Source organism: Pseudomonas sp. KCJK9111 (assembly GCF_046231935.1).
Lineage (GTDB): Bacteria > Pseudomonadota > Gammaproteobacteria > Pseudomonadales > Pseudomonadaceae > Aquipseudomonas > Aquipseudomonas parafulva_B.
The window spans coordinates 1-114,783 of sequence record NZ_JBJJMO010000004.1; the positions used below are offsets into that span (position 1 = coordinate 1).

Genomic DNA, 114,783 nt, shown 5'->3' on the forward strand with positions numbered 1-114,783 from the left:
AGAAAGACGCTGATGAGGAACAGTCCGATGGCTGGCAAAACGCTCTACGACAAACTCTGGGAAGCCCACGAGGTCAAGCGCCGTGATGACGGCTCGTCCTTGATCTACATCGACCGTCACATCATCCATGAAGTGACCTCGCCGCAGGCTTTCGAAGGGCTGCGCCTGGCCAAGCGCAAGCCATGGCGTATCGATGCCAACATCGCCACGCCCGACCACAACGTGCCGACCACCCCGGAGCGCAAGGGCGGGATCGAGGCCATCGTCGACCAGGTGTCGCGCCTGCAGGTGCAGACCCTCGACGAGAACTGTGACGAATACGGCATCGTCGAATTCAAGATGAACGACGAGCGCCAGGGCATCGTTCACGTCATCAGTCCCGAACAGGGCGCTACCTTGCCAGGCATGACCGTGGTCTGCGGCGACTCGCATACCTCAACCCACGGCGCCTTCGGTGCGCTGGCCCACGGCATCGGCACCTCCGAGGTCGAGCACGTACTGGCTACCCAGTGCCTGGTGGCCAAGAAGATGAAGAACATGCTGGTGCGGGTCGAGGGGCAACTGTCGCCGGGTGTCACGGCCAAGGACATCGTCCTGGCGGTAATCGGCAAGATCGGCACTGCCGGTGGCAACGGTCACGCGATGGAGTTCGCCGGCAGTGCCATTCGCGAGTTGTCGATGGAAGGCCGCATGACCATCTGCAACATGTCCATCGAAGCCGGTGCCCGTGTCGGGTTGGTGGCCACCGACGCCACCACCATCGCTTACGTTGAAGGCCGCCCGTACTCGCCCAAGGGTGAGCAGTGGACCCGTGCTGTCCAGGCCTGGAAAGACCTGGTGTCCGATGAGGATGCCGTTTTCGATACCGTGGTCGAACTCGATGCCACGCAGATCAAGCCGCAGGTCAGCTGGGGTACCTCGCCAGAAATGGTGCTTGCCGTCGACCAGCGTGTGCCGGACCCGGCTGCCGAAGCCGACCTGGTCAAGCGTGGCTCCATTGAGCGCGCCTTGAAGTACATGGGCTTGAAGGCCAACCAGGCGATCACCGATATCCACCTGGATCGCGTGTTCATAGGCTCGTGCACCAACTCGCGCATCGAAGACCTGCGCGCGGCAGCGGAGATCGCCAAGGGCCGCAAGGTGGCGAGCAGCGTCAAGCAAGCCATCGTCGTCCCCGGCTCGGGCCTGGTGAAGGCTCAGGCCGAGCGTGAAGGCCTGGACAAGATATTCGTCGAAGCCGGCTTCGAATGGCGCGAGCCAGGTTGCTCGATGTGCCTGGCCATGAACCCCGATCGGCTGGAAAGCGGCGAGCACTGCGCATCCACCTCCAACCGTAACTTCGAAGGGCGTCAGGGCGCAGGTGGCCGCACGCACCTGGTGAGCCCGGCGATGGCCGCCGCCGCCGCCGTCACCGGCCATTTCATCGATGTCCGCGAGTTGATCCAAGGGAGCGCAGCATGAAAGCTTTCACTCAGCACATTGGCCTGGTTGCGCCGTTGGACCGTGCCAACGTCGATACCGACCAGATCATCCCCAAGCAGTTCTTGAAGTCGATCAAGCGCACAGGCTTTGGCCCCAACCTGTTCGACGAATGGCGCTACCTGGACGTAGGTCAACCCTATCAGGACAACAGCAAGCGCCCGGTAAACGAGGAATTCGTGCTCAATCACCAGCGCTACCAAGGTGCCAGCGTGTTGTTGGCGCGGGAGAACTTCGGTTGCGGGTCCAGCCGTGAGCATGCCCCTTGGGCACTGGACGAGTACGGCTTTCGGAGCATCATCGCGCCCAGCTTTGCCGACATCTTCTTCAACAACAGCTTCAAGAATGGCTTGTTGCCGATCATCCTCAGCGATGAAGACGTCGATGAGCTGTTCAAGCAGGTGGAAGCTGCGCCAGGCTACCAGCTGACCATCGACCTGCAGGCCCAGGCGGTCACACGCCCAGATGGCAAGGTACTGCACTTCGAGATCGACGCATTCCGCAAGCATTGCCTGCTCAATGGCCTGGACGACATTGGTTTGACCTTGCAGGACAGCGATGCGATCAAGGCGTTCGAGGACAAGCACCGTGCTGCGCAACCCTGGCTGTTTCGCGACGCCTGACTAAAGCCTGCGCGCTCGCCGGCCTGCTTGCCAGCAGGTCGGTGCAAGCGGCGTCCCTCACGCACCTTGGCTCAAGCCAGTGCCACTGGCGCAATGGCCGAGCCCATATCGGCGACTACTCCAACACCAGGACATTCCAATGACGCGCACGCAGCATACCGATGTGGTTCAGCGCCAGTTCGGCGATCAGGCTGGGGCCTACCTCAGCAGCGCCGTGCATGCTCAAGGCAGCGAGTTCGCGCTGTTGCAGGCCCAGTTGCAGGGACAGGTCGACGCACGCGTGCTGGACCTGGGCTGCGGGGCAGGTCACGTCAGCTTCCAGATTGCGCCGTTGGTGGCGCAGGTAGTCGCGTACGACCTTTCCCAGTCCATGCTGGACGTCGTCGCCAACGCTGCCGCCGATCGTGCGCTGACCAATATCATGACCGAGCGTGGCGCGGCAGAATCCCTGCCGTTTGCCGATGCTTCGTTCGATTATGTGTTCAGCCGCTACTCAGCCCATCACTGGAGCGACCTGGGCCTGGCGCTGCGCGAAGTGCGCCGCGTGCTCAAGCCGGGCGGTGTGGCTGCATTCATTGACGTCATGTCGCCGGGTAGCCCGCTGCTGGACACGTATCTGCAAGCAGTAGAGGTGTTGCGCGACACCAGTCACGTTCGCAATTACTCTGCTGCCCAGTGGCAGCGCCAGGTCAGCGAGGCCGGCCTGCGTGTTCGCAGTCATGCCCGGCAGTCACTGCGCCTGGAGTTCGGCAGTTGGGTCGAGCGCATGCGCACCCCTGAGCTGATGCGCCTGGCCATCCGCGAACTGCAGCAAGCCATGGGCGAAGAAGTACGGCAGTATTACCAGATCGAGGCCGATGGCTCGTTCAGCACGGATGTGCTGGTGCTGTGGGCAGAACGTTAAGCCTTTTTCGGCGCGGCCCCATTCGCCGCGCTGCGTGAATGCATAGAGGAAAGCATGAGCAAGCAGATTTTGATTCTTCCGGGTGATGGCATTGGTCCTGAAATCATGGCCGAAGCCGTCAAGGTGCTGGAGCTGGCCAATGACAAGTTCCAGCTCGACCTGAGCCTGACCCATGACGTGATCGGTGGCGCAGCCATCGACAAGCACGGGGTGCCGCTGGCCGATGAAACCCTGGAGCGTGCACGCCAGGCCGATGCCGTGCTGCTCGGCGCCGTGGGCGGTCCCAAGTGGGACAAGATCGAGCGTGACATTCGCCCTGAACGCGGCCTGCTGAAGATCCGCTCGCAGCTGGGGCTGTTTGCCAACTTGCGCCCGGCCATTCTCTACCCACAGCTGGCCGATGCGTCCTCGCTCAAGCCGGAAATCGTTTCTGGCCTGGACATCCTCATCGTGCGCGAGCTGACCGGCGGCATCTATTTCGGTGCCCCACGTGGTCAGCGTGAGCTTGAAGGTGGCGAGCGCCAGGCCTACGACACCTTGCCCTACAGCGAAAGCGAAGTGCGGCGCATCGCCCGCGTTGGTTTCGACATGGCGCGGGTGCGTGGCAAGAAGCTGTGCTCGGTGGACAAGGCCAACGTTCTGGCTTCCAGCCAGCTGTGGCGTGAAGTGGTCGAGAGCGTGGCACAGGATTACCCGGATGTGGAACTGAGCCACATGTATGTCGACAACGCGGCGATGCAGCTGGTGCGCGCGCCGAAGCAGTTCGACGTCATGGTGACCGACAACATGTTCGGCGACATTCTGTCGGATGAAGCTTCCATGCTGACCGGTTCCATCGGCATGCTGCCTTCGGCGTCGCTCGATGCCAACAACAAGGGCATGTACGAGCCCTGCCACGGCTCGGCGCCAGACATTGCCGGTGCTGGGATCGCCAACCCGTTGGCCACCATCCTGTCCGTGTCGATGATGCTGCGCTACAGCTTCGACCAGTCGGCTGCCGCCGAGGCCATCGAGCAGGCGGTCAGCCTGGTGCTTGACCAGGGCTTGCGCACTGGCGACATCTTCTCCGAAGGCTGCCGCAAAGTAGGTACGCAGGAAATGGGCGACGCAGTAGTCGCAGCGCTGCGGAATCTGTAATCTCTCTGGCCCGCCATCCCCAATCCCGATGGCGGCCCACTTTTAGCAAAGGTGTAGTTGCGATGAAACGTGTAGGTCTGATCGGTTGGCGCGGCATGGTTGGTTCCGTGCTCATGCAGCGAATGCTGGAGGAGCAGGATTTCGACCTTATCGAGCCCGTGTTCTTCACCACCTCCAATATTGGTGGCCAAGGCCCGAACGTGGGCAAGGATACCGCGCCGCTCAAGGACGCGTATTCCATCGAAGAGCTCAAGACCCTCGACGTGATCCTGACTTGCCAGGGCGGCGACTACACCAATGAAGTGTTCCCCAAGCTGCGCGAAGCAGGCTGGCAGGGCTACTGGATCGATGCGGCCTCGTCTTTGCGCATGCAGGATGATGCAGTCATCGTGCTCGACCCGGTCAACCGCAAGGTCATCGATCACCAGCTCGACGCCGGTACCCGCAACTTCATCGGCGGCAATTGCACGGTCAGCCTGATGCTGATGGGCCTTGGCGGATTGTTCGAAGCCGGTCTGGTGGACTGGATGAGTGCCATGACCTACCAGGCAGCGTCCGGTGCAGGGGCGCAGAACATGCGCGAGTTGATCAAGCAGATGGGCGCCACCCATGCGGCGGTCGCCGATGACCTGGCCAACCCGGCCAGTGCCATCCTCGACATCGACCGCAAAGTGGCCGAGGCCATGCGCAGCGAGGCCTATCCGGCTGAAAACTTCGGCGTCCCCCTGGCCGGCAGCCTGATCCCCTGGATCGACAAGGAATTGCCCAACGGCCAGAGCCGCGAAGAATGGAAGGCGCAGGCCGAAACCAACAAGATTCTGGGTCGCTTCAAGAACCCGATTCCGGTGGATGGCATCTGCGTGCGCATCGGTGCCATGCGTTGCCACAGCCAGGCGCTGACCATCAAGCTGAACAAGGATGTGCCGATCGCCGACATCGAAGGCATGATCAGCCAGCACAATCCTTGGGTGAAGCTGGTACCCAACCAGCGTGAGATCAGCATGCAGGAACTGACCCCTACCAAGGTGACCGGCACGCTGAATATCCCGGTTGGACGTTTGCGCAAGCTGAACATGGGTTCCCAGTACCTGGGGGCGTTCACGGTGGGTGACCAACTGCTGTGGGGCGCTGCCGAGCCGCTGCGTCGCATGTTGCGGATCCTGCTGGAACGTTGATACAGCCATCTGTACCCGAACCCGCGCTACTTACAGCGCGGGTTTTTTATTTTGCGGCACGCAGGGCAGGTGGCAGGGGAAGCCTGCGCACAGCGGGCGACTCCCTGCCACGGGTCGGCGTTGGCCTCGGTTGTGTAATGCAGGTAAAGTGCCGCTCCCGTTTCGCCAGAGGCAGCCTGCAATATGAAACCTTCATTCGATATCGCCGTCGTCGGTGCCACCGGCAGCGTCGGTGAGGCGTTGGTCCAGATTCTCGAAGAGCTGGATTTCCCGGTCGCCACCCTGCACCTGCTCGCCAGCATCGAGTCGGCGGGCAGTAGCGTGATGTTCGCCGGCAAGAAGCTCAAGGTCCGTGAGGTCGAGGGGTTCGATTTTGCGCAGGTCAAGCTGGCGTTCTTTGCAGCCAGTGCCGCGGTCAGTCGCAGCTTCGCCACCGACGCTGTGCAAGCGGGCTGCACCGTCATCGACCTGTCCGGTGCCCTGGACAACGCACTGGCTGTCGTTCCAGAAGCCAACGCCGATCAAGTGGCTGGGCTGAAGCTGCCCGCACTGATCACCAGCCCCTGTTCAGGCGCCGTGGCCGCCGCCGCTGCCCTGGCCCCGATCAAGCATTTGCTGGACATCGAGCATGTTCAGGTGGTGGCGTCTTTGGCAGTGTCGGCTCAAGGCCGTGAGGCGGTCAACGAGCTTGCGCGGCAAACGGCCGAGTTGCTCAATGCCCGCCCGTTGGAACCGCGCTTCTTCGACCGCCAGGTCGCCTTCAACGTGTTGGCCCAGGTCGGCAAGGTCGACGAACAGGGCCATACCTCCGTGGAGCGGCGCATGGTGCAGGAGCTGCGCGAGCTGTTGGGCCAGCCTGAACTGAGTATTTCAACAAGCTGCACTCAAGTCCCGGTCTTTTTCGGCGATAGCTTCAATGTGGCCGTGCAGTGCCGCCACGCCGTGGATCTGGCGGCCGTCAACCAGGCGTTGGAGGTGGCGCCTGGCATCGAACGGGTAGACCTGGACGATTATCCAACGCCGGTGGGCGACGCAGTCGGGCAGGACGTGGTCTATGTTGGACGTGTACGCCATGGTGTTGATCAAGCGCAGCAGCTCAACCTTTGGCTGACCACCGACAATGTGCGCAAGGGCGCGGCGCTGAACGCTGTGCAGGTGGCGCAATTGTTGATTAAACACGGTCTGTAAAAGATACTGGCAGGCACTTTTGTCCTGCTCTGCCTGCACGTTTCGGGACGATCCATACAAGGGAAGAGTTCATGCTTCGAATCCGCAAACTGGTTCTAGCCATGGCAGCAGCCTCGGCGCTGTCCTCGGGCATGGCCAATGCTCTGGGCCTGGGAGAGCTGACCCTCAAGTCGGCGCAGAACCAGCCCCTGGAGGCCGAGATCGAACTGCTCGATGTGCGAGACCTGACCGCGGCGCAGTTGGCACCGAGCCTGGCCCCGCCTGAGGAATTCGCCAAGGCAGGCGTGAACTTCTCGAGCGCCTTGCAGGACTTGCGCTTCACGCCCGTGATCAACCCCAATGGCCGAAGCGTGCTTCGCGTGACCTCCAGCCAGCCCATGCCGGGGCCAGTGGTCAAGTTCCTGGTGCAGGTGATGTGGCCTCAAGGCCGCCTGTTGCGTGACTACAACGTCCTGCTGGATCAGGCCAAGGCCCAGGGCCCAGAAGCCGCAACAGGCAATGTCGCCGCTGCGACCACCGGCCCTGGCAGCTACACGACCCAGCGCCGCGATACCCTGTGGCAGATCGCAGCGCGTAACGCTCAGGGTGGATCGATCCAGCAAACGATGATCGCGATCCAGGCGCTGAACCCGGATGCGTTCATCGGCAACAACATCAACCAGCTCAAGGTTGGCCAGGTATTGCGCCTGCCCGATCAGCAACAGATCCAGAGCATTGCCCAAGGCGAAGCCAATCGCGAGGTCGCTGAGCAGTACGCGGCTTGGCGCGAGGGTCGTCGCCTGGGGCCGCGTGCCCGCCAGCTCGACGCCACCCGGCGTGGTGCCGCAGACGCCGCGCCCGCTGCCATCGCCCAAGGCGACAACCTGCGTCTGGTCAGCCCCGGCAACCAGCCTGGTGCTGGGCAGGCCAAGGCGCTGAACGACAAGTTGGCGGTGGCGCAGGAAAGCCTGGACACCAGTCGCCGCGACAACGAAGAACTCAAAAGCCGCATGTCCGACCTGCAGAGCCAGTTGGACAAGCTGCAGCGCCTGATCGAGCTCAAGAACGATCAGTTGGCCCGGCTGGAAGCGCAAGGCGCGGCTACCCCTGCGCCAGCAGCGACGGTCCCTGGCGAACCCGGTCAGCAGGCCCCGGCGCCGTCCCAGGCGGCTGTGCCTGTGACCGATCCGGTGCCGACGGCGAGCCAGCCGACCGTTCCCGATCAACCCGTGATCGCGCCAGCACCCTCGGCTGCGCCAGACGCTCAACCCGCCGCACAAACCTCGTCGGACAGCACCCTGGACGACGTGCTGGGAAGCCGCTGGTTGCTATGGCTGATCGCCGGTTCTACCGTCTTGGTCCTGGCGCTGCTGCTCTGGCTGCTGGCGCGTAAGCGCAGGGCCCAACAGGAAGCCGAAAAGCATTTGCGCATGGCGCGCGCGTTGGAAGAGGAGCAGATCGAGGGTTTCGATCCAGAGGACGACAGCCTTGATGGCGTCGAAGTGGTGTCCCCGACCGTTACGCTGTCGCCAGCGGCAGTCGCCGCCTCAGCGGCAGCCGCAGCGGCCTCTGAAAAACCGGCTGCACAGCCTGTGCGTGAGCCTGCGGCAGACCCTTATGGGCCATTGTTGGCACAGGCGGACACGTGCATTGCCGAAGGCCGCCTGAACCGCGCCACCGAGCTGCTGGAGCCTGCAGTTGCCAGCGCGCCCAGACGCGATGACCTGCGCTTGAAGTTGATGGAGGTCTATGCCCGCCAAGGTGATCAAAGCGCATTCGCCGAGCAGGAGCGCCAGTTGCCGGCGACTGCCGGTAACACGGCAGAAGTGGCCAGCCTTCGCGAGCGTTACCCGGCGATGTTGGCCCTCGCCGCGGCCGGCGTGGGTGCTGCTGCCTTGGCAGCCAAGCTAGACGAGCAGTATGTGCAAGGGCTGCTCGATGATCAGCCGGGTTCACCGCATGCAGAGCCAGCAGAGTCGGACACACAGGCCGCCGCCGGGCCGGACGTCTTCGACGATATTCCGACGCTCGACACTGCGGCGCTGGATGATCAGGCGCTGGAGGGCAACTTCGACTTGAGCCTGGACGACCCTGCTCCCGAGCCGGCGACACCGGCTGCCGCCCCGGCCGATGAGGCGCTCTCTGCAGGAGGGCAGATACAAGACCCGGCCGATGCAGACTTCGAAACCTTGCTGGCGCAGGCCAGTGCTGAAGCTCAACCAGCCCAGGACCTGTCCGATTTCGACCTGGACATCGGGGAGCCCGAGGGGGCGGGTGGTCGGGATGACGCTGCGCCAAGTACGGTCGATCCGGTACCGGCTTTCGATCCGACCACTGATTTCGACCTGCCGGCGGACTTCGACCTGTCCCTGCAGGACGACTCGCCAGGCGCGCAGCAGTTCGCCTCCGAGCTCGATGACGTCAACGCCGAGCTGGACAAGCTCTCGCAAAGCCTGGAGTCGCCCTCCCTGGAGCCGCACTTCACTGCCGAGGACGCCGCTGCGCAACCTGAGCTCGAACCGATCGACGACCTGGATTTCGACTTCTTTTCCGGAGCCGACGAAGTGGCCACCAAGCTCGATCTGGCCCGCGCCTACATCGATATGGGTGATCACCAGGGCGCCCGCGACATTCTCGATGAAGTGGTCAAGGATGGCGATGAGCATCAGCGCGAAGAAGCAGAGGACATGCTTTCGCGTCTGGTCTAGGCCCTCGCGTGAAGCCCTTGGTTTGTAACGCGTGAACCTGATGGCAGCCCTGAACGGCTGCCATTGTCGTTATAATCCCCGGCATTTGGTTCACCAACAGGTTGCAGATTCTTGGACATCATCGACACCGCCTCGGCCGAATCCGCTGCCGAAGGCTGCACGCGCATCGCCCTGGGTGTGGAATACAAGGGCGCCCGCTACCGCGGCTGGCAACGTCAGGCCAGCGGCGTGCCCAGCGTTCAGCAAGCGTTGGAACAGGCACTTTCCAAAGTGGCCAACGAACCCATTTCAGTCGTTTGTGCAGGGCGTACCGATGCTGGCGTGCATGGCTGTGGGCAGGTCGTGCATTTCGACACCCGAGCGGTGCGTGATGAACGTGCCTGGACCATGGGCACCAATTTCAACTTGCCCCATGACATCAGCGTCGTGTGGTCCAGGCCCATGCCTGCCGATTTTCATGCGCGGTTCAAGGCTTGTGCCAGGCGCTATCGCTACGTGATCTACAACGACCCGATTCGGCCTGCTCACCTGGCCGAGGAGGTGACCTGGAATCATCGCCCGCTCGACGTCGAGCGCATGGCCAAGGCTGCCTCAAGTTTGCTTGGCACCCATGATTTCAGCGCATTCCGCGCTAGCCAGTGTCAGGCCAAGTCGCCGATCAAGCACATTTACCACCTGCGGGTGACGCGTCACGGGCAGATGATCGTGCTGGATGTCCGGGCTACCGCCTTCCTGCATCACATGGTGCGCAACATTGCTGGCGTGCTGATGGCTATCGGCGCGGGGGAACGGCCGGTTGAGTGGGCGCGCCAGGTGCTGGAGGGACGGGACCGCCGCGAAGGGGGCGTCACGGCCCACCCCTACGGTCTTTACCTGGTCCAGGTGGAGTACCCGGAGGCGTTTGCGCTGCCTGAGCGTTACATTGGCCCACACTTTCTGACGGGCTACGATGCATTGGCGGACTGACGCACGAAGCGCCATTTGCTAAGATTCCGCCTTTGACCGCGCAAACAGGTGGCTGTCCATGAGCATCGTTCGCAGTAAAATCTGCGGGATCACCCGCATCGAAGACGCTCTGGCAGCTGCCGAGGCCGGCGCCGATGCCATCGGGCTGGTCTTCTATGCCAAGAGCCCGCGTGCCGTGAGCGTAAATCAGGCGCGTGCCATCATTGCCGAGCTGCCGCCCTTCGTGACCACGGTCGGGTTGTTCGTCAATGCCACGCGTTGCGAGCTGGGCGAAATACTCGAAGCGGTGCCCCTGGATCTTTTGCAGTTCCATGGTGATGAAACTCCGCACGATTGCGCAGGCCATCACCGGCCGTGGATCAAGGCACTGCGAGTACGTCCGGATGACGACCTGAAGCTGGCGTGCCGGCAATATGCTGGCGCATCCGGTATCTTGCTGGACACCTTCGTGCCGGGTGTGCCTGGGGGCACGGGCGAAGCGTTCGACTGGTCACTGGTGCCTGCCGACCTGGGCAAGCCGATCATCCTGGCCGGTGGCCTGTCGGCGGACAACGTCGGGCAGGCGATCGCCCAGGTGCGCCCATACGCTGTCGATGTCAGCGGCGGTGTCGAGCAAGCCAAGGGCATCAAGGATGCGGCCAGAATAGAAGCATTCGTACGCGCGGTGAAACAGGCTTGAGCAGATGTGACGGCAGGCAGCGTGCCATCGTCCATAGCTATCTCAGCCCCGTGGGCCGGCCGGCCCCGCGTGGGGCGGTCAACCGAATTGTTCAGGGTGGCGCGGCAGGGGTACTGAACCCGGGTCGCCGTTTCACCCACGTTTTAAGCATTTGAGCTCAAAAGGGCAGGGCAGGCCGGCTACGCTGGTCCCCTCCCGCCGATACTGGAGAAAGAAAGCATGAGCAACTGGTTAGTCGACAAACTGATCCCTTCCATCATGCGTTCCGAGGTGAAGAAGAGCTCGGTACCTGAAGGCCTGTGGCACAAATGCCCGTCCTGTGAGGCCGTGCTGTACCGTCCGGAGCTGGAAAAGACCCTGGACGTATGCCCCAAGTGCAATCACCACATGCGCATCGGCGCACGTGCTCGCATCGATATCTTCCTGGATGCCGAGGGCCGTGCCGAGCTGGGTGCCGACCTGGAGCCGGTCGACCGGTTGAAGTTCCGCGACAGCAAGAAGTACAAGGACCGCCTGACCGGCGCGCAGAAGCAGACCGGTGAAAAGGACGCCCTGATCTCCATGAGCGGCACCCTGATGGGCATGCCGATCGTGGTCAGCGCGTTCGAATTCTCCTTCATGGGCGGTTCCATGGGTGCCATCGTCGGCGAGCGCTTCGTGCGCGCAGCCAACTATGCCCTGGAGCATCGCTGCCCAATGGTGTGTTTCTCGGCTTCCGGCGGTGCCCGCATGCAGGAAGCGCTGATCTCGCTGATGCAGATGGCCAAGACTTCTGCCGTGCTGGCGCGTCTGCGTGAAGAAGGCATCCCGTTCATCTCGGTACTGACCGACCCGGTTTACGGTGGCGTGTCCGCCAGCCTTGCGATGCTGGGCGATGTCATCGTTGGCGAGCCCAAGGCCCTGATCGGCTTTGCCGGCCCGCGCGTCATCGAGCAGACCGTTCGCGAGAAGCTGCCTGAAGGCTTCCAGCGCAGCGAATTCCTGCTGGAGCACGGTGCCATCGACCTGATCATCTCTCGTGGCGACCTGCGTCCACGGCTGGCGCGCCTGCTGGCCCAGATGACCGGCCAGCAGACACCGGTCGAAGCCCTCGAGGCGGCTGCGGTCGCGTGATGACCCAACGGACCCTTGGCGAGTGGCTCGCCTATCTTGAGCAGTTGCACCCCTCGGCCATCGACATGGGGCTGGAGCGGTCGCAGGCGGTACTGGCGCGCCTGGCGTTGGGCAAGCTTGCCCCACGTGTGGTGACGGTAACGGGCACCAACGGCAAGGGCTCGACCTGCGCGTTCCTCGCTTCGCTGCTGCGTGCCCAGGGGTTGAGGGTCGGCGTATACAGCTCGCCGCACCTGCTGCGCTACAACGAGCGGGTGATCATCGACGGCGTTGAAGCCAGCGATGCGCAGTTGTGCGAAGCGTTCGCAGCGGTCGAAGCGGCGCGCGGCGAAATCTCCCTGACCTATTTCGAGATGGGTACCCTGGCGGCGTTCTGGCTGTTCGAGCGTTCGCAGCTCGACGCGGTGGTGCTGGAAGTCGGGCTGGGCGGGCGGCTGGACACGGTGAATGTCGTGGACGCCGACATCGCGCTGGTGACCAGCATCGGGGTCGACCACATCGATTACCTGGGCGATACCCGCGAGCAAGTGGCCTTCGAGAAGGCCGGTATCTTCCGTGCCGGCAAGCCCGCGCTCTGTGGCGACCTCGATCCGCCCCAGCCGCTGCTGGACAAGGCCAGCGAACTGGCGGCCCCGCTGCGGTTGCGGGGCCGCGACTTCGACCTTCAAGTGGCCGAGCATGGCTGGAGCTGGTACGGGACGTCCGGCGAAGGTGAAAAAGTTGCCTTGATGGACCTGCCCCTGCTGGACCTGCCCATGGAAAACGCAGCCTTGGCCCTGCAAGCCTACCTGCTGAGCGGCCTGCCCTGGAGCCCTGCGCAGCTGAGCCAGGCATTGGTCCAGACGCGCATCACAGGTCGTCTCGACCGGCGCGTGATCCACTGGCGTGGCGTCGCGGTGGAACTGCTGCTGGATGTAGGGCATAACCCACATGCAGCGCAGTACCTGGCCCGGCGTCTGGCATCCCGACCACTGGTCGGTCGGCGTCTGGCCGTGTTCGGCTTGCTTTGCGACAAGGACCTCGAGGGTGTGATTGCGCCCTTGCAGGCCCTGGTTGATGAGTGGGCCGTTGCGCCGCTTGCCACCCCGCGTGCCCGGCCTGCCGCGCAATTGGCTGAGGCCCTGACGAACCTCGGCGCCACGGTGAAGTCTTATGCCAGCGTCGACGCTGCCCTGGAGGGGCAGTGCGCGAACGCCACGGCAGATGATCAGATCCTGCTGTTCGGTTCGTTTTTCTGTGTCGCTCAGGCGCTGGAATGGTTGCAGCGGCATCCCCAGGAGGGTGGGATAGATGGCAGTGCTGGATAAAGGAATGAAGCAGCGCATGATCGGTGCGCTGGTGCTGGTAGCGCTGGCGGTGATTTTCCTGCCGATGCTGTTTTCGCGGCAGGATGAAATGCGTGAGGTGCACGTCGATGCCCCAAAAGCGCCTGCTGCACCGTCGCTGCCTGAAGTAAAGGTCGACCCCGTCGCCGTGCCAGAACCCCAGGCCTTGCCGGAGCAAGCGGACCCGTCGCCGGTGGTGGTAGACGAGTCGTCCGCCCCTGCGCGTGCGCCCAGCCAGCCCATCACGCCGTCGCCGCAGACACAGCAGGCCCAGCCTGCTCCGGCGGCCGTGGCCAAGGCCGAGCCCAAGGCGCCGGCCGCTTCTGCGCCAGCTGCGACGTCGACCAAAGCTGCCGCGCCGTCCAAACTCGACGCCAACGGCCTGCCGGTCAGTTGGTCGATCCAGTTGGCAAGCCTGTCCAACCGGGCAGGCGCCGAGAAGCTCCAGCAGACCTTGCGTAGCCAAGGCTACAACGCCTATATCCGTGCGGCCGGTGGCATGAACCGGGTGTATGTCGGCCCGCTTATCGAGCGTGCCGACGCCGAGCGCACCCGCGATGCAATCAACCGCCAGAACAGCCTCAAGGGCTTTGTCGTGCGCTTCCAGCCGGAACGCAGCTGAAGGCGAGGGGCGGCATCGCCGTCCCGTGCCAGGCAGCGAGCCTGCGGGCGGTGCCCAGCAGGCTCGCTGTGCTGGCTGGATCATCCACTGACATTCCGCTTACCCAAGCCCTCGTCGCTCTGGTAAAATCCGCCGCCTCAACGATCTGCAGGCAGCACCGTGGCATTTACCCTGGTTGATTGGGCGATCATTGCGATCATCGCCGTCTCCACACTGATCAGTCTCAAACGCGGCTTCGTCAAGGAAGCCCTGTCCTTGCTCATCTGGATCATTGCCGGTGCGGTGGCGTGGATGTTCGGTGGCTCGCTTTCGGTGTACCTGGAAAGCTATATCCAGACGCCCTCCATGCGCGTGATCGCAGGCTGCGGTATTTTGTTCGTCGCCACCTTGCTGGTGGGGGCGATGCTCAACTTTCTCATCGGCGAACTGATTCGTGTCACCGGCCTGTCGGGCACCGATCGTTTTCTGGGCATGGTCTTCGGCGCCGCCAGGGGCGGCCTGCTGGTGGTCGTGGCACTCGGGCTGCTGAGCCTGGGGCCGGTTCAACAAGACACGTGGTGGCAGGAGTCTCGCCTGATACCTCGGTTTCTACTGGTAGCCGACTGGTCTAAAAACCTGGTTGTGGGCTTCACCAGCCAATGGATGTCCGGCGGAGCGATCAGTACACCGTCTGATCTTCCGTTCAAGGAGCAGCTGCTCGGGCCGACCCGGCCTTGAGCGCTATTCACTCAAGTTTCATCAAAGTAGGGGTTGCGTCGCATGTGTGGCATCGTCGGTATCGTCGGTAAGTCGAACGTCAATCAGGCGCTGTATGACGCGCTTACGGTCCTCCAGCACCGCGGCCAGGACGCTGCCGGTATCGTGACCAGCCATGACGGCCGGTTGTTCCTGCGCAAGGATAATGGCCTGGTGCGCGATGTGTTCCAGCAGCGCCACATGCAACGCCTGGTGGGCAGCATCGGCATCGGCCATGTGCGCTACCCGACGGCGGGCAGCTCGACCTCCGCCGAGGCCCAGCCGTTCTACGTCAACTCGCCATACGGCATCACCCTGGCCCACAACGGCAACCTCACCAACGTCGAGCAGTTGGCCAAGGAGATCTACGAGTCGGACCTGCGTCACGTCAACACCAACTCCGACTCCGAAGTGCTGCTCAACGTATTCGCCCATGAGCTGGCCGTGCGCGGCAAGTTGCAGCCTACCGAAGAGGACGTGTTCGCCGCGGTCTCCCATGTACACAGCCGCTGCGTCGGCGGTTACGCTGTCGTTGCCATGATCACCGGCTACGGCATCGTCGGCTTCCGCGATCCCAACGGTATCCGCCCGGTCGTCTTCGGTCAGCGCCATACCGACGAAGGCGTGGAGTACATGATTGCTTCGGAAAGCGTTGCGCTCGACGTGCTCGGCTTCACCCTGATTCGCGACCTGGCGCCAGGCGAGGCGGTCTACATCACCGAAGAAGGCCAGCTGTATACCAAGCAGTGTGCCGAGGCCCCGAAACTGCAACCCTGCATTTTCGAACACGTCTACCTGGCCCGCCCGGACTCGATCATGGACGGTGTCTCGGTGTACAAGGCGCGTCTGCGCATGGGCGAGAAGCTCGCCGACAAGATCCAGCGCGAACGCCCGGACCACGGCATCGACGTGGTCATCCCCATTCCGGACACCAGCCGCACTGCCGCGCTTGAGTTGGCCAACCACCTGGGCGTGAAATTCCGCGAAGGCTTCGTCAAGAACCGCTACATCGGCCGCACCTTCATCATGCCGGGCCAGGCTGCCCGCAAGAAGTCGGTCCGCCAGAAGCTCAATGCCATCGAGCTTGAGTTCCGCGGCAAGAACGTCATGCTGGTTGACGACTCCATCGTGCGCGGCACCACCTGCAAGCAGATCATCCAGATGGCGCGCGAGGCCGGCGCCAAGAATGTCTATTTCTGCTCCGCAGCTCCTGCAGTGCGCTACCCCAACGTCTACGGCATCGACATGCCGAGCGCTCACGAACTGATCGCCCACAACCGTACCACCGAGCAGGTGGCCGAGTTGATTGGCGCCGACTGGCTGGTCTACCAGGACCTGCCTGACCTGATCGACTCGGTCGGTGGCGGCAAGATCAAGATCGAGCACTTCGATTGCGCGGTATTCAACGGTGAATACGTCACTGGCGATATCGACGAAGCCTACCTTGACCGCATCGAGCAGGCCCGCAATGACCTGGCCAAGGTCAAGACGCAGGCGGTCAGCGCAATCATCGACCTCTACAACAACTGATTTCAGGGAGCGATGGCATGACCGATCAATGGGATGCCGGGCGACTGGACAGCGACCTGGAGGGTGTCGGCTTCGACACCCTGGCAGTGCGCGCCGGTCAATGCCGTTCACCGGAGGCCGAGCACAGCGAAGCGCTGTTCCTGACCTCTAGCTACGTGTTCCGTACGGCTGCCGATGCGGCTGCGCGTTTTGCCGGTGAAACCCCGGGCAATGTCTATTCGCGCTATACCAACCCGACCGTACGGGCATTCGAAGAGCGCCTGGCGGCGATGGAAGGTGCCGAGCAGGCCGTGGCCACCTCCACCGGCATGGCGTCGATTCTGGCCGTGGTCATGTCGCTGTGCAGTGCAGGCGATCACGTACTGGTCTCTCAGAGCGTGTTCGGGTCGACCATCAGCCTGTTCGAGAAGTATTTCAAGCGCTTCGGCTTGCAGGTGGACTACGTACCGTTGGTCGATCTTGCCGGCTGGGAGCAGGCCATAAAGGCCAATACCAAGCTGCTGATCGTCGAGTCGCCGTCCAACCCACTGGCCGAATTGGTCGATATCGCTGCGCTCAGCGAAATCGCCCATGCCCGTGGGGCCATGCTGGTGGTGGACAACTGCTTCAGCACACCGGCCTTGCAGCAACCGCTCAAACTCGGTGCCGACATCGTCTTCCACTCCGCCACCAAGTTCATCGATGGCCAAGGCCGCTGCATGGGTGGTGCAGTGGCAGGCCGTGCCGAACAGATGAAGGACGTGGTCGGTTTCCTGCGCACGGCAGGCCCGACGCTCAGCCCATTCAACGCGTGGGTATTCACCAAGGGCCTGGAGACGCTGCGCCTGCGTATGCGGGCTCACTGCGAGAGTGCTCAGGCACTGGCGCAATGGCTGGAACAGCAGGACGGCATTGAAAAAGTACATTACGCCGGCCTACCAAGCCATCCGCAGCACGCATTGGCCAAGCGCCAGATGAGTGGCTTCGGCGCTGTGGTGAGCTTCGAAGTCAAGGGCGGCAAGGAAGGGGCCTGGCGCTTCATCGATGCTACCCGAGTCGTTTCGATCACCACCAACCTGGGTGACAGCAAGACCACCATCGCTCATCCGGCCACCACCTCCCACGGCCGCCTGACGCCCCAGGAACGTGCGGCTGCCGGCATCCGCGACAGCCTGATTCGTGTGGCCGTGGGCTTGGAGGACGTGGCGGATCTGCAGGCCGACCTGGCGCGTGGACTGGCGGCATTGTGATCGAAATTGGTCTCAACACGCCCGGCCACAACGGCCGGGTCGCTTTGGTCACCGGTGCTGCGCGCGGTATCGGCCTTGGCATCGCCGCCTGGCTGATCTGCGAAGGTTGGCAGGTGGTGCTCAGTGACCTCGACCGCCAGCGGGGAGCGAAAGCGGCCAAGGCCCTGGGGGATAACGCCTGGTTCATCACCATGGATGTGGCAGATGAGTCCCAGGTCAGTGCCGGGGTATCCGAGGTGCTCGGGCAATTCGGCAGGCTTGACGCGCTGGTGTGCAATGCTGCGATTGCCAACCCCCACAGCCAGACGCTTGAAAGCCTGAGCCTGGCTCAATGGAACCGCGTGCTGGCCGTCAATCTCAATGGCCCGATGCTGCTGGCCAAGCACTGTGCGCCTTACCTGCGCGCGCACAATGGCGCCATCGTCAACCTGACGTCCACGCGAGCGCGGCAGTCCGAGCCTGACACTGAAGCTTATGCCGCCAGCAAAGGGGGCCTTGTGGCACTCACCCATGCGCTGGCTATCAGCCTGGGCCCGGAGATTCGTGTCAACGCCGTGAGCCCGGGGTGGATCGATGCCCGGGATCCCTCTCAGCGCCGTGCCGAGCCGTTGAGCAATGCTGACCACGCCCAGCACCCCACCGGTCGCGTGGGCACCGTCGAGGACGTTGCAGCGATGGTCGCCTGGCTGCTGTCCCGGCAAGCAGCGTTCGTGACCGGTCAGGAGTTCGTGGTCGACGGCGGCATGACCCGCAAGATGATCTACACCTGAAGGCCCTTGTGGGCAGACCAGAAGAGGAGGGGACCGCAAGGTCCCTTTTTCGTGCCCGGGCTTGGTTGGGCACAAATCAAGGTATGCTCGGCTTTGCACTGGGTAGCGTTAGCCGCACCTGCGAGTTGGAAAAAAACTCAACAGGGCTATTGACTTAGCGTCGTCACCTGCGTAAATTTCGCGGCCTCAGCGAAGCAAACGCAACACGTTACATCGCGAGGGTGATTAGCTCAGCCGGGAGAGCATCTGCCTTACAAGCAGAGGGTCGGCGGTTCGATCCCGTCATCACCCACCACTTCCTGAGATGTTCCTGACGCTCAAGGCTTCGCAAGAAGCTAACAGCCAGAGAGGAATGCACTGCGCAGCGGTAGTTCAGTCGGTTAGAATACCGGCCTGTCACGCCGGGGGTCGCGGGTTCGAGTCCCGTCCGCTGCGCCATTTTGATTAACAGATGGGTGCTTGTCGCCGGTCTGAAGCCACAAGGTACAGCACCTTGGGCTGACCCAGTTTCAATCGGGCGCAAGCCTGAACGATACGCAGCGGTAGTTCAGTCGGTTAGAATACCGGCCTGTCACGCCGGGGGTCGCGGGTTCGAGTCCCGTCCGCTGCGCCATCTTCGCTCCAAGGTCCCTAGAACACCTTGAGGCAACCATGAACGAATGGTCATTGAACCGTTTTTCATGCCTTCCCCCAGCTTATCTGGTGGGTAGACCCAAGTTTCAATCGGGCGCAAGCCTGAATGATACGCAGCGGTAGTTCAGTCGGTTAGAATACCGGCCTGTCACGCCGGGGGTCGCGGGTTCGAGTCCCGTCCGCTGCGCCATCTTCGCTCCAAGGGCCTTTGAACACCTTGGCGCTACGTGAAAGCGACCTTCGGGTCGCTTTTTGCGTTTTTGGCGTTTGCCGAATTTACCTTGCCGCCTGCATGAAACCTTGCGAGTACTTCATCGACCAGTGGTTCCTGTACCTGGCTGCTGTGTTGCACAATAGGCACCTTCTTGAAATACCCGGAACCCTCGATGACAAGATCTTCCGTTTCTGGTGCGCTCGTGCTGGCCGCCCTGTTGGCCGTACTGAGCGGTTGTGCGTCCAAGAAACCTGCGGTGTACGAGCATGAGAACTTCGATGACTCAGGCACGTTCTCGCGCAGCTTTCCCGTAGGTGATGCCAACTCCTGCGAAGCGGCCCGCCGTGCGCTGCTCAGCCAAGGCTATATCATCACCAGCAGCGGCCCCAACCAGGTGGTCGGCAACAAGAGCTTCCAGCAGAACAGCGATAACCACCTGCAGATCAGCTTCAACGTCACGTGTGCCCCGGATGCGAGCGACGAACAGCACTCGACCATGTTCGCCAATGCCCTGCAGGACCGCTATGCCCTGAAAAAGTCCAATACATCGGCAAGCTTGGGCGTAGGGGTGCTGGGTTCGGTGTCGATGCCGATTGGCTCGAGCGATGACTCGATGGTGAAAGTCGCCAGTGAGACAGTCACCGCCGCGCAGTTCTACGACCGCTACTTCGCGTTGGTGGAAAGTTACTTGCCTAAGCCCAAGCCCAAGGCGCAATCGTTGAGCCAGCCCAAGGCCGAACAACCCGCGCCGAAGACCGAGAAGCCTGCGGTGGAACTGGGCTTGCCGGAGCAGGCTGCGGCCAGCCCGGCGCCGGTACCGGTCGAGGTTGCACCGGCTGCGCCAGACACGGCCCCCAAGGACGGTGCCTCACCCGCCGCGTTCGCACCCGACCAGCAGACTGTCCAGGCACCTGCCAGTGGAGATCAACTGAGCTCGCAGCCCGTCGCGCCTCCGGCCGATGCAGCACCCATCGAGGTGCAGCAGGCTGAGCCGGTCACGCCAGCCCCGCAGGATCAAACGGCCCCTCAAGGCCAGCCCTCGACGCCATGAGTCTGCAGGGCCGGTGCCGCCACGATTCGGGCGTCGAGGCGGCCAGGCCCTAGCCAGGTTTGACAGACCGGTCGATCAGCGGCACGCCGCTGAGTTCTTGCAGCGCTTGGAACGTGATTTGCGCGCAAATCTCGACCACTTCAAGCCCCGCCGGTGTCACGTCCATTACCGCGAGGTCCGTGTAGATGCGGCTCACGCAACCAATGCCCGTCAGCGGGTAGGTGCATTTGCTCACCAGTTTGCTTTCGCCGGTTTTGGTCAGGTGGTCCATCATCACGAACACCTGTCGGGCGCCGGTGGCCAGGTCCATCGCGCCGCCCACTGCGGGGATCGACCCCTCGGCGCCGGTGTGCCAGTTAGCCAGGTCGCCGTTTACGGAAACCTGGAAAGCGCCGAGCACGGCAATGTCCAGGTGCCCACCGCGCATCATCGAAAATGAATCGGCATGGTGGAAATAGGCGCCACCGGTCAGCAGCGTCACATGCTGCTTGCCAGCGTTGATCAAGTCATCGTCCTCCTCGCCTGGCGCAGGGCTTGGGCCCATGCCCAGCACACCATTTTCACTGTGCAGGAACACTTCCTTGTCGCCCAGGTAGTTGGCGACCAGGGTGGGTGCGCCGATACCCAAGTTGACGTAGGCACCTTCCTCGATGTCGGCTGCAACGCGCTGGGCCATAGCCTCACGCGAGCGTCGTTGGGTGATGGTCATGGACGGGCCTCAGAATGGGTGGTTGGATGGGCGGCGTCGGGGACCGCCACCACGCGTTGCACGAAGATGCCCGGCGTGACGATATGCTCCGGGTCCAGCTCTCCCAGCGCGACGACCTGGTCGACCTGGACGATTGCAGTCTTGGCAGCCATGGCCATGATCGGTCCGAAATTGCGGGCGGCCTTGCGGTAGATCAGGTTGCCCCAGCGATCACCCTTGTACGCCTTGATCAAGGCGAAATCGGCATGCAACGGCATCTCCAGTACGTACTGGCGGCCGTCGATCTCCCGCGTTTCCTTGCCTTCGGCGAGCAAGGTGCCATAGCCGGTGGGTGAAAAGAAGGCGCCGATACCAGAGCCTGCCGCGCGAATGCGCTCGGCCAGATTACCTTGCGGTACGACCTCCAGTTCGACCTTGCCAGCCCGGTACAAGGCATCGAAAACGTACGAGTCGGATTGGCGCGGGAACGAACAGATGATCTTGCGCACCCGTTCGGCCTTGAGCAATGCAGCCAGGCCGGTGTCGCCGTTGCCAGCATTGTTGCTGATGATGGTCAGGTCGCGTGCACCAGTGGCGATCAACCCGTCTATGAGCTCAGAGGGCATGCCAGCGGTACCGAAGCCGCCGACTAGCAGGGTCGAGCCATCGGTGATGCCCGCCACGGCGCTGGCAATGGTTGCATGGGTCTTGTCGATCAAGGCGTAGCTCCCGTCGATGCTTTAAAAAATGCCATCGTGCAGTGCACGATGCGCCCAGCACTGGCTGGCGCTTGATGGGGATGAACGTGAGCTAGCTTGCCGCAAGCCGGGCCATGGGCGCAGTGGTCAAGGCAATTTCTGGGCGATTACCGAACCGTTGTTGCAAGCGCGCGCCGCGTTGGCCCGTGTTAGGGACGTATTGGATTAAACGAACGCGCCCGTCCACAGGTCCATGTTCCTGATACGCGAGGGCGCACTGCGCGAAAAGCATCGTCACGTCACCCCCATGTCACGTCATCGCACTAAGCTACCGACGAACTCAGCAACCCGTATTCGGATAAGGACGCAGGAAGATGGACGATTACCAGGAAGAGCTGCTGGAATTTCAGGCCCATGAGATGGACACGCCCGAACCGGCAGAAGACGCGACCGAACTCTAGTCCCCGCGTCGCTGCGTGCGCCGGTACGCGCCAGGCGTAAGGCCAGTCCAGCGCTTGAACGCGCGCTGGAAGGCCTCTGCCGAAGCGAACCCCAGCAGGTAGGCGATTTCGCCGAAGCTCAACTGGGTATCGCGGATGTAGGTCTCGGCCAGGTCACGCCGCGTGCCGTTCAACAGGTCACGAAAACGCGTACCTTCTTCTGCCAGCCTGCGCCGCAGCGTCCAGGGCGGCAGTTGAAGCTGCAGGGCAATTTCGTCGAGCTCCGGTTCACGTCCCCCATTGAGCAGCGGCCCGAGCAGGTGGGTGATGCGTTCGCCCAGGCTACGCACGCGCGTCAGCTGATGCATGTGTGCCTCGCTCAGGGTCAGCAGTTGATGCCAGGTGCTGGGGCAATGCCTGGGGTTTGGCAGTTGCAGCGTGGCGCGGCTCAGGCGCAACTGGTTGCACTCGGCGGCAAAGCGGACCGGCGCGCTGCACAGGGGCTGATAGAGGGGGGCGTAGCTTGGGGCTGCAAACTCGATGTCCACGCGCTCGGCCACCACTGGCGTACCGACCAGGTCGCCCAGCTGGGCCAGCCAGCCGGCGAGCAGCGAGTCGACCACAAAGCGGTTATAGGCGTTGTACGGGCTGATGGAGTAAAAACGCAGCCAGGCGCCTTCGCCATCTTCGCAGTAAGTGGAGTGGCCTCGATAGTTGGAGGCGTACAGCGGCTCGAAGCGCAGCAAGGTGCGCGCCGCCTCGCCCAAGGTTGGCGCCTGCGCTGCCGTGACCCCGGCCAGCCCGGTATGTGCCAGCCGGCTCAACTGGCCAATCTGTAAACCCAGTGCAGGTTCGGCGCACAATGCGATGGCGGCGTGGCCCAGGTGCATGTAGCGCGGTATCGACAGGCGCGCATTGGCCTGGGCCAGCCGCGCGGTGTCCAGGCCATAGCGTTCGAGCAAGGGTGCAGGGTCGTGGCCCAGCCGTCGAATCGCGTCCGCCAAGGGTTGCACGAAGCCTACCGACAGGTCGCCTAGCCTTACCTGCGGGCGGCTCATGGCGCTACAGCCATATATTCAGCAAGCGGGCACCGGGGCTGGGTGGCCCGGTCAACAGGTCGCCGGCTTGCCAGGCAAATCCTTGCCCATCGGCGCCTTGCTCCCAGAACTGGCCGCGCATGAAGACGCTCACACTGCTCACCTGATGACCGACAGGCGCGGTCAGCCGGTGCCAGGCCTCTTGCTCGCTGACCTCGCCACGCTTGACGGGCAAGCGCGTGCTGACAGGCTGGTGGCGATTGCCACGCCAGGGTGTCAACCAGCTGTGCCTGCCGCTCAGAAAGGCAGGAATGGCCACCAGTTCGACCGATTGGGCCAGCAGCTGCTGGTGATTTTCCGGATACCAGCTGTCGCTCCCCACCAATACCCCAAGCCGCCCCGCAGGCGTGTGCAGCACCTGCAGAGGCTGGTCCACACCAGGGTGGATGAACCGCCTGTTCTCGCTGTCCGGATAGTGCTGGCGCTGGGGTTGGCCCAGGATGCTACCGTCACCGGCGAATACCACGCTGCTGTTGAACAGCGGCCCGCGTCCGGGGTGCAATGCACCCTCGCTGACATAGGGCTGCGGAAGCACGATCGAGCCAGCTACCAGGGTGACGCCGAATTCCTTGGCCAAGCCGCCGAATACCTGCTGGTAATCGGCGGCCATCTGATCGGCCTTCATGCGCAGATGGGCATCGGCCCGTCGGTCATCGCCCTCGGCCGCAAGCATGGCCCAGCCATAGCGAAGCGGGTTACTCAGCTCGAACCATTGCAGTGCTTCACGCTGCTGGGTCACCTGGTAGAACGCGTTCTTCTCGCCACGTGCCCACAGCCAGGTACCGATGTGCTCAGGTAATACCACCACGGTGCGAGGCGTGATCAGGCCTAGCGTGCGCGCCTGCTCGAGGTAGGCGGCAAGTTTGCGGTGCAGGCGTTGCAGGTCCTGGTAGTCCCCTGGGTACAGCAGCGGCTCGACGCCCAGCAGGTTGCCATGCTCGCCGGGTTGCCCGTGGTTGACTGCCAGTTCGATGCGCAAGTCAGACAGGTAGTGCCCCTGTGGGCGCTGTTGGGTCCAGAAGGCGTAACCACACAGGGCGGCGATCACCCCCAGCAGCAGGGCACTTGTCAGAAATTTTTTCATGAAACGCTACAAGGCAATGGGCATGAAGGAGCCCTAGGGTAGACGCGCTGTTCGGGATGATCAATAACTTGTCAGTTCTGGTCATTGAGGCGGTTCAAACGGCTGTTTACTGTCTGCTTCATATAACGACAGGGCCGCCTCAGGGCGAAATGCCCGTTTACCGTGATCACCAGAGAAGCCGAACCATGACCGACACTCGCTACCCGCACCTGCTGGCCCCGCTGGACCTGGGCTTCACCACGTTGCGCAACCGTACCCTGATGGGCTCCATGCACACGGGGCTTGAGGAACGTCCAGGCGGGTTCGAGCGCATGGCTGCCTATTTTGCCGAACGGGCGCACGGCGGCGTAGGCCTGATGGTCACCGGTGGCATTGCACCCAACGATGAAGGCGGTGTTTACGCAGGCGCCGCCAAACTCAGCACCGAAGCCGAAGCCGAGCAGCACCGTATCGTCACCGAGGCGGTGCACGCCGCAGGGGGCAAGATTTGCCTGCAGATTCTTCACGCCGGGCGCTATGCCTACAGCCCGCGCCAGGTGGCGCCAAGCGCCATTCAAGCGCCGATCAACCCGTTCAAGCCGCGGGAATTGGACGAGGCGGGGATCGAAAAGCAGATTGCCGACTTCGCCCACTGCGCGCTGCTTGCGCAGAAAGCTGGTTACGACGGTGTCGAGGTCATGGGCTCGGAAGGCTATTTCATCAACCAATTCCTCGCCGCCCACACCAACCACCGCACCGACCGTTGGGGCGGCAGCTACGACAATCGCATGCGCCTGGCCGTGGAAATCGTCAGCCGGGTGCGCCGCGCGGTGGGCCCTAACTTCATTATCATCTTCCGCCTTTCGATGCTCGACCTGGTCGAGGGCGGCAGCACCTGGGACGAGATCCAGACCCTGGCCAAGGCCATCGAGCAGGCGGGTGCAACGCTGATCAATACCGGTATTGGCTGGCACGAGGCGCGCATTCCCACCATCGCCACCAAGGTGCCACGTGCAGCCTTCAGCAAGGTCACCGCCAAGTTGCGCGGGGTAGTGGGTATTCCTTTGATCACCACCAACCGTATCAATACGCCAGAAGTGGCCGAGGCGGTGCTGGCCGAAGGGGATGCGGATATGGTGTCCATGGCCCGTCCGTTCCTGGCCGATCCTGCCTTCGTCAACAAGGCTGCAGCCGGGCGTGCTGATGAAATCAATACCTGCATCGGCTGCAACCAGGCGTGTCTGGACCATACGTTTGGCGGCAAGCTGACCAGTTGCCTGGTAAACCCGAGGGCCTGCCATGAAACCGAACTCAACTACCTGCCCGTGCGCATGGCCAAGCGCATCGCTGTCGTGGGCGCCGGCCCGGCAGGCCTTGCCGCTGCAACGGTGGCTGCTGAGCGTGGCCATGTAGTGACCTTGTTCGAATCGGCCAGCGAAATTGGCGGTCAGTTCAATGTTGCCAAGCGCGTGCCAGGCAAGGAGGAATTCAACGAAACCCTGCGGTATTTTCGCAACAAGCTGCGCAGCACTGGCGTCGACGTGCGCTTGAACACGCGCGTCGACGTGCCAGCGCTTGTGGCCGGCGGCTATGACGACATCATCCTCGCGACCGGCATCCTGCCCCGTGCACCGGCGATCCCGGGGATCGCGCACCCCAAGGTGCTCAGCTACCTGGATGTGCTGCTCGAGCGTAAGCCTGTGGGCAAGAGAGTGGCCGTGATCGGCGCAGGGGGCATCGGTTTCGATGTATCCGAATACCTGGTGCATCAGGGCGTGCCCACCAGCCTGGACCGCGAAGCGTTCTGGAAGGAGTGGGGTATCGACACCCACCTCGAAGCCCGCGGCGGTGTAGCCGGTATCACACCCCAGCCCCACGCACCTGCCCGGCAGGTGTACCTGATGCAGCGCAAGACCTCCAAGGTAGGGGATGGCCTGGGCAAGACCACTGGCTGGATCCACCGTACCGGCTTGAAGAACAAGCAGGTGAAGATGCTCAATGGGGTCGAGTACCTGGCCATTGATGACGCAGGCCTGCACGTGCGCATTGGCGGTGGCGAGCCGCAGGTGCTGGCGGTGGACAACGTGGTGATCTGCGCAGGCCAGGATCCGCTGCGCGAATTGCAGGACGGGCTGGTGGCTGCTCGGCAGTCGGTACACCTGATCGGCGGTGCTGACGTGGCGGCAGAGCTCGACGCCAAGCGGGCGATCGACCAGGGGTCGAGGTTGGCGGCGCAGCTTTGATTCACCGCCCGCGCCAGATGCTCTGCTGATAGACTGGCGTCCATGCCTGTCGAACTCCCCTTGGCCCCTTTGCAACGCCTGACATTGCCCTGGCTGGCGAGGGCCCAGGTCGAGGCTGCCATCCTGCGCCTTGACCTGATCGACCCCCTGATCAGCGGCAACAAGTGGTTCAAGCTGCGCCACCATCTGGAACAGGCGCTCGATGCCAAGGCCCCCGGCCTGGTGAGCCTGGGCGGCAACCATTCCAACCACCTGCATGCTCTGGCCGCTGCCGGCAAGCGGTTGGGCCTGGCCACGGCCGGCCTGCTGCGGGGGCATCCGCGCCAAACACCCACCGTGCAGGATTTGCAGGCCATGGGCATGCAACTGCACTGGCTGGGCTACGAGGGCTACCGTGGTCGTAACGAGGCGGGTTTCTGGACGCCTTGGCACACGCACTATCCCGGCTGGCATTGCATCCCCGAAGGCGGAGGCGGGCAGGCCGGTGCGCAGGGGTGCGCGTCGATCGTGACTCAACTGCACGCGCAGCTTGCGACGCTGGGCTGGTCGGACTATGACGCCTGGTGGTTGGCCGCTGGCACGGGCACCACGCTGGCGGGCCTGGTGCTGGCCGAGTCAGGGGCCCATGCCGTGCATGGGGCGCTGGCCGTACCCGAGCACTATGGCGTGGCCGAGACCGTGGCGGCACTTGTCGGCACGCAGGGCTACCGCCTGCACAGCGCCAGCCGGGGCGGCTTCGGCAAGTTCGACGATCAACTGCTGGCCTTCATCGCCGATTGCGAGCAGCAGGCCGGCGTTCCTTTCGAGGCGCTCTACACCGGCAAGGCATTGCTTGCGCTCAAGGCTCAGGTCGAAGCCGGGCTGTTCGCGCCCGGCACTCGCCTGGTGTTCGTCCATACCGGCGGTTTGCAGGGCCGCCGGGGTTACTTGTAAGGCAGCATGCGCAACAACGTATTGTCGCGTTTGACATAGTGATGATAAAGACCGGCCAGTGCATGCAGGCCGATCAGCCAATAGCCCCAGGTGCCGATACGCTCATGCCAGCCTTTGATGAACTTGGCCAGGTCCAGATCAGGACCGATCAGGTGCGGCAACTCCAGGCCATAGAACGGTACCGGTTTGTCGGCGGCGCTGAGGATCAACCAGCCGGCCAGCGGCATGCCGATCATCAGCAGGTAGAGCAGCAGGTGAACCAGATGGGCCAGACCGGTTTGCCAGGCAGGGGGTTTAGGGGATATGGGCGGCGCGCGATGAAGCACGCGCATGGCCAGGCGCAGCCACACCAGCACGAATACGCTCAGGCCCAACATGAAATGCAGGTCTTTCATCAGGTTGCGCTCTGCACTGTCGCGCGGGAAGATTCCGCGAAACTCGATACAGGCATAGACAGCGGCCAGCAGCACCAGCATCAGCCAGTGCAGGACAATGGACACGCGCGCGTAATGGGGCGCCGGGGTGCTCGAAACCATGCTTGTTCCTCATCGGTCGGTGGGGTGGCGCTCTTGGTGGCGCTCAGCTCCAGTTTACTGGGTATCTGCGCAGCATCATTGCTCCAGGTCGGTGAAAAATGGGCTGCCATCCCTGAGCAAGCGCTGCGGTCAGAGAGCCAAGGCGCCCGGCCACTGATCGGCAACCAGAAATACCCGCTCTAGCTCTTGCCAGCTGCCGTCGTGCTGGCGTTGCATGTTCACCAGCAATTGCGCAGGCGCATCGGGTGGCAGCAGGTGCAGCCACGCGGCGAACTGAGCAGCGCTCCAGACCTCGCATGCCGCACACCGTGCGGGGGCAAGCCAGGCGCTGCGCGCCAGCGGCTGCCAATGCGCGCCGGGTAGGCTGATCCAGTCCTTGCGATGCAACCAGCGGCCACGCAGGTGCAGGGGGTGTACACCCAGTGGCGCCTCGCTCGGGGCCAGCGTCGGGTAGAACAGGTAGCCCCCCATCCACATGCTGGCCTGCACCGGGGGCAGGTCGAGCCGCTCAAGGGCGGTACGGCCCTGGGGGCTGGCCGACATGGGCAACTGGTGGCGGCGGATGTGTTCCAGCTTGGCTTGCAGGCGATCGTGGCAGCCAGGCCCTAACCAGCCGCCCGGGTTGGCACCGAAGCGCTCGGGGCCCAGGTACAGCTTGATGGCCAGTTCCAGGTGATGCACCCCGTCGCGATCACGCAGCACCACATCCAGCTCGCCCAGGGTCCGCCCATCTTCACGGATAGCCAGGTTGGCCGCCAACAGTTCCACGCCGGGCGCCTGTTGCAACGCAAATTGCCACAGGCGCTCGTAATACAGCCCGAGGCGGCGACTGCCAAGGCCCTTGAGCCAGTGCTGCAAGGGCGTGTCATCAATGTCCAGGCCGTACAACCAGGCCTGCAATGCCTGCGGCCGCTCCACCCAGAGGCTGCCTGCCAGCGGGTGGCGCTGGGGGCAGTCTGCGCGCTCGAGCAGCGGCGGCGAGAGCAGGGTCCAGGCAAGGTCACGCACCGCAGGGCGCTGTAATAGCCGGGGCAGGTGCACGAGCGAAGGAAATGGCATCATCCTGCGAGCATAGCCGGTTTGCCGCTGCTTCGTGGTTCGCCCATAATCGCTGCATCGTCACCCGTCGCAGAGCCTCGCAGGAGCCCCATGGAGCAATTTCGCAATATCGGTATCATCGGTCGTCTCGGCAGCTCGCAGGTGCTGGACACCATCCGCCGACTGAAAAAATTCCTCCTCGAGCGCCACTTGCACGTGATCCTCGAAGACACCATCGGTGAAGTCCTGCCGGGCCACGGGCTGCAGACCTCCACCCGCAAGCTGCTGGGGGAGGTCTGTGACCTGGTCATCGTGGTCGGCGGCGACGGTAGCCTGCTGGGCGCTGCGCGTGCCCTGGCGCGGCATAATATCCCGGTACTGGGCATCAACCGGGGCAACCTGGGCTTTCTTACCGACATCCGTCCGGATGAGTTGGAAGAGAAAGTCTCCGAAGTGCTCGATGGTCACTACCTGGTCGAGAACCGTTTCCTGCTGCAAGCCGAAGTGCGCCGTCACCAGGAGGCGATCGGCCAGGGCGATGCGCTAAACGACGTGGTCCTGCACCCAGGCAAGTCCACCCGCATGATCGAATTCGAGATCTACATCGACGGCCAGTTCGTCTGCAGCCAGAAGGCCGACGGCCTGATCGTCGCCACCCCGACCGGCTCCACGGCCTACGCCTTGTCCGCCGGCGGCCCGATCATGCACCCCAAGCTCGATGCAATCGTCATCGTGCCCATGTACCCGCACACCTTGTCTGGGCGGCCGATCGTCGTCGATGGCAACAGCGAACTGAAGATCGTGGTGGCCAAGGACCTGCAGATCTACCCGCAGGTGTCGTGCGACGGTCAGAACCACTTCACCTGCGCACCCGGTGACACCATCACGGTGAGCAAGAAGCCCCAGAAGCTGCGCCTGATCCACCCGCTGGACCACAACTACTACGAAGTCTGCCGCACCAAGCTTGGCTGGGGCAGCCGCCTGGGGGGCAGGGACGACTGATGCTGGATCCGGCGCGCAGTTTCGACATCATCGGTGACGTTCACGGCTGTGCCTTGACCCTTGAGCGCTTGCTCGATGCCCTCGGTTACCAGCGCATTGCCGGCGTCTGGCGCCACCCTCGGCGGCAGGCGCTGTTCTTGGGCGATATCGTGGACCGCGGCCCGCGTATCCGCCAAGCCCTGCACATCGTTCACGATATGGTCGCCGCCGGGCAGGCGCACTGCATCATGGGCAATCACGAATACAGTGCACTGGGCTGGGTGACGCCGGCACTGCCGGGCAGCGGCAAGGCCTTCGTGCGCGAACATACCCCTCGCCACGCCAGGCTCATCGACGAAACCCTCACCCAGTTCGCCAATCACCCTGCGGACTGGCAGGCGTTTCTCGACTGGTTCCAGACGCTGCCACTGTTCATCGATGCCGGTCGTTTCCGCCTGGTGCACGCCTGCTGGGATGCAAGCCTGATCGAGCCGCTGCGGCGCCAGTACCCCGACGGGCGCGTCGATCGCCACTTCGTGCAGGCCTCGGCGGTGAGCGGCAGCTTTGCCGCCAATGTTTGCAACCGCCTGCTGCGCGGCACCGACATGCGCCTGCCCGATGGCCTCACCCTGACCGGTGGCGATGGCCTGACCCGCGCGTTCTTCCGTACCAAGTTCTGGGAAGATGATCCGCAGACCTATGGCGATATCGTCTTCCAGCCCGATGCGCTGCCGGCGGAGGTGGCCAACACACCGCTCAGCCACAGCCAGAAAAGCGCGTTGCTGCGCTATGCCGAGGACGAGCCCATGCTGTTTGTTGGCCATTACTGGCGCAGCGGCCGGCCCGCCCCGATTCGCAGCAACCTGGCCTGCCTGGACTACAGCGCCGTGCTGTACGGCAAGCTGGTCGCCTACAGGCTGGACGATGAAACCCGTATCGACCCCCGCAAGTTCGTCTGGGTGGATGTCGACCGACCACAGGCTAGCCAATGAACATTATCCAAGTGATGCGCCTGCCGCTGACGGTAGACCTCAGCGGTTTCGTGCAGATGCTGCAACGCTTGCAGGTGCCGCACCGGGTCAGCGAGGAGGGCGAGGACCAGGTACTCTGGGCGCCTGAGGCCCTGGCTGACGAAGTGTTGCACCTCTACCAGCGCTACCCCGATGGCAACGCCGACCTGCAGGCCGAGCCTGACGCCGCGCTGCCCGACCAGCAGGGGCAGGACATGCCACAGCCGTCGCTGCTGGCCCAGGCCAAGGCCTGCAAGGTCACCGCCCTGACGCTGTTGCTGACGTTCGTGGTCGCCGGGCTCACCGGGCTGGGCGACAACTTCACCACCATCGGCTGGTTCACGTTTCTCGATGTTCACGTGCAGGGCGATTACCTGTACTTCACGCCGCTGGCCGAGGGTCTGGCGCACGGGCAATGGTGGCGGCTGGTCTCGCCGATGCTGCTGCATTTCGGTGTACTGCACCTGGCCATGAACAGCCTGTGGTTCTGGGAGCTGGGCAAGCGCATCGAATTGCGCCAGGGCCCATGGACGCTGCTGGGGCTCACCGCGCTGTTCAGCCTGGTATCGAACCTGGCCCAACATTACACCACAGGGCCTGGCCTGTTCGGTGGGCTTTCAGGCGTGCTCTATGGCCTGCTCGGGCACATCTGGCTGTATCAATGGCGGGCACCGAACCCGCACTTCAACCTGCCCAAGGGCGTGCTGGTGATGATGCTCCTCTGGCTGGTGGTGTGCCTGACCGGCGTCGTCGGCACGCTGGGCCTGGGCCAGATCGCCAACGCCGCGCACGTCGGTGGGTTGCTCATCGGATGCCTGACCGGGCTCTTGGGTGGGGCGCTCGCCCGGCGTAAACTGTCGGCTTGAATCAGGAGACAACATGTCCACTTTCGCGCAAATGATCGAAAACATCACCCCGGAAATCTACGAGAGCCTGAAGCTGGCCGTGGAAATCGGCAAATGGTCGGACGGCCGCAAGCTGACTGCCGAGCAGAAAGAGCTGTCCCTGCAAGCGGTCATCGCCTGGGAGATGAAAAACCTGCCCGAGGACCAGCGCACCGGTTACATGGGCCCACAGGAATGCGCGTCCAAATCCGCCCCCGTCCCCAACATCCTGTTCAAGTCGGACTCGGTACATTGATCGAACTCGCTCGTGGCTCGTTGAGCAAGATGGCCGTCAGCCTGGCCGACCCCGTGGTGCAATACAGCTTTCGCCTGGGCGATACCCTGGTGCCGGTCAACCCCCTGATCGGCAAGCCGCTGCGCCTGCAATACCTGGGTGCCATCCACTGCAGCCACTGCGGCAAGCGCACCAAGAGCAGCTACAGCCAGGGTTACTGCTACCCCTGCATGACCAAGCTGGCCCAGTGCGACATGTGCATCATGGCTCCGGAGCGCTGCCACTACGACGCAGGCACCTGCCGCGATCCGTCCTGGGGCGAGCAGTTCTGCATGACCGACCACGTGGTCTACCTGGCCAACTCCTCCGGTATCAAGGTCGGTATCACCCGCGCCACCCAGCTGCCCACCCGCTGGCTCGACCAGGGGGCCAGCCAGGCCTTGCCTATCCTCAAGGTGGCCACCCGGCAGCAGTCCGGGCTGGTCGAAGACCTGCTGCGCAGTCAGGTGCCGGACCGCACCAATTGGCGCGCCCTGCTCAAGGGTGACGCCGAGCTGCTCGACCTGCCGGCATTGCGCGATCAGGTGCTGGAGGCATGTGCCGAAGGGCTTGGCCAGCTGCAGGCGCGCTTCGGCCTGCAGGCGATTCAGCCTCTGACCGACGCCGAGGTCGTGCACATGACATACCCGGTCCAGGCTTACCCGACCAAAGTGGTCAGCTTCAACCTGGACAAGAACCCGATCGTGGAGGGCACGCTGCTGGGCATCAAGGGCCAGTACCTGATCTTCGACACCGGTGTGATCAATATTCGCAAGTACACGGCCTACCAGTTGGCCGTGCTCCAGTAAAAGGGACCTGCAGATGCGTACCGAACAACCGCAAGTGATCCATCTCAAGGACTACAAGGCGCCTGAGTACCTGATCGACGAGACGCACCTGACCTTCGAGCTGTTCGAAGACCACACCCTGGTCCACGCGCAACTGATCATGCGCCGCAACCCGGTGCACGGGGGCGGCTTGCCTGCGCTGGTGCTCGACGGCCAGCAACTCGAACTGGTGCGCGCCGCCCTGGACGATGAACCCTTGCAGGAAGGCGACTACCAGATCGACGCAAGCAGCCTGACCGTTCAGCCACGGGCAGAGCACTTCACCCTCGACACCACCGTCAGGATCCATCCCGAAACCAACACGGCGCTCGAGGGCTTGTACAAGTCCGGCAAGATGTTCTGCACCCAGTGCGAGGCCGAGGGCTTCCGCAAGATCACCTACTACCTCGACCGCCCCGATGTGATGAGCATCTTCACCACCACGGTGATCGCCGAACAGCACCGCTACCCGGTGCTGCTCTCCAACGGCAACCCGGTAGGCAGCGGCCCTGCCGAGGATGGCCGTCACTGGGCGACCTGGGAAGACCCGTTCATGAAGCCGGCCTACCTGTTCGCCCTGGTCGCAGGCGACCTGTGGTGTGTGGAAGACACCTTCACCCGCCAATCGGGCCGTGATGTGACCCTGCGCATCTATGTGGAGCCGGAGAACATCGACAAGTGCGACCACGCCATGGTCAGCCTGAAGAAGTCCATGCGTTGGGACGAAGAGGTCTACGGCCGCGAATATGACCTGGACATCTTCATGATCGTCGCGGTCAACGACTTCAACATGGGGGCCATGGAAAACAAAGGCCTGAACATCTTCAACTCCAGCTGCGTGCTGGCGCGCGCCGAGACGGCCACCGATGCCGCGCACCAACGGGTCGAAGCCGTGGTGGCGCATGAGTACTTCCATAACTGGTCGGGCAACCGCGTCACCTGCCGCGACTGGTTCCAGCTGTCGCTCAAGGAAGGCTTCACGGTGTTCCGCGATGCCGAATTCAGTGCCGACATGAATTCACGCACCGTCAAGCGCATCGAGGACGTTGCCTACCTGCGCACCCATCAGTTCGCCGAGGATGCGGGCCCCATGGCCCACCCGGTGCGCCCGGACAGCTTCATCGAGATTTCCAACTTCTACACCCTGACCGTGTACGAGAAAGGCTCGGAAGTGGTACGCATGGTGCGCACGTTGCTGGGGGCCGAAGGCTTCCGCCAGGGCAGCGACCTGTATTTCGAGCGTCACGATGGGCAGGCGGTGACCACCGACGACTTCATCAAGGCCATGGAAGACGCCAACGGTGTCGACCTGACGCAGTTCAAGCGCTGGTACAGCCAGGCCGGTACGCCGCGCCTGGAAGTGACCGACGCCTACGACGAAGCGGCGCGTACCTATAGCCTGACGGTCCGCCAAAGCTGCCCACCCACCCCGGACAAGGCCGAGAAGCTGCCTTTCGTGATCCCGGTCGAACTGGGCCTGCTCGATGCCCAGGGCAACGACCTGCCGCTGCAATTGGCGGGCGAGTCCTCGGCAGTGGGCAGCACCCGGGTGCTGTCGGTGACCGAGGCCGAGCAGACTTTCGTCTTCCAGGGCATCCAGGCGCGGCCGTTGCCGTCGCTGCTGCGCGGTTTCAGTGCCCCGGTCAAGCTGAGCTTCCCGTACGACCGTGACCAGTTGATGTTCCTGATGCAGCACGACAGCGACGGCTTCAACCGCTGGGAAGCCGGTCAGCAGCTGGCCGTGCAGGTGCTGCAGGAGCTGATCGGCCAGCACCAGCGTGGTCAGGCGCTGCAACTGGACCCGCGTCTGGTCAGGGCGTTGGCTGCGGTACTGGGCGACACTTCGCTCGATGCTGCCATGGTGGCCGAAATGCTCTCGCTGCCAGGGGAGGGCTACTTGACCGAGATCAGCCAGGTGGCCGATGTGGACGCCATCCACGCAGCCCGCGAGTTCGCCCGCCGGCAAATCGCCGAGCAATTGTTCGAGCCGCTCTGGACGCGTTACCAGGCCAACCGCGCGGTCTCGCGTGACACCGCGTACGTTGCCTCTGCCGAGCACTTTGCCCGCCGCAGCCTGCAGAACATCGCCCTGTCGTACCTGATGCTCAGCGCTAAACCGCAGGTGCTGCAAGCGACCCTGGAGCAGTTTGAGCAGTGCGACAACATGACCGAGCGCCTCACGGCCCTGGCGGTGCTGGTGAACTCACCCTTCGAGGCCGAGCGCGCCAAGGCCCTGGAAAGCTTTGCAGAGCACTTCAAGGACAACCCCCTGGTCATGGACCAATGGTTCAGCGTGCAGGCGGCCAGTACCTTGCCAGGGGGCCTGGCTCGGGTGAAGGCGTTGATGCAGCACCCCGCGTTCACCCTGAAGAACCCGAACAAGGTGCGCGCGGTGGTCGGTGCCTTTGCCGGCCAGAACCTGGTCAACTTCCATGCCGCCGATGGCTCCGGTTATCGCTTCCTGGCGGATCTGGTGATCGAGCTCAATGCCCTCAACCCGCAGATCGCCTCCCGGCAGTTGGCGCCGCTGACCCGCTGGCGCAAATACGACGCCGCCCGCCAGTCCCTGATGAAAGGTGAGCTGGAGCGGATTCTGGCTTCTGGTGAGCTCTCCAGTGATGTGTATGAAGTGGTGAGTAAAAGCCTGGCATGACGCCGGGGCCCGCTTGAGGGCCCCGGTTGCAACTGCCGACGTTGTCACGCTGCACAGGCAGCGCCTGCGGGAGAGTCGTGTTCGCCCGCAGGCGCTGCATCCTCTGCGCGCGAACGGCGCTTCCTGCGCCGATAACAAAACATAACACCCCGCCCGTTGTGTTCCGCCAAATCCTCCCGTTACGATCACCGCACGCCCTTGCAGGCCTCTATTGCGGGCATTTGTGCGTCCTGCAAGGTATTGACCCACCCAACAAAAATACAATCGGGGGCAGTCATGAGGAAGTCGAGCAGGCGCGCTGGATGGCCGGTAGCGGCCGCTGCAGCGCTCACCCTTGCACTGAGTGGATGGCAAGGCGCGCAGGCTGCGTCAGCCGATGAATACTCCACCGAATCGGCCAAGGCCAGTCAAAGGCTGTTGATCGACGCTGCCCATGCGGGCACGCGTGTGGTCGTGGTCGGCGACCGGGGCCATATCCTGTTCTCCGACGACCAGGGCAGCACCTGGACCCAGGCCCGTGTGCCAACCCGCCAGCTGCTGACGGCCGTTTTTTTCCTTGATGACAAGCGCGGTTGGGCCGTCGGCCACGATGCGCAGATCCTCGCCACCGGCGACGGCGGGGCGACCTGGAGCAAACAGTTCGAAGACCTGTCACGCGAAGCACCTTTGCTCGACATCGTGTTTCTCGACGCCCAGCACGGCCTGGCCGTGGGCGCCTACGGCGCCTTGCTCGAAACCACGGACGGGGGCCAGCATTGGCAGGACGTGGCCGAGCGCCTCGACAACCCCGATCAGTTGCACCTCAATGCTATCGCCCAGGTGCGTGACGCTGGCTTGTTCATCGTTGGGGAGCAGGGGGGCATGTTCCGCTCCGAGGACAATGGGCAGCACTGGCAGAAAGTCGAAGGGCCTTACCAGGGGTCGCTGTTCGGCGTGATCGGCACTGCCCAGCCGCGTACCTTGCTGGCGTTCGGCTTGCGCGGCAACCTGCTGCGCTCCACCGACTTCGGCGACACCTGGCAATCCATCCCCTTGCAGGCTGCGCGAGGCGAGCTCGAGTTCGGCCTGGCCGGTGCCACGCTGCTCGACGACGGCACCGTCGTGGTGGTCGGCAACGGCGGCAGCGTGCTGCGCAGCACCGATGCCGGCCAGACCTTCAGCGTCCACAACCGCCCGGACCGCATCGCCCTGTCAGGTGTCAGCGCCCTGCCCAACGGCGAGCTCCTGCTGGTAGGGCAGGGCGGCGCCCACATCGCCAATGCCAAGGGGCTCGACGCCGCCGACAGTGAGGCACAGCCATGAGCAGTCAGGAGCACCTTCCCATGCAGCCGCATCATCAGGACAAAGCCACACTGCTCGAACGCCTGATCTTCAACAATCGGCCGGCGGTCATCATCCTCTGTGTGCTGGTCAGCCTCTTCCTGTTCTGGCAAGCCACACAAATTCGCCCCTCCACCAGCTTCGAGAAAATGATCCCGTTGCAGCACCCCTTCATCGAACAGATGATGGAGCACCGCAACGATCTGGCCAACCTGGGCAACACCGTGCGTATCTCGGTCGAGGCGGTCAATGGCGACATCTTCGACAAAAACTACATGGAAACCCTGCGCCAGATCCACGACGAGGTGTTCTACATCCCAGGCGTCGACCGGGCTGGGCTCAAGTCACTGTGGAGCCCGAGCGTGCGCTGGAGCGAAGTCACCGAGGAGGGGTTTTCCGGTGGCGAGGTGATTCCCAACACCTATGATGGCTCGCAGGCCAGCCTCGATACCCTGCGCGACAACGTGCTGAGGTCCGGGCAAATAGGCCGGCTGGTGGGCAACAACTTCAAATCCAGCATCATCGACGTGCCACTGCTGGAAAGTTACCCCGACCCGCAGGACCCGGGGCGGGTGGTCAAGCTCGACTACCAGCAGTTCTCCCACTTGCTCGAAGAAAAGATCCGCGACAAGTTCCAGGCCCAGAACCCCAATGTGAAGGTGCATATCGTCGGGTTCGCGAAGAAGGTCGGTGACCTCATCGACGGGCTGGTCATGGTGGTGATGTTCTTCGGCATCGCCCTGTTGATCACCTGGGTGTTGTTGTACTGGTTCACCTGGTGCATCCGCAGCACCATCGCGGTGCTGATTACCACATTGGTGGCGGTGGTGTTGCAACTGGGGCTGATGCACGCGGTCGGCTTCGGCCTGGATCCGTATTCGATGCTGGTGCCGTTTCTGATCTTTGCCATCGGTATTTCCCACGGTGTGCAGAAGATCAACGGCATCGCCCTGCAATCGAGCGATGCAGACAACGCCCTGACGGCGGCCAGGCGCACGTTCCGGCAGCTGTTCCTGCCGGGCATGATTGCCATCCTCGCCGATGCCGTGGGCTTCATCACCCTGTTGATCATCGACATCGGCGTGATCCGCGAACTGGCCATCGGTGCCTCCATCGGCGTCGCGGTGATCGTCTTTACCAACCTCATCCTGTTGCCGGTGGCCATCTCCTATGTGGGTATCAGCAAGAAAGCCATCGAGCGCAGCAAGCGCGACGCCACGCGCGAGCATCCGTTCTGGCGTCTGTTGTCGCGCTTTGCCAGCCCCAGGGTGGCGCCTGTTTCCATTGCCCTGGCCCTGGTCGCCTTCGCCGGGGGGCTGTGGTACAGCCAGAACCTGAAGATCGGCGACCTCGACCAAGGGGCACCGGAGCTGCGGCCCGACTCGCGCTACAACCAGGACAACAACTTCATCATCAGCAACTATTCCACCAGCTCCGATGTGCTGGTGATCATGGTCAAGACGGCCGCCGAGCAGTGTTCGGTGCATTCGACCCTGGCGCCGATCGACGAGCTGATGTGGACCATGGAAAACACGCCTGGGGTGCAGTCGGCCATTTCCCTGGTCAGCGTGTCCAAACAGGTGATCAAGGGCATGAACGAGGGTAGCCTCAAGTGGGAAACCCTCTCGCGCAACCCCGATGTCCTCAACAACTCCATCGCACGGGCCGATGGCCTGTACAACGGCGATTGCTCGCTGGCGCCGGTGCTGGTGTTTCTCAATGACCACAAGGCCGAGACCCTCGAACGGGTGACGGCGGTTGCCAAGGCGTTTGCCGACAGCCATGACAGGGAAGGCTTGCAGTTCCTGCTGGCTGCCGGCAATGCCGGTATCGAAGCGGCCACCAACGAGGTGATCAAGTCGGCCGAGCTGACCATCCTGATCCTGGTCTACCTGTGTGTGGCGATCATGTGCCTGATCACCTTCCGCTCCTTCGCCGCAACCCTGTGCATCGTGCTGCCCTTGGTGTTGACCTCGGTGCTGGGCAACGCGCTGATGGCGTACATGGGCATCGGCGTCAAAGTGGCGACGCTGCCGGTGGTTGCGCTGGGCGTGGGTATTGGCGTGGACTATGGCATCTACATCTACAGCCGCCTGGAGAGCTTCCTGCGCGCTGGGCTGCCGTTGCAGGAGGCCTATTACCAGACGCTGCGCTCCACCGGCAAGGCTGTGCTGTTCACCGGCCTGTGCCTGGCCATCGGGGTGTGTACCTGGATCTTCTCGGCGATCAAGTTCCAGGCGGACATGGGCCTGATGCTGACCTTCATGCTGTTGTGGAACATGTTCGGTGCGCTGTGGCTGCTGCCGGCGCTGGCGCGGTTTCTCATCAAGCCCGAGAAGATGGCAGGCAAGGCGGGGGGGTCGATTTTCGCCCATTGAAACGACCGGGTGTTGCGCGGCCATGGGGGTATAATGCGGGGCTTTTCCACACGCAATGTCCCGTACAGGTACCCCCATGTCACCTCTCGCCAGCGCCTTGCAACACTGCGACATGCTTTTGATAGACGGCCTTCACGCGTTCGATTTCACCTGCGACGAGCAGGGCCTTGCCATCGAATGCATGGACGGCCGCCAACTGCGCCGTTGGGTATTCACCGTCGCGCAGGTCGAAGCAGCCAGTAAAGAAGTGAACGACTGGCGCATCTGCACTGCCGAAAGTGAGCACCGACTCATCTGTCTGGATGCATTTCGCGCCCCGGAAGAAGAAGACCATGAACCGGACCTGGAAGACCCTGCTAACCGCTAGTTGCATGACCCTGACCTACACTGCCCAGGCTGCCACCTTGCTGGTTGGCACCTACACAGACGGTGCCAGCCAAGGCATCTACCGCTACGCCTTCGACAGCCAAGCCGGCACAATCCGCCCCGAGCCGCTGCAGGTGGTACAGAGCGTCAGCCCCTCGTGGCTGGTGCTTTCCGAAGACAAGCGCCTGCTGTTTGCCGTCAATGAAACCGCAGACGGTCACGTCAGCGCATTCAACATTGCCAGTGATGGGAATGTACGCCTGCTCGATCAACTGCCTAGCCAGGGCGACGAGCCTACCCACGCCAGCCTTAGCCAGGACCAGCGTTACCTGTTCGTGGCCAACTACGCGGTCGACCCCGATCCAGGCGGCGGCCTTTCGGTGTTGCCGGTTGACAGGAAGGGTGCCTTGCAGCCGGTGGTTCAGCAGGCGCGCCACCAGGCCAGCGGCGTCAACCCCGAGCGGCAGGCCAGCGCCCATGTCCATTCGGTGGTGCCGTCCCCGGACGGCCAGCATGTCTATGCCAGCGACCTGGGTGCAGACAAGGTGTTCGTCTACCGCTATGACGGGGCGAGCACGAACAAGCCACTGACCCCGTCACAGCCTGCCTCGGTTTCGTTGCCTGCGGGCAGTGGACCACGCCACTTGTTGTTCGACGCCAGCGGCAAGCATGCCTACCTGACCTTGGAGATGCATGCCGAGGTGGTGATGTTCGATGTCCAGGAGGGCAACCTGATCGAACGCCAGCGTCTGCCACTGACCGAGCGCCAGGAGACGGCTGCCAAGGCGGGCGCGGGCTTGCACCTGTCGGCGGACGGTCGCTTTCTGTACGTCAGCAACCGTGGCACGGCCAACGAGATCGTCGTGTTCAGCGTCGGCAAGCAGGATGGACGGTTGACGTTAGTGCAACGTCGGTCGGTCGAAGGTGACCACCCTCGGGAATTCGCGCTGGACCCCAGTGACAGGTTCCTGCTGGTCGCCAATCAGAAGAGCAACCAGATCAAAGTCATGCGCCGCGACCCGCTCACGGGCAAGCTGGGGGAAACGGTACAGACCTTCGATCAGCCGGCGCCGTCGGACCTGAAGTTCATCCGCTGACCTTCGTCCGATCACAGCTGCGGTCACTTGGCCATAATGGCCCTGAACAAGTCCGAACCCAGCCAGCCCTGCAGCCAGCCACGCACCTTCGGGTAGGGGGCCGTGGCGAACCAGTCGGGCTGGACCGCGGCGAACTGCCGGATCAGCGGCAACAGTGCAGCATCGGCGATACTTGGGTGCTCGGCCAGTAGGTAGGGTCGGTCCTGGAGCAGGTGCTCCAGAAGTTCCAGCCAGTGTTGCGCAGCTTCGCGGTAGTCGTGCCGTGAGTGCTGTGGATAGCGCTCGGCATACTTATACAGGTTCACCTGGGCCTTGAAGGTGGTGTCGTTAACGGCGATCAGCGCTTCGGCTTGCTGCGCCGCTTCGGGCGAGCTCGACAGGCGCCAGTCTTGCGGGTCGTTCTGCGCCAGTGCCCAGCGCATGATATCCAGGCTTTCATCGAGCACCTGGTTCCCGGTGTCCAGCACCGGAACGGTGCCCTTGGGTGACAGCGCCAGCAGGGCGGCGGGCTTGTGTTTCATTGCCACCTCCTGCACGGTCACCTCACAGCCGGCATAGCGCAACGCGAGCCGGGCACGCATGGCCCAGGGGCAGCGGCGAAACGAATAGAGGATCAACCGCACACCTCGACGTCACTCAGGCCGTTGCCCAGGCGCCGGACCTGAATTTGCACCGGTATGCGCTCGTGCATTTCCTGCACGTGGGAAATCACCGCGACCTTGCGACCCTGGGCCTGCAAGCCGTCCAACGCGTCCATGGCCAGTTGCAAGGACTCGGGGTCGAGGCTGCCGAAACCTTCGTCGATGAACAGTGACTCGATGCGCAACGTGCTCGATGCCATCGAGGCGAGCCCCAAGGCCAAAGCCAGGGAAACCAGGAAGGTCTCACCCCCTGACAGCGAGTGCACCGAGCGCAGTTCATCGCCCATTTCGGTGTCCAGTACCAGCAACCCCAGCGCACTGCCGCCGCGCTTGAGCCGATAGCGCCGCGCCAGTTGACGCAGCTGGGCATTGGCATGGTGCAACAGCAGATCGAGGTTGTAGCCTTGGGCGATCTTGCGGAACACATCGCCCGAGGCCGAGCCGATCAGGCCGCTGAGCCGAGCCCAGCGCTGCCACTGCTGACGGGCCTGCTCGATCTGCTCGGCCAGGGCCTGCGAGGCGTGCTGACGTCGCTGGTCATCGGCCTGTTGGGCCCGCAGTTCGGCGCAAGCCTGCTCGTGAACGACCAGACGCTCACGCAGTTCGAGCAGCGCCTGGTCCACATCCTGGACCGAGGTGTCGAGCGTCATCAGCGCCGCGTGCTGGCGCAGGCGCTGCTCGCGCTCCTGAAGCAGCACACGGCTCTGCTCGAGGGCTTTTTCCGCGCCCTGCAGGCGCTGGCGCAGTTCACTGGCCTGGTTGTCGTCCATGGCCAGCAGGCGATCAAGCCCTGCATCGTCCAGCTCCGGGTGTGTGGCGCGCCACTGGGCGATCTGCTCCTGGAGCTGCTCGGCTTCTTGCTCCAGCGCCTGCAACTGCTCGGTGCTGGCCTTCAGTTCACCGGCCACCTGCACAGCCTGGGTGTGCAAGCCTTGCAGGCGCTGGGCGAGATCCGCTTCAACCGCGCGCGCTTGCTCCAGCGCGGCGTCCATGTGCTGTTGCCAGGCCTCGGCACTGACGTGCTCGCCCAGTAACTGCGCGAGCATGGCCTGGGCATGCTCGCGCTGCTCCTCCAGGGCTTTGAGCTGCTGGTCACGCTGGGCAAGGCTTTGCACACGCACCTGCTGTTGATCGTGCAGTTTGTCCAGCTGGACCTGGCGAGCTTGCTGTTCTTCCAGCTCATCCTTGCGCTGGTCGAGCTGTTGCAGGCGCTGGGCGATCTGTTGGTCAAGGGCAAGAAACGCGTTGGCCGGATCGTCTCGCAGCGCCTTGAGCGCTTCGTCGGGCAGGACCCCAGCCAAGTCCGCGAGCCCTTGCTGCAGAAGGCGCTCGTCGTTTTCCAGGGCCAGGTGCTGTTGCTCCAGGTGCCGCTGCGCTTGTTGGTGCGCGTCCTGGGCGGCTTGCAGTTGCTGGTTGAGACGCGCGGCCTCTTTCTGCAGGCTGAGCAAGGCCCGCTGGCGCTTCTCGTCGTTGCCGATCTCTGTATCCAGACGCCGTAATTGGCCGTCGAGCCAACCGCTACGGGCATGGTCGTCCTGGGGCGCCAGAGCAGGCCAGAGGGCATGTTCATGAAGCTGCGCAACCAAAGGCTGCAACTGCTCGTCCAGCGCCGGCAGTTGTTGCTGAAAGTCCTTGAGCTGAGCATTGACCACACCTAGCTGGGTGCGCAGCTCGACTAGGCGCGTGTTGAGCGCTGCCACCTGACGCTGGGCAGCCTCTTCTTCGGCCTGGTCATGTTCACCCAGGCTTTGCAGCAACACCTCGGGCTGATGGAATGGGTGTTCGGCGCTGCCGCACACAGGGCAGGGCTCGCCGTCGCGCAGTTGCTCGCGCAGGGCTTGAACCGTGGTGTTGCGGGCCAGCCGCTGGCGCTCCAGCAGTTGACGCGTCAGGTTCACCGCCTGCTCGGCGCTTTCCAGTTCAGCCTTGGCGGCGGTGCCTTCGCCAATCAGGCGCTGGCGCTCGACCATGGCGTGCTGCTGGCGATCACGCAGGGTGGCCTGTTGCTGGCTCAACTCGAGCACGCGGGCGTGTACACGCGTCAATTGCTCCACGGCGCGATGCTGCTTGCGGTTGTCCTGCAGCATGCTGCCGAGCAGGTCGATTTGTTCTGCCAGGGCGTTGGGCTGCGCCTTGGCTTCGCGGAACAGGGCGTCATGGGCGTCGCGCTCGGCCTGCAGGTGGGCAGTGGCCTGGCTGGCTTGAGCCTGCAGGCCGGGCAGTTCCTCGCGGCCTTTGCCCAGCCGGCCGCCGATCAGCATCACCTGCTTGAGCTGCGGCAGATAGGCATGCCACGCACCGGCCAGCCCGGCCAGGTGCTGGCTCTCGGCCAACGCCGTGTCGATCTGGGCCAGTTGCTGTTGACTGCGTTCTTGGCTGGCTTGCAGTTGCTGCAACTGCTGTTGGCCCTCAGCCACTTGATGTTCGGCCTGCTGGCTGTCGCTGCGCTGGACGGCCAGTTGCTGATCGAGGCGGGCCAGGTTGTCCTGGGCCGTATAGGCTTGGCGCAGCAGCGGGCCGGCGTCGCTATGGGCGGCCTGGGCGGCGGTCAATGCAAGATGTGCTGTTTCCAACGCCTGCTGCTGCTCGGCTGTCCGCTGTTGCAGCTCGGCGTGATGCCGGGTGTGTTCGGCAAGCCTGGCGATGATCGGCGCGCGCTGCGCCGCCAGTGCCTGCTGGCGGTGAAACTGATGGCGCTGCGGGGCAAGACGCTCCAGGCGCGCCAGGTCCAGGCGCGGCTCGGCCAAGGCTTGCCAGTCCTGCTCGGCGGCCTCCAGGGCAGTGCGGGCCTGCGCCTGCTGGGCTTGCAACTGGTCATGTTCGATCAACCCACTGCGCTGCTGCTCCAGCTGTCGCTCGCCAGCCTGGGCGGTTTTGAGCTCGCGTTGCGCCTGTTCCAGACGTTGGTCCAGGTCGGCGCGGGCATCCGTGGCCATGGGCAGCAGGTGGCTGGCTCGCTCTTTCAAGGCGGCATGCGCCTCGCCCGCCTCGCGTGCTCGGGCAAAGGCGCGTTGGCCCAGGCGCGAATAGATCGCGGTATTGGTCAGTTTTTCCAGCAGTTCGCTGCGTTCGCGGTCGTCGGCCTTGAGGAACGCCCCGAACTCGCTTTGCGCCAGCATCACGGCGCGGGTGAACTGTTCGAAGTTAAGGCCCAGGCGCGTCTCGATCAGCTGCTTGTATTCGTTCTTGCCGCTGCCCAGCACCTGCTCGCTGTCCAGGTCGTAGAAGCTCTGGCGGCTGAGCTGGAGCTTGCCGTTGGCCTTGTCGCGAGCACGGTTCGCCTCCCAGCGCGCCCGGTAGCGGCGCCCGTCGACGCCGACGAAATCCACCTCGGCAAAGCCACTGCCGGTACCGCGGCGCAACAGGTTGCGCGGGTCCGAAGTGGGGATCTCGCCATCGCCGTCCGGCACCTTGGCCTCACGGCCGATGTCATTCAGACGTGGCACCGTACCGAACAGCGCCAGGCACAGCGCGTCGAGCAGGGTGCTTTTACCTGCCCCGGTGGGGCCGGTGATGGCGAACAGACCCGCGCCTGCCAGGGGCTCCTGGGTGAAGTCGATATCGATCGGGCCCGCCAGCGATGCCAGGTTCTTCAGGCGAATGGCAAGAATCTTCATGGTTGCTCTTCTTCGTGCTGTACGTCCTGCAGCAGCAGGGCGAAATCGGCCAGCGTCTGCTCATCGGCAGGGTCGCCATAGGCTTGCGCCCAGGCACGGCTGAACAGGTCTTGCGGGGTCATCTGGGCCAGTTCGACGAACGCCGGGCCTTCGTCGTCGGCCGTTCGGCCGGCGTACTCGGCACCGATGCGAATCAACCGCACGGCTTTGTCGTGCAGCGCGGTTTCGATCTGCTGGCGCAGGTCGGGCTGCGGCTCGTTCAACACGACGCGCACCTCCAGCCAAGGCTGGCGGTTGGGGTCATCGAGCAGGTCCACCACGGGCAGGTCGGCCAGTTGCGTCAAGACCTCGTTCAGTGGGGCCGGCCCTATGCGTTGCAGCGGCACCGCACGCGGAACTGGACGAGCCTCGACACTGGCCAGCGCCGCGCCGTCGAAAGTGACTTCCAGCACCTGGTGGGGGTAGTTGACCTCCGCGAACGACAACGGAATGGGCGACCCGCTATAGCGGATACGGTCTTCGCGGTTGACCTTCTGGGGCTTGTGCAGGTGGCCCAGGGCGACGTAGCTGATGGCCTTGTCGAAGAGCTTGGCCGGCAATGCCTCGGCGTTGCCGATGATCAGGCTGCGCTCGGAGTCTTCGGAGACCGCACCGCCAGCCATGTGCGCATGGCTGATGGCGATCAGCGCCTGGTCCTTGCGCTGCCTGGCCTGGGCGGCGGCGATCAGTTGCTGGTGGACCCGCGTGATGCCTTGCAGGTAGTCGTCGCCCAGTTGCAGGCCGGTTACCTCAGCCGGCCGCAGGAACGGCAAGGCCAGGCACCAGGCGGTCACCTTGCCGCGCGCGTTGGTCAGCGGAATCAGCAGCCGCTCGACATCCAGTTGCCCATCGTCCAGCCAGTGCACGCGGCCCAGTGCGTGGGTGCGCAGGCGGCGCATCAACGGCGCAGGCAGCTCGATGCGCGAGCCGGAGTCGTGGTTACCGGCGATCATCACGATATCCAGTTTCGGCTGCTGTTCGTGGGCCCTGACGATGAAATCGTACAATCGCTCCTGGGCTTTGACCGGCGGGTTGACGGTGTCGAAGACGTCGCCTGCGATCAACAGCGCATCAGGCTGGCGCAGGTGCAGTTGGCCGAGCAGCCAGTCGAGGAAGCAGGCGTGTTCGAAGTCGCGTTCCTGGCCATGGAGGCTTTGGCCCAGGTGCCAATCGGAAGTGTGAAACAGACGCATGGATGACCTGTGGATATGAAGGTGCACGGGCGGGCAAGGGCGTTATGGTACCCCATGGACGCGGCGCTGTGCGGGCTGGTAAAGCCGGTCAGTACGCGGCGCGACGCCGGTCGACGACGCGCGGCGCTACCGGCTCACTTGGGGTACAGCGGTGGCAGGCTGCCGCTCTCGCCGGTGGGCAGCAGCACCTGTTCGGCCGGTGGAATGGTGCCGATCGCCCGCCACAGGTCTTCGCCTTGCCAGTGCTGGCCGCTTTCGCTGTACAGCGCGCCGTTCAACCCATCCAGGGCGTCGGACAAAGGCACGAAGCGCGCTGCCATTTCGGCCAGGGTCTGCGGTTGTTGCCGCGCCCAGGCATCCAAGGCCTGGCGTGTGGCCTGGGGGTCGTTGGCCAGGCAGGCACGCTTGAGGTCGTCCAGCAGGGTCCGAGGGCTGGGCCCTGTCTGTGCCGCACGCAGCACCGCTGGCTGCGAACGGGCACGCCACCACAGGGTGAAGCCCAGTAGCGTGGTCAACGCAAGCACAAGGGTCGCCACCTGCCAAGGCCACAGCAGCATGCTGCTGCCATTGCCCACCACCGGAGTCTCGGCCACCAGGGCAGGGTTGTCCTGCACGGTGATCGAGCGTGCAGGCAGGCCACTGTGCTCGAGGTGATCTTCGCGTGTGTTCCACCAGGTCACTTCCAGCGCAGGTAAGGCCAGCGGGCCGCTGTGGGTGGGGATGAGCGCCTCGCGTTCCTCGCGGGTGGCGGTCATGCCCCGTTCGCTGATCTCGTTGCGCAACAACGGCTGGTCGGGGTAGCGGCGCAGGCCGCTGGCCTCGGTGGGCGGTACTGGCGGCAACTGAGCACTGGACAGGCCTCCGGCGCGCAGGGTGACGGTGCGGGTCAACGAGTCGCCGATCTGGGTCTGCTGGGCGGCAGGATCGGGGCTCCAGCGTTCCTCCAGGGTCAGGCTACGCGCGGGCAGCCAGGGCAGTCCGGCTGGCCACTGGGCCGGAACGGGCCGTACCGTCAGGCGCAGCGGCAGTGAGCTGACCTGTATCTGGCGGCCGGCACGTGCAGCGCCGTTGCCGTTCTGCTCGGCCTGGCTGCTGGCCGCAGCCGTGGCGGTGAAGGTCAGTGAAGGAATGTCCAGGGTGCCGCTTTGCTGGGCATAGACCGCATAGCGCGTCTCGATCACGCCATGGCGCACACCCTGGATTTCCTTTTCGTAGGTGCGCGATTCGCCCAAGGGCTCGACCTTGGCGTTGTCCAGTTGCAGCGGGCTGAGGCTGCTGTCGTCATACAGCGCCACCGAATGGTAGATGCGCAGGGTCAGTACAGCCTGGGCCTGCACGTAGACATCGGTGCTGTCCAGGGTTGCCTCGATGAATACCTGGGCGTTGTCCTCGCGGTTGGCATCGGCCTGCAGCACTTGCAGGTCCACCGGCTGGCTGAACGACTGCCCCAGTTGCAGGGCAGGAATCTGCAGGCTGCCGCTGCGCCGGGGCAGGAGCGTGATGATCCAGCGGGTGCTGGCGCGGGTTTCGCCATCGAGGGTGTGCAGGCTGTTCAGCTGCCGGGTGCTACGCACCTCGAAGTCGCCTTCCAGGGCTCGCAGGTCAGGCTTGCCGAACTCGGTCACATCCTGGCTTTCGAGGGTCAGCTCCAGGCTCTCGCCGGCTTCCAGGCGGGTACGGTCGACACTGGCCTTGAGCGACGGCTCGGCATGAGCCAGCAGGTTCCAGAGCAGCATGAGGAGAAAGACGCCGCAGCGACTCATCGTGGGGTTTCCTGTTGCAATTGCTGTTCGTACCAGAATTTGCGCCGGAGCAACTGCGCGGGATTGTCGGGGATTTCTCGTAGCCATTGTTCAAGCGCCTGGCGTTGCTCGGCATCCAGCGCGGTGGTGACAGGCGTGTGGGGTGGTTCGACCACATCGTCATCCTCGCCTGGCGGGTTGCCAGGTGCACCCTGGTCACTGCCGTCGCCTTGCGCCGAGGCGCCGTCCCCGGCCTGCTCGTCGGAACCGGGCGCAGGCTCTGCCGGGCTGCCTTGTGCGCTGCTGTTCCCCTCGGTTTCACGGCCTGGCGAACCCTGGGCTTCGGTGCTGCCGGGCTGTTCGGCAGCTTTGCCCTGGCGCTGGGCCAGCATTTGCTCGACCAGGGCCTGATTGTCCAGCGCCGCCTGCAAGTCCGGCTGACGCTCCAGGGCTTGATCATACGCGTCCAGCGCGGCTTCCAGTTCACCGCTGTACGCCAGGGCATTGCCGCGATTGTAGTGGGCGGCGGCGGTGTCCACCTGCAGAAAGGCCTCGGCGGCGCCGGCATAGTCACCCGCCTGGTACAGGGCCATGCCCCGCCATTGGGGGTCACGGAAGCGACCGGCGGCTTCGGCGGCTCGACCCTGTTCGAGCAGGCGCTGGCCTTGCTGGTCGGGGCGCAGCCACAGATCCTCGAGTTCGAACGCCTGGCCGGGCTGGGGCAGGGCGAGCAACAGGGGCAGGCAGAATAGCCAACCCCGCCGACCGGCACAGGCTGCCAGCAACAGCAATGGAATCAGCAGCCAGTACCCCTGGTCGGCCCAGCTGTCCAGTTGCAAGGTCTGGCCCTCGCTGCGTGTGCTGCGCGGGTTGTCGAACAGCCCGAGGCCGCGCAGGTCCAGGTCATCGATGCGGGCATGCCGGTAACGCCCGCCGGTGCCGTTGATGAAGCCTCTAAGGGCTGCACTGTCCAGCCTTGGCAGCAGGATCGCGCCCTGGTCGTCCTTGAGAAATTCGCCGTTGGCCTGGCGCACTGGCGCCCCGTCGCGGCTGCCGATGCCCAGCATCAGCAGGCTCGGACCGTGGCGACCCAGTGCCTGGCTGATGCCTTGGCGCTCGGCGGCGCTGAGCGAGGACCCGACCAGCAGCAATCGCCCCTGGCCAAGGCCACTCTGGGCGAGCAGCGCCAAGCCCTTGTGCACGGCAAGGTCTGCCCGTTGGCCGGGCTTGGGCATGATCGAGGGGTCGAGTGCTTCGAGCAGGTTGCGGGTGGTGGCCAGGTCATCGGACAGCGGCACCAGGGTATGCGCCGACCCTGCGTAGACCACCAGTGCGGTCTGGCTGTCACGGCGGTGCTCAAGTACGTCGAGGACCTTGCGGCGCGCCTGCTCAAGGCGATTGGGCGGGCTGTCCTCGGCCAGCATCTGCGGGGTCAGTTCCAGCAGAATGACCAGAGGGTCGGCAGGCCGCTGGTGGTTTTCCTCCACGCGTTGCCAACTCGGGCCCAGCAGGGCCAGCACCACCAGCAGCCAGGCCAGGCCCAAGGCTATCCAGGGTAGCTTGCTGGTGGTGCCGCTGCCGCCACCGAGCAGCACGTTGTGGAAGGCCGGGGGCAGGATCATTTGCCAACGCCCGGCGCGCCTGCGCCGGTGCCATAGCTTGAACAGCAACCAGCCGAGCACGGGCACGCTCAACAACCACAGCGGGCGCAGCCATTGGGGCCACAGATCAATCATCGCGGCCTCCTCAGGCGCAGGCGTTTGAGGCGCTGCCGCCATTGTGGGTGCGGTTGCAGAAAGCGCGGCTTGCGCAGCTGGCGCTGCAGCGGGTTGTCCGGCCACTGCACGCTGATCACCAGCAGCACGCTCAGCAGCAGCGCCAGGGCCAGCGGCCAGGCATACAGGGCCTTGGCGGTACGCGCCTGGGTCGGCTGTTGCGCCACAGGTTCCAGCCGGTCCAGCGTGTCGCCGATGGCGTCGAGTTCGGCGCCATCATGGGCGCGGAAATACGCGCCCTGGGTGGTCTCGGCGATTTCGCGCAAGGACGCTTCATCCAGGTCCAGGCTGGGGTTCAGGCCCAGCAGGCCAGGGGTGCCGGTGGCTTGCGGGTCGGCGCCAATGCCGATGGTGTAGATGCGCACGCCCTCCTGAGCGGCCAGACGCGCGGCGGTGAGGGGGTGGATCAGCCCGCCATTGTTGGCCCCGTCGGTGATCAGCACCAGTACCCGGCTCTGCGAGGGCCGCTGGCGCAGCCGCTTGACGGCCAGGCCGATGGCGTCGCCGATAGCGGTGTTCTTGCCGGCGATGCCGATCTGGGCTTCATCGAGAAAGGTGCGCACCGTGCGCCGGTCGAAGGTCAGCGGAGCCTGCAGGTAGGCCTGGCTGCCGAACAGGATCAGCCCCACGCGGTCACCTTCACGGTCCTGCAAAAAGTCGCCCAGCAGGGCCTTCACCAGGTCGAGCCGGCTGATGTCCTCGCCCTGCCACTGCATGTCCGGGAAGTCCATCGAGCCAGACACGTCTACCGCCACCAGTAGATCGCGTCCACTGGCTGCCACCGGCATCGGCTCGCCCAGCCATTGGGGTCGAGCGGCGGCGCACAGCAACAGCAGCCAGATCACGACGAACGGGGCCTGCTGGCGCCAGGTTGGCAGGTTCAGACGGGCGCGGCGCCCCGCCAGGCTTTCGAGCTCTTGGAGGAAGCCGACTTTCAGCACGGGCTCCCCACTGTCGGCGGCAGGCAGGACGAGCCGTGCCAGCCAAGGCAGGGGCAGCAAGGCGAATATCCACGGCCAGGCCAGTTCAAACATGCTTGCGAATCCAGGTTTCCACCGCCTGGCTGAGCCCGGCGATGGCCTTGTCGTCCAGGCGGCATTCGGGCTTGTAGGCCCCTTCGACCAACACCATCCAGCGGGTCAGGCCTGCCGCCGGGCAGCGGTTGTCGAGAAACGCCAGCCACTGCCGGCCATTGAGCGTGTGGCTGTTGGCCAAGGGGTAGTGACTGCGACACAGCCGTTTGAGCAGGGCGTTGATCTGCTGCAGCCAGGCGCCGGCAGGCGCTTTGTCATAAGGGCGGGGCAGGCGCGCCAGTTCCTCGAGGGCGGCCACGCGCACCGGGTCCAGCGGCTGCTCGGTGCGGGGTACGGGCCGTTTGCGGGGGCGCCAGTGACGCACGCGCCACAGGCCCCAGGCCAGCACGGGCACCAACGCCAGCAATAGCCACCAGCCAGGCGCCGGCGGCCATGGGCTGATCGGCGGGGGCGCGATCAATGGCTGCAACTGGTCAAGCGGGTTCACGAGGCGCTGCCCAGGCGTTGTGCGCTCAGGTAATCGCGCAATTGCTCGATCATCTCGCTTTGCGTGGTCAGGGGCATCAGCAGCACCCTGAGCTTTTGCGCCATCAATTCCCAGCGCTCGATGCGCGCCTCGGCCTGTTGCCGGTAGGCCTGGCGCAGCCCTTCGTCCAGCGTGTCCAGTTCCAGCTGCGCACCTCGTTGCGCGAACCTCAGCAAGCCGGCTGCCGGCAGGGCGTGGTCCAGTGGGTCCGATACCGGCATCAGCAACAGGTCGCAGTGACGGGAGAGCATGGCCAGGTGCTGTTCGCACTGGGGCGTCAACGAGCGCTCATCGCAAATCACGATGGCCAGGCTGCCAGGCCTCAATACTTCCCGCGCCCTGCGCAGCGCAAGGCCGAGGCTATCGGCCTGGGCCACGCCTTCGGTGTGCAGCGACTGGTTAACCTTGGCCAGGCGATTGAGCAGTTGCAGCAGGCTTTGCTTGCTGCGCCTGGGTTTGATCTCGTGGGGATCGTTGTCACCGAACACCAGCCCCCCGATCCGGTCGTTGTGCCCCAGCGCGGCCCAGCCGAACAGGGCAGCTGCCTGAGCCGCCAGTACCGACTTGAACACCAGCCCGGAGCCGAAGAACAGCCGCTGGCTCTGCTCCACGAGAATGAAGATCGGCCGCTCGCGTTCTTCGTGGAACAGCTTGGTGTGGGGCTCTTGGGTACGGGCAGTGACCCGCCAGTCGATATTGCGCACATCGTCACCGGCCTGGTACACCCGCACCTGATCGAAGTCCACACCCCGGCCCCGCAGCTTGGAATGGTGCAGGCCCACCAGCGGGCTGCGTTGGCCGGGGTTGGAGAACAGTTGGATTTCGCGCACGCGGTGGCGCATGTCGATGAGTTCGGCAAGGGTGATGCGAATGCCGGGTTCGATCAGCGGGGCGCTGGACATGGGGTCAGGCAACGGCCACGACGTCGAGGATACGCTGCACGACCCGGTCCTGGTCGACCCCCGCCGCCTCGGCTTCGAACGACAGGATGATGCGGTGGCGCAACACGTCGAACAGTACCGCCTGAATGTCCTCGGGGCTGACGAAATCGCGCCCGGCAAGCCACGCGTGGGCCCGTGCGCAGCGGTCCAGGGAAATCGAACCGCGCGGGCTGGCGCCGTAGGCAATCCAGTCGGCCAGTTCGTTGTCGAATTTGGCCGGCGTACGCGTGGCCATGACCAGTTGCACCAGGTACTCCTCCACTGCGTCCGCCATGTACAGACCGAGGATTTCCTTGCGTGCTGCGAAGATCGCCTGCTGGCTGACCCGCCGTTCGGGCTTGGTCTCACCCCCCAGCGCCTCGCCACGGGCCTGGGCCAGGATGCGGCGCTCCACGGCGGCGTCGGGGAAGCCGATCTTGACATGCATCAGGAAACGGTCGAGCTGCGCTTCGGGCAGGGGATAGGTGCCTTCCTGCTCGATCGGGTTCTGCGTGGCCATGACCAGGAACAGCGGCGACAGGTCGTAGGTACTGCGCCCCACACTGACCTGACGCTCGGCCATGGCTTCGAGCAGCGCCGATTGCACCTTCGCCGGCGCCCGGTTGATTTCGTCCGCCAGCACCAGGTTGTGAAAGATCGGCCCCTGCTGGAACACGAAGCTCCCCGTCTCGGGCCGATAGATCTCGGTGCCGGTGATGTCGGCGGGCAGCAGGTCAGGGGTGAACTGGATACGGTGAAATTGCGCCTCGATGCCCTCGGCCAGTTCCTTGATGGCCTTGGTCTTGGCTAGGCCCGGCGCACCTTCCACCAGCATGTGGCCATCGGCCAACAGCACGATCAGCAGCCGCTCGACCAGCTTTTCCTGGCCAAGGATCTGGGAAGAGAGAAAGGTGCGCAGCGCGATCAGCGCCTCACGGTGTTCCATCGGCGACGGTTCCTGATAGAGGACCAGGCGGCTGATGGCAGCGGCCCGGCAAGGGTTGATACTTTAATCCATCCGAGGGGGTGGCGACCAATGGCGGCTTGGAAATTTATCCATCCTCGGCTGCCTGGCACCCGGAAATGTCCTGCCCGATGATCGCCATTGCCTGATGGTTCGGCATCGTGCCGTGGCGCTTGCTTGTGCTTTTCAGCCAGGCAGGTAGCACTACAATGGAAACGCACATCACCGGCAGCCAAAGGGCAGACGCCATCGAAATACGTCTGGGCCTATTCTTCGACGGCACGGGCAACAATCAGCACAACACCACGGTATCGCACGGCAAGGGGGTAAGTTATGACAATGCCTTGAGCAACGTCGCACTGCTGCATGACCTCTATGCGCAGCAACCGGAAGACGATGGGCAGCGCGTCGTGCTCAAGCACTATGTCCAGGGGATTGGCACCCAGGCTGGGGAAGCCGATGACATCTATGCCTCGGCCACCGGTCGCGGGCGTACGGGCATCGAGGCGCGTGTGGAGCAAGCGCTGGCCGATATCGCCGCGCTGTTGCGCGACTGGCAGCTAGGCCATCGGCAAACGCGCATCGAGCGGATAAGTGTGGACCTGTTCGGTTTCAGCCGCGGTGCAGCGGCGGCCAGGCATATGGCCAATGTGTTGCGCAACGAGCCCGCGCGTCTGTTTACACACTGCCCGATCGTCATCCATTTCATCGGTTTGTTCGACACGGTGGCAGCCATCGTTGCACCCCTGCAAGGGGATTTCGACCCCGCCGATACCCGTCAGGGTGGGCTGCAGCTCGGGTTGCCCGAAGGCATTGCCAACCATGTCGTGCAGTTGGTGGCCGGGGATGAGCAGCGCCACAACTTTCCCCTGATAGGCAGTGGGCACGACATCGTGCTGCCGGGTGTGCATTCGAATATCGGTGGTGGCTATCAAGATGTGGTCGACGAAGACGTGCTGCTGTGCAAGCCCCAGTCCCAGCGGGTAGCGGCTGAGGTACCTGCACAGCAGACCGGCGTCTACACAGCCGTCGCCGCATTGATGGCTACCGCGTTCAAGGACCTTGGCCAACCGCCTGCGCATGTGGTCAGTTGGGAACAGCCTGTGCCTGGTGGGGAGCCCCGTGAACCGCAGAAACAGGTCTATGCCGCCATTGGTCGGAGGCGACAGGTAGCCGGGCAGCTGTCACGGGTACACTTGAGCATCATGCGCGAGTACGCAGCGCGCGCGGGCGTGCCCTTTGCACCGCTTGGCTGCGACAGGCAGCACGCTGTACCGGAGGAGCTGCGTGGCATCAGCGACAAGTTGCATGCCTATGCGTTGGGAGCCTGCCCATCGCTGGAACTGAGCGGGCCGGAGCAAACCCTATTGCGCGAGCGCTATATCCATACTTCGGCGCACTGGAATGCCGTCAAGGGCATGCGCAGCAGTTCACTGGACGTGCTGTTCATCGACCGGCCGGGCGTAGCGGGGCGGGTGGTGCATCCTAATCCTGTCTAGGGTGTTCGGGTGCAGAGTGGGGCTGCCTTGCACCAAATCCGTAGGCTATCGGATTTCCCGGGCGGGCAGCCTAGCCGCGATGGGCCGCAAAGTGGCCCCCCGACACTCTCGGCTGCAAAGCTGAAATATTGGGGCCGCTTCGCGCCCATTGCGGTCAGTCCGGCGCCCCGCAACCCCGCTCCCACAAAGAATCCCGCACACCTCTGTATCCTGGGCCCTGCACGCTATCGATCACAGCGATAACCACTATCGAGCGGCCGGTCTCTCGCCTGGCAGCCCGTGCTCTTATACTCGCGGCCTGATTTAGCCTCTCGTGCGCCTGTCTCAGGCGCCCTGTCATGGAATTGTGCACAATGCCAAGCGTCAGCCCGGCCCCTCGTGGTCTGCCCGAACACCAACAGCAAAGCCTGCTCCAGCAATGGCTGGCCATTCTCTCCGTGGCCGTGGGCGCGTTCGCCCTGGTGACCAGCGAGTTTCTCCCAGTAGGCGTGCTGAACGACGTCGCCAATGACCTGGGCATCAGCGCAGGCCTTGCCGGGCTGATGGTCACCTTGCCCGGCATCATGGCGGCCCTGGCGGCGCCGACCATTTCTGTCGGTGTCGGCAACCTGGACCGGCGCTACCTGCTGATTGGCCTGACCCTGATCATGATCCTGGCCAACGCCATCGTCGCCTTTGCCGGTAACTTCCACCTGTTGCTGCTCGGGCGCGTGCTGCTGGGGGTGAGTATCGGTGGCTTCTGGGCGACCGCCATCGCCTTGAGCAGCCGCCTGGCGCCCGAGGGCGTCGGGGTGGCCAAGGCCAATTCGATCATCATGGCCGGCGTCACCCTGGCCACGGTCATCGGCGTGCCGGTGGGTACCTGGCTCAGCGGGTTGATGGGCTGGCGGATGACGTTCCTGGTCACCGCCGTGGTAGGGGTGCCGGTACTGCTGGCGCAGGTCATGCTGCTGCCCCGGTTGATGCCTGAAAAGGCGATCCGCATCAGCGACCTGCCGGCCTTGTTCATCAACCCGCAAGCGCGCGTGGGCCTGATTGCCGTGTTGCTGATCGGCCTGGCGCATTTTGCGGCCTACACCTACGTGGCCCCTTTCTTCAAGCAAAGCGCCGGCTTCGATGGCCCAACCATTGGCTCATTGCTGCTGCTCTACGGCGTGGCAGGCTTCATGGGCAACATCTTCGCCGGCTTCGCGGCCAACCGGAGTGTGCGGCATACCCTGCTGCTGGTGGCATTGCTGATAGCCACCAGCACGGCGCTGTTCCCGCACTTTGCCACCGGCATGACGGGCGCTGCCATGCTCATCGCGTTGTGGGGCTTTGCCTTCGGGGCGTTTCCTGCCTGCGCGAACATCTGGATGTTCGTGGTCGCGCCCAAGGATGTGGAACGGGGCATGCCGCTGTTCGTGGCCATGTTCCAGGTCATCATCGCCGTGGGCTCGTTCTTCGGTGGTCAGGTGGTCGATCACTTGGGCACCGGCGTGCTGCTGAGCGCGGCCACGGCACTGGTAGGTTGCGGTTTCGTGACGGTGCTGGTGCTCGGGCGCAGTGTCAGCAATGCGATGGTCAGCCAGCCGGGTTGAGCCTGGCACTGATCGACTCGCGTCCGGGCGGCATTGGGAATTGGAATGAACGCGGCGCACCGACTAAGGGTCGCATCTTCACACCCTCCAAGAAGGAAACCTGCAATGAAAGCGATGACTCGACTGTTCACTGGCCTGGCCCTGGTTGGCGCGATGGGCGCTTCTGTTGCCTGGGCCGATCAGCCCGGCGCCGACTGGAAAGTGACCAAGGATCAGGCCGAAGCTGCCCTCAAAGGCGCCGGCTACACCCAGATCACCAAGATCGAAGCCGATGACGGTCACTGGGAAGGCGAGGGGATGAAAGCTGACGGCAAGCAGTACGAGTTCAAGGTCGACCCGCACGATGGCCGTATCGTCAAGGATGAACTGGATAACTGAGTTCAGCCTGCACTCAAAGCCCATCAGGCCCACGCAACAGCGTGGGCCTGATGCATTGGGTCAGCGGCGCAGCAGGCGCGACACCACCATGGCCAGCGCAGCACCGATGGCGACAGCTGCAAACGGCTTTTCCTTGACGAACGACGAGACGCAGTTCACGGCATCACCGTAAGTCTTGGTCACCTGGCCTGCTGCCTGGCGGCCTTCGCCTTCGGCTTCCAGGGCCGGATCGTCGATCAGACGACCTACAGCGCTCTGGGCTTTACCCGCAATGTTCTCTGCTACACCTTCGATCTGTTCGCGTTTCATGGTTCGGTCATCCTTTCGCTAACGGGATTGGTTAAATAGCAAAAGGTTAGGGCGTTAGCGCCGCCTATTGGTTCCAACGAAAGCGGTCCCAAATACTGCCGCGCCGTGCACCTTCCGCTGCTACGTGCCCTCCCGCACGTGTCGTTCCAGGATCCTCGGCCCGCTGCCTTCCTCGCCCAGTACATCCTGTGGGTTACGTAGCGGGCATTGCTCCAGCGACAGGCAGCCGCAGCCGATGCAGTTGTCCAGGTTGTCGCGCAACGCCTGGAGCAGACGGATGCGCTGGTTCAGGTCTTCTCGCCACGCACTGGACATTTCGCCCCACTGAGCCGCCGTGAGCTTGCTGTTGGGCGGGTAGCGCCCCAGCGCCTGCTTGATGTCATCCAGGGCAATACCGGTACGCTGGGCCACCTTGATGATCGCCAGGGTGCGCAGCACCAGCGACGGATAGCGGCGTTGGTTGCCAGCTGTGCGCGTGCTGGCGATCAAACCTTTGCTTTCATAGAAATGCAGTGCCGATACTGCGATACCGCTGCGGCGAGCCACCTCACCTACGGTAAGCATCCGTGTCGAATCTGCTGCCATGCGGGTCGATCTCCAATGAGTGGCTTTGGTGCGTCAGAACGCTGTAGGGAAAGCAGCGGCGCTGGCGGGCATGCGGTCGCGGCGTAGCTGGTTGACCAGGCTGTAGCGGTCAGCGGGATAAAGGTTTTTGCAGACCGCCATCAGGTCGCCGTTTTCCTCGCGGTAGTGGCGCACCACGCACAGCGCCGGTGAGCCCGGCTCGGCACTCAATACCTGTGCCTGTTGCAGGGTGAGCGACTGTGCCTGAATGCGCTGGTCGATCACCGCGATGACTCGCCCGTAATGCTGCTCGATCAGGCGGGTGATCAACTGCTCGGGATGTGCCTGGGCCAGCTCGATCACCTGCACGTAGTCGGATTGGGCATACACGGCGCTTGCACACAGCGCCAAGGCGTGCCCGGCAGAGGTACGGTGCAGCGCCTCGATGCACAAGTACTGTTCCCCTGGCACCAGTCCCAGGCGCTCGGCCTCTTCAGGGGCGGCCACGAATTGGCGGACATCGCGAACCTGACGCACCGGTGCCTGAAGGTGATGCGAGAGCTCTGCCAGGTTCGCGATCGACTGCCGGTAGCCGATCTGGGGCTGGCGCGCCTGGACTCGTGTCCCAACGCGCTTGCGCCGGGACACCAGGCCCAGGCTCTGTAACTGCTCGACCGCCGCGCGAACCGTGTGCCGGCTTACACCATACAGCGCGCACAGCTCCATTTCAGTGGGCAACAGGCCCCCGACCGGGTAGCGGCTGCTGGCGATTGCCTCGATCAAGTCCTTGGCCACGGTGGCATAGCGGGCTTGGTGCATGGGTCGAACCTGTCTGGACGTTGTACAAAGGCGCCAGTGTACCAGCCGTCGGTCGCTCCCGAGCCAAGCTCCCCGCCATGGCCTCATTGCCCCTTGTGCGACCTCAGTAGCAACGCTGCCACCGCACAGCCGAGCAACGCCAGGCAGGCCAGGTAGAACGCATCGCTGTAGGCCATCAGGTAGGCTTCGCGGCCGATGGTGCCCGACAAACCTTCGAGCCACTGCTGTGAGTGCCAGAGCCATGTCTGCACGGTCGGGTCCAGGCGCGCGTGCAGCTGCGGCTCGAACACGGTCACGTGCTCATGGATGCGCGCACTGTGCAGGCGTTCGCGCGTGGCCACCAGCTGGGTCAGGCCGGCCGTGCCGATGGCGCCACCCAAGTTACGCAGCATCGAGAACACCGCCGAGGCGGACCCGGCCTCGCGCTTGTCCAGCCCGGCCACTGCCAGCACGGATAACGCGACCATGATGAAAGGCTGGCCGATGCCCCGCACCACGGTGGAAGGGATGATCACATTGTCGGCACTGTCAGCAGTCAGGCTGGCGCCCATCCAGCAGCCCAGCGCCATGATCAGGAACCCGCTGGCCACCATGAACTTTGCGCTGGTCCACCTCATCAGGCGCGGCATCAACGGCGCCAGCAGCAGCTGCACGAGCCCGTAGGCGATCAACGCCACACCCACGTCTCGTGCACTGAAGCCCTGCAGTTGCGACAGGTAGTTGGGCACCAGAAACACCAGCCCGAAGGTGGCGGCGCCGAATATGAACATCGCCAGGCTGGCCACGCCGAAGTTGTAACGGCCCAGCAACCGCAGGTTGATGAACGCGCGCGGGCCGAACAGCTGAGTCGTCACGAACAGCACCAGGGCCAATGCCGACACCACGGTCATGCCGGTGATGAACGAAGACCCGAACCAATCCAACCGGCCGCCTTCTTCCAGCACGATCTGCAGCCCGCCCAGGCCGATCACCATGGCGGCGATGCCCAGCCAGTCACCGTGGCGCAGCAGCTGCAACTTCATCGGCCTGGCCTCGATGGACCAGGCAATGGCGCACAGCAACGCGATGCCAGGAAACAGCTGCAGGTAGAAGATCCAGCGCCAGGAATAGGCATCGGTCAACCAGCCGCCGATCGAAGGGCCTGCGGCCTGCGCCACGCTGTTGGCCAGGCTGAACAAGGCCATGCCCATGGCCATTCGGCTGGCCGGCAATTCGGTGATGATCAGCTGGAACGACAGCGGAATCAGGACGGCGCCGGCGGCGCCCTGAATTACCCGGATCACGATCATGGTTTCAAGGTTCGGCGCCCACGAACAGGCCACCGACGCGATCAGAAAGACCAGCGAGCCCGTCCACATCACCCGGCGCAGGGAGAACACCTCCACCAGCCAGGCCGTCAGGGGGATCATCACGATCTCCGCTACTAAGTAGGCGGTGGATATCCATGAGCCTTCCTCGAAGCTGGCGCCTAGCGAGCCGCGTATCTCGGGCAGTGCGGCGCTGGTGACGTGCACGTTCATGCCGGCCATGAAACAGCCGAACAGCCCGCCCAGCACGGCCACCCAGGCGCGCAGGGATACCGGTTGTTCAGCGCGCATCGGCAGGCTCCGGCGTGCGCGTGTCGACGGTGGTCACCACCGACATGCCGGGCAGTATCTGCGGCCCGTTTGCGGGCAGGTCGAGCAGGATGCGCACCGGAAAACGCTGGACGATCTTGGTGAAGTTGCCCGTGGCATTGTCCGACGGCAGCAGCGCGAAGACATTGCCCGAGGCCGGCGAGAAGCTCGCCACGTGACCTTTGAATGCATGGCCAGGGAAGCTGTCCACCTGAACCTGCACAGGCTGCCCTGGGCGCATCCGGGCTAACTGGGTTTCCTTGTAGTTGGCCACGACATACGCCTGCGCCACCGGCACCACCGCCAACAACGGTTGGCCCGGTACCACGTATTGCCCTGCACGCACGCGGCGCTGGCCCACCACGCCTGCCACCGGGGCGCGCAGCACGGTGTCCTGGGCGTCCTGTTCGGCCAGCCGGCGTTCGGCGCTTGCGCTTTCTAAGGCGGCCTGACGCCGCCGCAGATCGGCCTGGGCCTGGGCAGCGCCGGCCTTGGCCATCCGTTGCTGTACCTGTTGTTCACGCCATGCTGCCTTGGCCCCTTGCTCGACAGCCTTGGCCTGGTTGGCAGCGGCCAGTGCCTGCTCCAGCCGTTGGGTCGTGGCGGCCTGGTCGCGTACCAAGCCCTGGTAGCGCTGCAGGTCGAGCTGGCTGCGACGACGTTCGGCGCTGGCACTGTGCACGGCGGCCTCGGCCTTGAGGGTTGCCTGCGCCTGCTGCTCGATGCGCTGCACGGCCAGCTCGCAGTGAGCCCGCGCCGCGTCTATGGCCGCCTGCGCCTGGCGTTCGGCAGCGCGCGCTCGATCCCTGCGAGCCTGGTAATCGCGATCCTGCAACCGCACCAGCACAGCGCCGGCTTGAACCGGCTGGTCATCTTCGACCTCTACCGTCGCCACATAGCCTGCCACGCGCGAACTCAATGCCACCCAATCGGCGCGGATGTAGGCGTCATCGGTACTTTCCAGGTAGCGCCCGGTGGTGAACCAGTAGCCAGCAAGGGCCAGTAGTGCCAGCACGCCCAGGCCTGCGCCGCCGATATAAACCAACCGCCGTCGCGGGCGAATGGTCGCATGCTCGGCAGTCGGGGTTGGGGTGGGCGTTTCTACAGCAGCGTTCATGGTGGGGTTCCATTGTCGAGTGGAGGCAGTTGCGCTTTGCGAGCGATGGGCGTCGGGTGGTGAGTGGTGCCTGGGGCGTGGCGGATTCACCATCCCCCGCCCAGCGCGCGAAACAGGTCGATCTGCGCCCTGGCCACCTTGCCGCGCGCCTCGAGGAGCTGGTCATGCAGGGCAATCAGCTCGCGCTCGCTGTCAAGCAGGGCCAGCCCGTCCTGGGTGCCCGCACGGTAGCTGGCCTCTGCCAGGGCGAAGCCACGCTGGCTGTGCTCAAGCGCGGCCTGCAGCGAAGACAGGTGCTGCTGCTCACCGGCATGACGGGCCAAGGCCTGGCGCACATCCTTCAGGGCCTTGAGCGCGACGCTGCGATAGTGAGCGCGCTGGGCCTGCTGCAAAGCCTGGGCCTTGCCCAACCGGGCACGATTGGCTTGCAGGTTGGGAAATTCCCAGCTGATCAGCGGGCCGACGCCGAACGTGATGGCGCGGCTGGCACCCAGGCCATTGATGTGGCGATCAGCACTAGCCAGCTGGGCGCCAAAGCGAACCTTGGGGTACAGGTCGGCGCGCACGATGTCCGCTTCCAGGCCGGCGGCTTGCAACTCTCGTTCAGCCTGGCGTACGTCGGGGCGCCGTTCGAGCAGGTGCCAGCCATCGCCTGTGGGCAGCGCGGCCGTGAGCGACGGGATGGCAGCGCAGGGTTGGGTGTGATCGACCGTGGCCTCACCCGCCAGCGTGCTCAGCTCGAACAGTGCCACCTGGCGCCGCGCCTCGAAAACGGGTATCCGGGCGCGAACCTGCTCGCGCAGGCCAAGCAGCCGCTCGCCGTCCAGCGCCGTAGCGATGCCGGCCTGACGCTGGCGGTCGCTCAACAGCAGGCTGCGATCCAGGGTGTGCAGGGCTTGCCTGGCTTGACTCAGGCGAGCGGTGTAGACGCATTGTTCGATGTAGGCACGGCTGGTCTGGGCTGCCACCTGCAGCCCCACGGCGTCGTGTGCGGCGGCCGCGGCCTGCGCTTGCGCCTTGGCGCGATCGATTTGGGCTTGCACCTGCCCCCACAGGTCCACCTGATAGGCCAGCTCCATGCCCGGATTGAAGTGCCAGGAGGAAGTAGCTCGGCTGTCACGGGCCTGGGCCAGGGTCTGATCGTCACTGTCCCTGCCGTAGGTCGCAGCAATGCCCAGCGAGGTAGCAGGCAGGCGCTGCGCCTGGAACTCGCCAATGCCGGCCAGCAGTGCGCGCACGTTGGCTTGAGCCTGCGCCAGGTCCTGGTTATTGGCCAATGCGCGCTCCACCCAGCGCTCGAGTTGCGGGTCCTGGTACAGCTGCCACCAGCGCCCGGGTAAAGGCTGTGCGCTAACCCCGGCCTGGGTCTCGGTCAAAGGGTTGACCCGCATGGCCGCCGGGGGCTGCTCGGGGGCGACAGGGTGCGTGCAACCTGCCAGAAGGCCGAACGTCAGCACAGTGCAAAGGCGTACGGGGGAGGGGATCATCGACAAAGTGGGCATCATGAACATCGCTTGGCAGTCATGATGCAACGTTAACGAGACCAGTCAGACCAAGGCTGCCGCAAGCGGGACAACCGTGCGCGCCAGCCGGACAACCCGAGCCGTTTCAGCGGGGGCGTGCGCTACCGTCCTGCCAGTCGCTGGGCGCGCACCCCAGGATGCGCCTGAACACGGCTGCAAAGGCGCTGGGGCTCTGGTAGCCGTGTTCGAGCGCCACATTGATGATCGGCCGACCTGCCGCCAGGCACTGCTGGCTCAACATCACCCGCGCCCGAGCGCGCCATTGGCCGTGGGACATGCCCAGCTCGCGCTGGAACAGCCGGGCCACATTGCGTGTGCTCATGTTCAGCGCCGTGGCGCACTGTTCAAGGGCATGTTCCTCGGCCGGTGCCTGCAGCATGCGCTCGCACCAGGCCCTCAGGCGTGGGTGCTTTGGCAGTGCTATGAATGTGTCGATGCGCCTTGCATGGGCGAGCTCGCCCAGAATGAGCGCCCGTACGTGCTCCCCCTCCCGGATACCGAGCATGCGCGAGGCAGCTAGGATCAACTCACGCAGCAACCCCGTCACCACGATCACCTGGCAGTGGTCGACGTGGGGCGCCAGCAGCAGGGAGCGCATGCTGACGACGCCTTCCATGACAATCGCATGGCTGACGCCGGCCGGCACCCACAGCGCATTGCCCCCATGAATCACCCAGCTTCCCGAATCGGTACTCACATGCACAGTGCCACTGGCTGCGTAGATCAGCTGGTCGTGGGCGTGGCAGTGGCTGGCCACGTGATCGCCGGGGGCGTAATCCATTTCGAGTGTTTGCATGGCGGGATCCATAGTGGGAATGGATCCAATTGTAAGGGTGGATTGTGTGTAGATGTTGCAAAGCGTGGGGTAGCGTGCGTGCTAAGTGCGATTGGATTGCTTGATCTGCTTAAAAGTTGAGGCTTGATTGCGGATTATTTGGTTTTTGCAGTTGTAACTGTGTAGCTGAGCGGAGTGTCTAGGGCGCTCAACGGTCTATCCCGGGCATGCCGGCTGTCGAGGAAGGTCGGCATGCAGGAATTGGACGTTACAAGCCTTCCTCAAGGGCGAGCAGCGCTTCGATGGTCTGCCGACGTCGGATCAAGCGCACGGCCTGGCCTTCGATCATCACCTCCGGCAGCAAGGGCCGGCTGTTGTAGTTGGACGACATGGAGGCACCGTAGGCACCGGCATCGTGAATCACCAGCAAGTCGCCGACCTGGGCCTGGGGCAAGTCCTGAGGGCAGAGCGCCTGGTCATCCTGAGTGAACACGTCGCCCGATTCGCACAGTGGGCCGGCCACCACGGTCGGTTGCCGCGGGCGGTCCACGGGGCGGCCATCGGCATCGAGCAGGGTCATGGCATGGTAGGCCCCGTACATCGCAGGGCGCATGAGGTCGTTGAAGCCAGCATCGACCAGCACGAACGTGTTGCGGCCCACCTGCTTGACGGCACGGACTTCGGTCACCAGATAGCCCGACTCGGCCACCAGAAAACGCCCTGGCTCGATCTCCATGCGCACCGGGTGGCCCAGCAGCGCTTCGATTTCCTGGCGTGCCACTGCCCAGGTTTGCGCGTAGCGCTGCAGGTCCACCGGCGTGTCGGTAGTGCGGTACGGCGTCGAGAGCCCACCGCCGATCGAGAACGCTTCGATATCGGTGTCCAGGCGCGCGATCAGCTCGATCATGGCGCGAGCCACCTGCTCCAGATGGGTGTAGTCCACGCCGGAGCCAATGTGCATGTGCACGCCAACCAAGTGCAGGCGATGGGCCCTGATGCAGGCGAGCGCCTGCGGCAAGTCTTCATGCCAGATGCCATGCTTGCTGTTCTCGCCCCCGGTATTGGTCTTGCGGCTGTGGCCATGGCCGAACCCCGGGTTGATGCGCAGCCAGACACGGTGCCCTGGCGAGTGCTCGCCCAACTGGCGCAGCATGTCGATGGAGCCTGCGTTGACTTCGATCTTTTGCGCGACCACGCGTGCCAGGGTAGCGCGGTCCAGCACGTCGCAGGTCAGCACCACCCCCGCAGGATCGCCTGCCACACTGGCGCCGGCTGCAAAGGCGCGTTCCATTTCCCCAAGCGATACCGCATCGAGCACCAGGCCGTGCTCGCGCATCAAGCGCAACACCTGCAGATTGGGATTGGCTTTCTGGGCGAAGCGTACGGTATCGAATGGCTTGAGCTGTTCTATCCGGCTGAGGATGGTGGCGGCGTCGTAGGCCCACAGGGGTGAACCGTACTGGCGAACGGCGTTGGCTAGGACAGAGAAGGGAATGGTCATGATCGAATGGCTCGGCACAGGTGGAAGCCGACAGCATGGCCCGTAGACTCGATTCAGAAAAATAGCTATTTTTGCGCCGTCCATTCATCTCTGATATGCCCTGAGAATGCCGTCGGTGCTCCCATGAAGCTCTCCGCCCGCCACATCGAAGTGTTCCGCGCCATCATGGCCTCAGGTAGCGTCACAGGCGCGGCGCGTCTGTTGTTCACCTCGCAGCCGACCATCAGCCGTGAGCTGGCGCGGTTGGAGCACGTGACGGGCCTGCATCTGTTCGAGCGCACGGCCGGTCGGTTGGAAGCCACCGCCCAGGCGTTGCTGCTGATCGAGGAGGTAGAGCGGGCGTATGTGGGGCTTGAGCGCATCGAGCGTTTTGCCCAGGCCATTCGCAACTTCCAGCAGGGCCAGTTGGCCGTCACCTGCCTGCCGTTGTTTTCGCAGACCCTGCTGCCCAAGGTCTGCCAGCGTTTCCATAAGCAGCACCCTGGGGTGAGCGTGAGCATCAAAGCCCAGGAGTCGCCGCTGCTGGAGGAGTCCCTGGCCACCCAGCAGCATGACCTGGGCCTGACGGAGGTCGCGCAGATACCCCGTGGGGCGAGCGGGGAATTGCTGTTTAGCGCCGACATGGTCTGCGTGCTGCCTGAGCAACACCCGTTGCAGGCCAGGTCACGGCTGAGCCTGGCGGATTTCCATGAGGTCGATTTCATCAACCTGGCCAGCCTGGACACCTATCGCCAGCGTCTGGACCACCATTTTCGCGCGGCTGGGGTGAACCGTCGCACGGTCATCGAGACCACCAGCGCCGCCTCGGTGTGCGCCATGGTCAGGCAGGGCCTGGGCGTAGCCATCATCAACCCCCTGAGCGGGTTGGAGGCCGCCCAGAATGGCTTGCTCATCAGGCCGCTGGACATCTCGATCGCCTACCAGGTGATGCTGGTCAGGCCAGACCATCGACCGGCCTCGGCGGCAGTCGAGCCGTTCTGCCAGACACTGCGCGAGCAGGCGCGGGCGATGCAGCGCGCCCTGGCCTAGACCCCCGTGGCCCGCGGCAAGCCTGCGCAGTGATCGACGGATCAAAGCTCGCAGACGAAAGTGCCGGTGCCGCTCAGGATGTTCTCCAAGGTTTGCCTGATCTCGTCCAAGTCGCTCAGCGTGCTGGTCAGGTTGATCTGAAGCACCTCATCACCGCGCAAGGCGTCCCGGTCACCTGCTGCCACTTCGATCAACAGGCTCGTTGCGCTCAGGGTCACTTTCAAGCCGTCCAGGGTCGAGGGCTCGTCGTCGAGGGTCAGGTCGACCGTGTCTTCGTCAGGGTAGCGGGTCAGCAAGAACATCTGGCCTTTGTCGCTGTGGCAGCACAGGGTTGCCATGTTGTCCTCCTCTTCATCGCAGGGGGTAGCGAACAGCACGGCGGTGTCGATTTGCATGGCAAGCTCGGATCTAAGGAAACGGAAGGGAATTCTGACAGTCTTGCTTACATGCATAAACGTAAAGTTACCGCCCCTTGAACGAAATTGTCGCAGCGCTGCAAGCCTTGATGACCGGTCAGTCGTTAAGCTTCGCCCAGTCCTGGGCGTGCATGCACACGCTCAACGCCTGGTTTTCATCGTTCGCCCTGCCTGCAATCGTCTATCGTTGACCCCGGCACGGCGCACGCAGCGACGCTTCAACTATTACAAAGCCCAAGCGGAGTACCACAGATGGCGTTCTTCACCGCGGCCAGCAAAGCCGACTTCCAGCATCAACTGCAAGCGGCCCTGGCGCAGCACATCAGCGAACAGTCCCTGCCACAAGTGGCGCTGTTCGCCGAGCAGTTCTTCGGCATCATCTCTCTGGACGAACTCACCCAGCGCAGGCTTTCCGACCTGGCCGGCTGCACCCTGTCGGCCTGGCGCATCGTCGAGCGTTTCGACCCCGAGCACCCGCAGGTGCGCGTGTACAACCCCGATTACGAGCGCAACGGCTGGCAGTCGACCCACACGGTCGTCGAGGTGCTGCACCATGACCTGCCGTTTCTGGTGGACTCGGTCCGCACTGAGCTCAATCGCCGCGGCTACAGCATTCATACCCTGCAGACCACGGTATTGAGCGTGCGCCGCAACGCCAAGGGCGAGTTGCTGGAACTGCTGCCCAAGGGCACCCACGGTGAAGGGGTGGGGCACGAGTCGCTGATGTACCTGGAAATCGACCGCTGCGCCAACGCTGCGGAGTTGAGCGTGCTGGCCCGGGAAATCGAGCAGGTGCTGGCCGAGGTCCGCGTGGCGGTCGATGATTTCGAACCGATGAAGGACAAGCTGCGGGAGGTCGTGGCGCTGGTCGAGCAGACCCCGTACGGGCCGGCCCAGCATGAAAAGGGCGAGGTCAAGGCATTCCTTGAGTGGTTGCTGGACAACCACTTCACCTTCCTGGGATACGAAGAGTTCACCGTCCAGGCCGATCAGGCCGGCGGGCAGATGGTCTACGACGAGCAGTCGTTCCTTGGCCTGCCGCGTCGCCTGCGCGTGGGCTTGACCCCTGAAGAGCTGCGCATCGAAGATTACGCCGTGGCCTACCTGGCCGAGCCACTGCTGCTCTCCTTCGCCAAGGCTGCGCTGCCAAGCCGCGTACACCGCCCGGGCTACCCTGATTACGTGTCCATCCGCCAGCTCGATGCCTCGGGTAACGTGCTCAAGGAACACCGCTTCATGGGCCTGTACACTTCCACGGTGTACGGCGAAAGCGTTCATGCCATCCCTTACATCCGGGTCAAGGTCGCTGAAGTCGAGCGCCGTTCCGGCTTCGATACCAAGGCTCACCTGGGCAAGGAACTGGCGCAGGTGCTTGAAGTGCTACCGCGCGACGACCTGTTCCAGACGCCGGTCGATGAGCTGTTCAGCACGGTCATGTCCATCGTGCAGATTCAGGAGCGCAACAAGATTCGCGTCTTCCTGCGCAAGGACCCGTACGGACGCTTCTGCTATTGCCTGGCCTACGTACCGCGTGAAATCTATTCCACCGAGGTTCGCCAGAAAATCCAGCAGGTGTTGATGGAGCGCCTGAAGGCCAGCGATTGCGAATTCTGGACCTTCTTCTCCGAGTCGGTACTGGCCCGTGTGCAGCTGATTCTGCGGGTGGACCCGAAGAACCGCATCGACATCGACCCACACCAGCTCGAGCGTGAGGTCATCCAGGCCTGCCGCTCCTGGCAGGACGATTTCTCGGCGCTGGTCGTGGAGAACTTCGGCGAGGCCCAAGGCACCAACATCCTGGCCGATTTCCCCAAAGGCTTCCCGGCCGGCTACCGCGAGCGCTTCGCCGCCCATTCGGCGGTGGTGGACCTGCAGCATGTGCTGGCCCTGTCGGAAAGCAAGCCACTGGCCATGAGTTTCTACCAGCCGCTGACGCGGGTTGGCGAGCGCACCCTGCACTGCAAGCTGTACCACGCCGACACCCCCCTGGCGCTGTCGGACGTGCTGCCAATCCTCGAAAACCTCGGCCTGCGCGTGCTGGGCGAGTTCCCGTATCGCCTGCGCCACGCCAATGGCCGCGAATACTGGATTCACGACTTCGCCTTCACCTACAGCGAAGGCCTGAGCCTGAACATTCAAGAGCTCAATGACACCTTCCAGGATGCGTTCATCCACATCGTCGGCGGCGATGCCGAAAACGATGCCTTCAACCGCCTGGTGCTGACAGCGGGCCTGCCATGGCGTGACGTGGCGTTGCTGCGTGCCTATGCACGCTACCTGAAACAAATCCGCCTGGGCTTCGACCTGGGCTACATCGCCAGTACGTTGAACAACCATACCGACATCGCGCGCGAGCTGACCCGCCTGTTCAAGACGCGTTTCTACCTGGCCCGCAAGCTGACCCAGGATGACCTGGAGGACAAGCAGCAGCGGCTCGAGCAAGCGATCCTCAATGCGCTGGACGAGGTGCAGGTACTCAACGAAGACCGCATCCTGCGCCGCTACCTGGACCTGATCAAGGCCACCCTGCGCACCAACTTCTATCAGCTCGATGCCAACGGCCAGAACAAGTCGTACTTCAGCTTCAAGTTCAACCCCAAGCTTGTGCCCGAACTGCCCAAGCCGGTGCCCAAGTTCGAGATCTTCGTCTATTCACCCCGGGTCGAGGGGGTGCACTTGCGCTTTGGCAACGTTGCGCGCGGCGGGCTGCGCTGGTCGGACCGCGAGGAAGACTATCGCACCGAGGTGCTGGGCCTGGTCAAGGCGCAGCAGGTGAAGAACTCGGTAATCGTGCCGGTCGGCGCCAAGGGTGGTTTCCTGCCACGGCGCCTGCCACTGGGCGGCACGCGTGACGAGATCGCGGCAGAGGGCGTGGCGTGCTACCGCATCTTCATCTCGGGGTTGCTCGACATTACCGACAACCTCAAGGACGGTGGCGTAGTGCCGCCGGTCGGCGTGGTGCGTCACGACGATGACGACCCGTACCTGGTGGTGGCGGCCGACAAAGGCACGGCCACATTCTCGGACATCGCCAACGGCATCGCCATCGACTATGGCTTCTGGCTGGGTGATGCCTTCGCATCGGGCGGCTCGGCAGGCTACGACCACAAGAAAATGGGCATCACCGCCCGTGGGGCCTGGGTTGGCGTCCAGCGTCACTTCCGTGAGCGCGGCATCAATGTGCAAGAAGACCCGATCACCGTGATTGGTGTGGGCGACATGGCAGGCGACGTCTTCGGTAACGGCCTGTTGATGTCCGACAAGCTGCAGCTGGTAGCGGCCTTCAACCACCTGCATATCTTCATCGACCCCAACCCGGAGCCGGCCTCCAGCTTTGCCGAGCGCAAGCGCCTGTTCGACTTGCCACGTTCGGCATGGACCGACTACGACACCAGCATCATGTCCGAAGGCGGCGGCATTTTCCCGCGTAGCGCCAAGAGCATCGCCATCACGGCGCAGATGAAGGAACGCTTCGCCATCGAGGCCGACCGCCTGACGCCCACCGAGCTGCTCAATGCCCTGCTCAAGGCGCCTGTGGACCTGCTCTGGAACGGTGGCATCGGCACCTACGTCAAGGCCAGTGGCGAAAGCCACGCCGACGTGGGCGACAAGGCCAACGACGCCTTGCGTGTCAACGGCAACGAGCTGCGCTGCAAGGTGGTAGGCGAGGGCGGCAACCTGGGCATGACCCAGCTTGGCCGGGTGGAATTCGGCCTGCACGGCGGCGCCACCAACACCGACTTCATCGACAACGCCGGCGGCGTGGACTGCTCCGACCACGAGGTCAACATCAAGATCCTGCTCAACGAGGTGGTGCAGGGTGGCGACATGACCGAGAAGCAGCGCAACCAGTTGCTCGGCAGCATGACCGAGGAAGTGTCTGGCCTGGTGCTGGGCAACAACTATAAGCAGACCCAGGCGCTGTCGCTGGCAGCGCGCCGCGTGCGCGAGCGCATTGCCGAGTACAAGCGCCTGATGGCCGACCTCGAGGCCCGCGGCAAGCTTGACCGGGCCATCGAGTTCTTGCCTTCCGAGGAACAGCTGACCGAGCGCCTCGCCGCAGGCCAGGGCCTGACCCGTGCAGAGCTCTCGGTGCTGATCTCCTACAGCAAGATCGACTTGAAAGAGCAACTGCTCAAGTCCCAGGTGCCGGACGACGACTACCTGACCCGCGACATGGAAACCGCGTTCCCGCCGTCGCTGGTCAGCAAGTTCGCTGACTCCATGCGCCGCCACCGCCTCAAGCGCGAGATCGTCAGCACCCAGATCGCCAACGATCTGGTCAACAACATGGGCATCACCTTCGTGCAGCGGTTGAAGGAATCGACCGGCATGAGCCCTGCCAACGTAGCCGGGGCCTACGTGATCGTGCGTGACATCTTCCACCTGCCGCACTGGTTCCGTCAGATCGAGGCGCTGGACTACCAGGTTCCCGCCGAGATCCAGCTGACCCTGATGGACGAACTGATGCGCCTGGGCCGCCGTGCCACGCGCTGGTTCCTGCGCAGCCGTCGCAATGAGCAGGACGCTGGCCGTGATTGCGCCCACTTCGGGCCGAAGATCGCCCAGCTTGGGCTCAAGCTCGACGAATTGCTCGAAGGCCCAACCCGCGAACGCTGGATGGTGCGTTACCAGAGCTTCGTCGAAGCGGGGGTGCCAGAGCTGTTGGCACGTATGGTGGCTGGCACCAGCCATCTGTACACCTTGCTGCCGATCATCGAGGCAGCTGATGTGACAGGTCACGAGCCAGCGCAGGTGGCCAAGGCGTTCTTCGCCGTGGGCAGCGCGCTTGACCTGACCTGGTACTTGCAGGAAATCAGCAATCTGCCGGTGGAGAACAACTGGCAGGCCCTGGCCCGGGAAGCTTTCCGCGACGACATCGACCTGCAACAACGCGCGATCACCATCTCGGTATTGCAGATGGCCGATGCTCCGCAGGACATGGATGCACGGGTCGCGCTATGGGCCGAGCAGCATCGAGTGATGGTGGAACGCTGGCGCGCCATGCTCGATGACCTGCGCAGCGCTTCGGGCCATGACTACGCGATGTATGCAGTGGCCAACCGCGAACTGGTCGATCTGGCCATGAGCGGACAGGCGACTGTGTTGCCGTCTTGAGTCAATGCTGAACTGAAAAAGCCCCGGCAGTGATGCCGGGGCTTTTTATTGTTGGGTGCTGTTCACGATGTTGAAGCTCAAACTCCACGACATCATCAGGCAAACCCCACTACTGCGTCATTTGAAACGCCGCTCTACACCCTTCTCGACCAGAATCTTCGCCGAGATCTCTTCCACCGAAAAATGCGTGGAATTGATATTGGGAATGTTCTCACGGCGGAACAGGCTCTCGACTTCTCGCACCTCGAATTCGCACTGGGCAAAGCTCGAATAACGGCTATTGGGCTTGCGCTCGTGGCGAATGGCGGTCAGCCGGTCGGGGTCGATGGTCAGGCCGAACAGCTTGCTGTGGTGCTTTTTCAATACCGCCGGCAGTTGCAGGCGCTCCATGTCGTCTTCGGTCAACGGGTAATTGGCCGCGCGGATGCCGAACTGCATGGCCATGTACAGGCACGTCGGCGTCTTGCCGCAACGGGACACACCCACCAGGATCAGGTCAGCCTTGTCGTAGTAATGGGTGCGGGCGCCGTCATCGTTGTCCAGGGCGAAGTTCACCGCCTCGATGCGCTCCATGTAGTTGGAGTTGCCACCAATGGAGTGGGATTTGCCCACCGAATACGAGGAATGGGCGGTCAGCTCCTGCTCCAGCGGTGACAGGAACGAGGAGAAGATGTCGATCATGAACCCATTGGAGGTGGCCAGGATCTCGCGGATGTCCTGATTGACGATGGTGTCGAAGATGATCGGCCGCATGCCGTCGCGCTCGGCGGCCGCATTGATCTGCTGGACCATGTTGCGCGCTTTTTCAGGGGAGTCGATGTAGGGCCGGGTGAATTTACTGAAAGGAATGCTCTCGAACTGCGCGAGCAGGCTCTGGCCCAGGGTCTCGGCAGTGATGCCGGTGCCGTCGGAGATGAAGAACGCGGTTCGTTTCATTTGCGATCGGGGCCTTAGTGATGATGACGTTTCTTGATTATGATAAGTTCGCTTTGCCGAATGCGGCTGTCGGCATTCTCACTTATTTTCCAGGTACAGGCCACATGCGTCCGGCCCAGTCAAGAAGACAGGCGGGCGCCGTTGAGCTTTTCCAATACAGCTAGTGGAGAGATCACCTTGGTAGAGTACGTAGTTTCCCTCGAAAAGCTCGGCGTCCATGATGTAGAGCATGTGGGGGGCAAGAACGCATCCCTGGGCGAGATGATCAGCAATCTTGCCGGTGCCGGCGTGTCCGTGCCGGGCGGCTTTGCCACTACGGCTCAGGCGTACCGTGATTTCCTCGAGCAAAGTGGGCTCAACGACCGCATCCATGAGGCGCTCGACGCCCTGGACGTGGACGATGTCAACGCCCTGGCCAAGACCGGCGCGCAGATTCGCCAGTGGGTGATGGAAGCCGAGTTCCCGGCGCGTCTGGACGCCGAGATCCGCACCGCTTTCGCCGAAATGGCCAATGGCAACGACAACATGGCCGTGGCCGTGCGCTCTTCGGCCACCGCCGAAGACCTGCCGGACGCCTCGTTCGCCGGCCAGCAGGAAACCTTCCTCAACATCCGCGGCGTGGACAACGTGATCCGTGCGGCGAAGGAAGTGTTCGCCTCGCTGTTCAACGACCGTGCCATCTCCTACCGTGTGCACCAGGGCTTCGACCACAAGCTGGTCGCCCTGTCGGCCGGTGTGCAGCGCATGGTTCGCTCCGAAACTGGTACTGCCGGCGTCATGTTCACCCTCGACACCGAGTCGGGTTTCCGTGATGTCGTGTTCATCACCGGTGCCTACGGACTGGGTGAAACCGTGGTCCAGGGTGCAGTCAACCCCGATGAATTCTACGTGCACAAGCACACCCTGCAAGCCGGCCGCCCCGCCATCCTGCGCCGTAACCTGGGCAGCAAGGCGATCAAGATGGTCTATGGCGAAGAAGCCAAGGCCGGTCGTTCGGTCAAGACGGTCGAAGTCGATCGCGCCGAGCGTGCCCGCTTCTGCCTGACCGACGAGGAGGTTAACGAACTGGCCAAGCAGGCGATGATCATCGAGCAGCATTACCAGCGCCCGATGGACATCGAGTGGGCCAAGGACGGTGACGATGGCAGGCTGTACATCGTCCAGGCCCGCCCTGAAACGGTGAAGAGCCGCGCCAGCGCCAACGTCATGGAGCGTTACCTGCTCAAGGAAAAAGGCACGGTGCTGGTCGAGGGCCGCGCCATCGGCCAGCGCATAGGCGCCGGCAAGGTCCGCGTGATCAACGACGTGTCCGAGATGGACAAGGTGCAGCCAGGCGACGTGCTGGTCTCGGACATGACCGACCCGGACTGGGAGCCGGTCATGAAACGTGCCAGCGCCATCGTCACCAACCGTGGCGGGCGCACCTGCCATGCGGCCATCATCGCTCGTGAGCTGGGTATCCCGGCGGTTGTCGGTTGCGGCAACGCTACCCAGATTCTCAAGGATGGCCAGGGCGTGACCGTCTCCTGCGCCGAAGGCGATACAGGCTTCATCTTCGAGGGTGAACTGGGCTTCGACATCAAGCAGAACTCGGTGGACGCCATGCCCGAGCTGCCGTTCAAGATCATGATGAACGTCGGCAACCCGGACCGCGCCTTCGACTTCGCCCAGTTGCCCAACGCCGGTGTAGGCTTGGCGCGCCTGGAATTCATCATCAATCGCATGATTGGCGTGCACCCCAAGGCTTTGCTCAACTACGCTGGCCTGCCGGCCGACCTGAAGGACAGCGTCGACAAGCGCATCGCTGGCTACGACGACCCAGTCGGCTTCTACGTGGAGAAGCTGGTCGAAGGCATCAGCACCCTGGCAGCGGCGTTCTATCCCAAGAAAGTGATCGTGCGCCTGTCGGACTTCAAGTCCAATGAGTACGCCAACCTGATCGGCGGCAAGCTGTACGAGCCGGAAGAAGAAAACCCGATGCTGGGCTTCCGTGGGGCCTCGCGCTACATCAGCGAGGCGTTCCGTGATTGTTTCGAGCTCGAATGCCGCGCCCTCAAGCGCGTGCGTAACGAAATGGGCCTGACCAACGTCGAAATCATGGTGCCGTTCGTGCGTACCCTCGGTGAGGCCAGCCAAGTCGTCGACCTGCTGGCTGAAAACGGCCTGGCCCGTGGCGACAACGGTCTGCGCGTCATCATGATGTGCGAACTGCCGTCCAACGCCATCCTGGCCGACGAGTTCCTCGAATACTTCGACGGTTTCTCGATCGGGTCGAACGACCTGACTCAGCTGACGTTGGGTCTGGACCGTGATTCGGGCATCATTGCCCACCTGTTCGATGAGCGAAATCCTGCGGTCAAGAAGCTGCTGGCCAACGCCATCGCAGCGTGCAACAAGGCCGGCAAGTACATCGGCATTTGCGGTCAGGGCCCTTCGGATCACCCAGACCTGGCCAAATGGCTGATGGAGCAGGGCATCGACAGCGTGTCGCTGAACCCGGACTCGGTGCTTGAAACCTGGTTCTACCTGGCCGAAGGCCAAAGCGCGACCTGATACCGAAAGATGCGAGGGGCGTCTGGCGCACCTCGCCTGGTTTTTTCCAGGGCGAGTTCCAGCAATGGATTTCGCCCTTTTTTGTGCGACAAGCAACCGACCTATGCAAAGCAGCAGTACATTATTTCCCGTCGCCTTGCTCAGTGCCGAGCGCCGCGGCGACCTCAGTGAAGATGTCTATCGCATCAAGGCCGGCCTGGGGCCCGATCCCAGCGTGGAGCTGGCCGTGACTCGCCTGGGCCTGGCTGATCAGAGCAGCGCCCAGGGTATCCCGGTCATCCTGCTGCATGGCAGCTTTTCCAATCGGCGTTTCTGGTATTCACCCAAGGGGGGTGGCCTCGGGGCGTACCTGGCCCGGGCCGGCTTCGATGTGTGGATTCCCGAAATGCGTGGGCACGGGTTGTCGCCGCGCAATCGGGATTGGGCACAGAACACGGTGGCTGCCTATGCGCGTGATGACGTGCCGGCCATCGGTGCCTTCGTGCATGAGAAAGCAGGCAGGGCGCCCCTGTGGATCGGGCATTCGTTGGGCGGCACCACGCTGGCGGTCGCCCTGGGTAGCGGCGCATTGGCTGTGCAGCATGTAGCGGGCGTGGCGCTGTTCGGTTCCCAGGTAAGCCGCAGCTACTGGCCGTTGAAAGTGCCTCCGGTGGTGTGGGGTGTGCGCTGGCTGCTTCGCCGCTGGGGGCACCTGTCTGGCGCGCGCTTTGGGCGCGGCCCAGAGGATGAACCCGTCGGCCTTGCCTTTGAACACATGCGCTGGCACGGCTTGTTTGGGCGTTTTGGCGACAAGCAGGGTGATTGGTGGGCAGGCCTTGCGCAAGTCGACGTGCCGACGCTTGCCGTGGCCGCCGCGGCCGACCCGCAGAGCCCACCGTGGGCCTGCCGCATGTTGTTCGAGCAATTCGGGGGTGCACGCAAGCAGTTCCTCTGCCTTGGGCCTGCGGCGGGCTTCGATGCCTTTGGCCATGCGGACATGCTGGCCAGCCAGGCTGCCCACGTGCAGGTATGGCCGCTGGTAGAACGCTGGCTACGTGAGCCCGGGTTGCCGGTGCATGCCTCCATCGAGGCCTTGGCGCTTGTGCCAGCTGTTTGAAAGGCGCTGACCGAGCGGTCTCGGGTGACTGCGGTGTGCTCCAAGGTGTAGCCTTGGCCCACAATCGCTTTCGTTGTGACTGACAGGAGCTTGCCATGCAGCATTACGTAACGCCCGACCTGTGTGACGCCTACCCGGACCTCGTGCAGGTGCTGGAGCCGATGTTCAGCAACTTTGGTGGCCGTGATTCGTTCGGCGGCCAGATCGTCACCATCAAGTGCTTCGAGGACAACTCGCTCGTGCGTGAGCAGGTCGAGCTCGATGGCCGGGGCAAGGTGTTGGTAGTCGACGGCGGCGGTTCGCTGCGTCGCGCCCTGTTGGGCGACATGCTCGCCGAGAAAGCGGCTAAAAACGGCTGGGAAGGCTTGGTGATCTACGGCTGCGTACGCGACGTCGATGCACTGATCCAGACCAACGTAGGTGTACAGGCGCTGGCCAGTCACCCGCTCAAGACCGACAAGCGTGGCATTGGCGACCTGAACGTCGTGGTGAACTTCGCGGGCGTTACCTTCAGGCCCGGTGAATACGTCTACGCCGACAACAACGGCGTGCTGGTCTCGCCAAGCCCGCTGCAGATGCCGGAGTGACGCGCCGCAGGCGCTGATGGAGCTTTGATGTTCGAGGAAGACAACGCGCAGTGGGGGCTGGTGCATGCCCTGGTGCTCGACGGCAAGGGCGGGGCACGCGCCATCGCCCGTACCGAGCTGGGCGACTTGCAACTGCAGCCTGAGCAAAGCCTCTGGTTGCACTGGGATCGCAGTCATCCCCAAACCCGGTCTTGGCTGCTGAGCGAAAGTGGTCTCAGTGAATTCGCCTGTGAGCTGTTGCTTGAAGAGAACACGCGGCCGCGCTTGCTGCCGATGGCCGACGAGCAATTGTTGCTCTTTTTGCGCGGGGTCAACCTCAACCCTGGCGCCGAGCCTGAAGACATGGTTTCGGTACGCATCTTCGCCCAGGCCCAGCGCGTGATTTCGCTGCGCTTGCGCCCGCTCAGGGCCAGCGACGAAATCCTGCTGCAGCTGGAGCAGGGCAGGGGGCCCAAGACCGCTTCCGAGCTGCTGTTGCTGATGGGCGAGCTGCTGACCGAGAAAGTCCAGGGATTAGTCAGCGACCTGTCCGAGCTGGTCGATGTTGAAGAAGAAAAGGTAGAGGCTGACGAGCGGCACCAGCCTGATCAGGGCAGCTTGCAACAGATCCGCCGCCGCGCGGCCGGGCTGCGACGCTTTTTGGCCCCGCAGCGCGACATCTATGCACATCTTTCACGCAGCAAGTGGAGCTGGTTTGCCGAGGTCGACGCCGATTACTGGAACGAGCTGAACAACAGCCTGATCCGCTACCTCGAGGAGCTCGAACTCACCCGCGAACGTGCGGCATTGGTGCTCGAGAGCGAAGACCGCCGCCGCAGCGAACGCATGAACCGCACCATGTACCGGTTCGGCATCATTACCTGCATCTTTTTGCCAATGAGCTTCATCACCGGGTTGCTGGGCATTAACGTGGGTGGCATTCCTGGGGCGCAGAACCCTTATGGGTTTCTCCTGGCGTGCCTGGTGGTAGTAGGGCTGGCAGCAGGGCAATGGTGGTTGTTCCGGCGCTTGCAGTGGGTGTAGCCACCGGCGCGCCGGCAGCCTGGTCGACGCAAGGTGTGACCCGTCGCCAAGCCGTCTCGTCTCTTGCTGATACTACGCGAGGTGCCCATGCACGATCCGTTTGAACAATCCCTGCGTGACCTGCTCAAGGCATCCCCGTCCGGCAATGACCGCCATGACCAGGATGATGCCGCCTGCCTGGGTCGCGTGCTCAAGACCGCCAACCGCCAGGTTGGCGCCGGTGATCTGTTCAGCTTGCTTGGCCGTTGGAGCCAGGCGCTGATGATTGCCATCAACAATGGCTCGGCGCACGTCGCGCCGGTGCGTAGACATTCTTCCCGCAACGCTGCCGCTGGCAGCAAAGCTGATAAGGCCGACTGAATATGGAACTCGATCTCTGGACCCAGAGCCTGGTCACCGCCATGACCGCCCTATGGACCAAGGTGGCGAACTTCATCCCCAACCTGTTCGGCGCGTTAGTCGTGGTGCTGCTGGGCTTCGTGGTAGCCAAACTGCTCGATACCTTGCTCTCCAAACTGCTGGCCAAGCTTGGCCTCGATCGCCTGATGGCTGGTACGGGTCTGACCAAGATGCTGGGCCGGGTTGGCATTCAGGTACCGATTTCTACGCTGATCGGCAAGATCGTCTACTGGTTCGTGCTGCTGATCTTCCTGGTGTCGGCCGCCGAGTCGCTGGGCCTGGAGCGCGTCTCCGCCACGCTCGACATGCTGGCCTTGTACCTGCCCAAGGTATTCGGTGCCGCGTTGATATTGCTCGCGGGCGTTCTTCTGGCGCAGGTGGCCAACGGCCTGGTGCGCGGCGCCGCCGAAGGCGTAGGGCTTGAGTACGCCGCAGGGCTTGGACGCATCGTTCAGGGCCTGGTGATCATCATCAGCATTTCAGTGGCAATCAGCCAGCTGGAGGTCAAGACCGACCTGCTCAACCATGTGATCGTCATCGGCCTGATTACCGTTGGTCTGGCCGTTGCGCTGGCCATGGGCCTGGGTAGCCGCGAAATCGCTGGTCAGATCCTGGCCGGCATCTATGTCCGCGAGTTGTTCCAGGTGGGCCAGCAGGTGCGCATTGGCGAGGTCGAAGGGCATATCGAGGAGATCGGCACGGTCAAGACGGTGATCCTCACCGACGATGACGAGCTGGTTTCCCTGTCCAACCGGGAATTGCTCGAGCAGCGGGTCAATAGCCGCTGACCGAACAAAGCTGTTAATGTATGCCGCCGCAAAAAACGGCCCTCCGGGCACTTGCGGCGACATTGACCTGACTGTCGGCCAGATCCGTTTTGAATAAAGTTCCCACGCCGCCCATGCGCTACGACCCCCGCGAACTCACCGACGAAGAGTTGGTGGCGCGCTCGCATGAGGAGCTGTACCACGTCACTCGCGCGTATGAGGAGCTCATGCGTCGCTACCAGCGAACCCTGTTCAACGTGTGTGCACGTTATTTGGGGAACGACCGGGACGCGGACGATGTCTGTCAGGAAGTGATGTTGAAAGTGCTCTATGGCCTGAAGAATTTCGAGGGAAAATCCAAATTCAAGACCTGGCTTTACAGCATCACCTACAATGAATGCATCACCCAGTACCGCAAGGAGCGCCGCAAGCGCAGGTTGATGGATGCCCTGAGCCTGGACCCCGTCGAAGAGGCGTCCGAGGACAAGGCACCCAAGGCTGAAGAAAAGGGCGGGCTGGACAAGTGGCTGGTCCATGTGAACCCGATCGATCGGGAAATCCTGGTGCTGCGATTCGTCGCCGAACTGGAGTTTCAGGAGATCGCGGACATCATGCACATGGGGCTCAGCGCGACGAAAATGCGTTACAAGCGTGCGCTTGACAAGCTTCGGGAGAAATTTGCCGGTCTCGATGAAACTTAACGACCAGCAAATATCTCTAACGAACCGGCGAGTTCTGCTAGACTCGCCGACGAGTTGTCCCCCCGGTTTTGGTGGGACTGCTTAACTATCACCAGATGGGGATTTAACGGATGAAACTGAAAAACACCTTGGGCTTGGCCATTGGTTCGCTCGTAGCCGCCACCTCGATTGGCGCTATGGCACAAGGCCAAGGCGCCGTCGAAACTGAAATCTTCTACAAGAAAGAATTCTTCGACAGCCAGCGCGACTTCAAAAACGACGGTAACCTGTTCGGCGGCTCCATTGGTTACTTCCTGACCGACGACGTTGAACTGCGTCTGGGCTACGACGAAGTCCACAACGCTCGTGGCGACGACGGCAAGAACATCAAGGGCTCCAACACTGCCCTGGACGCCGTTTACCACTTCAACAACCCGTACGACGCCATCCGTCCGTACGTTTCCGCTGGTTTCTCGCACCAGTCGATCGGCCAGACCGGCCGCGGTGGTCGTAACCATTCCACCTTCGCCAACGTTGGCGCTGGCGCCAAGTGGTACATCACTGACATGTTCTACGCCCGTGCCGGCGTTGAAGCTCAGTACAACATCGACCAGGGCGACACCGAGTGGGCTCCAAGCGTTGGTGTTGGTCTGAACTTCGGCGGTAGCCCGAAGAACCAGGCTGCTCCTGCACCTGCTCCAGTTGCTGAAGTCTGCTCCGACTCCGACAACGACGGCGTTTGCGACAACGTTGACAAGTGCCCAGACACCCCGGCTAACGTCACTGTTGACGCCGACGGCTGCCCGGCTGTTGCCGAAGTCGTTCGCGTTGAGCTGGACGTCAAGTTCGACTTCGACAAGTCGGTCGTCAAGCCAAACAGCTACGGCGACATCAAGAACCTGGCTGACTTCATGAAGCAGTACCCACAGACCACCACCGTGGTTGAAGGTCACACTGACTCAGTAGGTCCAGACGCTTACAACCAGAAGCTGTCCGAGCGTCGTGCTAACGCTGTCAAGCAGGTTCTGACCCAGCAGTACGGCGTAGAATCCAGCCGTGTTGACTCGGTTGGCTACGGCGAAACCCGTCCGGTTGCCGACAACGCCACCGAAGAAGGCCGTGCTATCAACCGTCGCGTTGAAGCTCAGGTAGAAGCCCAGGCCAAGTAATTGGTTTGAAGCTTCATGAAAAACCCGGCCTCGGCCGGGTTTTTCTTTGCCTGCCTGACAGCACGTGATGTCAGCAGGCAAGCACTGGTATAAGGCCCAACCAAGGCAGTGTTTGCCTGCTACACATTTGTCTAAACGTTCACCTGCAGCAAACCTGCAGGCCAACATCGGGCTGTCCTGTCCCGTCAGCGATGGCTATAATCGCCCCCTCACTCACCCCGAGTCTTGTCTGCCCATGTATAACCTGGCCCGCCAGCTGCTGTTCAAACTGTCACCGGAAACTTCTCATGATCTGTCGTTGGACCTGATCGGTGCCGGCGGCCGACTTGGCGTGAATGGCAAGCTGTGCAAGCGCCCGGCCTCATTGCCGGTCAAGGTCATGGGCCTTGATTTTGCCAATCCGGTAGGTCTGGCGGCCGGCCTGGACAAGAACGGTACGGCCATTGACGGCTTCGCCCAGCTGGGTTTCGGGTTCGTCGAGATCGGCACCGTTACGCCTCGCCCGCAACCGGGCAACCCCAAACCGCGCCTGTTCCGCTTGCCAGAGGCAACTGCCATCATCAACCGCATGGGTTTCAATAATCTGGGTGTTGATCATCTGCTGGGCCGTGTTCGCGCTGCACGTTATACGGGTGTGCTGGGTATCAATATTGGCAAGAACTTCGATACCCCCGTCGAGCGTGCGGTGGACGACTACCTGATCTGCCTGGACAAAGTCTACAGCGCGGCCAGCTATGTCACGGTCAATGTCAGCTCTCCAAACACACCGGGGCTGCGCAGCCTGCAGTTCGGGGATTCGCTCAAGCAATTGCTCGATGCCTTGGCAGAACGGCGGGCGCAGCTGAGCATGCGTCATGGCCGGCACGTTCCCTTGGCCATCAAGATTGCCCCTGACATGAGCGATGAAGAAACGGCACTGGTAGCCGCTGCGCTTGTGGAGTCAGGCATGGACGCGGTCATCGCGACCAATACCACGCTCGGGCGTGAGGGCGTGGAGGCGCTGCCCTATGGCGGCGAAGCGGGCGGACTCTCAGGTGCGCCAGTGCGCCAGAAAAGCACGCGTATCGTCCAGGTATTGGCCGGTGAAATGGGCGGCAAGCTGCCGATCATCGCAGCTGGGGGCATCACGGAAGGAAAGCATGCGGCGGAAAAAATCGCCGCAGGTGCGAGCTTGGTGCAGATTTACTCAGGCTTCATCTACAAAGGGCCGGCACTCATTCGTGAAGCCGTGGACGCCATCGCCGCCATGCCCAAGCGGTAAGCCCACCCATAAAAAAGGGCCCCTTGACGGGGCCCTTGGGCCTCAGCCCGCCGCCCTGGTGGGGCGTGCCTGGTAAATCGGATGAATGTCCTCTATCAGCCTACGGCGTGATTTTCGTTGAGCCTGTGGATACCGGCGGTGCCAGTCATACCGTCCCAGTTGTCACCACGGCCCTCCCGCCAGCCGTTGATCCAGGCTTGACGAACAGATGGCAGGGTAAAGGGGCAAAGCTCCCGGGATTTGCCGGTGACTCCATATTGGTAGCCACGTGAAAAAGCTCTTTCCAACGGATCACGCTTAAGTCTTCTCATAGGGTGTTGCCCTCACTTGTTGACTGTAATGTCCCGTCGGCCTCCTTGAGGCCGGGCAGAATCGTTCTGCCGGTGTGGGCTCGCTGCCGGCGTCGCGAGCCTGAAGTGCCGCTTCGTTGCGATGCGGCCTGTACTCAGTTCTAACCAATGCGGGTGACGGTGGGAATGATCGATTTGTCATAAGCACGTAACCTTTCCAAGGGTCAGGGGATAAGTAAATAAATGCGACTCATCCTTATTCCCGCTGTAAGCCCGCAGAATCAAGGTTTCGTCGAAGTTTGACGCCAGTTTGCCATCGCCCTTGCGAGGGGTTTGAAATAGCTCGAAATGCGACGAAGGGTCACATCGGCCCCGGCTTCGCAAGAATTTTATGTACTGCTCGATGATCTAAGCTGTCTGTGCCGTCAGGCAGAGATGGGTAAGTCGGGCGGCCCGGTCATTGCGCCTCCGCAAGGGGCAGATGGCCACTTGCACACCTGTTGGAAAGGCGTGCAGGTAAACAGGGCGTTGCGATGCGTCGCAGCGCCAGTCTAATAGCCCTAATGTGCTGGATAACTCATGTCGGACCGTTTCGAACTCTACCTCACTTGTCCCAAAGGCCTTGAAAGCCTGCTTGCAGAAGAGGCCCGCAGCCTTGGTCTGGACGAGGTCCGTGAACACACCTCGGCCATCCGCGGGGCTGCCGACATGGAGACGGCATACCGCTTGTGCCTGTGGTCTCGGTTGGCAAACCGCGTATTGCTGGTGCTCAAGCGTTTTTCCATGAAAAACGCCGACGACCTGTATGACGGTGTCAACGCCGTGGAGTGGGCTGATCACCTGGCCGCCGATGGTACCCTGGCAGTTGAGTTCAGCGGTCATGGGTCGGGGATCGACAATACCCATTTCGGCGCCCTCAAGGTCAAGGATGCCATTGTCGACAAACTGCGCAACCGTGACGGGCTACGCCCGTCGGTGGAGAAGATCGACCCGGATGTGCGCGTCCACCTGCGCCTTGACCGGGGCGAAGCGATCCTGTCGCTGGACCTTTCCGGCCATAGTCTGCATCAGCGGGGTTATCGCCTGCAGCAAGGTGCAGCACCGCTCAAGGAAAACCTCGCCGCCGCGGTGTTGATTCGCTCCGGCTGGCCACGCATCGCGGCCCAGGGCGGCGCCCTGGCTGACCCCATGTGTGGTGTCGGCACCTTCCTGGTCGAGGCGGCCATGATCGCCGCGGACATCGCTCCCAATCTCAAGCGTGAGCGTTGGGGGTTCACGGCGTGGCTGGGCCATGTGCCCGCGCTCTGGCGCAAGGTGCATGAACAGGCGCAGGCGCGCGCCGAAGCTGGCCTGGCCAAACCTGCATTGTGGATCCGCGGCTATGAAGCCGATCCGCGCTTGATCCAGCCAGGGCGCAACAACGTCGAGCGCGCAGGCCTGAGCGATTGGGTGAAGATCTATCAAGGCGAAGTGAGCACATTCGAGCCGCGCCCGGACCAGAACCAGAAAGGCTTGGTCATCAGCAACCCCCCCTACGGGGAGCGCCTGGGTGACGAAGCCAGCCTGCTTTACCTTTACCAGAACCTTGGCGAACGCCTGCGTCAGGCATGCATGGGTTGGGAAGCTGCCGTCTTTACCGGCGCTGCGCAGCTGGGCAAGCGCATGGGCCTGCGTAGCCACAAGCAGTACGCATTCTGGAACGGTGCGCTGCCCTGCAAACTGCTGTTGTTCAAGGTCCAGCCGGACCAGTTCGTCACCGGCGAGCGCCGGACCGAACAGGCGCAAGCCCCGCAAGCACACGAGCCGGCGCCATTGGCCAGCGAACCTGCACGCCTGTCCGAGGGTGCGCAGATGTTCGCTAACCGCCTGCAGAAAAACCTTCGGCAACTGGGCAAGTGGGCTCGCCGCGAACAGGTCAGCTGTTACCGTCTGTACGATGCGGATATGCCCGAATACGCCCTGGCTGTAGACGTGTATCAGGACTGGGTGCACGTGCAGGAATACGCGGCACCGCGTTCGATCGACCCCGACAAGGCACAGGGTCGTCTGCTCGACGCGCTGGCAGCCATCCCCCAGGCCCTTGGTATTTCGCCACAACGCGTAGTGCTCAAGCGCCGGGAGCGTCAAAGCGGAACCCGCCAGTACGAGCGCCAGGGCACGGAAGGTCGTTTTCAGGAAGTGTCGGAAGCTGGGGTCAGGCTGCTGGTCAATCTTACCGACTACCTCGACACCGGCCTGTTTCTGGACCATCGGCCGATGCGCGTACGCATTCAGCGTGAGGCGGCCGGCAAGCGTTTCCTGAACTTGTTCTGCTATACCGCGACGGCGACTGTACATGCCGCCAAAGGCGGGGCGCGCAGCACCACCAGTGTCGACCTGTCGAAAACCTATCTGGACTGGGCGCGGCGCAACTTGGCGCTCAACGGCTTTTCAGAGCGCAATCGTCTGGAGCAGGGCGATGTCATGGCGTGGTTGGAGGCCGAACGTGAAAGCTACGACCTGATCTTCATCGACCCGCCCACGTTCTCCAACTCCAAGCGCATGGAAGGTGTGTTCGACGTCCAGCGCGACCACGTTCAGTTGCTGGACTTGGCGATGGCGCGTCTGGCCCCAGGTGGCGTGCTGTATTTTTCCAACAACTTCCGCAAGTTTCAGCTCGACGAGCACCTGTCTGCTCGTTACGCCGTCGAGGAAATCACCGCCCAGACGCTTGACCCGGACTTCGCCCGCAACAACCGCATCCACCGTGCTTGGAAGCTGCAGTTGCGTTGATGCGCCGTTGCCTGTGCCCTTGCAGGGCACAGGCCGTGCAGGTCACTTGGCGGCTGTACTGGCGCCTGCGCTGGGCTGGCGGTAGAGGTCCAGCAGCACCTGGTCAAGCACTTGAGAGGCGCCCCACGGTTTGGGGTCGTTGAGGATAGCAGCCACTGCCCAGGTATGGCCGTTGCTGTCACGGCTGAAACCCGCAATTGCCCGTACGGTGTTGAGCGTACCGGTCTTGATGTGGCCCTCACCGGTCATGGCGGTTCGCTTGAGCCGTTTGCGCATGGTGCCATCCATACCCACCAGTGGCAGCGAGCTCATGAACTCGGCAGCGTAAGGGCTTTTCCAGGCCGCTTGCAGCATGGCTGCCATCTCACGAGTGCTCACGCGCTCGGCTCGGGATAGGCCTGAGCCGTTTTCCATCACCAGATGCGGTGCAGTGATGCCTTTCTTGGCCAGCCACTGGCGCACGACACGCTGCGCGGCACGGGCGTCATCGCCATCGGCATCGGTCCGGAACTGGGCACCCAGGCTCAGGAACAGCTGCTGAGCCATGGTGTTGTTGCTGTACTTGTTGATGTCACGGATGATTTCGACCAAGTCCGGTGAGAATGCACGCGCAAGCAACCGGGCGCTTTTGGGCACGTTTTCGATGCGATCGGCACCTTGGATGGTACCCCCCAGCTCGCTCCAGATGGCACGTACCGCACCGGCGGCATAGGTCGGGTGATCGAGCAGCGAGAGGTAGGTCTGGGAGTTGCAGCCATCGCCCAGTTGACCACTGACAGTCACGGTGATGCCGTCCGGCTGTGGCACGGGGTTGTAGCGCACGTCGCCGGCGCAGTTCTTGCTGTTGATAGCCTTGACCTGATTGTCTATGCGAATGCTGGCAATCGGTGGCTCCACGGCAACGCTGACCCTGCCGCCATCGTTGCGCGCCACGAAGCGCAAGGCCTTGAGATTGACCAGCAATGCGTCAGGCTTCACCAGGAACGGCTTGTTCTGATCACCCCCGTCGTCATTGAATTGCGGAAGATTGGGCTGCACGAAATGGCTGCGGTCGAGCACCAGGTCACCTGTAATGGTGCGCACACCGTTGGCGCGCAGGTCACGCATCAGCAACCACAGCTTTTCCATGTTCAGCTTCGGATCGCCCCCACCTTTGAGATAGAGGTTGCCGTTGAGTACACCGTTGCTGAGCGTGCCGTCGGTGAAGAACTCGGTTTTCCACTGGTAGGTCGGCCCCAGCAGCTCCAGGGCAGCATAGGTGGTGACCAACTTCATGGTCGAGGCAGGGTTCACGGACACGTCGGCGTTGAACACCGTGGCTGTGCCGGGGCCATCCAAGGGCAGCATCACCAATGACAATGCCGTGTCTTGTAGCTTATTGGCCTTGAGTGCCTGCTGCACCTTGGGTGGAAGGCTGGTATTGACCGCAGCGGCCTGGCTGGTCAGGGCCAAAGGCAGCAACAGGCCGGCGAGTAGGATGGGGCGGAGCGTCTTGATCATGATCAACGGATACCCTGCAAAGAGGAGAAAGGGCATTGGGGCTGTAGAGGAATGATGGCCCCAGAACGAATGCACACGCATTATGCCCCAAGCCCCCCGGGGTTGCGCCAGTTCGATGCACATGGGTTTCACATCGGACCGCTACGGTGAGTTTGTTCTGCACTGCGGCTTGTGCGCAGACCCGAAAGTAAAAAGGCCACCCCTGGGGGTGGCCTTCTGCGAACGAACCCGACAGAGATTACTCTGCCTTGTTGATCGGCTTTTCCGGGTACCAGGCGTCGAGCAGTGGGCTGACTTCGACCTTGGTCAGTTCGCTGCGGCCTTTGAGCCAGCTTTCGACGGCAGCGCGCTGCTCTTCGGTGACCGAGCCACGTTTGACCGAGCACACCAGGCCGTAATCGTCACCGCCGACATAGTCGAGGCCGTTGGCATCCATGGCTTCGGCAAGGAACGCGTCGAGGAATGCATCGATTGCCTGGTCATCCAGATCCTCTTTGAATTCCAGGTTCAGCTCGAAGCCCAATTCCTGAAACTCGTCGACACACAGCTTCTTGCGCAGACGACGGGAGCGGTTTGTGGCCATGAAACAATCCTCTTAGGTAATAACGCCGCGCAGTCTATCAGTTAACACGCCCGGTTGCCCGCCTACGTGCACGTGGTTGTCGACAAGTCCAGCGTCAGCGCTCGGTGCACACGGCGCATGTGCCTGGCCAGGGCTTGTCGTCGCACTCGCACTTGGGCAGGGGTGAGGTCCTCACTTTCAAGGGCGGCGCAGGCCCGCATCAGCGCTGCCGCTTCCAGCATGCGTGCTGCGCTCAGAATTTTGTGCGCTTGGGCGGCGATGGCTTGTTGATCTTGATCAGGCTTCAGGTCCATCAAGAGCGTGAAGTCTGTCTCCAGGCTTTGTTGCAGCGTCTGGAGGAATCGCACATGATCAGCCGGGTCATGCCCGACCACCGCGCTGAGTCCATCCAGGCAATAGGGTTTGCGTCGGTTCTTTTTTCGGCGCTGCATGTTCACTGCTGCAAGGTGCTGACTCAGGGTGCTGAGGCTGATGGGCTTGAGCAGGCAATCGTCCATGCCAGAGTCAAGGCATTTGCGCCGTACCTCGGGTTGTGCGTTGGCGGTATAGCCCAGGATCGTGCAGCGTCTGCGTCCTGTTCGTTGCTCTTCGGCACGTACCGCAGTCGCCAATTGGTAGCCGTTCATGTGGGGCATGTTGCAATCGAGCACCAGCACATCGAAGTCGCCTGCACGCCATGTCGTCAGGCCTTCGCGACCGTCCTCGGCCGTCGCGTGCTGCAGCCCGAGGTAACCGAGCTGCTGCGCCATCAGTTGCAGGTTAGCAGGGTGATCGTCGATCACCAGCACGTTGAGGTGGGGGTCGGGTGTCTGTAAGCGCTCGGCAGCCGGTACCGGTGCCGATTGCACTGCAGTGTCGGCCTGTTGCAGCGGCATCTTCACCCGGACTTGTGTGCCCAGGCCTTCCAGGCTCTTGATACTGAGGTCGGCCCCCATCATTTCGCAGAGTGTTCGACAGATGGTAAGACCCAGCCCGGTGCCCGCGCGTGCGCCCTGGCTGTGCGGGTTAGCCTGAACGAACGGACGGAATAGCCGTTCCATGTCGTCCGGGTGGATACCGATGCCGCTGTCGCGCACCTCCATGTCCAACAGCGAGCTGGCGCTGTCTTCGTTCTGTAGTAGCTTGGCGTGGATGCGTACCTGCCCGTGCTCGGTGAACTTGATGGCATTGCTCACCAGGTTGGACAGCACTTGCTTGAAACGCAAGGGGTCCAGCAGGACATGACAACGTGCCGCGGGCTCGATGATGACTTCCAGCGCCAACCCTTTCTGCCTGGCCTGGCCCTCGAATATACGCCCTACCGACTCGAGCAATTCAGCCAGGTCGACCACTTCAGGGACCAGCGTGAGGTGCCCTGACTCTATGCGCACGATGTCCAGGATATCGCCAATCAAGCCAAGCAGGTCCTTGGCCGAATGGTGGGCCAGCTGAAGGGCGCCGCGATCGACCTGGCCCTGCTCGGCGCGCTTGACGGCGAGTTCGAGCATGCCGATGACTGCGTTCATGGGCGTGCGGATTTCATGACTGATGGTGGCCAGGAACGTGCTCTTGGCCCGGTTGGCGTCATCGGCCTGCTGCTTGGCTTGACGCAACTCGTTGACCAGCTGGCGGCGGTCGCTGATATCGATCCATCCGCCAATGATGCCCTGTACCTCGCCCAACGAATCCCGGTAGGGCAGGATCCAGTGGTAGATGGTGATTTCCCGGCCCTTGATGCGCAAGGGACGGTCCATGATCAACGGCGTACCAGCCGCCATCACCTTGGCGTAGTCGTTCTGGATTTGTCGGGTCTGTTCGCAGTCGGCAAACAGGCTGCTCTCCAGTTGCTTGCCCAGGACCTCCTCGGCGCTGGCCTGAACCGCTTCGAGGTAGCTGTAGTTGCAGCTTTGCAGGCAGCCTTCTCGATCACGGACGTACATCGGGTGTGGCGTACCGTTGAGCAATGCGCGCATGAATGCCACCTGATCGTTCAGGGCGCGCTCTGCTTGCTGGCGTTGACGGATCTGCAAACGCAGGCGGGCATTCCACAACAGGGCCAACAACAGCAATACCGCCGCACCCAGGGCTACCAATACCGTCAAGCGGCGCAACCCCTCGCCCTTGGCATCTTCGAACAGTGTGAAGCCTCGCCAGCGGTTGTTGATTACCCCCAGCTCTTCAGGTGAAATGCTCGAAAGTGCCTTGTCCAGAATTGAAATGAGGGTTTTGGAGGGGGTGCTGGTGGCCATGGCATAACTGGCAGGTTCGCTGCCCACTGTGGTGCGGATGATCAGGTCGGGATTGCTGGCCAAGGCGTGGTTGGCGTCGATCAGTGTGGTGATGACCGCGTCCACTGCTCCGCTGTTGAGCAGGGCCATGGAGTAGTACGAGCTTTCCGTTTCTATCCAGCCAATTTGCGGGTGATAGCGCGAGAGCATGGTGTCCAGGGCGCTGTAGCGCGTGATTGCGATCCGCTTCCCGCGCAGGTCGTCCAGCGAAGTGGCTGCCGCGTTGCCCTTGTGATTGACCAGCACGTAAGTGCTGTCCAGATATGCCTGACTGATCTGCAGATCGTTCTGGTCGATGCTGCCGCTTGCCAGTGCAGCGATCACATCGGCTCGCCCGTCCTTGACCCGGGCAATCATGTCTGCGATGCCACTGGCCCGTTGCACCTCGAAACGCAAGCCCGTACGCAGGCTGATCAGTTCCAGCAGGTCGGCGGTGATGCCGCGGAAATAGCCCGATTTGTCGAAGTAGGACAATGGCGCCGCCGTACCGTCGACAACGACACGCATGACCGGATGACGCTGCAACCACTGCTCTTCGGTACGCGTCAGTCGAAGCTTGCGGTCGGTCAGAAGCAAATCGCTGCCTGCACTCCAGCGTTTGAATATGCTCGAACGCAGGGCGGGGGACTGACTGTCGAGCGCAGCATTGACCAGCGCGAGCAGTACCGTGTCTTGCTGGCGTAGGGCGAAGCCAAAGCCAAATGCTTCATGGTTGCCAAAGCTGGCCATACGCAGCCTTGGCAGATGGCCGCGGTTGAGTTGATAGTGGGTGGAAATCGTGTCGCCGATGAAGACATCGGCCTGGCCGAACGCCACCGCATTCAAGGCTTCGCTGGATGATCCGAAGGCCAGGACCTTGGCATCGGGATAGACACTGAGTACTTCTTTCCTCGGCAGGTAGTGATACAGCATGCCAAGGCGCATGCCTGCCAGGCCAGTGTCCAGCGCCCGATGTTCGTCCTCTCGCGTGACCAGCACGGGTTGGTCGATGGCGTAGGCGTGCGACAGCACCACGCCTTCATAGTTGGCGTCATAGCCGTTGGCACTGCCCAGCAGGTCGATGTCGCCTTGTTTGAGGGCCTGCAGCGCCGCCTGGCGGCTTGGATAGCGCAGCACGCGCACCGGCAGGTCAAGCGCCTTGCCCAGCAGGCTGGCGTACTCTGCGGTAAGGCCTTGATAGTCGCGCCCCCCACTGCTGATGTCAAAAGGTGGATAATCCGGGGCAGAGGTGCCGAGCACCAGTTCGTGGCGAGCATTCAGCCATTGCTGTTGTTCAGGGGTGATCGCAGGCATGGCGGGCCGTGCGGTGGAGCGAGCCACCAGGGACAGCTGGGACGCGCCTTGCTGCCCGGCGTTCGCCAGGTTGACTGGCAGTGTGGCGACCAGGAGCAGGAGGGCGATAAAACGTGCCATGGAGCCCTCAGACCAGTGCGTTGCGCTTAGCCATGTCGATCAGATCGACCAGCGTGCTGGCTTCGAGTTTGTGCATGAGGCGTTTCTTGTAGGTACTGACCGTCTTGCTGCTTAGAAACATGCCTTTTGCAATCTCCTTGTTGGTTCGCCCTTGTGCGAAAAGTTGAAGAACCATCAATTCCCGATCATTGACTGTACTTAGAAGTTGCAGGTCGGTGTCAACAGGTGCATGAGTCTGCATCGCCTGGCTGGGAAAGTAGTTGTCCCCAGCCAAAACCGCCTTGACCGCGCTGAGTAATTCGCTCAGGTCTTCTTGCTTGCAGACATAGCCCGCTGCCCCTGATTGCATGCAGCGCACTGCGAACAGCGCTGGCGACTGCGCGGTCAGCACAAGGATTTTCTGTGACATCGCCATGGACTGAAACCGTGCCAGTACTTCCAGGCCATCGAGCTTGGGGATGCTGATATCCAGGATGATCAGGTCTGGATTGGTTTCGCGAATCATCTGCATGGCATCCACGCCGTTGTCCGATTCGCCAGCGATTTTGTAATTCTGATTTTCCAGAAGCATGCGCACTGCCAGCCGGATTACCGGATGGTCGTCGACGATGAATATGGAGTACATGTTCTACTTCCCTGCTATCAATGAGGGTGACAGTTGGCACCTTAACCCAGTTGAAAGCGGCAAGTAATGCGGGGGCGGCTCAATAACCGTATATAGGAAATGGCCTACAAATTTAACAAAAACTACTTACGTACGGTTGCATCAACAACCAAAGTCAAACCTTGTTTGTTAGCTGATGTTTATGGTTTGAACTCGGTATCCAAGGTTGGTTGAATTGGATGTAAGTCTTTCCTGATTCAACCGTTTGAAAGCGCAGGCCGACAGATTTTCTACGCATCTTCATGCAGAGCCGGAACGCCCTGTCATCTCCCGTGCCATTTCGCTGGCGTAGCTGTCGGTCATGCCGGCTATGAAATCGATCATTCGCAGGAAAGCCTGATAAAGCGAACCATGGGGGTCGGGGGCATTGTTGCCTAGCAGGTCCAATACCCTACGGCTCTTGAACGAGGGCATGCGCCCCCCATGTTGCTCCAGTGCGGCGCCACAGAAGGTGTTCAACAGGATTTCCAGCGTGGTGTAGGCACCGATCTCGTGAAGCGTCTTGCGCTTGTCCTGAAAAATCTTGTTTCGCGCCATCGCCTTGGCGTGCAGTACGCATCGTTTAGCGGGGCCGTGCATGTGCTCGACAAGATCACCGGTCAAATGGCCGGTGAGCAGTGCATCCTGCTGTTCCACGAAGGCCTGCGCGGCCGCATTGGTCAGGTGTTCGATTGCCTTGCCGCGCAGGATCGCCAACTTGCGGCGCCTCGAGTCACTTGGACCGAGCTGCCTGTAGGTTTCCGGCAGGTCGCTGCCTACCAGATCGAGCAACAGCGCTTCAACTTCAGCGTACTGCAGAAGCTCCATTTCCAGGCCATCTTCCAGGTCGATCAGGCCATAGCAGATGTCATCGGCAGCCTCCATCAAATACACCAGGGGATGCCGTGCCCAGCGCTGATCGTCTACTTGGGGCAAGCCCAGACGAGCTGCAATTTGTTCCAACAGCGGCAATTCGCTCTGGTAACTCCCGAACTTATGCTTTTTGTAGCCCAGGGCATCGGCATGACGCGCGCTCCAGGGGTACTTGAGATAGGTTCCGAGGGTGGCATAGGTCAAGCGGGTGCCCCCATCGAACTGGTGGTATTCCAGCTGCGTCAGTACCCGAAAGCCTTGGGCATTGCCCTCGAAATTGAGGAAGTCGGCACGTTCATCGTCGCGCATGTCGTCCAGCCAACCACGATTGGCGGCCTGCTGAAACCAATGACGGATGGCATCTTCACCGGAGTGTCCGAAGGGAGGGTTGCCGATGTCATGGGCAAGGCAGGCCGACTGCACCACCATGCCCAAGTCACTCGGTTCACACCAGTCAGGCAGGCTTGTACGCAGGGTTTCCCCAACGCGCATGCCAAGGGACCGGCCTACGCAACTCACCTCCAGCGAATGTGTCAGGCGCGTGTGAATGTGATCGTTGCTGGTGACAGGATGAACTTGCGTCTTGCGCCCCAGGCGACGAAATGCGCCGGAGAAAATGATGCGGTCATGGTCTTTGTGAAACGGGCTGCGTCCCAATTCTTCAGCACTGTACTGAGCTTTGCCCAGGCGTTCGCGGGTGAGCAGGGTATGCCAATCCAAGGCGCAGTCTCCAGAAGGGGTTGCAGCGAAGCATACGCCGTGTCAGTGGTTCTTGTCCGCGAACAACCACTGACGCGGCGTGAGGTGGGGATCACCGGCGACGACGGTTGCTCTGCATGAAGAGCTTGACCAAGGGAATCAGGCTGGCACCTAGGCGGACAAGGCGGGGAAGACCACCACTTCGAACGCCCTTGCCTGTCAAAAAGCCCATAGCCACTACCGCCCCTATGCCCCACAAGGGTGCATGCTTGATGCCAAGCCCGGCATGGAGCGAGCTCCCCATGCCGCGTATGCGCCGCACAGGCTCGAGCAATTGGCCGGTTTCATGGCGGATTTCCTGGCGGTGCATTTCCATGCGCAGGCGCAGCAGCGCTTTGCGCAGTTCACGCGGATTACGTGTGTTGGGCAAGTCAGGCAGGTTCATGGCAGAAGGCGCTCCCGATCTTTGGCCAGTTCCTCAAGCGTGGAGTGGAAGGGCGAGGACTCGTCGAACACCGCGCTTTTCAGGCGCAGGCCACAGTACAGCGCTGCCAGTCCATAGAACACGCACAGACCAATTATGCCGGCCAGGCGATAACTGTCCCAGAGCAGAACAAGCACCAACCCGGAAAGCGCTGTCAGCAGCAGCAGCGCGAAAACCAGTGCCAGGCCTGCGAACAGCAACAGGCGCAGGGTTCGTCCTTTCTGCTCCTGCAGTTCGATGCCGAACAGTTCTATATGGCTGTGTAGCAGCCCAAGAACAGCTGCACCGAGCCGCTTGCCAGTGGCACCGGTGCCGATGGCGTCATTGTCCATGAAAACCCCTTAACGACGGTTTGCCAGCAAGCCGATGAACAGGCCCACGCCGGCGGCGATACCAATGGCATGCCAGGGTTTTTCCTGGACATACTGCTCGGCGCTGCCCAGAGCCTCCTGGCTGCGTTCGCGCAATGATTCCTGGGTGACTTCCAGCGCCTCGCGTGCCTGCGCCAGGCGCTCGTGCATCTGTTCGCGCAGCACTTGCGCCTGGTCACCTGCCAGGTTGGCGGTATCGGCCAGCAGCTTCTCCGTGTCGCGGACCAGTGCCTGGAAGTCAGCCATCAGTACATCTTGTGCATGCTTTGCCGAATTGCTGGCCATGTGTCTCTCCCTGTCGGTTGATGTTGGTACTTCGAGTGACGTGGCTACTGGAAGGTTCAAGTCACCACACTGGTACAGGCTTTGCTTGGTTAATGCATCGTTGCAGGGCGCCCTCTGAACGCGCTGCGCTGCTTCGGGGCGCGTGCCACCCGCCACGCCTAAACATTAACCCAAATTGCCCAGACTGCCAGATTGGGCTCCCGTCCATTCGTGGCAAGTGCCCATAACCGCCTTGCCAGGCACTGAAGCGGTGCAGGGTGGGGGTCGACTGAGCATTGTTGGTGCCGCCGACAGGTGCTGCTGCTTCATGGATATGACTTCAAGCGCGATTCAGTCTCAGGTCAACGGTTCAAATACGTTGTTCATACTGGTGGGCGCCATTCTGGTGCTCGCCATGCATGCCGGCTTCGCGTTTCTTGAGGTCGGCACCGTACGCTACAAAAATCAGGTCAACGCCCTGTCCAAGATTCTGAGCGATTTCGCCGTGTCGGCGATCGCCTATTTCTTCGTCGGCTATTGGGTGGCCTACGGCGTTGCGTTTTTCCAGCCTGCCGTAACCCTGGCGGCCGATAATGGCTACGCCTTGGTCAAGTGCTTTTTCCTTCTGACGTTCGCAGCTGCCATACCGGCGATCATCTCTGGCGGGATTGCGGAGCGAGCGCGGTTTGCACCGCAACTGTGCGCCACGGCATTGATCGTGGCACTGGTGTATCCCTTTTTCGAGGGGATAGTGTGGAATGGCAACTTTGGCGTCCAAGCGTGGTTACAGGTGCATGTTGGTGCGCCGTTCCATGATTTTGCCGGCTCGGTGGTGGTACATGCCATGGGCGGCTGGCTGGCGCTGGCTGCGGTTGTGCTACTGGGCCCCAGGCGCGGGCGCTATCGTGAGGGGCGATTGGTCGCGTTCGCGCCCTCGAGCATCCCGTTTCTGGCCTTGGGCTCGTGGATACTGATCATCGGCTGGTTCGGCTTCAACGTGATGAGTGCACAAACCTTGCAGGGCATCAGCGGCCTGGTCGCTATAAATTCATTAATGGCCATGGTTGGCGGCACGCTGGCCGCGCTGCTGGTGGGTCGCAACGACCCAGGGTTTCTGCACAACGGCCCGCTGGCAGGGCTGGTCGCCATTTGCGCAGGCTCCGACATCATGCATCCCGTGGGCGCGCTGGCTACGGGTCTGGTGGCCGGAGTTCTGTTCGTGTGGGCATTCACCGCCGCACAGAACCGCTGGAAGATCGATGATGTTCTGGGTGTGTGGCCCCTGCATGGGTTGTGTGGGGTATGGGGCGGTGTCGCCTGCGGTATTTTTGGGCAGGTCTGGATGGGGGGGCTGGGTGGGGTCAGCGTTTACAGCCAATTGCTGGGAAGCCTGGCCGGTGCAGCCGTGGCGCTGCTGGGAAGCCTGGCCGTCTATGGCGTGATCCGCAAGGTACTTGGCTTGCGGCTCAGTCACGAACAAGAGTTTGAGGGGGCAGATTTGTCCTTGCACCGGATAGGCGCTACGAGCCAGGACTGATACTCAACAGATGCAGACGTCAGTAGGGCGGCATAGAATAACGGCCTGTGCAACTGAGTGAGGATATGTGCCATGTTGCCTGAATGCCAGCTGTTCAGCACCTTGGGTTGTCATTTGTGCGAGGTGGCTGAGGCCATACTGATGCCTTTTGTCGATCATGGATTGCTCGTCGAACTGGTCGACATCGCCGAAAGCGACGCGCTGTTCGAGCGTTATGGCCTTGCAATCCCCGTGCTGAGACGTCGCGACAATGCGGCGGAATTGCTTTGGCCTTTCGATGCCGAACAAGTAGCGGCCTTTTTGAGGCACCCAAACCCCTAGTGGAGCTGTGACCCTGCTCCATTGCAGAAACATCAATACGATGATCCGACTCAGGCACTGGGCGCAGCCTGAGTGTCGACTTCGCCTTCTGTCATCGGATCTGAACGTCATGTTGCTCACCCCACATTTCACCCTCTACGAAATGACCGTCTCCCAGGTCGCGGCCCGGAACAATGTTGATAACACGCCTTCCCAAGCAATCATCGACAATCTTCGTCTGCTGTGCGAAACCCTTGAACAGGTGCGTGCCCTATGGAACGCGCCGATCGTCATCAGCAGCGGATACCGCAGCGAGCAAGTCAACCGGTTGCTCGGCGGCGCCTCCAATAGCCAGCACATGCAGGGGCTCGCCGCTGACTTCACGGTCGTCGAGCGTTCTCCCAGGGACACGGTGCACCGCATCAGCACAAGCCCGATCGCGTTCGATCAGCTCATACTGGAATACGACCGCTGGGTGCACCTGTCTGTAACCCCTGGCATTCCACGCCGACAGGTGCTCACCCTGCGCAAGGGAGCGGGTTACCTCACGGGTCTGGTATGAGACGGATTGACGGCAACGGAAGGATGTTCGTATGCTGTACATAAATACAGTATCAAGGTGAGCCCATGCTCAACGTCGAGCAATTGAAGTACAGCGTCAATCGGATGCCCATCGACAGGGTGGCCGATGCTGTCCTGGAGCTTCGGCTTGAAGGTCTGGTCACCGACGACCGCACGCCTTTCGGCAAGGTGCACTTCAACACCTGCTTTGCAGAGGTCGAGGCGCTGTTCCAGCGGGCTGGCTACCACCGTGGGCTGGATGTGGTGGGTTATGAAGGGCTGGTGTATGCGCTGTACGACCCCAGCCGCTGGGAGCCTGTCCAGGTGCTGCGCTGGCTCAAGGCGCGCAGCGAGTCGCTGGCCCAGGCTGGCTGATCGGCGGGGCTTGAAGGATAATACGCCGCCAAGCCAGGTTCCGAGCCCGACGATGACTCCATTCGACCCCGCCCGACTGCAAGCCAGCACGGTATGTCTGCCTCCTGGTCCATGGGATACGGTGCTCGATTGCTTGTGCGATCACTTCAAGGCCATTGACCGTAGCCAGTGGGTGGACCGTTTTGCCCGGGGACGGGTGCTGGGCGCGGACGGCCAGGCTATTTCGGCCGGTCATCCCTACAAGCGCGGTCTGCGTCTGCACTATTTTCGCGAAGTGCCGAACGAGCGAGTGATTCCCGTGCAGGAAGTGATATTGCATGTGGACGAACACCTGGTGGTAGCTGACAAACCCCATTTTCTGCCGGTCACCCCTGGGGGTGAGTACGTGGAGCAGACCTTGCTGCGCCGTCTCATCCATCGGCTGGACAATCCGCACCTGGTGCCCCTGCACCGCATTGACCGGCACACGGCGGGGCTGGTGCTGTTCTCGGCCAACCCTGAGTCACGCAGCGCTTACCAGCGCTTGTTTCCAGAGCGGCGGATCGAGAAACGCTATCAGGCCATTGCTGCAGCGCTTGGGCAACATACCTTCCCCCTGGTGCACCGCAGCCGCCTGGAACACGGAGAGCCGTTCTTTCGCATGCATGAGGTGCAAGGGCCGGCCAACAGTGAGACGCACGCCCGCGTATTGGAAAAGAACGAGGAGCAGTGGCGGTATGAACTCTCGCCCATCACGGGCAAGACGCATCAGCTGCGGGTACACATGGCAGCTTTGGGAGCAGGCATCAGTAACGACCCGTTCTACCCGGCATTGCTTGATGTAGAGGATGACTATCAACGGCCGCTGAAATTGCTGGCGCAAAGCCTGAGTTTCGATGATCCGTTGACCGGGCAGGCCCGTCATTTCGAAACCCGTCTGCGGCTTGACTGGTAGCGTTGATCATGCAAAGGGTCGACGATGCCGACCCCGCGCGGGCTATCCGATCTAGCGGTTGAACCGCTCCACCAGTGAATATTGGCTACCGGCCGTGCTGTTAAGGGCCTCACTCAGCACTGCCGAGTGCTGTGCCTGCTCAGCAGTTTGGTCGGCCAGGTCGGCAATGGTGCTGATGTTACGGCTGATCTCGTCGGCCACCGCAGTCTGTTCCTCGGTCGCAGCGGCAATTTGCGTGGCCATGTCGGTGATGTTCGCCACGGCTTCACTGATGCCCACTAGCGCCTCGTCAGCCTGCATGACCCGATCGACACCTTCCTGGGCCTGGCGGTGCCCGCTTTCCATGGTCGTCACGGCGTTGCTGGCAGTTTGCTGGAGCTTGGCGATCAGGCCGTGAATCTGCCCGGTCGATTCAGCCGTGCGCTGGGCCAGCTGCCGCACTTCGTCGGCAACCACGGCGAAGCCCCGGCCCATTTCGCCTGCCCGTGCCGCTTCGATGGCGGCGTTCAACGCCAGCAAGTTGGTCTGGTCGGCAATGCCCTTGATGACATCGACCACACCGCCGATCTCGTCGCTGTCCTTGGCCAATTGCGTCACGGTCTGCCCAGTTTCTCCAACTGCCGCTGACAAGCGTTCGATGGCTGCCCGGGTTTCACCGGCAATTTGACGGCCCTGGCCTGTCAAGCGATTGGCCTGCTGGGTCGCATCGGCGGTGCGTTGTACATGGTTGGCCACCTCCTGGGTGGTGGCGGCCATCTGGTTCACTGCGGCAGCGACCTGTTCGGTTTCCACACGCTGGCGCTCCAGGCCTGATGAACTCATATGCGCCAGCTCGTCTGACTGACGCGCCTGATCGCTCAGGTGCTCGGCGCTGTCCTGCAACCGTGTCAGGCAGGTCTTCATCCGGGCATCCTGGCTGAGCATGGCCATTTCCAGGCGCGCCTGCACGCCGCGGCTGTCGGTATACATCTGCGCAATCAGTGGATCGGAAGTGGTCTGTTCGGCCAGGCGCAACAAGCGCTTGAGCCCACGTTGTTGCCAGGTCAGGCCGAGCAGGCCCAGGGGGACCGACAACGCTGCCGCCAAGGCAAAACCCCATGAGTGTCCGAGCCAGTTGCCGATGAGGAAGCCTATCTGGCTGATCAGGATGAATGGCAACCAGTCCTGCAACACGGGTAACCAACGATCACGCCGCGGCACAGCAGGCTTGCCTTGGTTGATACGCTGGTACAGGGCCTCGGCCCGGCGAATTTGCTCGGCAGTGGGCTTGACGCGCACCGACTCGAAGCCGACGACCTGATTGTTGTCGAAAATCGGTGTGACGTACGCATTGACCCAGTAGTGGTCACCCGACTTGCAGCGGTTTTTGACGATGCCCATCCAGGGCAGGCCCTGCTTGAGGGTCTGCCACATGTGAGCAAATACGGCAGGCGGCACATCAGGATGACGCACCAGGTTGTGCGCTGCGCCCATCAATTCATCGCGGGTGAAACCACTGATTTCGATGAAGGCATCGTTGCAGTAAGTGATCACGCCTTTGGCATTGGTGGTGGAAATCAACCGCTGCTTGGCAGGGAAAGTCCGTTCTCTCTGGGTAATGGGCTGGTTGTTGCGCATGGCTAGGATGTCCGCAGGGCTTTGGACTGGTATCGGCACGGTGCGCGCTTTATTGAGGGAATATTTCCAGGAATTGACCCATGGCAGTGCATGGCAGATACGGGTGGGCTACTGGCATTTCGCGGTCGGTTCCCACTGCGATTTTCACAGGTACTTTGGTGGAGGGGAGGCTAGCAAGGGCAGACTGGAAGACGGAGGGTGCCAGCCTGCGCACAGACTGGCACCCGCGCGGGGCCTACGCGGCGATCAACTGACGCAGCACGTAGTGCAGGATCCCACCCGCCTTGAAGTACTCCACTTCATTGAGGGTGTCGATCCGGCAGAGCACGTCGATCTGCTCCTTCGTGCCGTCTTCGCGGAGGATGGTCAGTGCCAGGCTCATGCCCGGCACAATGGCAGCCCCCTCCAGGCCAGTGATATCGATCTGCTCTCTACCCGTCAGGCCGAGTTGTTTACGGTCCTGGCCTGTCTTGAACTGCAACGGCAGCACGCCCATGCCAACCAGATTGGAGCGGTGAATACGCTCGAAGCTTTCGGCCAGCACTGCCTTCACGCCAAGTAAATTCGTGCCCTTGGCAGCCCAGTCGCGGCTGGAGCCTGTGCCGTATTCCTGGCCGGCGATCACCACCAGGGGCGTGCCTTGCTGCTGGTAGCGCATGGCGGCGTCGTAGATCGAGAGTTTCTCGCCGCTTGGCACATGCACGGTATTGCCGCCTTCTTCGCCTGCAAGCATCTCGTTGCGGATGCGAATATTGGCGAACGTACCGCGCATCATGACTTCATGGTTGCCGCGCCTTGACCCGTAGGAGTTGAAATCGCGAGGCTCCACACCCTTCTCGCGCAGATAACGACCCGCAGGGCTATCGGCCTTGATATTGCCGGCCGGAGAGATGTGGTCCGTTGTGACCGAGTCGCCCAGCAAAGCCAGGATGCGGGCGTTGTGGATATCGGTGATCCGAGGCGCCGGTCCTTCGATACCTTCGAAGAAAGGGGGGTGCTGAATGTAGGTCGAGTCCTCTTGCCATACGTACGTGGCAGCCTCAGGCACTTCGATAGCCTGCCACTGCTCGTCGCCCGCGAACACTTCGGCATATTCCTTGTGGAACATGGCCGTGCTTACCTTGGCCACAGCCTCGGCGACTTCTTGCTGGCTAGGCCATATGTCCTTCAGATAGACCGGCTGCCCGTGCTTGTCGGTGCCCAATGGATCCTGGGTCAGGTCGACTTTCACGCTACCAGCCAGTGCATAAGCCACGACCAGAGGCGGTGAGGCGAGCCAGTTTGTCTTGACCAGTGGATGCACGCGTCCTTCGAAGTTACGGTTGCCGGATAACACCGAGGCGACGGTCAGGTCGGCGCTGCTGATGGCGTTTTCGATAGGCTCGTCCAAGGGGCCTGAGTTGCCGATGCAGGTGGTGCAGCCATAACCGACGAGATCAAACCCGAGCTCGTCGAGGTAGGGCGTCAGACCGGCCGCCTCGAAGTATTCGGTGACCACCTTGGACCCCGGTGCCAGCGAGCTTTTCACCCATGGCTTGCGCTGCAAACCTTTCTCGAGGGCTTTCTTGGCCACAAGCCCGGCCGCCATCATCACACTGGGGTTGGAGGTGTTGGTGCAGGAAGTGATGGCCGCAATGACCACGGCGCCGTCGCGCAGGGTGTGGGTCTGGCCTTGGTGACTGTAGTCGGCTTCACCCGCCTGATCGGCATTGCCCACGGCAACGCCACCCCCGCCCTCGCTCTCAAGCCTGCCGACTTCTTTGGCGGCAGGTTTGGGTTGCAGCTCGACGAACTGTTCGAACGCCTGCTTGACCTGGGCTAGGGCAACCCGGTCTTGCGGACGCTTGGGGCCGGCCAGGCTGGACTCAACCTCATCCATGTCCAGCGCCAGCGTGTCGCTGAAGATGGGCTCCTGCCCAGGCAGGCGCCACAACCCCTGAGCCTTGCAGTAGGCCTCGACCAGTTGCACGGTTGCTTCAGGTCGACCCGACAGGCGCAGGTAATCCAGCGTCACTTGATCGACGGGGAAGAAGCCACAGGTCGCGCCGTACTCCGGAGCCATGTTGGCAATGGTGGCGCGGTCAGCCAAGGGCAGTTCGGCCAGACCGTCGCCATAGAACTCCACGAACTTACCTACCACGCCTTTCTTGCGCAGTATCTGGGTGACCGTCAGGACAAGATCGGTGGCTGTGATCCCTTCGCGCAGCTTGCCCGTGAGCTTGAAGCCGATGACCTGTGGGATCAGCATCGACACAGGCTGGCCAAGCATGGCGGCCTCCGCCTCGATGCCCCCCACGCCCCAGCCCAGCACGCCCAGGCCGTTGATCATGGTGGTGTGGGAGTCGGTGCCGACCAGCGTGTCCGGGAAGGCATAGGTGCGGCCGTCGGCTTCGCGGGTCCACACGGTACGCCCCAGGTATTCGAGGTTCACCTGGTGGCAGATGCCTGTACCAGGCGGTACCACACTGAAGTTATCGAAGGCACTCTGGCCCCAACGCAGGAACGCATAGCGCTCGCCGTTGCGTTGCATCTCGATGTCGACGTTCTCGCCAAAGGCCTGCGGTGTCCCGTATCGATCAACCATCACGGAGTGGTCGATCACCAGGTCCACAGGCGAGAGCGGGTTGATGCGCTGGGGATCGCCGCCAGCCTTGGCCATGGCCGCGCGCATGGCAGCGAGGTCCACCACGGCTGGCACGCCGGTGAAGTCTTGCATCAGTACACGCGCGGGGCGGTACTGGATTTCGCGGTCCGAGCGCTTTTCAACGAGCCACTGGGCCAGTGCCTGCAGGTCTTCACCGGTAACGGTCTTGCCGTCCTCCCAGCGCAGCAGGTTCTCCAGCAGCACCTTGAGCGACATGGGCAATTGCTGCAGGTCCCCGAGCTGCCGAGCAGCTTTCGGAAGGCTGAAGTAGTGATAGGTCTTGTCACCGACATCGAGCGACGTGAGGGTATTCAGGCTATCGAGCGAGGGCATTGCCAACTCCTTCTGAGCCGGTGCCCGGCAACGTCTCGAAGGGCTGCCGGTGGCACCGCTGTGTACAGGCCCGCACGGCACGGGTCCGACTGAATGGTCAGGTTAGTCCTGTTTGCCTGACCTGACCCTTTTCTGGACCAGCGGGGCATGTCCCAGGTTCCGATCTTCCTTTATCATCGCCGCCCTGCCGGCGCCTGTGTCGCGCCAGCCGTCGTGGAGTGAGAGATGGAAACCCTGTTCATGCATTGCCGGCCCGGCTTCGAGGGTGAGGTGTGCGCCGAAATCAGTGAACATGCCGCCCGCCTGGGGATTGCCGGCTATGCCAAAGGCAAGCCTGGCAGCGCCAGCGCCGAGTTCGTCTGCAGCGAGCAAGGCGGTGCCGAGCGCTTGATGCAGGCAGTGCGGTTCAACCAGCTGATTTTCCCAAGGCAGTGGGCGCGTGGCGCGTTCATCGAGTTGCCCGAGAGCGATCGTATCAGCGTGTTGTTGGCGTACCTTGCCGACCAGCCGGTGTTCGGCAGCCTGTGGCTGGAGGTGCTCGACAGCAACCAGGGCAAGGAACTGTCGACGTTCTGCCGCAAGTTCGAAACCCCATTGCGCAAGGCGTTGGAAAACGCCGGTCGCCTGGTGGATGACCCGAATCGCCCACGACTGCTGTTGACGTTCATCAGTGGCCGCCGGGTGTTCGTCGGGCAGGCTTTTGCTGACAACAGTGCCTTATGGCCGATGGGCATTCCCCGCTTGAAATTCCCCCGTGAAGCGCCCAGTCGCTCGACCTTGAAGCTGGAGGAGGCCTGGCATCAGTTCATTCCACGCGAGCAGTGGGAGCAGCGGCTGGGCGATGACATGACCGGTGTCGACCTGGGGGCCTCACCGGGTGGGTGGACGTATCAGCTGGTACGGCGGGGCATGTTGGTGACCGCCATCGACAATGGTCCGATGGCCGAGAGCCTGATGGACACGGGGCTTGTCCAGCATTTGATGGCCGATGGCTTTACCTGGCAGCCCAAGCACCCGGTGGATTGGATGGTGTGCGACATCGTCGAGAAACCGGCGCGGACGACGGCCTTGATCGAGACGTGGTTGGGGGAGGGGTTGTGCCGCGAGGCGGTGGTGAACCTGAAGCTGCCGATGAAGCAGCGTTATGCTGAGGTGCGGCGGTTGCTCGATCGCATGGAGGCGACATTCAAGGCCCGGAAGGTGAGGGTGCTGATTGCGTGCAAGCAGCTGTATCACGATCGTGAAGAGGTGACGTGTCATTTGCGGCGGGTTGATTTGAAGGGGCGGTGAGGGTCTAATGAGGCCGAGCCAGGCGTGACCCGTACGGCCTTCATCCAGACCAGCCCCTATAAATCGAGCTGTTGCTGTTGCTGTTGCTGTTGCTTTGGCTTTGGCTTTTGCTTCTAAGCGCGCGGTAGCCCAGGCGCCGCAGATCGCGACTTCAGGAGGCCGAGCGCAGGGCTTGCGGAGGGAGGTGACAGGCATGGATGCCTGTCAAGCGCTGGGCCCCAGGATGGGGCCTGCAGCGCGGTCCTCCCGGGAGCAAGCCCGGAGCGAGGGGACCCCGGAGCGCAGCGCAGGGGCCGGATGATAGGAGCAGGCGGTTTTTGCTTACTTTTTGACAAGACGGTATGTGTCAAGGTAGTTGTCGTGTTTTGCCTAACCGACTTGCTGCTGGGCATCTCGCTCACGATTCAGATACACATGGCCAGGCAGCTTCCAGCTACGGATTCCTCGAGCCCAGCGTTCTGGATTCCCACGCTGAGCCGCCTCGTACACCCGTTCACGCTGATTCAGCGCAGCAGCATCCTGCCTCCCATGTCGCTGCGCAGGAGTGACGTATTTAAGCGCGCTATGGCGGTGTTCATTGTTGTACCAGGCAGCAAACTCCATGACCCATACCCGAGCCTCGTCCAGTGATCCAAATGGCAGGCTTGGCCATCGCGAGCAGTACTTGGCCGTGCGGAACAAGGCTTCGGCATAGGCGTTATCGTTGCTGACCCGCGGGCGGCTGAACGATGGCAGCACACCCAGATCACGCAGAGCGGCCAACATTGTCGCGCCTTTCATCGCACTGCCATTGTCTGAATGAAGCACCAATGTTTCCGGGCCGATTGCTTCACGCAGACAGGCACGTTCCAGCAAGACGCTGGCATGTTCAGCGCTCTCTGCCTCGTGTACCTCATTCATGACCAGCTTGCGGCTGTAGATATCTTTGACCATGTACCAGTAGAAGTAACGGCCTTTGACTGTGCTGGGCAGCCAGGTGATATCCCAGCACCAAACCTGGTTCGGGCCGTCTGCCCTGTGCGTTGTAAGCGGTCTGGCTTGGGGCTTTCTGCCGCGCCCACGCCGATGTGCCTGGCCTGCTGACTTGAGCACTCGATAAAAGGTGGATTCTGAGGCCAAGTAAAGGCCTTCATCTGCCAACTTCGGCACGATTTCATGTGGAGTGAGGCCTGCACAGTCAGGACGGTTGGCTGCTGCCAGAACCGCCAGCCGCTCCTGCTCGCTCAGTTTGTTGGCCGGCGTTGGGCGACTCGTTTCAGGCCGCCGGTCTTTAGGTTGGTTGCGCCACCGCTGCAAGGTGCGCTCGGTGATGCCCAGCTCTGTGCAGGCTGCACGCTGACGAGCGCCTGACTCGATAGCCGCATCGATCAACTCAAGGGCAGTGGTGCGATCTGCGGCGCTGGTCATTCGTCCTCGCCCTTGCCCCAGATCGCATTGGCCTTTTTTCGCAGCACCAACAACGCTGCTGTTTCTGCCAAAGCCTTTTCTTTGCGCCGCAGCTCACGCTCCAATTGCTCAATACGCTTGACCGAAGCAATATCTTTGGCGGGTTCCTGCTGGGTAGGCGTATTGGCTTGCTCACACGCCGTACGCCACAACACCAAGTCCGCCGGCACAATGCCTGCGCTACGGCAGTATGCCGAAATCTCTGCCTCGCTCATTGCGGCTGTTTGGAGCACTGCTCTGAACTTGTCAGCGCTGCTCCAGCGCCCGTTGCGCTTACCTGTTCCTGCCATCTGTGCTCCTTGGGTCTTGGCTTCGTTACGCCAAGTCCTGAGTGTGACAGCAGTGATGCCCGTTTGCTTGGCCAGCTCTACGACCGTACGGCTGATCGGTGCCGACATTTGCTCCAGCGCCCAGGCTTTTTCCTCAGCGGTATAACGTCGTTGCTTCATGGGACAGTCCTAGCCCTCCATCTGTTGAACGGGGCGACAACTATCCTGACATGGAGGGTCTTGTCAAAAAGTAAGCAAAAACCGCCTGCTCCTATCATCCGGCCCCTGCGCTGCGCTCCGGGGTTCCCTCGCTCCGGGCTTGCTCCCGGGAGGACCGCGCTGCAGGCCCCATCCTGGGGCCCAGCGCTTGACAGGCATCCATGCCTGTCACCTCCCTCCGCAAGCCCTGCGCTCGGCCTCCTGAAGTCGCGATCTGCGGCGCCTGGGCTACCGCGCGCTTAGAAGCAAGAGCAAGAGCAAGAGCGAGCAGACGCGGCGCTCGGCTCGGTCGTTAGGACTGTATGGGCGCCACCCAGCGCCTGCGGCTGAACTTCAACCTTACCCGCAAACGCCGATGCTCATCTGTCCCAAGCGCATCCCTGGGCACACACTGGCTGCGCCCCCACCAAGCCCCAACAGGGATGAATCTCAGCACCACGAGCGACGGCAACGCGATGCTGTCACGACACAGCCGTACCGGCTGCCACCCCCGAGCGCGGGAAAACACCCACCAGCCGGCCCCATCACGGCGCAGCCCGGTGACAGCCTGAACATGGGTCAACAGAATACGACGCGGAATGGTCCAGGCCGCATGGCCAATGCACGCGGCGATCACCAGCAACCCCAACCAGGACGGTAACGGGCTGACAAGCACGGTAAACCAGGCGAGTACCTGGCAGATCAGGTAGGCCGCCAGCAACAGGCGTGAGCCCTGCCAGCGGCATTCGAACCACTCACTTGGGTTGGACACGGTCCAGGATGATGCGAACCATGCGCTGCAACTCCGGGTCCTCAGACTCGGTACGCTCCATGAACCAGCCGAACATGTCCTGGTCCTCGCAGCTCAGCAGCCGAACATACAACTGACGATCGGCTTCGTTGAGGGTGGGGTAGACCTCCTGGGTGAAAGGCACCAGCAGGACGTCCAGTTCCAGCATGCCTCGGCGGCTGTGCCAGAAAAGCCGGTTGAGTTCAGTTTGTTCGACCATGGGGCCCTCCTCGAGTGGCCCGCCAGTATACAGTCAGTCGCGCGAAGCGACAGCCAGCTGTTGGTCTAAGTCACCTACCTATTTTGTTACCGGCGTTCTATGATGGCCCCAGACTTTAAGCCACCGCGATGACCCATGGCCGATACCGCTTTCTTCTGCCCTCTGTCCCACGAAGGCATTCTCGCTGTCCGCGGCTCCGATGCAGGCAAGTTCCTGCAGGGCCAGCTGACCTGCAACATCAACTACCTCAGCCCCGAATACGCCAGCTTTGGCGCACGTTGCATGGTCAAGGGGCGCATGCAGTCCAGTTTCAGGATTCTGCCCGAAGGCAACGGTTACCTCCTGGCCATGGCCAGTGAACTGCTGGAGCCGCAACTGGCCGACCTGAAGAAGTACGCCGTATTCTCCAAGGCCACCCTGACCGACGAGAGCGCCGCCTGGGTGCGTTTCGGCCTGCACGACGGCCAGGCAGCGCTTGCCGCGCTGGGTTTGGAACTGGCACCTGAAGCCGGCAGCACTGCACGGCGAGAAGGGCTGATCGCTGTAACGGTCAGCACAGGCCGCGCTGAGCTCTGGGCACCGGCGGAGCTGGCAGGCGAGGTGCGCAAGACCCTGGCCAGCATGTTGCCCGAAGGTGACCTCACCCCATGGCTGCTGGGGCAGATACGCGCCGGCATCGGCCAGGTGCTGGGCCCTACCCGCGAGCAGTTCATTCCGCAAATGATCAACCTGCAAGCCGTCGATGGTGTCAGCTTCAAGAAAGGGTGCTACACCGGCCAGGAAATCGTTGCGCGCATGCAGTACCTGGGCAAGCTCAAGCGTCGCATGTACCGCCTGGCCATCGATCAGCAAGCCCTGCCGGCACCCGGGGAGCAGCTGTTCTCCCCCGTGCATGGCTCCTCGGTGGGCGACGTGGTGATGGCGGCCAGTACCGGCACTGGCTGTGAACTGCTCGCCGTGATCGCAGCCGATGCCGTGGAAGATGGCAACCTGCACTTGGGTCATCTCGAAGGCCCGCGCCTGCAGGTGCTGCCCCTGCCTTACGAACTGGACCGCGACAGGGAAATCCAGCGCTGACCAGCCCCGCCCTGCCTTGACAGCGGGGCCGCTTCACCACTGCGGTAGACATGTCCATGAACAAGCTGGCCGAAATGGTCCAGACGCAATTGCTGGATGCCATTGAAAAGGATGACCTGGTACTTCCGACTCTGCCTGAGGTTGCCTTGAGCATCCGCGAGGCTGCGGAAGACAGCGAGATCAGCGTGGCAGCCTTGAGCCGGGTGATCGGCCGCGATGCCGCCTTGTCGGCACGCCTGATCAAGGTGGTCAACAGCCCGCTGCTGCGAGCCACGGTCGAGGTGACCGAGCTGCACACGGCGATAACCCGGCTGGGCATCAACTACAGCTGCAACCTGGCCATCGGCCTGGTCATCGAGCAGATCTTCCATGCGCGCTCGCCTGCCGTGGAGCAGAAACTGCGCGAAATCTGGGCCAACAGCCTCGAAGTCGCGGGGATGAGCTACGAGTTGGCCCGGCGCTACACGCGGCTCAAGCCTGATCAGGCGGCACTGGGCGGCCTGGTCAACCAGATCGGCGCGCTGCCGGTACTGATCTACGCCGAGGAGCACAACGAACTGCTGTCCGATCCGGTCTGCCTGCACCATGTCATCGAACTGATCCAGCCCGTCCTGGGCGACAAGATACTCAAGGCCTGGGAGTTCCCCGAACAGCTGGTCAAGCTGCCTGGCCTGGTCCAAGACCTGGATCGGCAGACCGACCGCATCGACTACATCGATGTGGTCCAGATCGCTCGCTGTGTCAGCCAACGTGGTCGGGAAAGGCCGCTGGCAGCCTTGCCAGCCTACCGACACCTGGGCTTGCCCATGGGCAGCGAGCTGCGCGCCGAGGACCTGCTCGAAGCCCGAAGCTTGTTGTACTGAGGGCTTCACACTGTCTGGCCGCCGGCTACTGCGGCCGCCAGCGCTCAGTCAGCGATGAAACTCACCCGCACGCGCAGCCCGCCGTTGTCACCATCATGCAGGCTGATCTGCGCCAGGTGAGCCCGGCAGATCTCTCCCACGATCGCAAGGCCCAACCCGCTGCCCTGGGCGCTACGGCGATAGAAACGCTCGAACACCCGCTCGCGCTCGGCCTCTGGAATGCCGGGACCGTCGTCTTCCACCTCGAGCACCGCAGGCGCGAGCACGCGCAGGATGACGTTGCCACCCTTGGGGGTGTGGGCCAGGGCATTGTCGACCAAGTTGCTCAACAGCTCGTTGAGCAACGTTGGCTCGCCCTTGAGCCATACCGGCGCCTGCGCCTCGAGGGCCAGCGCAACCCCGCGGTTGTGCGCCAACGGCGCCATGGCCATGCCCAGCTCGCGCGCCAGCTGGCTGAGGTCCAAGCGCTGAGCGCCCCCCTCGGCGATTGCGCGCGCGCCGTTTTCCACACGTGCCAGTGAAAGCAACTGGTTGGCCAGGTGCGTCAATTTGTCGGTGCCCTGGGCCGCCGCTTCCAGCGTTTGATGCCACTGCTGCGGTTCACTGGCGCGCAAACCCAGCTCCACCCGCGCCTTGAGCGCCGCCAAGGGCGTACGCAGCTCGTGGGCAGCATCGGCGATGAACTGCGCCTGGCGCTCGAACTGTGCACGCAGACGTTCGGTGAAATGGTTGAGCGCCCCTACCAATGGCCGCAGCTCAGGCTGCACCTGCACAACCGGCAACGGGCGCAGATCGTCCGGCTGGCGCTCTTCGACCGCTGTGCGCAGGCGCTCGAGCGGTCGCAGCGCCGCACTGACGGCAAACCACACCATCACCAAAGCGCCCAGGGCCAACATGCCCAGGCGCAGCAACGTATCGCCCATCAGGCCGCGGGCCATGCTCACCCGTGCCTCATCCGTTTCGGCCACGCGGATTTCCGCCATGCCGTTCATGTTCGGCTCGCTCACCGCTTTGAGCAGGCTGACCACTCGCACGTTCTGTCCCAGATACGTCGCGTCATAGAATCGCGCCAGGGCGGGATAGTCATCCGTGCGCGGGGTGCCAGGCGGCGGAGGCGGCAGCTTTTCATACCCTGAAATCAGCCGCTGGTTGATGTCCAGGACTTGGTAGTAGATGCGTCCAGCGCTGTCGTAGGCAAAGGTATCGAGCGCCACATAGGGCACATCTGCGCTCAGCGAGCCGTCGCGTTGCGACAGGCCCGCGGCGATGGTGCGGGCGGACGCCAGCAGGGTCCGGTCGTAGGCGGTGTCCGCTGCCTCACGGCCGTTCCAGTAGGCACTGAGCCCACTGGCCAGCATCAGGACCACCAGCAGCAACGCCAGATTGCCCAGCAGGCGCCCACGCAGGCTGATGTTTTCACGCATCGCGATGCTCGAGCAGGTAACCCAGGCCGCGGAAGGTGACGATGGCCACCGGATGACCATCGAGCTTCTTGCGCAGGCGATGGACGTAGATCTCGATGGCATCGGGGCTGGCGTCCTCGTCCAGGCCGAACACCTGGGCCGCCAACTGTTCCTTGCTCATCACCCGGCCCGGCCGGGCAATCAAGGCTTCGAGCACCCCCTGCTCGCGGGAGGTCAGGGACAACGGCGCTTCACCCAAGGTGAACCGCCGGGTATCGAGGTCATACACCAGCGGCCCGCAGCGCTGCTGGCGCTCGCCCCCCAGCACACTACGGCGCAGCAGCGCCTTGACCCGTGCCTCAAGCTCGGTCAACTCGAACGGCTTGGCCAGGTAATCGTCAGCCCCCAGGTTAAGGCCATGGACCCTATCCTTGACGTCGCTACGGGCGGTGAGCATCAGCACCGGCACGGTCTTGCCACGCCCGCGCAAGCGTGCCAGCACCTCGAAGCCATCCATACGCGGCAAGCCCACGTCGAGCACGGCCACGGCGTAGTCCTCACTGCCAAGCGCAAGGTCGGCAGCTACCCCGTCATGCAGCACATCCACCGTCAGGCCTAGACCTTTCAGGGCCTGGGCCACGCTGTCAGCCAATTGCAGATGGTCTTCTACCAGCAACACACGCATCGGATTGTCCCTGTTCGGTGGGGCGATGGCGCGGAGTGTACCCCGCCGCGGCGACCTGTGAAGCCGGCTCGACAAACCTTTCACGCTGAAAGGTTAGCGAAAGGTTCGTTACCTAGCATCGCACCACGGTCGCCCCGAGCGCCGAATAAAGCACCAGCAAGGTGCAATCGAATAAGAACAAGAAACGGAGCCACAACGATGCTGTCATTGCAGCCGCAGGCATTCGCACCTGCTCGTTCCTTTGCCGCACGCCCCAGCGCCATTGCCAGCGCCCTCGCGCTCGCCGGCGTCGCCCCGCTCAGCCAGGCCGCCTTCTTCGAAGACAGCACGGCCACCTTCGAAACCCGCAACATGTACTTCAATCGCGACTTTCGCGATGGCACCAGTGCGCAACAATCCAAGCGCGACGAATGGGCCCAGGGGTTCATGCTCAACCTCGAATCCGGTTATACCGAAGGCACCGTAGGCTTCGGCGTAGATGCGCTCGGCATGATGGGCATCAAGCTCGATTCAAGCCCAGACCGTACCGGCAGCGGCCTGCTGCCGACCCATGACAACGGCAAGGCTGCCGACGAGTACTCAAAGCTCGGCCTGACCGCCAAGGCCAAGATTTCCAAAACCGAACTCAAGATCGGCACGCTGATCCCTTCCCTGCCCACCCTGCGCCCCAACGATGGCCGCATTCTGCCGCAGACGTTCGAAGGCGGGCTGCTCACCTCCAAGGAAATCAAGGGCCTGACCTTCACCGGCGGGCGCCTGGACAAGGCCAAGGACCGTGACGACACCAACTGGGAAGACCTGGCACTGAACAACAAGAACGGCCGCTTCGGTGGCTCGTTCAGCGCAGACAACCTGTCCCTGGCCGGGCTGGACTACCAGTTCAACGACCAGCTGACCGGCAGCTACCACTTTGCCCAACTGGACGACATCTACCGCCAGCACTTCATCGGCCTGCTCGCCACCCAAGCCGTGGGCCCAGGCGCACTGGCCTTCGACCTGCGCCTGGCGCTGAGCGATGACGCAGGCGCTGCCAGGGCCGGCAGCATCGACAACACCACCTTCAACGGCATGGTCAGTTATGCCTTGGGCGGGCACAAGTTCAGCGCCGGCTGGCAGCAGCTGACCGGCGACAGCGCGTTCCCCTATGTCGATGGTGCCGACCCATACCTGGTCAACTTCGTCCAGATCAACGACTTCGCCAATGCCGACGAGCGCTCCTGGCAGGCCCGCTACGACTACAACTTTGCCGCACTCGGCGTGCCTGGCCTGACGTTCCTGACCCGCTACATCAGCGGCGACAACGTCAGCCGTGCCAGTGGTGGCGAGGGCAAGGAATGGGAACGCGATACCGAGCTGAAATACGTGGTGCAGAACGGCCCGCTCAAGAACGTGGCGGTGCGCCTGCGAAACGCGACCTTCCGCTCCAATTTCGCCCGTGACGCCGACGAAGTGCGGCTGCTGGTGAGCTACAGCGTCGCCCTGTGGTAACCCGATAACAACAACGCCTACGGAGATAGACCATGACCTTTTCACTGCGCCGTATCGTACTGGCAACCGGCTGCCTGCTACTGGCAGGCAATGCCCTGGCCGCCGAACCCAAACGCCCCGAGTGCATCGCCCCGGCCTCGCCTGGCGGTGGCTTCGACCTGACCTGCAAGCTGGTGCAAAGCGCCCTGGTGCAGGAAAAGATTCTGAGCAAGCCCATGCGCGTGACCTACATGCCGGGCGGTGTCGGCGCCGTGGCCTACAACGCCGTGGTGGCCCAGCGCCCAGCCGATGCCGGGACCCTGGTGGCCTGGTCGAGTGGTTCGCTGCTGAACCTGGCCCAGGGCAAGTTCGGTCGCTTCGACGAAAATGCAGTGAAATGGCTGGCTGCCGTCGGCACCAGCTACGGCGCGATCGCAGTCAAGAATGACTCGCCCTACAAGACCCTAGACGACCTGGTCGCCGCCCTGAAGAAAGACCCGAGCAAGGTGGTGATCGGTTCCGGCGGCACCGTAGGCAGCCAGGACTGGATGCAAACCGCCCTGATCGCCAAGGCTGCCGGCATCAACCCACGCGACCTGCGCTACGTGGCACTCGAAGGCGGCGGCGAAATTGCCACGGCACTGCTCGGTGGCCATATCCAGGTAGGCTCCACCGACATTTCCGACTCCATGCCGCACATCGAGAGCGGCAACATGCGCCTGCTGGCCGTGTTTTCGGAAAAGCGCCTGGACGACCCGGCCATGAAGGACATCCCCACTGCCAAGGAGCAGGGCTACGACATCGTCTGGCCTGTGGTGCGCGGCTTCTACCTCGGCCCGAAAGTGAGCGACGAAGACTACGCCTGGTGGAAAGCATCGTTCGACAAGATGCTGGCCTCCGAAGACTTCGCCAAGTTGCGTGACCAGCGCGAACTGTTCCCCTTCGCCATGACGGGTGAAGAGCTCGATGGCTACGTCAAGAAGCAAGTCGCTGACTACAAGATGCTGGCCAAGGAATTCGGCCTGGTCCAGTAATCCAGACCGCTGGGCTTTCCTGGCGGGAGCAGGCAGACGCTGCCGTGCCTAGCCTGGGCCTTGGCCCAGGTTCACGGGTGTGCCGCTCCCATCGCTACTTACCGAGGATTCCTCCATGATCCTGCAACGCATCTTCGCCCTGATTCTGCTGGCCGTCTGCGCCGCCCTGGCCGTGATGGCCTGGCCTTATCAGGCGGCGTTTTCCTATGAGCCGGTAGGCCCGCGTGCCTACCCGCTGCTGATGCTCGGCCTGATGAGCCTGGGCTTGCTGTACATGGCGATCCGCCCCACGCCGATCGTGCACAAGGACGACGAGCCGGCGCTGGACAAGGCGACCTTGACCAAGATCGCCGCCTGTATCGGCCTGCTGCTGATCTTCGCGGCCACCTTCGAATCCCTTGGCTTCATCCTCAGCGCCATCCTGGCCGGTGTGCCCATGGCTCGCCTGTATGGCGGTCGCTGGCTGCACAGCGCCATCGTCGTGGTCGGCATGAGCCTCTTCCTCTACTGGCTGTTCGACCGCGTCATGGACGTGCCCCTGCCCCTTGGCCTGCTGAGCGTACTGGAGAACTGACACATGGATACCTTGAGCTACCTGGGCCAGGGCTTCGGCGTCGCCCTGTCCCCTTACAACCTGGTCACGGCCCTGTCCGGCACGCTGATCGGTACCGTCGTCGGCCTGCTGCCGGGCCTGGGCCCGATCAATGGCGTGGCCCTGCTGATCCCCATCGCCTTCGCCCTGGGCTTGCCTCCGGAGTCGGCACTGATTCTGCTGGCTGCGGTGTACCTGGGCTGCGAGTACGGTGGGCGGATCAGTTCAATCCTGCTGAACATTCCGGGCGAAGCATCGACCGTGATGACCACCCTGGACGGCTACCCGATGGCCCGCCAGGGCCTGGCGGGCGTGGCCCTGTCCCTGTCGGCCTGGAGCTCGTTCATTGGCGCCTTCATCGCCACCTGCGGCATGGTGCTGTTCGCCCCGCTGCTGGCCAAGTGGGCGATCGCCTTCGGCCCGGCCGAGTACTTCGTGCTGATGGTGTTCGCCATTGTCGCCCTGGGCGGCATGGCCGGCGACAAGCCGCTCAAGACTTTCATCGCCGCCTTGATCGGCCTGTTCCTGTCGGCGGTGGGCATCGACGCCAACAGTGGCGTGTACCGCTTCACCGGTGACAGCGTGCACCTGGCCGACGGCATTCAGTTCGTCGTGCTGGTGCTGGGCCTGTTCTCGATCAGCGAAATTCTGTTGCTGCTGGAAAAGACCCACCACGGCCACCAGGCGGTCAAGGCCACCGGGCGCATGCTGTTCAACTTCAAGGAAGCGGCGTCGGTGTTCGCGGTGAACATTCGCTGCGGCCTGCTGGGCTTTGTGATGGGCGTGTTGCCAGGCGCAGGTGCCACACTGGCCAGTGCAGTGGCCTACATGACCGAAAAACGCATGGCCGGTGCCAGCGGCAAGTTCGGCAAGGGTGACGCCCGTGGCCTGGCCGCACCGGAAACCGCCATTGGCGCCTCCTGCTGTGGCGCCCTGGTGCCCATGCTGACCCTGGGCGTGCCCGGTTCAGGTACCACGGCGGTGATGATCGGCGCGCTGACGCTCTACAACATCACCCCAGGCCCGCTGCTGTTCGAACAGCAACCTGACATCGTCTGGGGTCTGATCGCGTCGCTGTTCATCGCCAACATCATGCTGGTGATCCTGAACATCCCGATGATCCGCATCTTCACCCGCATCCTGGCCGTGCCGAACTGGGCTCTGGTGCCGGTGATCGCCATCATCACCGGGATCGGCGTCTATGCCGTGCATGCCACCACCTTCGACCTGTTCCTGA

98 protein-coding genes and 4 tRNA genes (1 of these 102 only partly in view) are annotated in these 114,783 nt (G+C 62.8%); 61 read left to right on the top strand and 41 right to left on the bottom strand.

Going from position 1 to position 114,783, the window contains the following annotated elements:
* Positions 1-27: 27 nt before the first annotated feature.
* The 21 genes from leuC to ACK59L_RS02875 all read left to right on the top strand — a co-directional run bounded on the left by leuC (position 28) and on the right by ACK59L_RS02875 (position 20,060).
* Positions 28-1,461 carry a 3-isopropylmalate dehydratase large subunit gene (leuC, locus tag ACK59L_RS02775; protein ID WP_058605546.1) on the top strand — a complete coding sequence of 478 codons (1,434 nt, stop codon included), beginning with the start codon at positions 28-30 and terminating at the stop codon, positions 1,459-1,461.
* Positions 1,458-2,102 carry a 3-isopropylmalate dehydratase small subunit gene (leuD, locus tag ACK59L_RS02780; RefSeq protein WP_058605545.1) on the top strand — a complete coding sequence of 215 codons (645 nt, stop codon included), beginning with the start codon at positions 1,458-1,460 and terminating at the stop codon, positions 2,100-2,102. Before leuC ends, leuD begins: the two co-directional genes overlap by 4 nt.
* Before the next feature lie 139 nt (positions 2,103-2,241).
* Positions 2,242-3,006 carry a class I SAM-dependent methyltransferase gene (locus tag ACK59L_RS02785; RefSeq protein ID WP_058637678.1) on the top strand — a complete coding sequence of 255 codons (765 nt, stop codon included), beginning with the start codon at positions 2,242-2,244 and terminating at the stop codon, positions 3,004-3,006.
* Positions 3,007-3,060: 54 nt separating this feature from the next.
* Positions 3,061-4,143: a 3-isopropylmalate dehydrogenase gene (leuB, locus tag ACK59L_RS02790; RefSeq protein WP_023535973.1), complete on the top strand. Its 1,083-nt coding sequence runs from the start codon at positions 3,061-3,063 to the stop codon at positions 4,141-4,143.
* Positions 4,144-4,205: 62 nt separating this feature from the next.
* The gene (asd, locus tag ACK59L_RS02795) at positions 4,206-5,318 is read left to right on the top strand and encodes an aspartate-semialdehyde dehydrogenase (protein WP_058637677.1); all 1,113 of its coding nucleotides are present in this window, start codon (positions 4,206-4,208) and stop codon (positions 5,316-5,318) included.
* A gap of 183 nt (positions 5,319-5,501) precedes the next feature.
* Positions 5,502-6,506, top strand: a complete 1,005-nt coding sequence (locus ACK59L_RS02800; RefSeq protein ID WP_409271728.1) for an aspartate-semialdehyde dehydrogenase — start codon at positions 5,502-5,504, stop codon at positions 6,504-6,506.
* Positions 6,507-6,577: 71 nt separating this feature from the next.
* Positions 6,578-9,193, top strand: coding sequence for a FimV/HubP family polar landmark protein (locus ACK59L_RS02805; RefSeq protein ID WP_409271730.1), 2,616 nt, complete (start codon positions 6,578-6,580; stop codon positions 9,191-9,193).
* A 111-nt stretch (positions 9,194-9,304) separates the two neighbouring features.
* Complete coding sequence (gene truA, locus ACK59L_RS02810) at positions 9,305-10,159, top strand: tRNA pseudouridine(38-40) synthase TruA (protein WP_409271732.1); 855 nt, start codon at positions 9,305-9,307, stop codon at positions 10,157-10,159.
* A 58-nt stretch (positions 10,160-10,217) separates the two neighbouring features.
* Complete coding sequence (locus tag ACK59L_RS02815; RefSeq protein ID WP_409271734.1) at positions 10,218-10,838, top strand: phosphoribosylanthranilate isomerase; 621 nt, start codon at positions 10,218-10,220, stop codon at positions 10,836-10,838.
* Positions 10,839-11,057: 219 nt separating this feature from the next.
* Positions 11,058-11,951: an acetyl-CoA carboxylase, carboxyltransferase subunit beta gene (gene accD / locus ACK59L_RS02820; protein WP_058605537.1), complete on the top strand. Its 894-nt coding sequence runs from the start codon at positions 11,058-11,060 to the stop codon at positions 11,949-11,951.
* On the top strand, positions 11,951-13,258 hold the full coding sequence (gene folC / locus ACK59L_RS02825) for a bifunctional tetrahydrofolate synthase/dihydrofolate synthase (protein ID WP_409271736.1): 1,308 nt from the start codon (positions 11,951-11,953) through the stop codon (positions 13,256-13,258). The genes accD and folC overlap by 1 nt, the downstream gene beginning before the upstream one ends.
* The gene (locus ACK59L_RS02830; protein ID WP_409271738.1) at positions 13,242-13,898 is read left to right on the top strand and encodes an SPOR domain-containing protein; all 657 of its coding nucleotides are present in this window, start codon (positions 13,242-13,244) and stop codon (positions 13,896-13,898) included. Before folC ends, ACK59L_RS02830 begins: the two co-directional genes overlap by 17 nt.
* 159 nt (positions 13,899-14,057) lie before the next feature.
* Positions 14,058-14,615 (top strand): CvpA family protein, encoded by a 558-nt coding sequence (locus ACK59L_RS02835; RefSeq protein ID WP_058605534.1) that lies wholly within the window; start codon positions 14,058-14,060, stop codon positions 14,613-14,615.
* A 42-nt stretch (positions 14,616-14,657) separates the two neighbouring features.
* On the top strand, positions 14,658-16,163 hold the full coding sequence (gene purF, locus ACK59L_RS02840; protein WP_058605533.1) for an amidophosphoribosyltransferase: 1,506 nt from the start codon (positions 14,658-14,660) through the stop codon (positions 16,161-16,163).
* A 17-nt stretch (positions 16,164-16,180) separates the two neighbouring features.
* Entirely contained in the window at positions 16,181-17,392 is a 1,212-nt protein-coding gene (locus ACK59L_RS02845) for an O-succinylhomoserine sulfhydrylase (RefSeq protein ID WP_409271741.1), read from the top strand.
* A complete protein-coding gene (locus tag ACK59L_RS02850; protein WP_058605532.1) occupies positions 17,389-18,162 on the top strand; it encodes an SDR family oxidoreductase in 774 nt (257 codons plus the stop codon). Before ACK59L_RS02845 ends, ACK59L_RS02850 begins: the two co-directional genes overlap by 4 nt.
* A gap of 219 nt (positions 18,163-18,381) precedes the next feature.
* Positions 18,382-18,457, top strand: a tRNA-Val gene (locus ACK59L_RS02855).
* Positions 18,458-18,523: 66 nt separating this feature from the next.
* Positions 18,524-18,600, top strand: a tRNA-Asp gene (locus tag ACK59L_RS02860).
* Between the two features lie 98 nt (positions 18,601-18,698).
* A tRNA-Asp gene (locus tag ACK59L_RS02865) sits at positions 18,699-18,775 on the top strand.
* A 133-nt stretch (positions 18,776-18,908) separates the two neighbouring features.
* Positions 18,909-18,985, top strand: a tRNA-Asp gene (locus tag ACK59L_RS02870).
* A gap of 196 nt (positions 18,986-19,181) precedes the next feature.
* A complete protein-coding gene (locus ACK59L_RS02875; RefSeq protein ID WP_409271743.1) occupies positions 19,182-20,060 on the top strand; it encodes a DUF2242 domain-containing protein in 879 nt (292 codons plus the stop codon).
* Positions 20,061-20,109: 49 nt separating this feature from the next.
* Here the strand turns inward: ACK59L_RS02875 and ACK59L_RS02880 are convergent, their stop codons facing one another.
* The 4 genes from ACK59L_RS02880 to ACK59L_RS02895 form a co-directional block, all read right to left on the bottom strand.
* On the bottom strand, positions 20,110-20,769 hold the full coding sequence (locus ACK59L_RS02880) for a 3-oxoacid CoA-transferase subunit B (RefSeq protein ID WP_058637669.1): 660 nt from the start codon (positions 20,767-20,769) through the stop codon (positions 20,110-20,112).
* Positions 20,766-21,467 carry a 3-oxoacid CoA-transferase subunit A gene (locus ACK59L_RS02885; protein ID WP_409271745.1) on the bottom strand — a complete coding sequence of 234 codons (702 nt, stop codon included), beginning with the start codon at positions 21,465-21,467 and terminating at the stop codon, positions 20,766-20,768. Before ACK59L_RS02885 ends, ACK59L_RS02880 begins: the two co-directional genes overlap by 4 nt.
* Positions 21,468-21,903: 436 nt before the next feature.
* A complete protein-coding gene (locus tag ACK59L_RS02890) occupies positions 21,904-22,944 on the bottom strand; it encodes an AraC family transcriptional regulator (protein ID WP_144966455.1) in 1,041 nt (346 codons plus the stop codon).
* A 4-nt stretch (positions 22,945-22,948) separates the two neighbouring features.
* The gene (locus ACK59L_RS02895; protein ID WP_196136270.1) at positions 22,949-24,067 is read right to left on the bottom strand and encodes a nitrilase-related carbon-nitrogen hydrolase; all 1,119 of its coding nucleotides are present in this window, start codon (positions 24,065-24,067) and stop codon (positions 22,949-22,951) included.
* Between the two features lie 185 nt (positions 24,068-24,252).
* Here ACK59L_RS02895 and ACK59L_RS02900 point away from each other — a divergent pair, with 185 nt between their 5' ends.
* Both ACK59L_RS02900 and ACK59L_RS02905 read left to right on the top strand, forming a co-directional pair.
* The gene (locus ACK59L_RS02900; protein ID WP_409271748.1) at positions 24,253-26,289 is read left to right on the top strand and encodes an FAD-dependent oxidoreductase; all 2,037 of its coding nucleotides are present in this window, start codon (positions 24,253-24,255) and stop codon (positions 26,287-26,289) included.
* Between the two features lie 42 nt (positions 26,290-26,331).
* Positions 26,332-27,222, top strand: coding sequence for a 1-aminocyclopropane-1-carboxylate deaminase/D-cysteine desulfhydrase (locus tag ACK59L_RS02905; protein WP_409271750.1), 891 nt, complete (start codon positions 26,332-26,334; stop codon positions 27,220-27,222).
* Here the strand turns inward: ACK59L_RS02905 and ACK59L_RS02910 are convergent.
* Together ACK59L_RS02910 and ACK59L_RS02915 are read right to left on the bottom strand one after the other, a co-directional pair.
* Positions 27,213-27,758, bottom strand: coding sequence for a cytochrome b (locus ACK59L_RS02910; RefSeq protein ID WP_409271752.1), 546 nt, complete (start codon positions 27,756-27,758; stop codon positions 27,213-27,215). The two genes, ACK59L_RS02905 and ACK59L_RS02910, sit on opposite strands and share 10 nt — an antisense overlap.
* Positions 27,759-27,887: 129 nt before the next feature.
* Positions 27,888-28,817 carry a DUF1853 family protein gene (locus ACK59L_RS02915; RefSeq protein ID WP_409271754.1) on the bottom strand — a complete coding sequence of 310 codons (930 nt, stop codon included), beginning with the start codon at positions 28,815-28,817 and terminating at the stop codon, positions 27,888-27,890.
* Positions 28,818-28,907: 90 nt separating this feature from the next.
* On the opposite strand from ACK59L_RS02915, the gene ACK59L_RS02920 reads away from it, so the two are divergent.
* From ACK59L_RS02920 to ACK59L_RS02965, 10 genes are all read left to right on the top strand, one after another.
* A complete protein-coding gene (locus tag ACK59L_RS02920) occupies positions 28,908-29,798 on the top strand; it encodes an NAD(+) kinase (protein WP_023533692.1) in 891 nt (296 codons plus the stop codon).
* Complete coding sequence (locus tag ACK59L_RS02925; RefSeq protein WP_058605522.1) at positions 29,798-30,769, top strand: metallophosphoesterase; 972 nt, start codon at positions 29,798-29,800, stop codon at positions 30,767-30,769. The genes ACK59L_RS02920 and ACK59L_RS02925 overlap by 1 nt, the downstream gene beginning before the upstream one ends.
* On the top strand, positions 30,766-31,653 hold the full coding sequence (locus tag ACK59L_RS02930; RefSeq protein ID WP_409271757.1) for a rhomboid family intramembrane serine protease: 888 nt from the start codon (positions 30,766-30,768) through the stop codon (positions 31,651-31,653). Before ACK59L_RS02925 ends, ACK59L_RS02930 begins: the two co-directional genes overlap by 4 nt.
* A 13-nt stretch (positions 31,654-31,666) precedes the next feature.
* The gene (locus ACK59L_RS02935) at positions 31,667-31,927 is read left to right on the top strand and encodes a YeaC family protein (protein WP_023533690.1); all 261 of its coding nucleotides are present in this window, start codon (positions 31,667-31,669) and stop codon (positions 31,925-31,927) included.
* Complete coding sequence (locus ACK59L_RS02940) at positions 31,924-32,754, top strand: DUF2797 domain-containing protein (protein ID WP_409271759.1); 831 nt, start codon at positions 31,924-31,926, stop codon at positions 32,752-32,754. The genes ACK59L_RS02935 and ACK59L_RS02940 overlap by 4 nt, the downstream gene beginning before the upstream one ends.
* 13 nt (positions 32,755-32,767) lie before the next feature.
* The gene (pepN, locus tag ACK59L_RS02945) at positions 32,768-35,425 is read left to right on the top strand and encodes an aminopeptidase N (RefSeq protein WP_409271761.1); all 2,658 of its coding nucleotides are present in this window, start codon (positions 32,768-32,770) and stop codon (positions 35,423-35,425) included.
* Positions 35,426-35,701: 276 nt separating this feature from the next.
* A complete protein-coding gene (locus ACK59L_RS02950) occupies positions 35,702-36,727 on the top strand; it encodes a WD40/YVTN/BNR-like repeat-containing protein (RefSeq protein WP_409271763.1) in 1,026 nt (341 codons plus the stop codon).
* A 20-nt stretch (positions 36,728-36,747) separates the two neighbouring features.
* Positions 36,748-39,123 (top strand): efflux RND transporter permease subunit, encoded by a 2,376-nt coding sequence (locus ACK59L_RS02955; RefSeq protein ID WP_409271765.1) that lies wholly within the window; start codon positions 36,748-36,750, stop codon positions 39,121-39,123.
* A 76-nt stretch (positions 39,124-39,199) separates the two neighbouring features.
* Positions 39,200-39,490, top strand: a complete 291-nt coding sequence (locus ACK59L_RS02960; protein WP_409271767.1) for a DUF5629 family protein — start codon at positions 39,200-39,202, stop codon at positions 39,488-39,490.
* The gene (locus tag ACK59L_RS02965) at positions 39,456-40,586 is read left to right on the top strand and encodes a lactonase family protein (protein ID WP_409271769.1); all 1,131 of its coding nucleotides are present in this window, start codon (positions 39,456-39,458) and stop codon (positions 40,584-40,586) included. The genes ACK59L_RS02960 and ACK59L_RS02965 overlap by 35 nt, the downstream gene beginning before the upstream one ends.
* A gap of 23 nt (positions 40,587-40,609) precedes the next feature.
* Here ACK59L_RS02965 and ACK59L_RS02970 read toward each other — a convergent pair whose 3' ends face one another.
* From ACK59L_RS02970 to ACK59L_RS03010, 9 genes are all read right to left on the bottom strand, one after another.
* Positions 40,610-41,203, bottom strand: a complete 594-nt coding sequence (locus ACK59L_RS02970) for a glutathione S-transferase (protein WP_409271771.1) — start codon at positions 41,201-41,203, stop codon at positions 40,610-40,612.
* The gene (locus ACK59L_RS02975) at positions 41,200-44,844 is read right to left on the bottom strand and encodes an AAA family ATPase (protein ID WP_409271773.1); all 3,645 of its coding nucleotides are present in this window, start codon (positions 44,842-44,844) and stop codon (positions 41,200-41,202) included. The genes ACK59L_RS02970 and ACK59L_RS02975 overlap by 4 nt, the downstream gene beginning before the upstream one ends.
* Complete coding sequence (locus ACK59L_RS02980; RefSeq protein WP_145256382.1) at positions 44,841-46,076, bottom strand: exonuclease SbcCD subunit D C-terminal domain-containing protein; 1,236 nt, start codon at positions 46,074-46,076, stop codon at positions 44,841-44,843. The genes ACK59L_RS02975 and ACK59L_RS02980 overlap by 4 nt, the downstream gene beginning before the upstream one ends.
* A 134-nt stretch (positions 46,077-46,210) precedes the next feature.
* Positions 46,211-47,839: a BatD family protein gene (locus ACK59L_RS02985; RefSeq protein WP_409271776.1), complete on the bottom strand. Its 1,629-nt coding sequence runs from the start codon at positions 47,837-47,839 to the stop codon at positions 46,211-46,213.
* Positions 47,836-49,554 (bottom strand): tetratricopeptide repeat protein, encoded by a 1,719-nt coding sequence (locus tag ACK59L_RS02990; RefSeq protein WP_058605511.1) that lies wholly within the window; start codon positions 49,552-49,554, stop codon positions 47,836-47,838. Before ACK59L_RS02990 ends, ACK59L_RS02985 begins: the two co-directional genes overlap by 4 nt.
* Positions 49,551-50,627: a VWA domain-containing protein gene (locus ACK59L_RS02995; protein WP_027916523.1), complete on the bottom strand. Its 1,077-nt coding sequence runs from the start codon at positions 50,625-50,627 to the stop codon at positions 49,551-49,553. Before ACK59L_RS02995 ends, ACK59L_RS02990 begins: the two co-directional genes overlap by 4 nt.
* The gene (locus ACK59L_RS03000; protein WP_058637649.1) at positions 50,620-51,114 is read right to left on the bottom strand and encodes a DUF4381 domain-containing protein; all 495 of its coding nucleotides are present in this window, start codon (positions 51,112-51,114) and stop codon (positions 50,620-50,622) included. Before ACK59L_RS03000 ends, ACK59L_RS02995 begins: the two co-directional genes overlap by 8 nt.
* Positions 51,111-52,055: a DUF58 domain-containing protein gene (locus ACK59L_RS03005; protein ID WP_100852594.1), complete on the bottom strand. Its 945-nt coding sequence runs from the start codon at positions 52,053-52,055 to the stop codon at positions 51,111-51,113. The genes ACK59L_RS03000 and ACK59L_RS03005 overlap by 4 nt, the downstream gene beginning before the upstream one ends.
* 4 nt (positions 52,056-52,059) lie before the next feature.
* Positions 52,060-53,019: a MoxR family ATPase gene (locus ACK59L_RS03010; RefSeq protein WP_023533720.1), complete on the bottom strand. Its 960-nt coding sequence runs from the start codon at positions 53,017-53,019 to the stop codon at positions 52,060-52,062.
* A gap of 227 nt (positions 53,020-53,246) precedes the next feature.
* On the opposite strand from ACK59L_RS03010, the gene ACK59L_RS03015 reads away from it, so the two are divergent.
* The 3 genes from ACK59L_RS03015 to ACK59L_RS03025 all read left to right on the top strand — a co-directional run bounded on the left by ACK59L_RS03015 (position 53,247) and on the right by ACK59L_RS03025 (position 56,494).
* Entirely contained in the window at positions 53,247-54,536 is a 1,290-nt protein-coding gene (locus ACK59L_RS03015) for a phospholipase effector Tle1 domain-containing protein (RefSeq protein ID WP_409271780.1), read from the top strand.
* Between the two features lie 353 nt (positions 54,537-54,889).
* Complete coding sequence (locus tag ACK59L_RS03020; RefSeq protein WP_058604510.1) at positions 54,890-56,116, top strand: MFS transporter; 1,227 nt, start codon at positions 54,890-54,892, stop codon at positions 56,114-56,116.
* Between the two features lie 105 nt (positions 56,117-56,221).
* On the top strand, positions 56,222-56,494 hold the full coding sequence (locus tag ACK59L_RS03025) for a PepSY domain-containing protein (protein WP_196136286.1): 273 nt from the start codon (positions 56,222-56,224) through the stop codon (positions 56,492-56,494).
* 60 nt (positions 56,495-56,554) lie between these two features.
* Here the strand turns inward: ACK59L_RS03025 and ACK59L_RS03030 are convergent, their stop codons facing one another.
* The 8 genes from ACK59L_RS03030 to lysA all read right to left on the bottom strand — a co-directional run bounded on the left by ACK59L_RS03030 (position 56,555) and on the right by lysA (position 64,718).
* Positions 56,555-56,803: a CsbD family protein gene (locus tag ACK59L_RS03030; protein ID WP_023533700.1), complete on the bottom strand. Its 249-nt coding sequence runs from the start codon at positions 56,801-56,803 to the stop codon at positions 56,555-56,557.
* 120 nt (positions 56,804-56,923) lie between these two features.
* Entirely contained in the window at positions 56,924-57,388 is a 465-nt protein-coding gene (gene soxR, locus ACK59L_RS03035; RefSeq protein WP_058604511.1) for a redox-sensitive transcriptional activator SoxR, read from the bottom strand.
* Positions 57,389-57,421: 33 nt separating this feature from the next.
* Complete coding sequence (locus ACK59L_RS03040; protein ID WP_409271783.1) at positions 57,422-58,186, bottom strand: GntR family transcriptional regulator; 765 nt, start codon at positions 58,184-58,186, stop codon at positions 57,422-57,424.
* An 83-nt stretch (positions 58,187-58,269) separates the two neighbouring features.
* The gene (locus ACK59L_RS03045) at positions 58,270-59,784 is read right to left on the bottom strand and encodes an MDR family MFS transporter (RefSeq protein ID WP_409271785.1); all 1,515 of its coding nucleotides are present in this window, start codon (positions 59,782-59,784) and stop codon (positions 58,270-58,272) included.
* Positions 59,774-60,919, bottom strand: a complete 1,146-nt coding sequence (locus ACK59L_RS03050) for an HlyD family secretion protein (RefSeq protein WP_196136289.1) — start codon at positions 60,917-60,919, stop codon at positions 59,774-59,776. The genes ACK59L_RS03045 and ACK59L_RS03050 overlap by 11 nt, the downstream gene beginning before the upstream one ends.
* Before the next feature lie 86 nt (positions 60,920-61,005).
* Entirely contained in the window at positions 61,006-62,421 is a 1,416-nt protein-coding gene (locus ACK59L_RS03055) for an efflux transporter outer membrane subunit (protein WP_409271899.1), read from the bottom strand.
* A gap of 106 nt (positions 62,422-62,527) precedes the next feature.
* A complete protein-coding gene (locus ACK59L_RS03060; RefSeq protein ID WP_409271787.1) occupies positions 62,528-63,238 on the bottom strand; it encodes a helix-turn-helix domain-containing protein in 711 nt (236 codons plus the stop codon).
* 247 nt (positions 63,239-63,485) lie between these two features.
* Positions 63,486-64,718, bottom strand: a complete 1,233-nt coding sequence (gene lysA / locus ACK59L_RS03065) for a diaminopimelate decarboxylase (RefSeq protein ID WP_409271789.1) — start codon at positions 64,716-64,718, stop codon at positions 63,486-63,488.
* A gap of 123 nt (positions 64,719-64,841) precedes the next feature.
* On the opposite strand from lysA, the gene ACK59L_RS03070 reads away from it, so the two are divergent.
* Positions 64,842-65,747, top strand: coding sequence for a LysR family transcriptional regulator (locus ACK59L_RS03070; RefSeq protein WP_409271791.1), 906 nt, complete (start codon positions 64,842-64,844; stop codon positions 65,745-65,747).
* A 41-nt stretch (positions 65,748-65,788) separates the two neighbouring features.
* On the opposite strand, the gene ACK59L_RS03075 is transcribed toward ACK59L_RS03070, so the two are convergent.
* A complete protein-coding gene (locus ACK59L_RS03075) occupies positions 65,789-66,142 on the bottom strand; it encodes a hypothetical protein (protein ID WP_197844324.1) in 354 nt (117 codons plus the stop codon).
* Between the two features lie 77 nt (positions 66,143-66,219).
* Between ACK59L_RS03075 and ACK59L_RS03080 the strand changes: the two genes are divergently transcribed.
* Both ACK59L_RS03080 and ACK59L_RS03085 read left to right on the top strand, forming a co-directional pair.
* Complete coding sequence (locus ACK59L_RS03080) at positions 66,220-66,354, top strand: hypothetical protein (protein ID WP_256675187.1); 135 nt, start codon at positions 66,220-66,222, stop codon at positions 66,352-66,354.
* A 61-nt stretch (positions 66,355-66,415) separates the two neighbouring features.
* A complete protein-coding gene (locus tag ACK59L_RS03085) occupies positions 66,416-71,281 on the top strand; it encodes an NAD-glutamate dehydrogenase (protein WP_409271794.1) in 4,866 nt (1,621 codons plus the stop codon).
* A gap of 117 nt (positions 71,282-71,398) precedes the next feature.
* Here the strand turns inward: ACK59L_RS03085 and ACK59L_RS03090 are convergent, their stop codons facing one another.
* Positions 71,399-72,217, bottom strand: coding sequence for a pyruvate, water dikinase regulatory protein (locus ACK59L_RS03090; protein ID WP_027916539.1), 819 nt, complete (start codon positions 72,215-72,217; stop codon positions 71,399-71,401).
* A gap of 177 nt (positions 72,218-72,394) precedes the next feature.
* On the opposite strand from ACK59L_RS03090, the gene ppsA reads away from it, so the two are divergent.
* The 9 genes from ppsA to ACK59L_RS03135 all read left to right on the top strand — a co-directional run bounded on the left by ppsA (position 72,395) and on the right by ACK59L_RS03135 (position 81,752).
* Positions 72,395-74,770, top strand: a complete 2,376-nt coding sequence (gene ppsA, locus ACK59L_RS03095) for a phosphoenolpyruvate synthase (protein WP_409271796.1) — start codon at positions 72,395-72,397, stop codon at positions 74,768-74,770.
* A gap of 103 nt (positions 74,771-74,873) precedes the next feature.
* Positions 74,874-75,866 carry an alpha/beta fold hydrolase gene (locus ACK59L_RS03100; RefSeq protein ID WP_230380096.1) on the top strand — a complete coding sequence of 331 codons (993 nt, stop codon included), beginning with the start codon at positions 74,874-74,876 and terminating at the stop codon, positions 75,864-75,866.
* A gap of 95 nt (positions 75,867-75,961) precedes the next feature.
* Positions 75,962-76,453: a ribonuclease E activity regulator RraA gene (gene rraA, locus ACK59L_RS03105; RefSeq protein WP_058604522.1), complete on the top strand. Its 492-nt coding sequence runs from the start codon at positions 75,962-75,964 to the stop codon at positions 76,451-76,453.
* Between the two features lie 27 nt (positions 76,454-76,480).
* A complete protein-coding gene (locus ACK59L_RS03110; protein ID WP_167339743.1) occupies positions 76,481-77,476 on the top strand; it encodes a zinc transporter ZntB in 996 nt (331 codons plus the stop codon).
* A gap of 87 nt (positions 77,477-77,563) precedes the next feature.
* Positions 77,564-77,836, top strand: a complete 273-nt coding sequence (locus ACK59L_RS03115) for a hypothetical protein (RefSeq protein ID WP_023533663.1) — start codon at positions 77,564-77,566, stop codon at positions 77,834-77,836.
* 2 nt (positions 77,837-77,838) lie between these two features.
* On the top strand, positions 77,839-78,663 hold the full coding sequence (locus tag ACK59L_RS03120) for a mechanosensitive ion channel family protein (protein ID WP_027916543.1): 825 nt from the start codon (positions 77,839-77,841) through the stop codon (positions 78,661-78,663).
* Positions 78,664-78,776: 113 nt separating this feature from the next.
* A complete protein-coding gene (sigX, locus tag ACK59L_RS03125; RefSeq protein ID WP_023533721.1) occupies positions 78,777-79,343 on the top strand; it encodes an RNA polymerase sigma factor SigX in 567 nt (188 codons plus the stop codon).
* A gap of 110 nt (positions 79,344-79,453) precedes the next feature.
* Positions 79,454-80,491: an OmpA family protein gene (locus ACK59L_RS03130; protein ID WP_023533705.1), complete on the top strand. Its 1,038-nt coding sequence runs from the start codon at positions 79,454-79,456 to the stop codon at positions 80,489-80,491.
* A 235-nt stretch (positions 80,492-80,726) separates the two neighbouring features.
* Entirely contained in the window at positions 80,727-81,752 is a 1,026-nt protein-coding gene (locus ACK59L_RS03135) for a quinone-dependent dihydroorotate dehydrogenase (RefSeq protein WP_409271801.1), read from the top strand.
* Positions 81,753-81,847: 95 nt separating this feature from the next.
* Here ACK59L_RS03135 and rmf read toward each other — a convergent pair whose 3' ends face one another.
* Positions 81,848-82,063: a ribosome modulation factor gene (rmf, locus tag ACK59L_RS03140; protein WP_023533691.1), complete on the bottom strand. Its 216-nt coding sequence runs from the start codon at positions 82,061-82,063 to the stop codon at positions 81,848-81,850.
* A gap of 558 nt (positions 82,064-82,621) precedes the next feature.
* On the opposite strand from rmf, the gene rlmKL reads away from it, so the two are divergent.
* The gene (gene rlmKL / locus ACK59L_RS03145) at positions 82,622-84,814 is read left to right on the top strand and encodes a bifunctional 23S rRNA (guanine(2069)-N(7))-methyltransferase RlmK/23S rRNA (guanine(2445)-N(2))-methyltransferase RlmL (protein WP_409271803.1); all 2,193 of its coding nucleotides are present in this window, start codon (positions 82,622-82,624) and stop codon (positions 84,812-84,814) included.
* A gap of 42 nt (positions 84,815-84,856) precedes the next feature.
* On the opposite strand, the gene dacB is transcribed toward rlmKL, so the two are convergent.
* From dacB to ACK59L_RS03185, 8 genes are all read right to left on the bottom strand, one after another.
* A complete protein-coding gene (dacB, locus tag ACK59L_RS03150) occupies positions 84,857-86,314 on the bottom strand; it encodes a D-alanyl-D-alanine carboxypeptidase/D-alanyl-D-alanine-endopeptidase (protein WP_058637687.1) in 1,458 nt (485 codons plus the stop codon).
* A 238-nt stretch (positions 86,315-86,552) separates the two neighbouring features.
* Positions 86,553-86,897, bottom strand: a complete 345-nt coding sequence (locus tag ACK59L_RS03155; RefSeq protein ID WP_023533709.1) for a YggL family protein — start codon at positions 86,895-86,897, stop codon at positions 86,553-86,555.
* A gap of 62 nt (positions 86,898-86,959) precedes the next feature.
* The gene (locus tag ACK59L_RS03160) at positions 86,960-90,577 is read right to left on the bottom strand and encodes an ATP-binding protein (RefSeq protein ID WP_409271806.1); all 3,618 of its coding nucleotides are present in this window, start codon (positions 90,575-90,577) and stop codon (positions 86,960-86,962) included.
* Positions 90,578-90,584: 7 nt separating this feature from the next.
* Positions 90,585-91,202 carry a response regulator gene (locus ACK59L_RS03165; protein ID WP_409271808.1) on the bottom strand — a complete coding sequence of 206 codons (618 nt, stop codon included), beginning with the start codon at positions 91,200-91,202 and terminating at the stop codon, positions 90,585-90,587.
* A 279-nt stretch (positions 91,203-91,481) separates the two neighbouring features.
* On the bottom strand, positions 91,482-92,813 hold the full coding sequence (locus ACK59L_RS03170) for a deoxyguanosinetriphosphate triphosphohydrolase (protein WP_409271810.1): 1,332 nt from the start codon (positions 92,811-92,813) through the stop codon (positions 91,482-91,484).
* 91 nt (positions 92,814-92,904) lie between these two features.
* A complete protein-coding gene (locus ACK59L_RS03175) occupies positions 92,905-93,237 on the bottom strand; it encodes a hypothetical protein (RefSeq protein WP_027916551.1) in 333 nt (110 codons plus the stop codon).
* On the bottom strand, positions 93,234-93,608 hold the full coding sequence (locus tag ACK59L_RS03180; RefSeq protein WP_144966533.1) for a phage holin family protein: 375 nt from the start codon (positions 93,606-93,608) through the stop codon (positions 93,234-93,236). The genes ACK59L_RS03175 and ACK59L_RS03180 overlap by 4 nt, the downstream gene beginning before the upstream one ends.
* Positions 93,609-93,617: 9 nt before the next feature.
* Positions 93,618-93,932 (bottom strand): YqjD family protein, encoded by a 315-nt coding sequence (locus tag ACK59L_RS03185; RefSeq protein ID WP_058604531.1) that lies wholly within the window; start codon positions 93,930-93,932, stop codon positions 93,618-93,620.
* A 307-nt stretch (positions 93,933-94,239) separates the two neighbouring features.
* On the opposite strand from ACK59L_RS03185, the gene ACK59L_RS03190 reads away from it, so the two are divergent.
* The 5 genes from ACK59L_RS03190 to ACK59L_RS03210 all read left to right on the top strand — a co-directional run bounded on the left by ACK59L_RS03190 (position 94,240) and on the right by ACK59L_RS03210 (position 97,618).
* Positions 94,240-95,448 (top strand): ammonium transporter, encoded by a 1,209-nt coding sequence (locus tag ACK59L_RS03190; protein WP_409271813.1) that lies wholly within the window; start codon positions 94,240-94,242, stop codon positions 95,446-95,448.
* A 72-nt stretch (positions 95,449-95,520) separates the two neighbouring features.
* The gene (locus ACK59L_RS03195; RefSeq protein ID WP_196136300.1) at positions 95,521-95,769 is read left to right on the top strand and encodes a glutaredoxin family protein; all 249 of its coding nucleotides are present in this window, start codon (positions 95,521-95,523) and stop codon (positions 95,767-95,769) included.
* Between the two features lie 109 nt (positions 95,770-95,878).
* Positions 95,879-96,310, top strand: coding sequence for a D-Ala-D-Ala carboxypeptidase family metallohydrolase (locus ACK59L_RS03200; RefSeq protein WP_409271816.1), 432 nt, complete (start codon positions 95,879-95,881; stop codon positions 96,308-96,310).
* 65 nt (positions 96,311-96,375) lie between these two features.
* On the top strand, positions 96,376-96,684 hold the full coding sequence (locus tag ACK59L_RS03205) for a hypothetical protein (RefSeq protein WP_058604535.1): 309 nt from the start codon (positions 96,376-96,378) through the stop codon (positions 96,682-96,684).
* Between the two features lie 52 nt (positions 96,685-96,736).
* Entirely contained in the window at positions 96,737-97,618 is an 882-nt protein-coding gene (locus ACK59L_RS03210) for a pseudouridine synthase (protein WP_409271818.1), read from the top strand.
* Between the two features lie 51 nt (positions 97,619-97,669).
* On the opposite strand, the gene ACK59L_RS03215 is transcribed toward ACK59L_RS03210, so the two are convergent.
* Both ACK59L_RS03215 and acnA read right to left on the bottom strand, forming a co-directional pair.
* The gene (locus ACK59L_RS03215; RefSeq protein WP_058604537.1) at positions 97,670-99,235 is read right to left on the bottom strand and encodes a PAS domain-containing methyl-accepting chemotaxis protein; all 1,566 of its coding nucleotides are present in this window, start codon (positions 99,233-99,235) and stop codon (positions 97,670-97,672) included.
* Between the two features lie 235 nt (positions 99,236-99,470).
* The gene (gene acnA, locus ACK59L_RS03220) at positions 99,471-102,212 is read right to left on the bottom strand and encodes an aconitate hydratase AcnA (protein ID WP_409271821.1); all 2,742 of its coding nucleotides are present in this window, start codon (positions 102,210-102,212) and stop codon (positions 99,471-99,473) included.
* Positions 102,213-102,437: 225 nt separating this feature from the next.
* On the opposite strand from acnA, the gene rlmM reads away from it, so the two are divergent.
* Positions 102,438-103,502: a 23S rRNA (cytidine(2498)-2'-O)-methyltransferase RlmM gene (gene rlmM, locus ACK59L_RS03225; RefSeq protein ID WP_409271823.1), complete on the top strand. Its 1,065-nt coding sequence runs from the start codon at positions 102,438-102,440 to the stop codon at positions 103,500-103,502.
* A 369-nt stretch (positions 103,503-103,871) separates the two neighbouring features.
* Here rlmM and ACK59L_RS03230 read toward each other — a convergent pair.
* The 3 genes from ACK59L_RS03230 to ACK59L_RS03240 all read right to left on the bottom strand — a co-directional run bounded on the left by ACK59L_RS03230 (position 103,872) and on the right by ACK59L_RS03240 (position 106,425).
* A protein-coding gene (locus tag ACK59L_RS03230; protein WP_409271825.1) for an IS3 family transposase occupies positions 103,872-105,397 on the bottom strand; the annotation gives its coding sequence in 2 pieces (ribosomal slippage) (positions 103,872-104,938 and positions 104,938-105,397; 1,527 coding nt in all).
* Positions 105,398-105,728: 331 nt separating this feature from the next.
* On the bottom strand, positions 105,729-106,187 hold the full coding sequence (locus tag ACK59L_RS03235; RefSeq protein ID WP_409271827.1) for a protein YgfX: 459 nt from the start codon (positions 106,185-106,187) through the stop codon (positions 105,729-105,731).
* Complete coding sequence (locus ACK59L_RS03240; protein WP_058603186.1) at positions 106,171-106,425, bottom strand: succinate dehydrogenase assembly factor 2; 255 nt, start codon at positions 106,423-106,425, stop codon at positions 106,171-106,173. Before ACK59L_RS03240 ends, ACK59L_RS03235 begins: the two co-directional genes overlap by 17 nt.
* A 135-nt stretch (positions 106,426-106,560) precedes the next feature.
* Here ACK59L_RS03240 and ACK59L_RS03245 point away from each other — a divergent pair, with 135 nt between their 5' ends.
* Complete coding sequence (locus tag ACK59L_RS03245) at positions 106,561-107,502, top strand: YgfZ/GcvT domain-containing protein (RefSeq protein WP_409271829.1); 942 nt, start codon at positions 106,561-106,563, stop codon at positions 107,500-107,502.
* A gap of 56 nt (positions 107,503-107,558) precedes the next feature.
* Entirely contained in the window at positions 107,559-108,365 is an 807-nt protein-coding gene (locus ACK59L_RS03250) for an HDOD domain-containing protein (RefSeq protein ID WP_409271831.1), read from the top strand.
* Between the two features lie 44 nt (positions 108,366-108,409).
* Here the strand turns inward: ACK59L_RS03250 and ACK59L_RS03255 are convergent, their stop codons facing one another.
* Together ACK59L_RS03255 and ACK59L_RS03260 are read right to left on the bottom strand one after the other, a co-directional pair.
* On the bottom strand, positions 108,410-109,789 hold the full coding sequence (locus ACK59L_RS03255) for a sensor histidine kinase (protein ID WP_058639953.1): 1,380 nt from the start codon (positions 109,787-109,789) through the stop codon (positions 108,410-108,412).
* Positions 109,782-110,453 (bottom strand): response regulator, encoded by a 672-nt coding sequence (locus ACK59L_RS03260; RefSeq protein WP_078478079.1) that lies wholly within the window; start codon positions 110,451-110,453, stop codon positions 109,782-109,784. Before ACK59L_RS03260 ends, ACK59L_RS03255 begins: the two co-directional genes overlap by 8 nt.
* 198 nt (positions 110,454-110,651) lie before the next feature.
* On the opposite strand from ACK59L_RS03260, the gene ACK59L_RS03265 reads away from it, so the two are divergent.
* The 4 genes from ACK59L_RS03265 to ACK59L_RS03280 all read left to right on the top strand — a co-directional run.
* Positions 110,652-111,941 (top strand): OprD family porin, encoded by a 1,290-nt coding sequence (locus ACK59L_RS03265; protein WP_409271834.1) that lies wholly within the window; start codon positions 110,652-110,654, stop codon positions 111,939-111,941.
* Positions 111,942-111,973: 32 nt separating this feature from the next.
* Positions 111,974-112,954, top strand: coding sequence for a tripartite tricarboxylate transporter substrate binding protein (locus tag ACK59L_RS03270; protein ID WP_196129101.1), 981 nt, complete (start codon positions 111,974-111,976; stop codon positions 112,952-112,954).
* A gap of 115 nt (positions 112,955-113,069) precedes the next feature.
* Entirely contained in the window at positions 113,070-113,528 is a 459-nt protein-coding gene (locus tag ACK59L_RS03275; protein WP_058603193.1) for a tripartite tricarboxylate transporter TctB family protein, read from the top strand.
* Positions 113,529-113,531: 3 nt separating this feature from the next.
* A protein-coding gene (locus tag ACK59L_RS03280; RefSeq protein WP_023534356.1) for a tripartite tricarboxylate transporter permease crosses the window boundary here: on the top strand, positions 113,532-114,783 show its 5' portion. It continues 263 nt past the right edge of the window; only the first 1,252 of its 1,515 coding nucleotides appear in the window; the start codon lies at positions 113,532-113,534; its stop codon lies off the right edge, out of view.

What these genes read in the sequence shown, in the direction of transcription:
- ACK59L_RS03265 (WP_409271834.1), top strand. Translation starts at nt 110,652, where the DNA reads ATGCTGTCATTGCAGCCGCAGGCATTCGCACCTGCTCGTTCCTTTGCC.
- ACK59L_RS03160 (WP_409271806.1), bottom strand. Translation starts at nt 90,577, where the DNA reads ATGGCACGTTTTATCGCCCTCCTGCTCCTGGTCGCCACACTGCCAGTC.
- accD (WP_058605537.1), top strand. Translation starts at nt 11,058, where the DNA reads ATGAGCAACTGGTTAGTCGACAAACTGATCCCTTCCATCATGCGTTCC.
- ACK59L_RS02845 (WP_409271741.1), top strand. Translation starts at nt 16,181, where the DNA reads ATGACCGATCAATGGGATGCCGGGCGACTGGACAGCGACCTGGAGGGT.
- ACK59L_RS02880 (WP_058637669.1), bottom strand. Translation starts at nt 20,769, where the DNA reads ATGACCATCACCCAACGACGCTCGCGTGAGGCTATGGCCCAGCGCGTT.
- ACK59L_RS03025 (WP_196136286.1), top strand. Translation starts at nt 56,222, where the DNA reads ATGAAAGCGATGACTCGACTGTTCACTGGCCTGGCCCTGGTTGGCGCG.
- ACK59L_RS02905 (WP_409271750.1), top strand. Translation starts at nt 26,332, where the DNA reads ATGCCTGTCGAACTCCCCTTGGCCCCTTTGCAACGCCTGACATTGCCC.
- asd (WP_058637677.1), top strand. Translation starts at nt 4,206, where the DNA reads ATGAAACGTGTAGGTCTGATCGGTTGGCGCGGCATGGTTGGTTCCGTG.
- ACK59L_RS03055 (WP_409271899.1), bottom strand. Translation starts at nt 62,421, where the DNA reads ATGCCCACTTTGTCGATGATCCCCTCCCCCGTACGCCTTTGCACTGTG.
- ACK59L_RS02895 (WP_196136270.1), bottom strand. Translation starts at nt 24,067, where the DNA reads ATGAAAAAATTTCTGACAAGTGCCCTGCTGCTGGGGGTGATCGCCGCC.
- ACK59L_RS03245 (WP_409271829.1), top strand. Translation starts at nt 106,561, where the DNA reads ATGGCCGATACCGCTTTCTTCTGCCCTCTGTCCCACGAAGGCATTCTC.
- ACK59L_RS03260 (WP_078478079.1), bottom strand. Translation starts at nt 110,453, where the DNA reads ATGCGTGTGTTGCTGGTAGAAGACCATCTGCAATTGGCTGACAGCGTG.
- ACK59L_RS03045 (WP_409271785.1), bottom strand. Translation starts at nt 59,784, where the DNA reads ATGCGCGCTGAACAACCGGTATCCCTGCGCGCCTGGGTGGCCGTGCTG.
- ACK59L_RS03110 (WP_167339743.1), top strand. Translation starts at nt 76,481, where the DNA reads ATGTTCGAGGAAGACAACGCGCAGTGGGGGCTGGTGCATGCCCTGGTG.
- ACK59L_RS03210 (WP_409271818.1), top strand. Translation starts at nt 96,737, where the DNA reads ATGACTCCATTCGACCCCGCCCGACTGCAAGCCAGCACGGTATGTCTG.
- ACK59L_RS03250 (WP_409271831.1), top strand. Translation starts at nt 107,559, where the DNA reads ATGAACAAGCTGGCCGAAATGGTCCAGACGCAATTGCTGGATGCCATT.
- ACK59L_RS03100 (WP_230380096.1), top strand. Translation starts at nt 74,874, where the DNA reads ATGCAAAGCAGCAGTACATTATTTCCCGTCGCCTTGCTCAGTGCCGAG.
- acnA (WP_409271821.1), bottom strand. Translation starts at nt 102,212, where the DNA reads ATGCCCTCGCTCGATAGCCTGAATACCCTCACGTCGCTCGATGTCGGT.
- ACK59L_RS02930 (WP_409271757.1), top strand. Translation starts at nt 30,766, where the DNA reads ATGAACATTATCCAAGTGATGCGCCTGCCGCTGACGGTAGACCTCAGC.
- rlmKL (WP_409271803.1), top strand. Translation starts at nt 82,622, where the DNA reads ATGTCGGACCGTTTCGAACTCTACCTCACTTGTCCCAAAGGCCTTGAA.
- rlmM (WP_409271823.1), top strand. Translation starts at nt 102,438, where the DNA reads ATGGAAACCCTGTTCATGCATTGCCGGCCCGGCTTCGAGGGTGAGGTG.
- ACK59L_RS03180 (WP_144966533.1), bottom strand. Translation starts at nt 93,608, where the DNA reads ATGGACAATGACGCCATCGGCACCGGTGCCACTGGCAAGCGGCTCGGT.
- ACK59L_RS02805 (WP_409271730.1), top strand. Translation starts at nt 6,578, where the DNA reads ATGCTTCGAATCCGCAAACTGGTTCTAGCCATGGCAGCAGCCTCGGCG.
- soxR (WP_058604511.1), bottom strand. Translation starts at nt 57,388, where the DNA reads ATGGCAGCAGATTCGACACGGATGCTTACCGTAGGTGAGGTGGCTCGC.
- ACK59L_RS03075 (WP_197844324.1), bottom strand. Translation starts at nt 66,142, where the DNA reads ATGCAAATCGACACCGCCGTGCTGTTCGCTACCCCCTGCGATGAAGAG.
- ACK59L_RS03030 (WP_023533700.1), bottom strand. Translation starts at nt 56,803, where the DNA reads ATGAAACGCGAACAGATCGAAGGTGTAGCAGAGAACATTGCGGGTAAA.
- ACK59L_RS02975 (WP_409271773.1), bottom strand. Translation starts at nt 44,844, where the DNA reads ATGAAGATTCTTGCCATTCGCCTGAAGAACCTGGCATCGCTGGCGGGC.
- ACK59L_RS03015 (WP_409271780.1), top strand. Translation starts at nt 53,247, where the DNA reads ATGGAAACGCACATCACCGGCAGCCAAAGGGCAGACGCCATCGAAATA.
- ACK59L_RS03215 (WP_058604537.1), bottom strand. Translation starts at nt 99,235, where the DNA reads ATGCGCAACAACCAGCCCATTACCCAGAGAGAACGGACTTTCCCTGCC.
- ACK59L_RS03060 (WP_409271787.1), bottom strand. Translation starts at nt 63,238, where the DNA reads ATGCAAACACTCGAAATGGATTACGCCCCCGGCGATCACGTGGCCAGC.
- ACK59L_RS02910 (WP_409271752.1), bottom strand. Translation starts at nt 27,758, where the DNA reads ATGGTTTCGAGCACCCCGGCGCCCCATTACGCGCGCGTGTCCATTGTC.
- ACK59L_RS03175 (WP_027916551.1), bottom strand. Translation starts at nt 93,237, where the DNA reads ATGAACCTGCCTGACTTGCCCAACACACGTAATCCGCGTGAACTGCGC.
- ACK59L_RS02960 (WP_409271767.1), top strand. Translation starts at nt 39,200, where the DNA reads ATGTCACCTCTCGCCAGCGCCTTGCAACACTGCGACATGCTTTTGATA.
- ACK59L_RS03085 (WP_409271794.1), top strand. Translation starts at nt 66,416, where the DNA reads ATGGCGTTCTTCACCGCGGCCAGCAAAGCCGACTTCCAGCATCAACTG.
- leuD (WP_058605545.1), top strand. Translation starts at nt 1,458, where the DNA reads ATGAAAGCTTTCACTCAGCACATTGGCCTGGTTGCGCCGTTGGACCGT.
- ACK59L_RS02785 (WP_058637678.1), top strand. Translation starts at nt 2,242, where the DNA reads ATGACGCGCACGCAGCATACCGATGTGGTTCAGCGCCAGTTCGGCGAT.
- ACK59L_RS02900 (WP_409271748.1), top strand. Translation starts at nt 24,253, where the DNA reads ATGACCGACACTCGCTACCCGCACCTGCTGGCCCCGCTGGACCTGGGC.
- leuB (WP_023535973.1), top strand. Translation starts at nt 3,061, where the DNA reads ATGAGCAAGCAGATTTTGATTCTTCCGGGTGATGGCATTGGTCCTGAA.
- ACK59L_RS02890 (WP_144966455.1), bottom strand. Translation starts at nt 22,944, where the DNA reads ATGAGCCGCCCGCAGGTAAGGCTAGGCGACCTGTCGGTAGGCTTCGTG.
- sigX (WP_023533721.1), top strand. Translation starts at nt 78,777, where the DNA reads ATGCGCTACGACCCCCGCGAACTCACCGACGAAGAGTTGGTGGCGCGC.
- ACK59L_RS03155 (WP_023533709.1), bottom strand. Translation starts at nt 86,897, where the DNA reads ATGGCCACAAACCGCTCCCGTCGTCTGCGCAAGAAGCTGTGTGTCGAC.
- ACK59L_RS02875 (WP_409271743.1), top strand. Translation starts at nt 19,182, where the DNA reads ATGACAAGATCTTCCGTTTCTGGTGCGCTCGTGCTGGCCGCCCTGTTG.
- ACK59L_RS03090 (WP_027916539.1), bottom strand. Translation starts at nt 72,217, where the DNA reads ATGAAACGAACCGCGTTCTTCATCTCCGACGGCACCGGCATCACTGCC.
- ACK59L_RS02830 (WP_409271738.1), top strand. Translation starts at nt 13,242, where the DNA reads ATGGCAGTGCTGGATAAAGGAATGAAGCAGCGCATGATCGGTGCGCTG.
- ACK59L_RS02950 (WP_409271763.1), top strand. Translation starts at nt 35,702, where the DNA reads ATGAGGAAGTCGAGCAGGCGCGCTGGATGGCCGGTAGCGGCCGCTGCA.
- rraA (WP_058604522.1), top strand. Translation starts at nt 75,962, where the DNA reads ATGCAGCATTACGTAACGCCCGACCTGTGTGACGCCTACCCGGACCTC.
- ACK59L_RS02925 (WP_058605522.1), top strand. Translation starts at nt 29,798, where the DNA reads ATGCTGGATCCGGCGCGCAGTTTCGACATCATCGGTGACGTTCACGGC.
- ACK59L_RS02985 (WP_409271776.1), bottom strand. Translation starts at nt 47,839, where the DNA reads ATGAGTCGCTGCGGCGTCTTTCTCCTCATGCTGCTCTGGAACCTGCTG.
- ACK59L_RS03275 (WP_058603193.1), top strand. Translation starts at nt 113,070, where the DNA reads ATGATCCTGCAACGCATCTTCGCCCTGATTCTGCTGGCCGTCTGCGCC.
- lysA (WP_409271789.1), bottom strand. Translation starts at nt 64,718, where the DNA reads ATGACCATTCCCTTCTCTGTCCTAGCCAACGCCGTTCGCCAGTACGGT.
- ACK59L_RS02920 (WP_023533692.1), top strand. Translation starts at nt 28,908, where the DNA reads ATGGAGCAATTTCGCAATATCGGTATCATCGGTCGTCTCGGCAGCTCG.
- ACK59L_RS02980 (WP_145256382.1), bottom strand. Translation starts at nt 46,076, where the DNA reads ATGCGTCTGTTTCACACTTCCGATTGGCACCTGGGCCAAAGCCTCCAT.
- ACK59L_RS03190 (WP_409271813.1), top strand. Translation starts at nt 94,240, where the DNA reads ATGGATATGACTTCAAGCGCGATTCAGTCTCAGGTCAACGGTTCAAAT.
- ACK59L_RS03195 (WP_196136300.1), top strand. Translation starts at nt 95,521, where the DNA reads ATGTTGCCTGAATGCCAGCTGTTCAGCACCTTGGGTTGTCATTTGTGC.
- ACK59L_RS03130 (WP_023533705.1), top strand. Translation starts at nt 79,454, where the DNA reads ATGAAACTGAAAAACACCTTGGGCTTGGCCATTGGTTCGCTCGTAGCC.
- ACK59L_RS03255 (WP_058639953.1), bottom strand. Translation starts at nt 109,789, where the DNA reads ATGCGTGAAAACATCAGCCTGCGTGGGCGCCTGCTGGGCAATCTGGCG.
- ACK59L_RS03040 (WP_409271783.1), bottom strand. Translation starts at nt 58,186, where the DNA reads ATGCACCAAGCCCGCTATGCCACCGTGGCCAAGGACTTGATCGAGGCA.
- ACK59L_RS03200 (WP_409271816.1), top strand. Translation starts at nt 95,879, where the DNA reads ATGTTGCTCACCCCACATTTCACCCTCTACGAAATGACCGTCTCCCAG.
- ACK59L_RS02965 (WP_409271769.1), top strand. Translation starts at nt 39,456, where the DNA reads ATGAACCGGACCTGGAAGACCCTGCTAACCGCTAGTTGCATGACCCTG.
- folC (WP_409271736.1), top strand. Translation starts at nt 11,951, where the DNA reads ATGACCCAACGGACCCTTGGCGAGTGGCTCGCCTATCTTGAGCAGTTG.
- ACK59L_RS03020 (WP_058604510.1), top strand. Translation starts at nt 54,890, where the DNA reads ATGCCAAGCGTCAGCCCGGCCCCTCGTGGTCTGCCCGAACACCAACAG.
- ACK59L_RS02990 (WP_058605511.1), bottom strand. Translation starts at nt 49,554, where the DNA reads ATGATTGATCTGTGGCCCCAATGGCTGCGCCCGCTGTGGTTGTTGAGC.
- purF (WP_058605533.1), top strand. Translation starts at nt 14,658, where the DNA reads ATGTGTGGCATCGTCGGTATCGTCGGTAAGTCGAACGTCAATCAGGCG.
- ACK59L_RS03050 (WP_196136289.1), bottom strand. Translation starts at nt 60,919, where the DNA reads ATGAACGCTGCTGTAGAAACGCCCACCCCAACCCCGACTGCCGAGCAT.
- ACK59L_RS03120 (WP_027916543.1), top strand. Translation starts at nt 77,839, where the DNA reads ATGGAACTCGATCTCTGGACCCAGAGCCTGGTCACCGCCATGACCGCC.
- ACK59L_RS03135 (WP_409271801.1), top strand. Translation starts at nt 80,727, where the DNA reads ATGTATAACCTGGCCCGCCAGCTGCTGTTCAAACTGTCACCGGAAACT.
- ACK59L_RS03010 (WP_023533720.1), bottom strand. Translation starts at nt 53,019, where the DNA reads ATGGAACACCGTGAGGCGCTGATCGCGCTGCGCACCTTTCTCTCTTCC.
- ACK59L_RS03070 (WP_409271791.1), top strand. Translation starts at nt 64,842, where the DNA reads ATGAAGCTCTCCGCCCGCCACATCGAAGTGTTCCGCGCCATCATGGCC.
- ACK59L_RS02800 (WP_409271728.1), top strand. Translation starts at nt 5,502, where the DNA reads ATGAAACCTTCATTCGATATCGCCGTCGTCGGTGCCACCGGCAGCGTC.
- ACK59L_RS03205 (WP_058604535.1), top strand. Translation starts at nt 96,376, where the DNA reads ATGCTCAACGTCGAGCAATTGAAGTACAGCGTCAATCGGATGCCCATC.
- ACK59L_RS02995 (WP_027916523.1), bottom strand. Translation starts at nt 50,627, where the DNA reads ATGTTTGAACTGGCCTGGCCGTGGATATTCGCCTTGCTGCCCCTGCCT.
- leuC (WP_058605546.1), top strand. Translation starts at nt 28, where the DNA reads ATGGCTGGCAAAACGCTCTACGACAAACTCTGGGAAGCCCACGAGGTC.
- dacB (WP_058637687.1), bottom strand. Translation starts at nt 86,314, where the DNA reads ATGATCAAGACGCTCCGCCCCATCCTACTCGCCGGCCTGTTGCTGCCT.
- ACK59L_RS02935 (WP_023533690.1), top strand. Translation starts at nt 31,667, where the DNA reads ATGTCCACTTTCGCGCAAATGATCGAAAACATCACCCCGGAAATCTAC.
- ACK59L_RS03240 (WP_058603186.1), bottom strand. Translation starts at nt 106,425, where the DNA reads ATGGTCGAACAAACTGAACTCAACCGGCTTTTCTGGCACAGCCGCCGA.
- ACK59L_RS02815 (WP_409271734.1), top strand. Translation starts at nt 10,218, where the DNA reads ATGAGCATCGTTCGCAGTAAAATCTGCGGGATCACCCGCATCGAAGAC.
- pepN (WP_409271761.1), top strand. Translation starts at nt 32,768, where the DNA reads ATGCGTACCGAACAACCGCAAGTGATCCATCTCAAGGACTACAAGGCG.
- ACK59L_RS03270 (WP_196129101.1), top strand. Translation starts at nt 111,974, where the DNA reads ATGACCTTTTCACTGCGCCGTATCGTACTGGCAACCGGCTGCCTGCTA.
- ACK59L_RS02955 (WP_409271765.1), top strand. Translation starts at nt 36,748, where the DNA reads ATGCAGCCGCATCATCAGGACAAAGCCACACTGCTCGAACGCCTGATC.
- ACK59L_RS03165 (WP_409271808.1), bottom strand. Translation starts at nt 91,202, where the DNA reads ATGTACTCCATATTCATCGTCGACGACCATCCGGTAATCCGGCTGGCA.
- ACK59L_RS03115 (WP_023533663.1), top strand. Translation starts at nt 77,564, where the DNA reads ATGCACGATCCGTTTGAACAATCCCTGCGTGACCTGCTCAAGGCATCC.
- ACK59L_RS02915 (WP_409271754.1), bottom strand. Translation starts at nt 28,817, where the DNA reads ATGCCATTTCCTTCGCTCGTGCACCTGCCCCGGCTATTACAGCGCCCT.
- ACK59L_RS03185 (WP_058604531.1), bottom strand. Translation starts at nt 93,932, where the DNA reads ATGGCCAGCAATTCGGCAAAGCATGCACAAGATGTACTGATGGCTGAC.
- ACK59L_RS03005 (WP_100852594.1), bottom strand. Translation starts at nt 52,055, where the DNA reads ATGTCCAGCGCCCCGCTGATCGAACCCGGCATTCGCATCACCCTTGCC.
- rmf (WP_023533691.1), bottom strand. Translation starts at nt 82,063, where the DNA reads ATGAGAAGACTTAAGCGTGATCCGTTGGAAAGAGCTTTTTCACGTGGC.